Here is a 114,801-nt window from a genome sequence, read left to right as displayed (position 1 = left end):
CCGGTGTGGAGCTTCTGGCAGTACACCAGCACCGGCGCGGTCTCCGGGATCAGCGGCAACGTGGACCGCAACTACTGGAACGGCGACCGGAGTCGGCTGATCGCGTTGGCCAACAACACCTGATCGGGCCGTTGGCGGCAGCGGGATCGACGGTCACCTCACGGTCGACAATCGGTCCGGCTGCCGCCACACCACCGGGTACGGGTCAGGCCCGCCGCCGGCTCAGGGCCGGCACCACAGCGTCCTCACGAGCCAGCGCGCCCCGGCGGGTCAACCGCCAGGCAGCCACGCCAAAGCCGGCAACAATCACGACGCCGAGCAGTGCGATGAGCACCGAAACCCCCGCGCTGACCAGCAGCAGAATCGCGTCGCCGAGCGCCACGAGCATCCACAGTGCCAGCCGGGGCCGAGTGTCCCTCCGTCGGTAACCCATGTCGTGCCTCCTTCCGTCGTCGAAGGTCAAGTACCCACGACGACGCAAGGTCATGCGAATGAGTTTCAGTCCTGACGGTCGGGCACGAAGCCCTTGGCGATCCGGTCGAAATTCGGCAGGTTGGCCTGCCAGTCCTTCTCCGCGATCTCCCACCGCAGGGCGTACCCCCGGTTCTTGGCCGTGACGAACCCGCGGTTACGGACGTGGATCCGCTGCCCGTCCCGGGTCTCCAGCCACTCCCAGTCCGCACAGGTCTTCCAGAAGTCGCAGGCCTTGTTGCTGAGGTACTGGTAGTTGTTGACGAGCGTCTTGCGGGTTGGTTCCTGCGCCCGCCAGTCCGCGACCGCATCCTTCTTCGGGGTGTTGGTCCACTGCACAAGCAGCTTTCCCGGCCCGTTGGACTGGTTGAAGACGACAGTGTTGCCGTTGACCTGGCTACGCACCCAACCGTCGGGGATCGGCAGGGCGAAGCCGGCCGGGTCCTTGTGCAGCTTCCAGCCCGCCGGCAGCGCGTTCGGGTCGACCGAGGGGGTGGCCGAGGCGGACGGGCTCGGGGCACCGGTGGTGGGCGGCGGGGGCGCCGCAGCGGAGCTCGGCGCGGACGCCGAGGTCGCGGCAGCACCGGTCGGGCCGGCTTGCGGGCTCTTGTCGTCGTCCTTGGTCAGCAACGGCACGACCACCACGAGGCCGATCAGCAGCAGGGCGACGACGGCCCCGATCAGCAGGTTACGTCGGGTGTTGTTCGGCTTCGTGCCATCCGAGGGCGGCACCGGCGCGCGACCGGCCGGACTCACCGGCGGCATGAGCGACGTCGGCGTGGTCGGCTTGCGCTGCTCCGGCGCCACCGGCGGACCATCGACAACCGTCGGCTCGCCGTCGACGTCAGTCGTACCGTCGCCGCTCGTGTCGGGCGTGGCCGCGACCTTCGCGGTCGGCTCGGCATCGGTCGGGTCGGCCTCGGACGGGCGGTCGATCGCGGCGGTCGGCTCGGCCGGGGCTGCGGTCGGCTCGGCAGGCACCAGTGCGGTCGGGTCGGCTGCCGCACCGGAGGAAACGACGGCCGTCGGCGTGGCATCGGCAGCGGGGGTCGCGGCGGCGGCCGGCGGCGGCGACACCGGCCGGTCGACACTCTCGGCCGGTCGCGGGGCCGGCACCACCGGCAGGCGCGGCTCGCGCGGACCGTTCGGCCCCGGCCGGCGTACGCCATCAAGTAGTGAAATGCCGCGCGACCGCTTGCCCCCGGCGCGGCGCAGCAACCGCTCCGCCACCTCGGCGGTGATCCGCTCGTTCGGGTCCTTGCGCAACAGCCCGTTGAGCACGGCCTTGAGCGGACCGGCGTTCTTCGGCGGCGGAATCGGCTCGGTGGCCAACGCGGCCAGAGTGCCGATCGCCGACGGCCGGGCGTACGGCGACTTGCCCTCGACCGCCGCGTAGAGCGTCGCGCCCAACGACCACAGGTCGGCCTCCGGCCCGGCCGTGCCGTCCCGGGCCCGCTCCGGCGAGATGTACGCGGGCGAGCCGAGCACCATGCCGGTGCGGGTCACGTTGGGGTCGCCAGGGATCGTCGCCAGACCGAAATCGGTCAGCACCACCCGGCCGTCGTCGCCGAGCAACACGTTGCCGGGCTTCACGTCGCGGTGCATGACGCCCGCCTTGTGCGCGGCGCTGAGCGCACCCAGCACGCCCAGGCCGATCTCCACCGTGCGGGCCACCGAAACCGGGCCGTCCTCGGCGAGAGTGTCCTGCAACGACTTCGATGCCACGTACTCCATGACGATCCACGGATCGCCGTCCGTGCGCAGCACGTCGAAGATGCGGACCACATTGGCGTGGTTGAGCCGGGCGATGGCCCGCGCCTCCCGCAGCGAGCGCTCGCGCATCTCGCGGCGCTCCTCGTCGGTGAGACCGGGCGGCGGCACCAACTCCTTGATGGCGACGTCGCGGTGCAGCACCTCGTCGCGCGCCTTCCACACCCGGCCCATGCCGCCCTGGCCGAGCGGCGACAGTAGCCGGTATCGGTCAGCGACAAGTTGGGGAAGCGCACTCGACATCGGTGAGACGGTACCCGGACCGGCCGACGCTCACACCGCCGGCACGCCACTGTGCGCTTCCCGCAACTTCGCGCCGCGTACCCTGACGCCATGTCTGCCGAAGAGCCGCTGTTCCGGGTCGTGCGCGGCGTGCCCACCGCCGAGGAACTGGCCGCCCTGATGGGGGCGATCGTCGTCCGGTCCCGCCCAGCCGCCGACCCCGAGCCGGCGACGACCGCGTCCGCCTGGGTGCGCAGCGGTCGACCGGGCGGCTCTGGCGGTTGGCGCACCGCCGGCCTGCCCCGCTGACCCCACCCGCCCACACGGGGGCTGCCAGGGAAACGTGCAGCCGTTACCCTCACTCAGGGAAACGGTGCCGTGACAGGTAGGGAGGATCCATGATCCCCGAAGAGGACCGGCCAACACCCTGGCTGCACGGTTACGGCGGCATCGAGGCCGACATCAGCCAGCTCAGAGAGTTCGCCGATCGACTCACCGCCGAGGTCGAGAGCAACTACGCGCCCCACCTGTCGTACATCGCCGAAGACATGTCCGCCAAGCTGCCCAACCCGTGCGACGCCTTCATCGAGCTGGTGACATTCCTGCACGCGCACCACGAGACGCAGCAGGCCACCGCCGACATGGTGTACGCCGTCCGAGGCGCCACCGGCCACCTGGCCGCCGCCGCCGATCAGGTCGCCACCCGATACGCCGACAGCGACGCCTTCACCGCCGCCCGAGTCGTGGACGTGCGACAGGCACTCGCCAACCCGACAACCATGCTGCCCGGCGGCCCGACGCCGATGCTGACCGACCCGACCGGCCCCGACGCCGAAGGGCCGGTGGTGCTGCCGTGATCGAACGGGGCACCGGCCGCACCTCCGGCCTCACCGACTGGCAACTCATGGACGTCAACAACATGTGGGCCTGCCTACAGGACCACGACACCGCCAACCACTGGAAGCAGGTCGCCGGCTGGCGCAAGGTCTGCGACCTGGCACAAACCCACCTCGGCCGCCTCCAGGAATACCGACGCGGGCTCGCCCAGGCCTGGCCCCCCGAAACCAGCGCCGCCTCCGCCGCGTACCTCGCCGAACTCGACGAGCTGATCGGCAAGGTGCAGCGCACCCACGACGCCGCCGCCGCGAACTACACCGCGCTGTCCGCCGCCACCCAGGCCATCGGCACCACCCGCGCCGCACTCCGCAAGATCCACGAGGAGTACGCGACCAAGTTCCAGCAGAAGCAGGCGTACGAATCGATTGCCGCCGACCCGAAAGCGGTGATGGGCAACCGGGCCACGCAAGCGCCCGTTACTGACGCAGAGTTGGAACGGTTGAACGTGCAGGCCCGGGCCATGATGTTCAACCTCAGCGGCGAACTCCAACAAGCCCAAGCAACTCTCCAAAAACCACCACCCAGCCCGAGGGTCAATCCCGGCATTGACCAGAGCGATTCCGACGTTTACGGCGGGACTTCTGCCGCTCCTGTCATTCCTCCCGTAGTCTCGGTGCCACTTCCATCATCCTCAACAACTCGGCCAAGCGCTGCTGCAAGTCAAGCGGGGGCATCCTCAACAAGCCTTGGCGTCGGGCCAGTTCTTGGCGGTGCAGGTAGTGTCATTGCCTCTGGCCCCATAACCCCGGTCCCGCCGAATGGTGCTACACCATTTACGCCACCCAGTCCAACACCTGGCTTCGGGGCACCGCCATTACCACCTGTAATCTCTGCGCGTGGTGATATCTCACAGACACCGCGCTCGCGGCCCCAGGCGACCGATCCCCCGGCCAGCAACACCGGATCCAAGGGGAATCCTTCCGCACAACCGCGGCCGATGCCGCCCGGCGGCCTGATCGGCGGGATGCCTGGAATGGGACTTGGTCAACCTGGAGCCAGCGCCGGCCAACCACGCCGTATCAACCCGGTGGGCGGTCTAATCGGCGGTGGGGGCGCCGGAACGGGACCCACTGGTGGCGCAGGCTCTCGGCCGGGGGGCGGACGAGGCTCAAGCGCGCTGCACGGGATCTCGCCGTTCGGCACCGGCTCCAGCATTAGTGGCAGCACTGGCGCAAGTCCGGGTGGCATTGCATCCGCGCGGCCTGACGCCCGGACAAAGCAGGATGACGAGAAGCGCCGCTGGGATCCAGACCGCCCTTGGGAAACAGACGAAGGCGTCACCCCAGTTGTTCGACCGCCGAAAGAAGAGGGACCCATCGATCCCGGCCCGGCCATTGGTCTGGACCGTTGATCCTGCGAACCTGCGGAGTACTACTGGCAAGCTTCAGCCTCACGGCTGCGGCACTGCCTGTGCCGAGGCAAGTGCAAGGCAACCCGACTCCGGCGGGTGTCGAACGGGTACGGAGGGATCAGTGGCATCTGAGCTACCTCAACGCCGACAAAGCACAAAGAATCAGCAAGGGTGAAGGGGTGATTGTGGCCGTGCCAGACACCGGCGTGGCACCTCACCCTGACCTGCGCGAAAATCTCCTCAGCGGCACCGACATCGTCACCGCAGGCAGCGGTGACGGTTGGCAGGACGAGAGTAGCCATGGCACCGGAATGGCCGGGCTAATCGCTGCTCATGGACAGCCGGACAACAGTGGCGCTCTCGGCATCGCCCCAGAAGCCAGTATCCTACCCATTCGAACCAGTCGAACAGATCAAGATGGTGACAGCGACAATCTTGCGGCCGGGATAGAGTTCGCGGTCTCCCGAGGGGCGACGGTTGTAAGCATCTCTTCAGTCGCAGGGCCAAATACTCGACTACAGCGCGCCGTAGAGTTGGCAATACAGGCAAACGTCATCGTGGTTGCAGGGGCAGGCAACAAACCCCGTGATGAGTTTGTCAGCTTTCCTGCGGCCTATCCTGGAGTTATTGCCGTAGGTGGCGTTGACCGCGCCGGAAACTCAGCCAGATTTTCGGTTACCGGACCGGAGATTGACGTGGTCGCGCCGGCGGTTGACATCTACAGCACGAGTATCGACGGCAAGTACCGCAAAGGCACTGGAACTTCTGACGCGACGGCGATTGTGGCCGGGGCTGCCGCGTTGATCAGGTCTAAATACCCGTACCTGCCGGCGCGGGAGGTGGCACACCGGCTGACGGCTACGGCCGTCGACAAGGGCCCGCCTGGGCGTGACGACGAGTACGGCTATGGCGTGATCGACCTCGTTGCGGCGCTGACTGCGGACGTACCGCCGCTGGGTTTTGAGTCGGTGAGCGCGCCGGCCGGTGCTGGCTCGACGACGGCGGCCGGTGCTCAGCCAGGCGATGACGGCAGCGGCGCGACGGCACGTGGCCTGGCCACGCTCGGGTTGATCTTGGCTGTCGGGGTTGGGTGGGTGGTGGTGGCGCGATGGCGTCGGCGCGGGGACGATCCGCCACCCAGAATCAGTCGCTGACTGGCCGGCAGCGCGTTGATCGACTCGGGTTTCTTGATGTTGCGGTGTCCGAGGCGGCGGAATGCCCCGATTTCAAGGAACCCGAGTCGATCAACGCGCTGCCGGGCCGGGCCGGGCCAGACCGGGCCGGGTCAGACCGGGCCGGGCCGGGCCAGACCGGGCCGGGCCGGGCCAGACCGGGCCGGGCCGGGCCAGACCGGGCCGGGCCGGGCCAGACCGGGCCGGGCCGGGCCAGACCGGGCCGGGCCGGGCCAGACCGGGCCGGGCCGGGCCGGGCCAGACCGGGCCGGGCCGGGCCGGGCCGGCGGCCTAGCGGCCTGGGTCGGGGCTGGATGGTCGTTGCGGGGGTGGTGAGCCGGTAACGTCGGGGAGGTGTCTGAATCTCTGCCGCTACGCCTCGTGCTCGCTTCGGCTAGCCCTGCCCGTCGTAAGTCCCTCCAGGCCGCCGGTATTGAGCCAGATGTGCTGGTCAGCGGGGTGGACGAGTCCCTGGTGGTGACCGAACGGGCGGAGGAGTTGTGCCTGGAGCTGGCTCGGCTCAAGGCGCAGGCGGTGTTGACCCGGCTCAGCCCTGGCGCCGATCAGCGGACGCTGGTGATCGGCTGTGACTCGGTGCTCGCCTTCGACGGGGAGATCCTCGGCAAGCCGGCGGACCCGGCGGACGCGACCCGCCGTTGGCTGCGGATGCGGGGGCGCAGCGGCGTTCTGCACAGCGGGCACTGCCTCATCGACGTTACCGCCGGGCGGCGCGCGGAGGCGGTCGCCTCGACCACCGTCCACTTCGCCGACATCAGCGACGACGAGATCGCCGCGTACGTGGCCAGTGGTGAGCCGCTGGCGGTGGCCGGCGCGTTCACCATCGACGGATTGGGTGGGCCGTTCGTGGAGCGGATCGAGGGTGACCCGGGGACGGTGGTCGGGCTGTCGATGCCGCTGCTGCGTCGGCTCCTCGCCGAGCTGGACCTGCGGATCACCGACCTGTGGTCGAAGGTCGCGCCCGGGGGACAATCGGTCGAGCCGCTCGGTACCGTCCGGTCATGACCACCAAATCGATCCCGCTCACGGACGAGTTGCACGCCTACCTGGTCGCACACGGCTCGCCGCCGGACGAGATCATCCGGGCCCTGGCCGAGGAAACCCGGTCGGTGCTGCCGGAGCACGCCTCCATGCAGGTGGCCCCGGAGCAGGCCGCATTCCTGACGTTCCTCACCCGGCTGCTCGACGTGCGGCAGGCCGTCGAGGTCGGCACGTTCACCGGGCTCTCGTCGCTGGCGATCGCCCGCGGGTTGCCCGAAGGTGGTCGGCTGACCTGCTTCGACATCTCTGAGGAGTTCACTGGCATCGCCCGGCGCTACTGGGCTCTGGGCGGCGTGCAGGACCGGATCGACCTGCGCATCGGCCCGGCCGGGGACAGGCTGCGGGAGCTGCCGTACGAGCGCCACCTGGACTTCGCGTTCATCGACGCGGACAAGACCGGCTACCCGATCTACTGGGCGGAGCTGGTGCCCCGGATGCGACCGGGCGGGGTGATCGCCGTCGACAACGTGCTGCGCGGCGGGCGGGTGATCGCCCCGCAGAACGCCGGCGACCGGGCCATCGCCGCGTTCAACGACGAGGTCCTCGCCGACGTACGGGTGGACCCGGTGATGCTGCCGATCGCGGACGGCCTGACCCTCGCCCGGGTGCGCTGAGCGCCAGGAACCACCGAGGGCCGAGAGCTGCACCGCCTGAACGCAGATGTCGGGGTGTCCTCATGCGAAGGACACCCCGACATCCAGGACCTCGTGTTGATCAGGCAGCCCGCGTCAGCGGACGCTGCGGGCGAACTGGCGGGCGGCCCAGTAGACGCCCAACGCGGCGAGGACCGCGGTGATGGTCAGGCCCTGCCAGACCTTGTCGCTGCTCAGGTCACCGGCGAACAGCGCCCGCGTGCCGTCGACCGCCCAGGAGAACGGGTTCCAGTTGGCGATGCCCTGCAACCAGCCGGGCGCGAGGGTCAGTGGCAGCAGGATGCCGGAGAGCAGCAGCACCGGCTGCGCCACGGTGTTCATCAGTGGGGCCAGCGCGTCCTCGCTCTTGACCTTGAGCGCGACGCCGTAGGAGACGGCCGAGGTCATGAGGGCGATCAGGGCGAGCATCAGGTACGCCAGCAGCAGGTCACCGATGAACACCCGCAGGTCGAACAGGAGCGCCAGCAGGGTGATGATGACCGCCTGCACGAGGAGTGAGACCACGTCGCGCAGCGAGCGGCCGAGCAGCAGGGCGAGCCGGCTGATCGGGGTGACCCTGGAGCGTTCGATGACGCCGGCGCGCAGCTCGGCGATCAGGCCGAAGCCCTGGAACAGGCCGCCGAAGATCGCCAGCAGCACCAGCAGACCGGGTACGAAGATCTTGTAGGCGGCGGCCTGGGTGGGCGCGTTCAGTGCCGGCTTGAGCAGCGGGGCGAAGAGCAGCAGGTACATGACCGGCTGGAACACGCCGACGAAGACCCAGACCGGGTTGCGCAGCAGGAGTTGGGTTTGGCGCTGGAAGATCAGCCACGTGTCACGGGTGAATTTCATGAGTCGTCTCTTTTGCTCAGGACTCGCGCAGCGAGCGGCCGGTCTTGGTGAGGAAGACGTCGTCCAGGCTGGGTCGGTGCAGCTCGATCGAGCGCAGCTCCAGCCCGGCGTGGTCGAGTCTGCGCAGCACCTGCGGAATGGCGGTGGCGCCCTCGCCGACGTAGAGGCGCAGGCCGCCCTCGTCGGCGGTTTCCAGCTTGTTGACGTACGGCTCGCCGTCGAGCGCCTTGGCGGCCAGCGGGGTGGCGGCCAGGTCGAGGCCGACCAGCACCACGTCGCCGGAGATTTCCCGCTTGAGCTCGGCCGGCGTGCCCTCGGCCACCACCTCGCCGTTGTCCATGATCGCGATCCGGTCGCAGAGCGCGTCGGCCTCGTCCAGGTAGTGCGTGGTGATGAAGACGGTCATCCCGTCGCCGCGTAGCCGACGGATCTCGTCCCACATGTGGGCGCGGCTCTGCGGGTCGAGGCCGGTGGTCGGCTCGTCCAGGAAGACGATCTTCGGCTCGTGGATTATGCCGAGCGCGATCTCCACCCGCCGGCGCTGACCGCCGGAGTAGGTCTTGCACTTACGGTCGGCGTACTCCATGAGCTGGAAGGCATCCAGGGCGCGGGCGGCGCGCTGCTGTGCGTCGGCCTTGCCGATGCCGTACATGCGGGCGTGCAGCACCAGCTCCTCGCGGGCGGTGGACTCATCCCAGGTGCTGCCGCCCTGCGGGACGTAGCCGATCCGCCGGCGCACCTCGGCCGGGTCCTTGCGCAGGTCGGCACCGGCGATGGTGGCTTCGCCGCCGTCCGGCTCGATCAACGTGGCGAGCATCCGCAGCGTGGTGGTCTTGCCGGCGCCGTTCGGGCCGAGGAAGCCGAAGATCTCGCCCTTGGCGACCTCAAGGTCGACGCCCCGCACGGCGTCCACCGTCTTTGTCTCTCGACCCGCGCGGGAGCGGAACGACTTCCGTAGCCCCCTGGTCTCGATCATCTCTGCTCCTGGTCGTCCGGGCCGGCGACTGGCCGGCCGTCAAGGTTGGGAGGCCGCCGAACGACGCACTCCCCCGCTGTGCGCCAGCAGGCTAACGCGATATAGCGTCTCTAGTCAACGTTGATTATTTCGCGTCAGGGGAGCGACTACCCACCTGATGCGGCCAGCCCTCCCCGTTCTCCAGCTCAGCAGGCAGGTATGGCACTCCCGAGTCGATCCGTGTCGCGATCTGCTCGCACCAGCCCATCTCCGCCTCCGCCCGCGCCGACCAGAGTTCGAACATCCAACCGACATGCACCGGCTTGGTGTTGCGCATCCAGTCGGATTCAAGCGAGGCTCGCATCGACTCGATGCTGGCGCGTAGCAGGTTGGCCCGGTTACGCAGCGCGGCCGCCGCTTCGGAGCGGGGCAGCGCCGGCAGGAAGGAGAAGGCGGCGGAGAACGGGTCCAGCGGCTCGGACAAGCCCCACCAGAAGCTGCGAAGCAACGTCTGGAACTCGTCCTCCCCCACCGGCGTCACCTCGTACGTGGTGCGCGCCGGACGGGCGCCGACCTGCTCGGTGGCGACGGCGCGCAGCAGGCCCTCCTCGGTGAGCTTGCGCAGCGCGTGGTAGATCGAGCCGGGTTGCACGTTCGCCCATTTGTCGGCGTTCCAGCTCAGCAGCTCGCGACGCACGTCATATCCGTGCACGGGCTGCATCCACCGCACCAGACCGAGGATCATCATCCGAGTCGAAGACACCCGACAAGCGTAATAGCCAAGTTTGACTAGAGCGTGGCGGCGCAGTGTGGCATCCCACACTGATCGATCGTTAGGGTCACCAGGGTGGCCGATACACTCCCCGTCAGTAACCTGCCCGGGAGGAGCCACGAAGGTGCGCAAGGTACTCATCGCCAACCGCGGCGAGATCGCCGTCCGGGTGATCCGTGCGTGCCGCGACGCCGGCCTGGGCAGCGTCGCCGTGTACGCGGACTCCGACCGCGACGCCCTGCACGCCACCCTCGCGGACGAGGCGTACGCACTCGGCGGGGACAGCGCGACCGAGACCTACCTGCGCATCGACAAGCTGCTCGACGTCGCCGCCCGGGCCGGTGCCGACGCCGTGCACCCCGGTTACGGCTTCCTGTCCGAGAACGCCGACTTCGCCCAGGCGGTCATCGACGCCGGGCTGACCTGGATCGGCCCGGCCCCGCAGGCGATTCGTGACCTGGGCGACAAGGTCACCGCCCGGCACATCGCCCAACGCGCCGGCGCACCGCTGGTCCCCGGCACCCCGGACCCGGTGGCAAGCCCGGACGAGGTGATGGCGTTCGCCGTCGACCACGGCCTACCGGTCGCCATCAAGGCCGCCTTCGGTGGCGGCGGGCGCGGCCTCAAGGTCGCCCGGACCATGGAGGAGATCCCTCAGCTCTTCGAGTCGGCCACCCGCGAGGCGGTCGCGGCGTTCGGGCGGGGCGAGTGCTTCGTCGAGCGCTACCTGGACCAGCCCCGGCACGTCGAGGCGCAGGTCCTCGCCGACCAGCACGGCAACGTGATCGTGGTGGGCACCCGGGACTGCTCGCTACAGCGGCGGCACCAGAAGCTCGTGGAGGAGGCACCCGCGCCGTTCCTCACCGACGCCCAGCGGGCCCAGATCCACGACAGCGCCAAGGCGATCTGCCGCGAAGCCGGCTACCACGGCGCGGGCACGGTGGAATACCTGGTCGGCGTGGACGGCACCATCTCCTTCCTGGAGGTCAACACCCGACTCCAGGTCGAGCACCCGGTCACCGAGGAGACCGCCGGCATCGACCTGGTCCGCGAGCAGTTCCGGATCGCCGACGGCGAGAAGCTGCGGATCACCGAGGACCCGACGCCGCGCGGGCACTCGATCGAGTTCCGGATCAACGGCGAGGACCCGGGCCGCAACTTCCTGCCCGCCCCCGGCACGGTCACCGCGCTGCGCCTGCCCACCGGCCCGGGTGTGCGGGTCGACACCGGCATCTCGGCCGGCGACGTGATCGGCGGCAACTTCGACTCGCTGCTCGCCAAGGTGATCATCACCGGTGAGACGCGGACCGAGGCGCTGGAGCGCGCCCGTCGCGCGCTGGACGAGATGGTCCTCGACGGCATGGCCACCGCGCTGCCGTTCCACCGGCTGGTCGTGCGGGACGAGGCGTTCACCGCCGAGCCGTTCAGCGTGCACACCCGGTGGATCGAGACGGAGTTCCACAACACCGTGCCGGCGTTCGCCGCCGCCGCCGGCGCCGCCGAGGCGCCGGCCGAACGCGAGACCGTCGTGGTCGAGGTGGGCGGCAAGCGCCTCGAGGTCAGCCTCCCCGCCAGCTTCGGCGGGAGTACGACCACCGCGGCACCCGCCACCCGCAAGGCGAGTCGGCGCGGTGGCGGTGCCAAGGCCGGCGCTCCGGTCGGCGGCGACACGCTCACCTCGCCGATGCAGGGCACGATCGTCAAGATCGCAGTGGCGGACGGCGACACCGTGGCCGAGGGCGACCTGGTGGTGGTGTTGGAGGCGATGAAGATGGAGCAGCCGTTGCACGCCCACAAGGCGGGCACGGTCAGCGGGCTCGCCGCCGAGGTTGGTGCCGTGATCACCGCCGGTGCCCCCATCTGCACCATCGCCTGAGCTGTCCAGACGCACCGACGGTCAGCGCAGGCTCTCACCGGCGACCGCGCGGACGGCGGCGGTCAGGGCGTTCAACACGTCCGACTCCAGTCGCCAGTGCTGCCAGTAGAGCGGCACGTCCAGGTGTCGGCCCGGCGCGAGGTCGACACAGCGGCCGGCGGCCAGGTCGGCCTCGGCGATCTGCTCCGGCACCAGGCTCCAGCCCAACCCGAGCCGGACGGCCTCGCTGATGGCCGGCACCGACGGCACGTAGTGCACCGGCGGGTCGAGCGGCCGGCCCGCGACCGCGCGGATGAAGCGGTGCTGCACCCGGTCCTTCCGGTCGAAGACGATCAGCGGCGTGACCGCGAGCGCGGACGCGGTGAAGCCTCCGACGAAGTGGGCCGACGCGAAGTCCGGCGTGGCCAGCGCGCGGTAGCGCATGGCCCCGAGCCGCAGCACGCGGCAGCCCTGCACGGCCTCCCGCTGGGCGGTGACCGCCGCCGTCACCGAACCGTCCCGGAGCAGCTCGGCGGTGTGGTCCTGGTCGTCCTGCCGCAGATCGAAGGAGAGCCCGGCCAGCTCCGGCAACCGGGCCAGCGCGGCGGGGAACCAGGTGGCCAGTGAGTCCGCGTTGACCACCACGGCGACCCGGACGCGGCCACCACCGGCCAGCGGGCCACGGGAGTCGGCCAGCGCCTCCCGTTCGAGCAGCGTGAGCTGGCCGGCCAGGCGCAGCAGCGGGCGGCCTGCGTCGGTTGCCACGCACGGTCGGGCCCGGCGGACCAGCACCTGGCCGACGGTCTCCTCCAGCGCCTTGATCCGCTGGCTCACCGCCGACGGCGTGACGTGCAGCAGCCGGGCCGCCGCGTCGAAGCTGCCCTCCGCCACCACCGCGGCGAGCGTCCGCAGCTGCGCCGAGTCGAGACCGTTCATCAGCAGAGCTTAAGTTGCGTGAGAATCTTTAGTTGGACTGGTGGCTGTCGACAGCCCTAGCGTCGATCCGTGCTCACCTCCGCCGTCGCCGGCTTCTCGATCTCCATCGCTCTCATCGTCGCCATCGGCGCTCAGAACGCCTTCGTCCTGCGTCAGGGCCTGCGCCGCGAGCATGTCGTACCGGTGGTGCTCACCTGCGCCGCGTCCGACGCGCTGCTGATCATGGCGGGCGTCGCCGGGGTCGGCACGCTGGTGACGGGCCGACCGGGCCTCCTGGCAGCGATCCGGTGGGGCGGTGCGGCGTTCCTCCTCTGCTACGCGGCGCTCGCCGCCCGTCGCGCGCTGCGTCCCGGCGCGCTGTTGCCCACCGAGCGGCCGCCGGCCACGTTGAGGGCGACCCTGCTCGCCTGCGCCGCCTTCACCTACCTGAACCCCCACGTCTACCTGGACACCGTGCTGCTGCTCGGCGGAGTGGCCCAGCAGCACCCGCACCGGTGGGTGTTCGGTGCCGGAGCCGCCCTGGCCAGCGCAGTCTGGTTCACCGCTCTCGGCGTCGGCGCGCAGCGCCTCGCGCCGCTGCTCGCCCGTGCCGTCGCCTGGCGGGTACTGGACGCGGTCATCGCCGTCGTGATGGCCGGGCTCGCCGTGGCGCTCCTGTTGGGCTGACCAGCTCTGACGCGGCGTCGACAGCGAGGGCGACGGGAGTGTTTTCCACGACCACCGGCGGCGGGACGCTCCACGAGCGGGAATGATGGCCGGGTGCGGTTCCTACACGGCGCGGTTCCCGCGCACGACCTGACCTATACCGACGTCTTCATGGCGCCGGCCCGCTCCGACCTGGGCTCCCGGCTCGACGTCGACCTGTCCACCGGCGACGGCACCGGCACCACCATCCCGCTGGTGGTGTCGAACATGACCGCGGTCGCCGGACGGCGGATGGCCGAGACGGTGGCCCGCCGGGGTGCGATCACGGTCATCCCGCAGGACATCCCGATCGAGGTGGTGGCGAACGTCGTCGCCTGGGTCAAGCAGCGGCACCTGGTCTACGACACGCCGATCACCCTGGGCCCGACCGAGACCGTGGGCGACGCCATTCACCTGCTGCCCAAGCGCTCGCACGGCGCGGTGATCGTGGTCGACGAGGACGGCCGGCCGATGGGCGTGGTCACCGAGGCGGACACCACGGGCGTGGACCGGTTCGCACAGCTGCGCCACGTGATGTCCACCGAGCTGCACACCGTTCCGGCGGACGCGGACCCGCGTGCCGGCTTCGATCTGCTCTCCGCGGGCCGCCGCCGGCTCGCTCCGGTGGTGGACGCCGATGGTCGGCTGATCGGGGTGCTGACCCGCCAGGGCGCGCTGCGGGCCACCCTCTACACGCCGGCCGTGGACGACCGGGGCCGGCTTCGGATCGCGGCTGCCGTCGGGATCAACGGTGACGTGACCGGCAAGGCCGCGGCGCTGCTGGAGGCCGGGGTGGACACGCTGGTCGTGGACACCGCGCACGGCCACCAGGCGCGGATGATCTCCGCGCTTCAGGCGGTCCGCAAGCTGGACCCGGGGGTGCCGGTGGCGGCCGGCAACGTGGTCACCGCCGAGGGGGTACGCGACCTGGTCGAGGCGGGCGCGGACATCATCAAGGTCGGCGTCGGGCCGGGCGCGATGTGCACCACCCGGATGATGACCGGCGTGGGTCGGCCGCAGTTTTCCGCCGTACTCGACTGCGCGACCGCAGCCCGCCAACTGGGCCGGCACGTGTGGGCCGACGGCGGGGTGCGGCACCCACGGGACGTGGCGCTCGCGCTCGCTGCCGGGGCGTCGAACGTGATGATCGGCTCGTGGTTCGCCGGCACCTACGAGTCCCCCGGTGACCTGTACACGGATGCGGACGGCCGGCGGTACAAGGAGAGCTTCGGGATGGCCTCGGCTCGGGCGGTCAGCGCCCGTACCGCCGACGACAGCCCGTACGATCGGGCCCGCAAGGCGGTGTTCGAGGAGGGCATCTCCTCGGCGCGGATGCACCTGGACCCGGTCCGACCTGGCGTCGAGGACCTGATCGACGAGATCATCGCCGGGGTGCGCAGCGCCTTCACGTACGCCGGGGCACGGGACCTGACGCAGTTCCACGAGCGGGCGCTCGTCGGCGTGCAGAGCGCGGCCGGCTTCACCGAGGGAATGCCGCTGCCCACCAGCTGGTGAGCGCCGAGGGCTCCGGTCAGTTGACGAGCCGGCGCAGCACGGCACGGGCTGCCTCCCGGGGGTTGTCGCCCACCCGGTCGGGCAGCGCGCCGGCCAACCAGAGGGTGGCGAAGCCGTGGGCGATCGACCAGGCCGCGAGCGCGTCCCGGCCGGCGTCGGCGGGCACGCCGCCGGCGGGTAGCGCCGCCACCCCGGAGCGGAGCGCGGCACCGGCGCGTTCCCGGGCGGCGATCAGCTCGGCGTCGTCGGCCCGGTAGAGCTCCGGCCGGAACATCACGTCGAAGTACGCGCGGTGCGTGACGGCGAAGTCGACGTAGGCGACGCCGGCCTCCAACAGGTCGTCATCCACCTCGGTCAACGCCTGGGCCAGCAGGTCGAAGCCCTGGGCGGCGAGCGCGGTGAGCAGGCCCGCCTTGTCACCGAAGTGGTGCGCGGGCGCGGCATGCGAGACGCCAGCCCGGCGGGCCAGGTCGCGCAGGCTCAGCGCAGCGGGCCCTACCTCCTCGATCGCCTCCAGCGCTGCGACGAGGAGGGCGCGGCGCAGGTCGCCGTGGTGGTACGCGCGCGTCTCGGTCATGCCCGAATCTTAACTTGTCATTGACAAGATGCCACTCCGGCAGGCAATCTTGTCAGTGGCAAGTTAATCAAGGAGGATTTCGATGGCACCCCTGATCGCCCTACTGGCCGGAACCACGCTGGCCCGCCTGACCGGCCTGGCCGGCGTGTCCGCACTGGACGGCTGGCACCCCGCACTGCGCATCGGACTGGCCGCGATGTTCACACTGACCGCGGTCGCGCACTTCGCCGGCCAGCGCCGCGCCGACCTGATCGCGATGGTCCCGCCCCGGTTGCCCCGGCCGGGCCTGCTGGTCACCCTCACCGGCGTGCTGGAACTGATCGGCGCGATCGGCCTGCTGGTGCCGGCGACCGCGCGGGTCGCGGCGGCCGGGCTCGGCCTACTCATGCTCGCGATGTTCCCGGCCAACGTCTCGGCCGCCCGCCGGAAGCTGACCCTCGCCGGCCGCCCGGTCACCCCGCTCGGGCAGCGCGCCGTCCTACAGATCGTGTTCGTGGCCGCCGCCACGGCAATTTCGTTTGGTGCCTGACTATCAGGGGGCTAATCTACTTGTCGTGGAACTCGTGACCCTCCAGGACGTGCCGCTCGGTCGGCTGCTGGTGGTGGCCGGGCACGTCGTCGGGCAGCAGTGGAATCGCTACCTCGCCGAAGAGCACGGCCTCACCCAGGCCGGCATGGCCACCCTGATGACGCTCGCCCGGCACGGCGAACTGCCCCACGGTGAGGTCGCCGAAAAAGGCTTCGTCCGCCCGGCGACCCTGACCGGCATCGTGGACACGCTGGCCCGCGATGGGCTCGTCGAGCGGCTGCGCGACGACAGCGACCGGCGGAGCGTGCGGCTCGCCCTCACTCCCGCCGGGCGGGAACGCGTGGCCGCGCTCAGCGCACTGATGTACTCCGGGCGTTCGCTGACCTCGGTCGACGCCGACCCGGTGAAGGCACAGGTGATCCGGGAGTTCCTGCTCGAGGTCATCGCCAGCGGGGACGACCCGCGGATGACCGGCCGCCCTACCGAACCGAAGGATCCGGCGTGCTGATCCGACTGTTGCGCAACCAACTGCGCACCTACCAACGACCGCTGCTGGCGGTGGTGCTGCTCCAGTTCGTGGGCACCATGGCCTCGCTCTACCTGCCCAGCCTCAACGCCGACATCATCGACCAGGGCGTGGCGCGGGGCGACACCGACTACATCGTGCACACCGGCGGGTGGATGCTGCTGGTCAGCCTGATCCAGATCGTCTGTTCGATCGCCGCGGTCTACCTGGGCGCGCGGATCGCGATGGGCTTCGGCCGGGACGTCCGGGCTACCTTGTTCGGCCACGTCAACCGCTTCTCCGCCCGCGAGGTGGCCCGGTTCGGGGCGCCGTCGCTGATCACCCGCAACACCAACGACGTCCAACAGGTGCAGATGCTCGTACTGATGAGCTGCACCATGCTTGTCGCCGCACCGATCATGAGCGTGGGCGGCGTGGTGATGGCGCTCCGCGAAGATGTCGGGCTCTCCTGGTTGATGCTGGTCAGCGTGCCGGTGCTGGCCGTCACGCTCGGCGCGATCATCCGTCGGATGGTGCCCGGGTTCCGGCTGATGCAGACCCGGATCGACACGGTCAACCGGGTGCTGCGCGAGCAGATCACCGGCATCCGGGTGGTCCGCGCCTTCGTTCGGGAACCGTACGAGACGGATCGCTTCGGCGTCGCCAACGCCGACCTGACCGCCACCGCGCTGCGTACCGGCCGGCTGATGGCGCTGATCTTCCCGGTGGTCATGCTGGTGCTGAACGTCTCCAGCGTGGCGGTGCTCTGGTTCGGCGCGCAGCGGGTGGACGCCAACGCGATCCAGGTTGGCGCGCTCACCGCCTTCCTGCAGTACCTGATGCAGATTCTGATGGCGGTGATGATGGCCACCTTCATGCTGATGATGGTGCCCCGGGCCGCGGTCTGCGCCGAGCGGATCGTCGAAGTGCTGGACACCGACTCCTCGGTGGTCCCCGCCGCCGAGCCGGTCACCGAGCTGCCCACCCGGGCCGAGCTGGAGCTACGCGGAGTGCGCTTCCAGTACCCGGGCGCGGTCGAGCCGGTGCTGCGCGACATCTCCTTCCGGACCACCCCGGGCACCACCACGGCGATCATCGGCAGCACCGGCGCCGGCAAGACGACCCTGCTGTCGCTGATTCCCCGCCTGGTCGACGTCACCGCTGGCGCGGTGCTGGTCGACGGGGTGGACGTACGGGAGCTGGCACCGGACGAGTTGTGGCGGCGGATCGGCCTGGTGCCGCAGCGGCCGTACCTGTTCACCGGAACGGTCGCCAGCAACCTGCGCTACGGCAACCCCGACGCCACCGACGAGGAGCTGTGGGCCGCGCTGGAGATCGCCCAGGCCCGGGACTTCGTGGCCCAGATGCCCGGCGGGCTGGACGCACCGATCGCGCAGGGCGGCACCACCGTCTCCGGTGGGCAGCGGCAACGCCTGGCCATCGCCCGGGCCCTGGTCCGGCAACCGGAGATCTACCTTTTCGACGACTCGTTCTCCGCGCTCGACCTGGGCACCGACGCGCGGCTGCGGGCGGCTCTGCGGCCGGTCACCGCGCAGTCCGCGCTGGTGATCGTGGCCCAGCGGGTCTCCACGATCATCGACGCCGACCAGATCATCGTTCTTGAGGACGGAGGGGTCGTCGGAGTGGGACGACACGCGGAGTTGTTGGAGACCTGCCCGACGTACGCCGAGATCGTGGCCTCACAGCAGACGGCGGAGGTGCCGGCATGAGCGAGCCCGACGAGCCGCGCACTGCGGCCGTACCCAGTCAGAAGCCGGCTGGCGACGCGCGGACGCCGGGAGGCGGCGCGCAGCAGCCCGGCGGCGACACGCCAACGCCGAAACGGCTGCCGCCCGGCGGTCAGCGCGGTGGTCCGCCGTGGGCGAGCGCCGGGATGCCCGCCGAGCGGTCGATGAACTTCGGGCCGTCGGCCCGACGGTTGCTCGGCCGGCTGCGCTCGCACCGAGTGCACCTGGTCGCGATCATCACGTTGGCCGTGGTGAGCGTCGGGTTCAGCGTGGCCGGGCCGAAGATCCTCGGCCACGCCACCGACCTGATCTTCAGCGGGGTGATCGGCCGGCAACTGCCCGCCGGCACCACCGTCGAGCAGGCCGTTGCGGCGGCCCGCGCCAGCGGCAACAACAACTTCGCAGACATGCTGGCCCGGATGGACGTGGTGCCCGGGGTGGGCATCGACTTCAGCGCCCTGAGTCGGGTGCTGCTGCTGGCGCTCGGGCTCTACCTGGCGGCGAGCCTGCTGATGTGGTGGCAGGGCTGGCTGCTCAACGGGGTGGTGCAGCGCACCGTGCTGCGGCTGCGCGCCGAGGTGGAGGAGAAGCTCAACCGGCTGCCGCTGCCCTACTTCGACCGGCAGCCCCGCGGCGAGTTGCTCAGCCGGGTCACCAACGACATCGACAACATCTCCACCAGCCTCCAGCAGACCCTCAGTCAGCTGCTCACGTCGCTGCTGACCGTCGTCGGCGTGCTGGGGGTGATGTTCTGGATCTCGCCGCTGCTGGCCCTGGTGGCCCTGGTCGCGGTGCCGCTGTCGGTGCTGGTCACCCAGCGCATCGCCAAGCGCTCGCAAAAACAGTTCATCGCGCAGTGGACGCACACCGGCGAGTTGAACGGGCAGATCGAGGAGGCCTACACCGGTCATGAGCTGGTGAAGGTCTTCGGCCGGCAGCGTGAGGTGGAGGCCGCGTTCACCGCCAAGAACGAGGAGCTGTTCCGAGCCAGCTTCGGGGCGCAGTTCATCTCCGGAATCATCATGCCGTCGATGATGTTCATCGGAAACCTGAGCTACGTGGCGATCGCCGTGGTCGGCGGGCTGCGGGTCGCCTCCGGGACGATGAGCCTCGGCGACGTGCAGGCGTTCATCCAGTACTCCCGGCAGTTCACCCAGCCGCTCACCCAACTCGCCTCGATGGCCAACCTCCTCCAGTCCGGGGTCGCCTCGGCCGAGCGGGTCTTCGCGGTGCTCGACGCCGAGGAGCAGAGCTCCGACCCGGTCGCGCCGGCCCGGGTCACCGACCCGCACGGACGGGTCGAGTTCGAGCACGTCTCGTTCCGCTACGAGCCGGACAAGCCGCTGATCGACGACCTGTCGCTGGTCGCCGAGCCGGGGCACACGGTGGCCATCGTCGGCCCGACCGGCGCCGGCAAGACCACGCTGGTCAACCTGGTCATGCGGTTCTACGAGCTGGACGCCGGCCGGATCACGCTCGACGGTCTGGACATCACGACCATGCGCCGCGACGAGCTGCGCGGCCGGATCGGCATGGTGCTCCAGGACACCTGGCTCTTCGGCGGCACCATCCGAGACAACATCGCCTACGGACGGCCGGACGCCACCGAGGACGAGATCCTCGCCGCGGCCCGGGCCACCTTCGTGGACCGGTTCGTCCACAGCCTGCCCGACGGCTACGACACGGTCATCGACGAGGAGGGCAGCAACGTCAGCGCCGGCGAGAAGCAGCTCATCACGATCGCCCGGGCGTTCCTCGCCGAGCCGTCGCTGCTGATCCTGGACGAGGCGACCAGCTCGGTGGACACCCGCACCGAGGTGCTGCTCCAACGGGCCATGGCCGCGCTGCGTTCAGACCGGACCAGTTTCGTCATCGCACACCGGCTCTCCACCATCCGCGACGCCGACTTGATCCTGATGATGGAGAACGGCCGCATAGTAGAGCAAGGCACCCACACTCAGCTCCTAGCCGCCCAAGGCGCGTACCACCGGCTCTACCGTTCCCAGTTCACCGGCGCCGCAGTGGCCGAGGAACCCGTGCCCGCCGTCCCCCAGCCCGCCTCCCAGCCCGCGCCGATCTAGGGCAAATCGTCGTGAACGGAGATCCACTCACAGCGATTCGCCCTAGATCGACGGGGGAGTCAGGCTGGGGGCAGTGGGTCGTGCGCGCGGGCGGCTACCTGCTCGCTCAGCAGGGTGAGTGCGGCGGGGGCGGGCATCTGGGGCAGGGTGCGGCCGTTCCGGAGGCGCAGGGAGACGGCCCCTTCGGCTGCCTCTCGGGCACCGAGCACCCCGAGGTACGGGACGCGGCGACGAGCCGCGTCCCGGACCCGGGCGCCCAGCGAGCCGGCGACGTCGACCTCGACCCGCAGCCCGGCGTCGACGGCCCGCCGGGCCAGGTCGGCCGCCGCGCCGGCCTGCCCGTCGTCCACGGGCAGCAGCACCAGCTGAACGGGCGCGTACCAGGCCGGGAAGGCGCCCTCGTGCACTTCGATGAGGTACGCGAACAGCCGCTCCATGCTGCCGACAAGGCTGCGGTGCACCATGACCGGACGACGTCGACTGCCATCGGAGTCGGTGTACGACAGGTCGAACCGCTCCGGCTTGTCGAAGTCCAACTGGATGGTGGAGATGGTCGACTCCCGGCCGGCCGCGTCGACGATCTGAATGTCGATCTTCGGGCCGTAGAACGCGGCCTCCCCCGGCGCCTCGACGTACGCCACCCCGGCCAAGGCGGCACGCAGCAACTCCTCGGCGCGGGCCCACTGTGCGTCGTCGCCGACGTACTTCTCGCCCGGCCCGCGCAACGACAGCCGGAAGCCGGCCGGGCGGACGCCGAGCGCGGCGTGCGCGGCGCGGATCAGCCCGAGGATCTCCACGACCTCCTCGCCGACCTGGTCGGGGGCGCAGAAGGTGTGCGCGTCGTTGAGCGAGATGGCGCGGACCCGGGACAGCCCGCCGAGCACTCCGGAGCGCTCCGAGCGATACATTCCGCCCAGCTCAGCGATCCGCAGCGGCAACTCGCGGTAAGAGCGACCCCGGGCTCGGAAGACCAGCGCGTGATGCGGGCAGAGCGCCGGCCGCAGCACGAACTCGTCGTCGGCGCTCAGCCGCATCGGCGGGAACATGTCGTCGGCGAAGTAGCCGAGGTGCCCGGAAAGTTCGAACAGCTCGCGCTTACCCAGCGGTGGAGAGTAGACGTGCTGGTGGCCGGAGCGGCGCTCCAACTCTCGGACGTACTCCTCGACGGCATGCCGGGCGGCAGCGCCGGCCGGCAGCCAGATGGGCAGGCCGGCGCCGGCCAGCGGGTCAGAGACGAAGAGGTCCAGCTCACGGCCGAGCTTGCGGTGGTCGATCATGTCGCGCTCCTGGATCGGGTACGACCCGGAGGCGACCTGGACTCCGAACGCCGCGCGGCCCTCGGGGGCGGATCGCCCCGGGGCCTGGTCGACGGTGGTTACGTCAGAGCGGCGCGCCGGGGACACCCGGCGTCGTGGTCACCACTACCGCGCTGCGCATGCTGCGACGCTACCCACCGGGCGGTCGCGGACGCACCCGGATTTGACGCGCTGGGGAAGGGGTGGGCCGCCGGCGCGGGACCCGCCGGCGGCCCTGGGCGGCCCGAATCGTCAGGAACGGGGGACCCGACGGGGCTGGGCCGCGCCGACAACGGTACGCCGACGAACGCCGATCCGCCGACCTGCGCGGGGGCGTCTGGGACGGCGGCCAACCCGTCACCAGGAAGGGAGTCACCTCGTTGCACCTGCGTGGCCTGGCCGTGTCGACGGTCACGACGGGCCAGGGCTGTCCACGGTGACGCCGGACACGCCGTCAGGCTCGAGACACCCGATCGGCCGCATTCGGCGAGGTGGCAGGCGTGCCCGAACTACTGACTGACGTCGCGTCGCCGACGTGGGCGTACCTGGTGCTGCTCACTTTGCTGATCGTGGACGCCTTCGTCCCGGTGATCCCCACCCAGATCGTCATGATCACCAGCGGCGCGCTCACCGTGTACGGCGGCCTCAACCTGCCGGTCACCATCGCCGTCGGCGCGCTCGGGGTGTTCGCCGGGGACCTGGCCTGCTACCTGCTCGGACGAGGTGCACCGGACCGACGGGCGCCCCGGCACGCCGAGCCGAGCCGGGCTCGGCGGGCCGCCATCCGGGTCACCAAGGGCCTCCGACAGCCGGGGCCGCTGGTGATTCTGCTCTGCCGGTTCGTGCCGGGCGGCCGAATGGCGGCCTGCTTCTCGGCCGGGCGCAGCCGCTACCCGTACCGGCTGTTCCTGCTCTACGAGGCCGTCGCCGCGCTGAGCTGGGCCACCTACGGCGCGATGGTCGGACACCTCGGAGGCACCGCGCTGACCGAGTCGGCCTGGCGGTTGGCCATCATCGCCACCGCCGCAGCAGCCGGTTTCGCGGCGGCCGGATGGGCGATGACCCTGGTCGGCGCCCGGCACGCCCGCGCCGCCGCCGATGTTCCCATCGACTGAGGCCGACCCAGCCGCGATCTTGCACTTAGTGTCCCGGCAAAGGCGGCAAGGCACACAGAACGGCGACCGCAAGTGCAAGATCGCGGAGGAGTTTGGGGCGTGGGGCGGCGTTGCCTCTAGGGGTGGTCCCGGGGGACGAATTGGGTGGCCGTTCCGGATCCGGCTCGGGTGCCCGCAGCGACAGGCTGGGGCATGCCTGGAACCCGGAACACCGGACTGCTGGCCCTCGGCGGGATCGCCCTCGCGGCCCTGCTCACCGTGATCGGTCATTTCGAGGTCAACGACGACCTCGACCCGTGGGCGTTGACCATCAGCGACTTCGCGGTCTCCGACCGGGGCGGCGTCATCGACATCGCCATGGTGGTGCTCGCGCTCGCCAGCGTGGCGCTGCTGCACGGGCTGCGCCGCATCGGCTCACCCCGCCCGCGCTCCAGCCGGGCGGTCGACCTGCTGCTCGGCGCGTGGGTGGCCGGTCTGCTGCTGGCCGCCGTGGTGCCGACGAACGAGCCGGGCACCGCCATGACCACCGCCGCGTACCTGCACCGGTACGCCTCGGTGGTCGCCTTCCTGGCACTACCGGTCGGCGGTTGGCTGCTCGCCCGCCGACCCGACCTGGCCCCCGCCGCCCGGACGCTACGCACCCTGGTCCTGCTCAGTCTGGCCCTGGCGGGGGCGATGGTCTGGTCCGCCTACCCCGGCGACCGCCTGCTGCTCGGCCTGGCCGAGCGTCTCCTCATCCTCACCGAGGTGGCAGTGCTGGCAACGGTCGCGCTGACCCAGACCCGGGGGATCACTCCAGCTCGTGGAGCATGAGCTGGCGAGCGGCCTCGGTGATCGAGCCGGAGAGGCTCGGGTAGATGGTGATGGTCTGGGCCAGCTCGTTGACGGTGAGGTTGTTCTCCACCGCCATGGTGATGGGCAGGATCAGCTCGCTGGCCTTCGGGGCGACCACCACACCACCGATCACCTGACCACTGGCGGGCCGGCAGAACAGCTTCACGAAACCGTCGGACAGGTCGTCCATCTTTGCCCGGGCGTTACCGGACAGCGGCAGCATCACCTGCCGGGCCGGCACCTTGCCCGCGTCCACCTCGTCCTGGGAGACACCCACGGTGGCCAGCTCCGGGTCGGTGAAGACGTTCGCCGCGACGGTACGCAGTCGCAGCGGGCGGACCGCCTCACCGAGGGCGTGCCACATGGCGATCCGGCCCTGCATGGCGGCGACGCTGGCCAGCAGCAGCACGCCGGTGCAGTCGCCGGCGGCGTATATGCCGGGAACGTTGGTCCGGGAGACCCGGTCGACCGTGACGTAGCCGCCCCGGCCCAGCGCCACGCCGTACTCGGCCAGGCCCAGGTTGGCGGTGTTCGGGATCGAGCCGACGGCGATCAGCGCGTGCGAACCGGTGACCCTGCGGCCGTCGGACAGCTCCACCTCGACCCCGTCGGCGGTACGCCGGACCGCGTCGGCGCGGGAGTTGTTGAGGATGTTCATGCCGCGGTTGCGGAACACCCGCTCGATGGCGGATGCGGCGTCGGCGTCCTCGTGTGGCATCACCCGGTCCCGGCTGGAGACCAGGGTGACCTCGACGCCCATCGCCAGGTACGCGCTGGCGAACTCCGCGCCGGTCACACCGGAGCCGACCACGATCAGGTGCTCGGGCAGCTCCGGCAGGTCGTACACCTGGCGCCAGGTCAGGATGCGCTCACCGTCCGGGACGGCGGTGGGCAGCTGGCGGGGTGTCGAGCCGGTGGCCACCAGCACGGTGGACGCGGCGATGGAGTATTCCTCGCCGCCGTCGGCGGGGGTGACGACGACCAGATGGGTGTGCCCGAGAGCGTCCTCGCCGAGCCGGGCGGTGCCGGCCACGAAGGTGACCCCTGCTTTGAGCAGCTTGGCGTGGATGTCGGCGGACTGCGCCAACGCCAGCCGCTTGACCCGCTCGTGCACCGTCCGCGCGTCGACGGTGACCGCCTCCAGGCCGTCCGAGTGCACCCCGAACTCCTCGGTGTCCCGGTAGCCGGTGACCACCCCCGAGCTGGCGATGAAGGTCTTCGACGGTACGCAGTCGGAAAGCACGCAGGCCCCACCCGCACCATCGGCCTCCACCACGGTGACATCGGCGTCCAGCTGGGCGGCGACAAGTGCCGCCTCGTAACCGGCTGGCCCCCCACCGATGATCACGATCCGGCTCACAGCGTTTGCCCTTCGTCCATGCTCACAGTGACTTTCTTCTCCCGAGCGCATTCGACACGCACTGTCGTATTCTCCCCCACCCGTCGGTCGGGCTATCGTCATCGCCGTGCGTCATCACGCCGCCTACGGCTCAAATCTCGACCCCGCCCGGATGCGCGCCTACTGTCCGCATTCGCCGATGGTGGGCACCGGCTGGCTGGAGGGCTGGCGGCTGACCTTCGCCGGGGCGGACATGATCGGCTGGGAGGGCGCGGTGAGCACCCTTGTCGAGTCTCCCGGTGACCGGGTCTTCGTGGCGCTCTACGACATTCACCCGTACGACGCGGGCCAGCTCGACGAGATCGAGGGCGTGACCGCCGGCACGTACCGCAAGCTGCACGTTCGGGTCTCCACCCTCGACGGCGACGTGACCGCGTGGATCTACGTCTTCAACGGGTACGAGGGTGGCTTGCCGACCTCGTGGTATCTCTCGGAGATCGCGAACGCCGCCGAGAAGGCGGGCGCCCCGGACGACTACGTCACCGAGCTGCGGTCCCGCCCCACCGGCACCGCGTCGGCGTAGCAGCGCGTATCGCACGTCTCCAGTCTGCTACCGCCGTCGACCTGATCGCCGGTCGGGCTGGACCGGGGTCGTCAATCACACACCGGCGGCCGGGACGGAACGTTCGTACATGCCGGTCACCGGGTCTCCCGCGGGCCCATCGACTGGTGGAGCGACAGCGGCGCGGCCGGGTTGGTGAGGTCGACGCCCAGGCCCATTTTCGTCGGCAGGATGCTCAGGTGAGGTCGGCCCGGGTGCGGTGCAGCAACTCCACCAACTCGGCGCCGTCAGCGGGGCCGAGAGCCGTGAACGCCGGCGCGGCCAGACGGTTGGTCACCGCCTCCGCCCAGAGTCGCCGACGCACCAGCGGCCCGATTGGTGGGTACGGCGGTGGCCATCCGCAGGCCACCGCCCCGGCCTCCCCCTCCGGCCCGGACAACACGGCCTCCAGCGGGGTCATCCCGGCGGCGCGTACCGCCAGCAGGTAGGCGCTGGTGAAGTGTTCCCGGAGCAGCCGCAGCCCGGCGGCGCTGCGAGCCCCCGGGGACAGATCCGGGACCGGCATGGCCCGCCACGCGGCGAAGAGCGGCATCCCGCTGGCGTCCGCCGCCACCACCGCGCGCTCGACGAGTGCGGCCAGGCGCTCGGTGGTGGGCAGGGCGCCCAGCTGCTGCGATCCCCACCGGCAGCACTCGGCGAGGCTCGCGGCGGCCACCTCGAACGGCGGAACGACGCGGCTTGCGGCGTCCCAACCGTCGGCGACCGCGTCCGGGGCGATGAAGCCGAGGGCGGCGGCGGCCGTCTCGGCCCGCACACCGCCGAGCGCGCCAGCCCGGCCACTGATGTAGAAGGCCCAGCCGGAGATGCCGAGCAGCCGGGCCCGGCGCAACGTGGTCGGGTCCCTGCTGAACGCGTCGCCCAGGTCGAGCACGACGGGTTTGCTGGCGGCGGCGACCTGCTCCGGCGTCATTGCGGCACCACCCCCGCGTGCCTCGACCCGTCGACCACGGCGACGCCCCGATCCGGGGTCACCCGCCGTGGACGGCCCGCATACTCGTTGTCGTCCATCGATGGTCAGTCTGCCGCGCCACCGCCCGCGTCCGCATCCCCCTCTTCGGCCGCCAGCGCCTCGATCGCCGCCTCGACCTCACCCGCGCGTCGCCGAGCCACGGTGACCGCTCGCTCGGCGCCGCGCCGAGCGAGCTTGGCCCGGCTGAGATCCTGCTCGGCGACCGCCCGCCGCCGCTCCAGCTCGGCCAGCTCGGCCTCGATCCCGTCGAGTACGGCGGCGCCATCCCGCTCCTGCGCGGTCGCCTCGGCCAGCTCTGCCTCGACGCGCTCCTGGTCGGCCTGGGCCTTTGCCTGCTCCCGGTCCAGGGCACGGCGCTGCCGGGCCCGCTCGGCGCGGGCCGTACGCTGCGCGGCCTGCTCGGCGCGCTCCGCCGCCCGGTCCGGCCGGGGCGCCGCCTCGAGACGCTTTCGCTGGGCACCGGGTCGGCGGGCCGGACGTCCCTCCTCCGGCTCCTCCTCATCGCCGGTGACCAGCCGCAGCTGCGGCCGGGGCACCTCACCGAAGCCGGCGTAGCTCGCCGCCCGGAGCAGACGGCCCGCCCGGACCTGCTCGGCGACCTCGACGTCGGAGAACGCCGCGTTGAGGGTTGCCTCCACCTCGGCCAGTGGCAGCCGGCCGGCCGGTGGCGCGTCCGGCTCCGCCGCGGCGAGCTTGCGGACCTCGGCGACCAGGGCGCCCACCACCGCCCGGCGCTGTGCGGACAGCTCCCGCAGCCGGGGCCCCCGCAGCTCCCGCTGGGCGGCCCGCAGCGCATCGGCGAGCTGAACCAGGTCGGCGACCAGCTCCGGACGTCGGATGGCGAGCAGGTTCACCAGCCAGGCGGCCACCGTCGGGCGACGTAGCCGGGCCAACTGTCGGGCGGTGGTCGGGTCGCCGGCACGACGGGCTTCGGCCACGGCGGCGTCCCGGGCGGCCACGAACCGGTCCGGTGGGGTGCGGTAGAGCTGCTGCACCAGCTCCGCTGACGGGCCGGGCATCGGGGTCAGACGTCCACCCGGCTGCCGGGCTCCAGTCGCTGGTATTCGGTGCCGGACAGCGCGGTGTACTGCCGGTCGAGTATGCCCAACCCGTTGTCGTTGAGCAGGGCGTCGTGCAGGGCGTACGCGCGCCGGGGTGCGACCGCGCGGATGAAGTCGACAACCTCCGAGAACTTCGACCAGGCCGCGTGGATCGGCGCGAAGAGCGTGTCGACGGGTGTCTCCTCGGGGACCACCAGGGCGTCGCCCGGGTGGTAGACCACGTCGTTGATCAGGTAGCCGAGGTTGTCCACCACCGGAATGTCCGGGTGGATCACCGCGTGCTGGCCCCCGTACGCACGGACGGCCACCCCGGCAGCGGTGAACGACTCACCGGCGGTGACCGGGTGCAACACCTCGGCCGCGTCACCCAGGGTGTCGGCGAGCGAAGCGGGCCCGTGGATCGGGAACGGCTGCCGGTCGAGCTGCAGGCGCACCGCCGCCAGGTCGAGGTGGTCGGGGTGTTGGTGGGTGATCAGCACCGCGTCCGCACCGTCCAATGCCACCGCGGGGTCGCTGAATATCCCGGGGTCGACGACGAGCACTCCCCCGTCGTGTTCCACGCGGATGCAGGAGTGGGCGTACTTGGTGAGCCGCATCGTGACTCCTTGATTATCGAATCGTGACGTCCTCAGCGCAGTCTGCCGGAACCAGCCGACGCGTGCGCCGCGTCCGAGCTATCGCCACACCGGATGACGACGATGGGAGCGGGGATGGACGGACAGGTGGTACGACGCCGCGGCACACTGCTGGCGGCAACGGCACTGGCGGCGGCGCTGGTGTTGACCGGGTGCGGGGCCGGCGACAGCGGGTCGCGGGACACGGCCGCCGGCGCCCCTGCGAATGGTGGCGCGGACCGGGACGGCTTGCTGGGCGCACCCGAGGCGGCCGGAGCCGGGGCACCGCAGGATGCCAAGGCCGGGGCGCCGCAGGAGGGCGGTGCCGCGGCACCGGACCTGCGGGTCGATCAGCGGGCGATCATCTACACCGGATCGATGCGGGTTCAGGTGGACGATGTGGACGCCGCCGCCCGCGAGGTCACCGCACTGGTCACCCGGGCCGGTGGGTTCATCGGCGGTGACCAGCGGCGCAGTGCCCAGGCCGACGCGGTGGCGGAGTTGCAGTTGCGGGTGCCGGCGGCGAAGTTCACCGGCGTGGTCGACGAGATCGCGAAGCTCGGCCGTCAGCAGAGCCGGGAGATCAGCACCGAGGACGCCACCGAGGCGATCGTCGACCTGGACGCGCGCATCATCAGTCAGCGGGCCAGGGTGGAGAGTGCCCGCCAACTCCTGTCCCGCGCCACCTCGATCAACGACCTGGTGTCGTTGGAGAACGAGCTAGGGCGCCGCGAGGCCGACCTGGCGTCGCTGGAAGCCAAGAAACGGCGACTGGCCGATCTGACCGCACTGTCCACGATCACCGTGTCGCTCGGCGGGCCGGCGGCGAAGATCACCTCCGAGAAGTCCGAGACCGGCTTCCTGGCCGGGCTGACCGGCGGTTGGAAGGCGTTCGTCGCCTCGTTGACCGTCCTGCTCACCGTGCTGGGGGCGCTGCTGCCCTGGCTGGTGGCATTCGGCGTACCGGTGGCGGTGCTGCTGCTGGTGTTGCGGCGGCGGAAGAAGACCTTGGTCCCGACCGCTCCGGTCAGCGCACCGCCGCCAGTGCCCGCAGCGCGGTCTGCACCATGACGCGTACGCCGGCCGGGATGGCCCGTTCGTCCACGTCGAAGTTTGCGCGGTGCAGGTCGACGTTGGGGCCGGAGCGACCCACGCCGAGCCGGGCGAGGGCACCGGGGACGTACTCCAGATACCAGGAGAAGTCCTCGCCGCCCATGCTCTGCGGTGTCTCGGCGATCCCTTCCGGGCCGAGCGCGGCGGCGGTCGCGGCGGTCAGCACCTGGATGGCCCGGGAGTCGTTGCACACCGGTGGGCGGCCGCGCAGGTATTCCAGGTCGACCGTGGCCCCGGTCGGGGCGATCACGTCCCGGACCACCTGAGCAACGATCTTGGGAGCCTGCTCCCAGGTGTCGCGGTCCATCACCCGCAGGGTGCCGGAGGCGCTCGCCTCCGAGGGGATGACGTTGTAGCGGGTGCCGGCCGAGGCGTGGCCGAAGACCAGCAGCAGGCCGCTGTTGGCCGGCACCCGGCGGCTGACCAGCGCGGGCACCTCGGTGATCAGCCGGCCGAGCGCGTCGACAAGGTCGACGGTCAGGTGCGGCCGGGCGGTGTGCCCGCCCGGGCCGGAGAGCCGGACGGTGACGTTGTCGGCGGCTGCGGTGATCGGGCCGACCCGCAGGCCGACCTGGCCCACCGGCAGGTTCGGGTCGCAGTGCAGCGCGAAGATCTGCACCACGTCGTCCAGGCCACCGGCCTCGATGACCTCGAGCGAGCCGCAGGGCAGGATCTCCTCGGCCGGCTGGAAGATGAGCCGGACCCGTCCGTCCAGCTCGCCGAGGTCGGCGAGCTGGGCCAGCAGCATGCCCACGCCGAGCAGGACCGTGGTGTGCACGTCGTGCCCGCAGGCGTGGCAGACGCCCTCGACGGTCGACCGGTAGGGCACGTCCTTGGGGTCGTCCAGCGGCAGGGCGTCGATGTCCGCGCGCAATGCGACGACCGGGCCGTCCGGCCTGCCGTTGACGTCGCAGATCACGCCGTTGCCCTTGGGTAGCAGGCGCGGGCTCAGCCCGGCCAGCGAGAGCTCCCGGGCGATCAGGGCGGCCGTCTCGAACTCGTTGCCGGAGAGCTCGGGGTGCGAGTGGAGGTGACGGCGCGTAGCGATCAGCCCCGGCACCCGGAGCGTGAGGAGGTGGTCCAGCTCACGGGGCAGAGGCTGGGACCCGGGTGGTGTCTCCAGCCAGGACGACGCCAGCTGGCCGCCCGTGGGCAGCGTCAACGCACTCGTCACGTCGAATTCTCGATCACTAGAAATGGATGGATCATCGGGGACAGCAGACAGCCTAGACCTCCGGCGGTGACGCTGCGCAACCTCGTTACGGTAATGATCGGACCGCACAGCGTCATATATGCCCTGCTGGGGACGCTCGGAGATGCGTGGGACAGCAGGTAGATCGCGGTCGAACGCCGTCATCCGCCCCTCACCTCCTACAACGCGTAACCGATCGCGGCGGTCACAAATCCGGCACCACGCGGGGAGCCCTGTTGCAAATTGTCGCATTAGTCAGGGTGGTGAACTGACACTCCGACAATTAGCCGACCACACTTCGCAACCAGCCGGATAAAGACGCTCACACGCACGGGACCACCACGGGCGCACACGGTGTGCGCCCGGGCTCACCCGACGGCATACCCGTTAAGCCGGGCGGACACACGGTGTCCGCGGGCGGGGCCGGTCAGAACTGATCGGTGGGCCGGTACAGGCCCCACACCTCGCGCAGCGTCCCGCAGACCTCACCCACGGTGGCCTGGGCCCGCAGCGCCTCCTTCATCGGGTACAGCAGGTTGTCCGTGCCGGCGGCGGCGGCCCGCAGATCGGCGAGCGCCCGCGTCACCGCGTCGGCGTCCCGCTCGGAGCGCAGCCGTGCCAGCCGCTCGGCCTGGGCCGCCTCGATCGTCGGGTCGACCCGCAGCGGCTCGTACGGCTCCTCCTCGTCCACGGTGAACCGGTTGAGCCCGACCACCACCCGCTCGCCCGAGTCGATCTCCTGGGCGATCCGGTACGCGGACTGCTCGATCTCCCGCTTCTGGAACCCGGCCTCGATGGCGTCCACCGCCGAGCCGTGGTCGGCCACCCGCTGCATCAACTTGAGGGCGGCGGCCTCGATCTCGGCGGTCATCGCCTCCACCACGTACGAGCCGGCGAACGGGTCGACAGTGGCGGTCAGGTCCGTCTCGTACGCCAGCACCTGCTGGGTGCGCAGCGCGAGGCGGGCGGCCTTCTCGGTCGGCAGCGCGATCGCCTCGTCGAAGCTGTTGGTGTGCAGCGACTGGGTGCCGCCGAGCACCGCGCCCAACCCCTGCACCGCCACCCGGACCAGGTTCACCTCCGGCTGCTGCGCGGTGAGCTGCACGCCCGCGGTCTGGGTGTGGAACCGCAGCATCATCGACTTCGGATCCTTGGCGCCGAAGTCGTCGCGCATCACCCGGGCCCAGATCCGCCGGGCGGCGCGGAACTTCGCCACCTCCTCGAGCAGCGTGGTGCGGGCCACGAAGAAGAACGACAGCCGGGGCGCGAAGTCGTCCACCGCGAGACCGGCGGCCAGCGCCGCCCGCACGTACTCCACGCCGTTGGCCAGGGTGAACGCGATCTCCTGCGCGGGCGTCGCGCCGGCCTCGGCCATGTGGTAGCCGGAGATGGAGATGGTGTTCCACTTCGGCACCTCCTTGCGGCAGTACGCGAACGTGTCGGCCACCAGGCGCAGCGACGGCTTCGGCGGGAAGATGTACGTCCCCCGGGCGATGTACTCCTTGAGGATGTCGTTCTGGATCGTGCCGTTGAGCGCCGCGCCGGGCACCCCGTTCTCCTCGGCGACGAGCTGGTAGAGCAGCAGCAGCACCGAGCCGGGCGCATTGATGGTCATCGAGGTGGAGACCTTGTCCAGCGGGATGTCGGCGAACAGCAGCCGCATGTCCTCAATGGAGTCGATGGCGACGCCCACCTTGCCGACCTCGCCATGCGCGATCGGCTCGTCCGAGTCGTAGCCCATCTGGGTCGGCAGGTCGAAGGCGACCGAGAGGCCCATCGTGCCAGCCCGCAACAGCTGGTGGTACCGCGCGTTGGATTCGGTGGCGGTGCCGAAGCCGGCGTACTGGCGCATGGTCCACGGGCGGGAGGTGTACATCGTGGGGTAGACCCCCCGGGTGTACGGGAACTCGCCGGGGCTGCCCAGCCGGGAGTCCAGGTCCTCCGGAAGGTCGGCCTCCGTGTAGACGCCGTTGATCGGGAAACCGGACTCGCTTGACCGCCGTTCGCTCATCCCCGGATGGTAGGACGCCTGGCCACGTCGCCGCGTGAGGGATAGCGCACAGTGCGTCCCGACCGGTCGACACGAGGTGAACGACAGGGCACGTTCTGTCGACTTCGATAAACGTCCGTCGCGTCGGCTTTCGCATCCGGCGTCGGAACCAGCAAGATAGGGGGGTTGTGTCCCAGCCCCCCTCGATTTCCCCCGGTGGCTTTTCTGTGACTCAGATCCCGACGTGGAGCGGCGGACCAGTCAGTCCCGCCAACGGACGAGCGGCGCCCGGCACCACCATTGGTGGCCGGTACTCGCTGCGGTCCTCGGTGGGCAACGGCGGCATGGGCACCGTGTGGCGCGCCACAGACACGCTGCTGCGCCGCGATGTGGCGGTGAAGGAGGTCGTCCTGCCTCCGGGGCTGGCCCCCAGCGACCGCGACGCCATGTACGAACGCACCCTGCGCGAGGCCCGCGCTGCCGCCGCCATCCAGCACCCCGCCGTGGTGCAGGTGTACGACGTGGTCACCGAGGCCGGCCGGCCGTGGATCGTGATGGAGCTGCTGGACGCTCGCAGCCTCGCGGACATGGTGATCGAGGACGGGCCGGTCGCTCCCCGTGCTGTCGCCAAGATCGGCGTCGCGCTGCTCGGCGCGTTGGAGGTCGCGCACGCGATCGGCGTGCTGCACCGCGACGTCAAGCCCGCCAACGTGCTGATCTGCACCGACGGCCGCTGTGTGCTGACCGACTTCGGGGTCGCCCGGATGCCCACCGACGTGCAGCTCACCACCCCCGGCATGGTGCTCGGCTCGCCGCACTTCATCTCGCCCGAGCGGGCCATGGGCCAGGAGTTCGGCCCGCCGAGCGACCTGTTCTCGCTGGGTGTGACGCTTTACACCGCGGTCGAGGGGCGGCCCCCGTTCGACAAGGGCGACCCGATCGAGACCATGCACGCCGTGGTCGAGGACCCACCCGCCCCGCCGCAGCGCAGCGGCCCGCTGACCCGCGTGCTCATGGGTCTGCTGGAGAAGGACCCGGCGCGCCGGCTGGACGTGCACACCTCCCGGGCCATGCTGCGCGAGCTGCTCGCCGGCCCGCTGGGCAGCACCGCGACAGCTGTGCACTCGGTCACCGACCCGTACGCCGTGGTGCCGGTGCAGCAGCGCCCGGTGCCCATCCCCCCGCCGGCCCAACCAGAGCCGAAGCCGGACAGCCAGATCGGTGGCCCGGCGATGCTGGCCCCGGGTGAGTCCCTGACCGACCGGCTGGCCGCGCTGCGCCGGGGCGAACGCCCACCGCCCGCTGGCGCGGCCGGCGCCACGGGTGGGCTCGACGAGACCAGCGCCGACGCGTTGGCCGGGCCGCTGCACACGCCCACCGGCGCGATGCCCCCACCCGGCCGACCGGCCGCCGGGCGCACCTACGGCGGCAACGCGGACGCCACTCAGCGGGTGGACGCCGGCGGGCACCCGGACGCCACCCAGCGGGTCAGCTACGGCAGCCCGGCCGACCCCACCCAGCAGGTCGGGTACGGCGGCGCACCGGAGGCCACCCAACGCATCGGCGGCACCTACGGCGGCGGTAACCAGTGGTCGGTGCCAGGCACCGGCCAGCCCTGGACGGCCTCGCCCGCCGCTTCGGGCGGCGGCGCGCTGGGCAAGGTCCGTGCCAGCGGGGGTCAGCTCGTCAGCACGGTCAAGGGGTGGCCACGCAAGGTGCAGCTCGCCGCGGCCGGCGGACTGGCCGTCGTGCTGCTGCTCACCGTGGTGGCGCTGTCCGGCGGCGACGACCCGCCACCGAGCACCCCGCAGGCGCAGCCCACGTCGTCCGCCCCGACCGCTCCCGCGGTCGAGATGCAGGAGCACGCGGCTCGCGGGATCCAGGTCATGGTGCCGAAGGGCTGGAAGAAGGCCAGCGGCGGCTCGTACACCGACTACATCGACCCGGAGGACAGCGGCCGTAAGGTCCGCATCATCACCGAGAAGTGGTCCAGCAGCTCCACCCGATGGGCGGAGACGGCCGAGAACGGTCTCAAGACCAGGAGCACCTCCTGCGTCAAGCCGTACAGCCAGATCTCCTCCAACGAGACCGAGCTGGCCAGCAAGCCGGCCGCCGAATTCGAATACACCTGCGGCGAGGGTGACGCCATGCGGCACGGCGTCTGGCGTGGCGTGGCCCAGGACGGCAAGGCGTACTCGTTCTACCTCACCGCCACGGACACCAAGTTCGCGGAGAGCAAGCCGATCTTCGACGAGATGGTGCGGACGTTCCAGCTCACCGGGGACGGCTGAGCCGGAGGCAACCCGCAGCGGTGATCCGTCGCCGTGCTATCAAGGGGCATGGCGGCGGACACCACTGACATCGACGACATTCGCGAGCAAGCCCGGCGCTGGCTGGCCGACGACCCCGACCCGACCAGCCGGGACGAGCTGACGGCGGTGCTCGACCGGCTGCCGGCGAGCGCTCCGGAGCTGGCCGACCGGTTCGCCGGCCCACTGACCTTCGGCACCGCGGGCCTGCGCGGCCCGCTGCGCGCCGGCCCGAACGGAATGAACCTCGCCGTGGTCACCCAGGCGGCTGCCGGCCTGGTCGGCTGGCTCGCGGCCCAGGGCGGCACCGGCCCCCTGGTGATCGGGTACGACGCCCGGTACGGCTCCCGGCAGTTCGCCGAGCGCACCGCCCAGGTGGCCACCGGGGCGGGCCGGCCGGCCCTGCTGCTGCCCCGCCCGCTGCCCACCCCGGTGCTGGCGTACGCGGTGCGCCACCTCGGCGGGGTCGCCGGGGTGATGGTCACAGCCAGCCACAACCCACCACAGGACAACGGCTACAAGGTCTACCTCGGTGCGGAGCTGGGCGGTGAACTGGGCGCCGGCGCGCAGATCGTGCCGCCCGCCGACGCCGGTATCGAGGCAGCCATCCGGGCGGTCGGCCCGCTGACCGAGGTGCCGCTGGGCGCCGCCGGTCAGGTGCTCGGCGACGACCTGGTCGCCGCGTACGTTGAGCGGGCCACCGCGGTGATCGACCCGGAAGGGCCACGCGACCTCACGGTGGCGTACACCCCGCTGCACGGGGTGGGTGCGGCAGTGCTCACCGCCGCCTTCGCCAGCGCCGGTTTTCCGGTGCCCGGCGTTGTGCCCGACCAGGCCGAACCGGACCCGGCGTTTCCCACCGTGTCGTTCCCCAACCCGGAGGAACCGGGGGCGGTGGACCGGCTGATCGCCCTCGCCGACTCCACCGGCGCGGACCTCGCCATCGCCAACGACCCGGACGCGGACCGCTGCGCGGTGGTCGTCCGGGAGGGCGCGGACGGCTGGCGGATGCTGCGCGGCGACGAGGTCGGTGTGCTGCTCGCCGACCACCTGATGCGGCGCGGGGTGACCGGGCTCTACGCCACGACGATCGTCTCGTCGTCGCTGCTGCGGGCAATGTGCGCGGCCCGGGGCCTGCCCTACGACGAGACGCTGACCGGTTTCAAGTGGATCGTCCGGGCCGGCGGCGGAAGCGCGCCGCTGGTCTTCGGCTACGAGGAGGCACTCGGCTACTGCGTCGCGCCGGAGCACGTCCGGGACAAGGACGGCATCACCGCCGCGTTGACCGTGGCCGAGTTGGCCGCCGGCCTCAAGACGCAGGGGCGCACGTTGACCGACCGGCTGGACGAACTGGCCGCCGAGTTCGGCGTGCACCACACCGACCAGCTCTCCGCCCGGGTGGATGACCTGCGAGTGATCGCCGACGCGATGGCCAGGATCCGGGCGGCCACCCCGACCACCCTGCTCGGGCACCCGGTCGACAGCGTCCGGGACCTGCTACCCGAGGCGGACGTGGTCATCCTGCGTACCGGGACGGCCCGGGTGGTGATCCGGCCCTCCGGGACCGAGCCGAAGCTCAAGGCGTACCTCGAGGTGGTGGAGCCGGTGACGAATGGTGACGTTCCGGCGGCCCGCAGCCGGGCGGCGCAGGCCGTTGCCAGGCTGCGCGCTGAGGTCGGCGCTGCTCTCGGCATCTGACCCCGACGGACCTCACCCACCCGGCAGGCTCCCTTTGGCGCGCTTGCCGAGAGCCGCGTCGACCGCGCTGGCCAGGGCGGCGACGACCAGGCCCACCGAGGGACGGATCACCGAGTCGTCGGCGCTCACCCCGCCGGAGAAGCCGGCACCGGTGGCGATCTCCTCCAGCCTGCGCCGAGCGTCGGCGGCGGTCTCGCCGCTCACCCCGAGCCCGGCCTCCATCCGCAGCACCACGACCAGGGTGGCCAGCGCGGCGGTCCGCTCGTCCGGGGCCGCCGCGCCGGTCACGGCCTCGGCCAGCCGCTGCCGGGTCTCCGCCTCGATGGAGGCGTCCACCACCGGGTAACGGTGTACGTGGATGAAGCCCAGCTCGGTCTCGTCGATGTCCCGAACCACGCCCTGGCTGCACAGGTCACCGAGGATCCGGTCCCGCAGGCCGTGCCGCAGGCGCTGCACCCAGGAGGCCGGGGTGTGCGGGGTGTCGGCCGCGATCCGGCCCAGCACCTCGTCCGCGACCGGCTCGCCGGTAGGCGTCGGGTCGACCACCGTCAGAAACCCGTCGGCGTACGCGGTCCGGCCGGCCAGTGCCAGCTCGACCAGCACCGCGGCGGCCATGCCGAGGTCCAGGCTGATCCGCGGCATGGTCGCCTTGCCGGTCGTGTCGTCGTAGGCGAGGAGGAGCAACTCCTCGGCGAGCGCAACACCACTCATGGCCGGAGACGCTAGCGGGTCCGCGCACCCCCGCGCACGGACCCGCCGGACCCGGCACCGACCGGGGTAACGTCTCAGAACCGGGGCATGCCACCGAACTGGCGGTCACCGGCGTCACCGAGCCCGGGGACGATGAACATGCGGTCGTTGAGCCCCTCGTCGATCGAGGCCGTGACCAGGCGCAACGGCAGGCCGGAGCGTTCCAGCCGCTCGATGCCGACCGGGGCCGCGAGCACGCAGAGCACGGTGATGTCGGTGCAGCCACGATCGGCCAGCAGCCGACAGCAGTGCTCCAGCGAGCCACCGGTGGCCAGCATCGGGTCGAGCACCAGCACCGGCAGCCCGCCGAGATCGCGCGGCAGCGACTCCATGTACGCGCGCGGCTCGTAGGTCGCCTCGTCGCGGGCGAGGCCCACGAAACCCATCGACGACTCGGGCAGCAGGCCGAGTGCGGCGTCCGCCATGCCGAGGCCGGCCCGCAGCACCGGCACCAGCAGCGGCGGGTTGGCCAGCCGGGTGCCCTCGGTGCCGGTGACCGGCGTCTGCACCGGGTACCGCTCGACGGGGAAGGTGCGCGCCGCCTCGTACACCAGCATGGTGGTCAGTTCGTGCAGGGCGGCCCGGAACGTCGAGGAATCGGTGCGCGCGTCCCGCATGGCAGTCAACCTGGACTGGGCCAGCGGGTGGTCAATGACGTGTACGTCCACGATCGCTCAACCTACCGGTCCGTAGGGCGCGGCGGTGCGGGCGCGGTCGGAGCAGCGACGTCGCTCACTTCCGCGTGCCCATCGTGAGCAAGATCACTCGACCGTCCGGTGCGTAGACTTCGGGTCATGACGGCGACAACGACGTCGGCCCGGTCGGAGCTCTCCGAGCTGGGACGATCCGAGACCGCTCTGCGGACCTTCCTGCACGGCCTGCCCGGCGTGGACCAGGTCGGCGCGGAGCAGCGGGCGGCACAGCTCGGCACCCGCTCCATCAAGACCACCGCCAAGGCCCAGGCGATCGACCTGGCGATCCGGATGGTCGACCTGACCACCCTGGAAGGGGCGGACACCCCGGGCAAGGTGCGCGCGCTCGCCGCGAAGGCGCTACGCCCGGACCCGGCCGACCCGTCCTGCCCGCACGTCGGCGCGGTCTGCGTCTACCCGGCGATGGTCCCGTACGTCGCCGAGGTGCTGCGCGGAAGCGCTGTGCATCTGGCCAGCGTGGCGACCGCCTTCCCGTCGGGCCAGGCGCCGCTGGAGATCAAGCTGGCCGACACCCGGGCCGCCGTCGCGGCCGGCGCCGACGAGATCGACATGGTGATCAACCGGGGTGCGTTCCTGGCCGGGCGGTACAAGGAGGTCTACGACGAGATCGAGGCCACCAAGGAAGCCTCCGGGGACGCCCACCTCAAGGTGATCCTGGAGACCGGCGAGCTGGCCACCTACGACAACGTGCGCCGCGCCTCCTGGCTGGCGATGCTGGCCGGCGGCGACTTCATCAAGACCTCCACCGGCAAGGTCCCGGTCGCGGCGACACTGCCGGTGACCCTGGTGATGCTGGAGGCGGTCCGCGACTTCCGCGCGGCGACCGGGCGGCAGGTCGGCGTGAAGCCGGCCGGTGGTATCAAGACCACCAAGGACGCCATCAAGTACCTGGTGATGGTCAACGAGACCGTCGGCCCGGACTGGCTCGACCCGGACTGGTTCCGCTTCGGCGCGTCCAGCCTGCTCAACGACCTGCTGATGCAGCGCACCAAGCTGACGACCGGCACCTACTCCGGTCCCGACTACTTCACCCTGGACTGATAGCCGATGTTCGAATACGCCCCCGCCCCCGAGTCCCGCTCGGTGGTGGAAATCAAAAACGCCGCTGGGCTGTATATCGGTGGGGAGTTTGTCGACCCTGCCGACGGTGGCAGCTTCAAGTCGATAAACCCCGCCTCCGAGGAGGTGCTGGCCGAGATCGCCGAGGCCGGTGCGCAAGACGTGGAGCGCGCGGTGCGCGCCGCGCGGAAGGCGTACGACAAGGTCTGGGGTCCGATGCCGGGCCGGGACCGCGCGAAGTACCTCTACCGGATCGCCCGGCTCATCCAGGAGCGCTCCCGCGAGCTGGCCGTCCTCGAATCGCTGGACAACGGCAAGCCGATCAAGGAGTCCCGCGACGTCGACCTGCCCCTGGTCGCCGCGCACTTCTTCTACTACGCGGGATGGGCCGACAAGCTGGGCCATGCCGGCTTCGGGTCGAACCCGCAGCCGATCGGTGTGGCCGCGCAGGTCATCCCATGGAACTTCCCGCTGCTCATGCTGGCCTGGAAGATCGCCCCGGCGCTCGCCGCGGGCAACACGGTGGTGCTGAAGCCCGCCGAGACCACCTCGCTGACCGCGCTGCTGTTCGCCGAGATCTGCCAGCAGGCCGACCTGCCGGCCGGCGTGGTCAACATCATCACCGGTGCCGGCGACACCGGCCGCGCGCTGGTCGAGCACACCGGGGTGGACAAGGTCGCGTTCACCGGCTCCACCGAGGTCGGACGGGCCATCGCCCGATCCGTCGCCGGCACCGGCAAGAAGCTCACCCTGGAGCTGGGCGGCAAGGCCGCCAACATCGTCTTCGACGACGCCCCGATCGACCAGGCCGTCGAGGGCATCGTCAACGGCATCTTCTTCAACCAGGGGCACGTCTGCTGCGCCGGCTCCCGACTGCTGGTCCAGGAGAACGTGGCCGACCGCGTGCTGGAGTCGCTGAAGCGGCGGATGGCCCAGCTCCGGGTGGGCGACCCACTGGACAAGAACACCGACGTCGGCGCGATCAACTCCGCCGCCCAGTTGGAGCGGATCCGCGAACTGTCCGACGCCGGCTCGGCCGAAGGCGCCGAGCGCTGGTCCCCGCCGTGCGAGCTGCCCGAGCGGGGCTTCTGGTTCGCGCCGACCATCTTCACCGGGGTCACCCAGGCACACCGGATCGCCCGCGAGGAGATCTTCGGCCCGGTGCTGTCGGTGCTCACCTTCCGCACCCCGGCCGAGGCCGTGGAGAAGGCCAACAACACGCCGTACGGGCTGTCGGCGGGCATCTGGACCGACAAGGGCTCCCGGATCCTGTGGATGGCCGACCGGCTACGCGCCGGCGTGGTCTGGGCCAACACGTTCAACAAGTTCGACCCCACCTCGCCGTTCGGTGGCTACAAGGAGTCGGGCTACGGTCGCGAGGGCGGCCGACACGGGCTGGAGGGCTACCTCAATGTCTGAGCGGGTCGCGGTACGCAAGACGTACAAGCTCTTCATCGGCGGGAAGTTCCCGCGCAGCGAGTCGGGACGGTCGTATCTCGTGCAGTCCTCGAATGTGTCACTGGCCTCCCGCAAGGACGCCCGGGACGCGGTGGTCGCCGCCCGCGCCGCCGTGCGGGGCTGGGCCGGCGCGACCGCGTACAACCGGGGTCAGATCCTCTACCGCGCCGCCGAGATGCTGGAGGGCCGCCGCGAGCAGTTCGTCGCCCTGGGCGTACCCGGCGATGAGGTGGACGCCGCGGTGGACCGCTGGGTCTGGTACGCCGGCTGGGCCGACAAGCTCGCCCAGGTGTACGGCGGTGCCAACCCGGTCGCCGGCCCGTACTTCAACATCTCCGCGCCCGAGCCGACCGGCGTGGTCGCGGTGGTCGCCCCGGAACGCCCTGCGCTGCTCGGCCTGGTCAGCGTGATCGCCCCGGCGATCGTCACCGGCAACACGGTGGTCGTGGCGGCCTCCCCCACCGAGCCGCTGGCGGCGGTCACGCTGGCCGAGGTGCTGGCCACCTCCGACCTGCCCGGCGGGGTGGTCAACATCCTCACCGGCGCGATCACCGAGACCGCGCCGACGTTGGCGGCGCACATGGACGTCAACGCGATCGACCTGAGCGGGGTGACCGACGCCTCGCTCGCCACCGACCTGGAGATCAAGGCGGCGGAAAACCTCAAGCGGGTGCTCCGACCGGCTCCGGCCGACCGCGACTGGTCCGCCGACCCGGGCCTGGCCCCGATGACCGCGCTGTTGGAGACGAAGACGGTGTGGCACCCCAAGGGGGTGTGATTCTGTTTCCCGGCCTGGGGGTTTTCCGGGGGAGCCCGCCCACTCCGGGCGGTCAGGCTTGATCCCTGCGTGGGCGGGCTCCCCCGGAAAACCCTGACGTGGGCCGGGTTCGTCGGGTGGGTCAGCTCACGGGTGCTGCCTCCTGGGTGGGGGTCTACTACCGGGGGTAGGATTGGTGGGTGACTCGGTTGGGCGATCTTGAGCGTGCGGTGATGGACGTGTTGTGGGACGTGGTCCCCGGCACGTCGGATGGTGTGACCGTGCGCGAGGTGGCCGACGCGCTCGATGGTCGTGAGCTCGCGTACACCACGGTGATGACCGTGCTGGACCGGCTCGCCGGCAAAGGCATGGTGCAACGGGAGCGAGAGGGCCGGGCCTGGCGGTACCGGCCAGCGGCCAGCCGTGAGGCGCACATCGCCCAGCTGATGCTCGACGCCCTCGACCTGGGTGGCAGCCGGGACGCCGCGCTGGTGCGGTTCGCCCGCTCGGTGACCGGCACCGAGGCCGAGGTGCTGCGGGCGGCCCTGGGCAGCGAGGCCGGCCTGACCGGGTCGGGTTCCACCGGCGACGACACGGGCGGGGCCGAGCTGACCGACCGCCTCGACGGGCCGGCGGGCCGGCGACCTGCCGGCGAGGCAGCGGAGCGGTAGGGCGCGCGCCATGGCCTACGCCGTGCACTTCGCCGCCACCATGCTGGCCTGCTATCTGACCGCTCAGGTGCTGGCCCGCTCCACCTGGACGTGGCGCAGCCCTCGGGTGGCGATCATCTGCTGGCAGGCCGTCGGGTTGGCGCTGGGACTCTCCGCGATGGGTCTGCCGATGGCGCTCGGGTTGAGCGCGTACGGCCTGCCGACCGGGAGCGCCCTCCTCGCCCTGGCCAACGACCTCGGCCACGGCACGCTGCCGGTCGGGGTGGGCACCTTCCACCTGGCGGGCGTCGGGGTGGGCTTCGGCATCGGCGCGGTGCTGGTCACCACGACCGTGCGCAGCATCCACGGCACCGTACGCGCCCAGCGCCGGCACCGGGACCTGCTCTCCCTGGTCGCCCGGGACGATCCGGCGGCACCCGGTGCGCTGGTGCTGGATCATCCCAGCGCCGCCGCGTACTGCCTGCCGGGGGTGAAGCCGCAGGTGGTGGTCAGCGCCGGCACGCTGAGCCTGCTGGACGGGGCCGAACTGGCCGCGGTGCTCAGCCACGAGCGCGCGCACGCCCACGAGCGGCACGACCTGGTGCTGCTGCCGTTCACCGCGCTGTGCCGCGCGCTGCCGTGGTTCGGCTGGGTCCGCGACGCGCACGAGCGGGTCGCCCTGCTGGTCGAGATGCGCGCCGACGACAAGGCCCGTGAACTGCACGCGGAGGCACCGCTGGCGGGAGCGCTGCGCCGGTTCGCCGCCGCCGGTCACCGGATCACTCCGGCCGGCGCGCTGGGCATGGGCGACCGTGATCTTGACGTACGGGTGCAGCGTCTGCTGGTCAGCGACCGGCCTCCCCGGGTGCTCGGTGCCACCGCCCTCGCGGTCGCCACCACGCTGGTCGCCCTCCCGGTCACGCTCTTCCTGAGCTGACGCCGGCGCGGCTGAGCCGCAAGGGCGGACACCCCGCCCCTGATCCCCAAGATCGTGCTCGATCCAGGATCGAGGGGCCTCCCATGGCCCGCGAGGCCACTACATCCGTGATCGAGCGCGATCTTCGCCATCTGACACGTAGCCAAGCTACGTGTAGGGTGGCTACTCCAAGGGAGCCAACGCTACGGAGAGCCGGCCATGGACACCCTGCTCCTCGCCCGACTGCAGTTTGCCACCACCACCTCGATCCACTTCCTGTTCGTGGTCGTCACGCTCGGGTTGGTCACCCTGCTGGTCGGGATGCAGACCGCCTGGGTGCTCACCGGCAACCCGAAGTGGGAGCGGCTCACCCGGTACTGGGGCCAGCTTTACGTGATCAACTACGTGCTCGGCATCGCCACCGGCATCGTGATGGAGTTCCAGTTCGGGCTGAACTGGAGCGGCCTGTCGCGCTACGTCGGCAACGTCTTCGGCGCGCCACTGGCCATCGAGACGCTGGTGGCGTTCTTCCTGGAGTCCACGTTCCTCGGGATGTGGATCTTCGGTTGGCACCGGCTCGGCAAGGGTGTCCACCTCGCGCTGCTCTGGGGCGTGGCGATCACCGCGTACGCCTCGGCGTTCTGGATCATGGTGGCCAACTCGTGGCTGCAACACCCGGTCGGGTACGAGGTGCGCGACGGGATCGCCCACCTCACCGACTTCGGCGCGCTGCTCACCAATCCCAGCCTCAACATGGCGTTCGGGCACGTGGTCTCGGCCGCGCTGCTGGTCGGCGGGATGCTGATGGCGGCGGTGAGCGCCTGGCACCTGATCCGGCGTACCCCCGACTTCGCGCTCTTCCGCACCTCGCTGCGGATCGGCCTGGTCACCTCGGCGCTGGCGATCGGCGCGGTGCAGGGCTTCGGCTTCGCCCAGTTCGGCCCGGTCGGCGCGGTGCAGCCGACCAAGTTCGGGGGCCAGAGCCCGGAGGCCCAGGCGCTGATCGCGGAGTGGATCACCCGGTTCGGCCCCGGCGACTACACGCCACCGGTCCTGGCCAGCGTCGGGCTGGGCTTCATGATCCTGATCGGCTTCACCCTCGGTTGCGTCTGGTTGCTGCTCCCCCTGCTCTTCCGGGACTGGATCATCCGGTTGCGCTTCCCGCTCTGGCTGATCCTGCTCGCCCTGCCGCTGCCGTTCGTCGCGGTGATCCTCGGCTGGATCGCCCGGGAGGTCGGCCGCCAACCCTGGGTGGCGTACGGGTTGCTCCCCACCGAGCAGGCGGTCTCACCGGTCGGCGCACCGGTGATGCTCGCCTCGCTGATCGGCTTCAGCCTGCTGCTGGGCACCCTCGCCGTCACCAACTGGGTGCTGCTCGCCCGGCACGCGGCACGCGGCGCGGCCGATCCGGCGCTCGGCCGCCCACCGGCGCCACCCAGCGAGCTGGCCCACCCCGAACCCGCCCTCGTCTGAGGAGAAGACCGTGGACCTCGCCTGGTACGCCCTGCTCGGCCTCTTCTTCGCCGGCTACCTGGTGCTCGCCGGCTACGACTACGGCGTCGGGCTGTTGCTCGCCCGCAGCGGCGGCCCCGCTGGGCGGCGGGAGGCGCTCACCGCGCTCGGCCCGTTCTTCCTCGGCAACGAGGTCTGGCTGGTGGCCGCCATGGGCATCCTCTTCGGCGCGTTCCCGGTGCTGGAGGGCGAGTTGCTCTCCGGCTGCTATCCAGCTGTCGCGGGTGCCCTGGTCGGCGTCATCCTGGTCACCGCGGGGGTGCAACTGCGCAGCCGGCCCACCGACGAGCGGATCCGCGCCCGCTGGGACCGCGTCGTGATGATCGGCAGCGCCCTCGCCGCACTGGGCTGGGGTGTGGTGCTCGCCGCGCTGCTCCAGGGCGTGCCGCTCCAGGCTGACGGGCACGTCGCCGGGGTGTCGCACCTCGCCACCCCGTTCGCAGCCGCCGCCGGGCTGGCCATGGTCACCCTGGTCGCGGTGCACGGCGCGACCTTCCTCACCCTGCGCCTGTCGGCCGACGCCGCCGCCGTGGTCGGCCGCACGGCCCGCCGGCTGGTCCCGGTGGCGCTCACCGCGGTCGCTCTGGCCACCATCGTGGGTCTGCTCTCCTCCCGGGTACGCGACGCTGTCCAGCGGCCGGCGGTGGCCGTACTCCTGCCGGTGCTCCTGGCGGCGGCGCTGCTGGCGGCCCGCGCGGCGCTGGCCTGGCGGCGGCCGGGGTGGGCCCTGGTCGCCACCGGCGCCTCCCTGGCGCTGCCGGTGGCGCTGGTCGGCGCGGCCCTCTGGCCCTACGTGCTGGTGTCCACGACCGACCCGAGCGCCTCGCTGGCCGTGGCCGATGCCGCTGCCAGCGCACCGACGCTGCGGCTACTGGGTTGGCTGACGCTGCCCCTCCTGCCGGTCCTACTAGGCTTTCAGGCGATGTGCTGGTGGGTTTTCCGGGGACGGACCGACGGCAGGGCACCGGTGTACTGGTGAACCGCCGTCCGTTCGACCCCCGTCTGCTGCGCCGGGTCCCTGCGGCCCGGCGCGATCTTGCCGTGCTCACGCTTCTCGGCGTGCTCGCCGCCGGGTTGATCGTGGCGCAGGCCACCGCGCTCGCGGCGGTGCTGGCCACCGCCATCGGCGGTCGGCTGGATCGGCCGGCGCTGGCCGGCTTCGTGGTCGCGGTCGCTGCCCGCTCGGCGCTGGTCTGGGCGCAGGGCACGGTCTCGGCGCGGGTCGCCGCCACGGTCAAGGCCACCCTGCGGGCCGATTTGCTCGGCGCGGTGGGCCGACACGGGCCCGGCTGGGTGGCCGGGCAGCGGGCCGGTGAGGTCGCCACCCTCGTCGGACGCGGGTTGGACGCGCTGGACGCGTACTTCACCGGGTACCTGCCGCAGTTGGTGCTCAGCGTGACGGTGCCGGTGGTGGTGCTGGCCCGGGTCGTCTTCGCCGACTGGAGCTCGGCGGTGATCATCGCGCTGACCCTGCCGCTGATCCCGGTCTTCGGCGCGCTGCTCGGCTGGCAGGCGCAGGCCGCCACCGAACGGCAGTGGCGCCGGCTCTCGCTGCTCGGCGGGCACTTCCTGGACATGGTCGCCGGGTTGCCCACGCTGCGCGCGTTCGGGCGAGCCCGGGCACAGACCGACGTGGTGCGCCGGATGGCCGACGGGCACCGTGTCGCCACCATGAAGACGCTGCGGATCGCGTTCCTCTCCGCGCTGGTGCTGGAGCTGGTCGCCACCCTCTCGGTGGCGCTGGTCGCGGTGCCGGTCGGCATCCGGTTGCTCGGCGGCGGGCTGGCCCTGCAGACCGCGCTGCTGGTGCTGCTGCTCACCCCGGAGGCGTACCTGCCGCTGCGGGCCGCCGGCAGCCGCTTCCACGCCAGCATGGAGGGGCTCGCCGCACTGGACGAGGCGCTGACCGTCTCGGCCGCGCCCACCGCTCCCCGGGCCGCCGAGGGCGCCACCACCCCGGACGCGCGGCGCGAGATCCGCTTCGAGGGGGTGACCGTGGCGTACGAGCGGACCACCGCCCTGCGCGACGTGACCCTGACCATCCGGCCCGGCGAACGGATCGCCATCATCGGGCCCAGCGGCGCCGGCAAGAGCACCCTGCTCGGCCTGCTGCTCGGCTTCGTGACCCCGACCAGCGGCCGGGTCACCGTGGACGGGGTCGACCTCGCGACCGCCGACCCGGACGCCTGGCGCCGGCAGCTCGCCTGGGTGCCGCAACGGGCCCACCTCTTCGCCGCCTCGCTGGCCGACAACATCCGGCTCGGCGCACCGGCCACCCCGGCCGACGCACTCGCCGCCGCGGTGCACGACGCCGCCCTGGACGACGTGGTGGCCGGCCTGCCGGACGGTTTGGACACCCTGCTCGGCGAACGCGGCCACGGACTGTCCAGCGGGCAGCGACAGCGGGTGGCGCTGGCCCGGGCATTCCTGCGGGCCGCACCGGTGGTGCTGCTCGACGAACCCACCGCCCGACTGGACACCGCGGCCGAGGCGGTGGTGCTCGATGCCACCCGCCGTCTGGTCGCCGGACGGACCGCGCTGCTGGTCGCGCACCGACCGGCGCTGCTCGCGGATGCCGACCGGATCCTGCGTGTCGAGGACGGTCGAGTCACCGAGCTGACGCCCGAGCCGACCGGGAAGGCGACCGGATGAGCGCGGCACACGAGCCGGACCGGGTGGGCGCGGAGCCCGTCGCCGACGTGAAGCAAGCCGGGCGGGCCGACGCCGAGCGGGCCGTGCTGCGGCTGGCCCGGCCCTACCTGAGCCGCCTGGTCGGCGCCGGCCTGCTCGCCGCCGCCACCGAGTTTGCCGGGCTCGCCCTGATGGCCACCGCCACCTGGCTGTTGATGAGCGCCGCCGGCCAGCCTCCGCTGGACCGGCTCACCGTGGCGATCGTCGCGGTCCGGGCGCTGGCGATCAGCCGGGGCGTGTTCCGCTACACCGAACGGCTCGCCGGGCACGACGCGGTGCTTCGCATGATCACCGACGTGCGGGCCCGGGTCTTCGCCACCCTCGCGGCCCGCCGCAGCACCGTGTACCGCTCGGGGGACGTGCTGAGCCGGCTGGTCTCCGACGTCGAGGCGGTCCAGGACCTGCTGCTGCGGGTGCTGGTCCCGGGCTCGGCGGCGGCCCTGGTCGGTGTGCTGGCGGTCGCCGTGGCGGCGCTGATCTCACCGTTGGCCGCCGGCGCGCTCGCCGTCGGCCTGCTGGTCGCCGGGGTGGCCCTGCCCGCGCTTGCCACTGCGGTCACTCGCCGCAGCGCGGCCGAGGTGGCCCCACTGCGCGGAGCACTGGCCACCGACGCGATCGACCTCACCCACGGCGCCGCCGACCTGGCCGCGTTCGGGGCGACCGACGTCACGCTGCGCGCCGCCGAGCAGCGTGCCCGTCGGCTGGCCCGACTGGAACGTCGGCTGGCCGCCACCGGGTTCGCGGTGGACGCTGCCGGGGTGCTGACCGCCGGGCTGACCGCTGCGGCGGTGGTGCTGGCCGCGCTGGCCGCCGACGTGCCGGGGGTGCTGGTGGGCGTCCTGGCCGTCGGCGCACTGGCCGCCGTCGAGGTGGCTCTGGCGCTGGTCGGGGCGGCCCGGCAGTGGACCCAACTGCGGCCCGGCCTGGCCCGGGTGGCCGCCCTGCTCGATGCCGGCACGCCGACTCCGCCGCCCACGGACGGCGGGACCGACCTGGGCGGCCCGCACGACCTGCGCTTCGCCGACGTGACCGTACGGTACCGCGCCGGCGCGGCGCCCGCCCTGGACGGCGTCAGCCTGGACCTGCCGGCCGGGCGGAGGATCGCGGTGGTCGGCCCGAGCGGCGCCGGCAAGAGCACCCTGGCCGCCGTGCTGACGGGCGCCGTCCGGCCCGTGTCCGGCCGGGTCACCCTGAACGGTCAAGACCTGTCGGCGTACGCCGAGGAGGCGCTGCCCCGCGCGGTCGGCGGGCTGCTCGCCGAGGCGTACGTCTTCCATGCCACGGTGCGGGAGAACCTGCTGCTCGGGCGTGCCGGGGCAGGCGAGGAGGAGCTGACCGCGGCCACCGCCGCCGCCGGCCTGCTGGAATGGGTACGCGCCCAGCCCGCCGGCTGGGACACGCTGGTCGGCGAGGAGGGCGGGCAGCTCTCCGGCGGCCAGCGGCAGCGGCTGGCGCTCGCCCGGGCCCTGCTCGCCGCGCCACCGGTGCTGGTGCTCGATGAGCCCACGGAAGGGCTGGACCCGACCGCCGCGGACGCGGTGCTCGCGTCCGCCCTCGCCGCCACTCCCGCCGGGCACTCGGTGCTGCTGATCAGCCACCGGCTCAGCGGACTGGCCGAGCTGGACGAGATCGTCGTCCTCGACGGCGGCCGGGTGATCCAGCGCGGTCGGCACGCCGAACTGGTTGCCGTCTCCGGCTGGTACCGGGACCAGTGGCTGCTCCAGGCGGCGGCCGAACGGGGTTACCTGGCGCTCGTCCCCTGACCGGGCTCGGGGGCGGACCAGGGTTCTCCCGGACGTCGGCGCCCTGGAGTCCGTGGCAGGGTGGTGCCATGCCGCGCTGTGAGGACGTGTTGGTCGACGAGCACCTGCGGGAGTTGGCCGCCCACCTGCAGGGGCCGGCACGACTCAAGTCCGACCTGCTGACCGAGGCCCGGCACGGCCTGTTGGACGCCGTCGAGGCGTACCGCGAGAGCGGCGTGTCGCCCACGGAGGCGCAGCGCCGTGCGGTGATCGAGTTCGGCTCGCCGGCGCAGTTGCTCCCCTCCTGGCAGGCCGAGCTGGCGGTGGGCGCCCTGCGTGGGCTCTCCCTGCGGATGCTGGCGATCGCCGGGGTGGGGGTGGCCGCCGGCGACCTGACCTGGCGGGGGTCGAGCTGGAGCAGCGGGCCACGCCCCCCGGCCGGCTACCTGCTGCTCTCCAACTCGGTCGACTGGATCTGGCTGGGTGCGTTGCTGCTCGCGGTGGCCGGTCTGCTGGTGGTCGCGGCGAGCGCGCGTTCGCCACGGCCGGGCGTGGCCCTGGCGCAACGCGTGGTGGGCACCGGCCTGACCGGCATGCTGGCCCTCGCCATGGTTGCCGGCTGCGCCCTCTTCACCTGGTCACTCAATCTCTGGGACGCGGCGCTGAGCTGGCCACCGATGATCATCGGTGCGGTGCTGGTGGGCGGTGCGTACTTCTCGCTGGTACGCGCGGCGCGCGGCTGGCTGGTCGCCGCGGCCCGCTGACCCGCTGACCCGCGCAACGGTCGGCGGGAGGGTCAGGCCGGGCTCGTGGGTGGGCTGCCGGGGTCGAGGAACCGGCCGACGGTCAGTTGGAACTCGTGCCAACCGGCGCGCTCCCCGGCCAGCGCCCGCCGGCCCGAGTCGGTGAGCTGGTATGTCCGCCGCTCCCGGCCGTTGACCGTGCTCCAGGTGCTCGCCACGTGCCCGGCGCGTTCGAGGCGGCGTAGCGCCGGGTAGACGGTGCCGGTGGGCAGATCCAGGTTGCCGTCGCTGCGCGCGCGGAGCGCCTCAATGATGGCGTAGCCGTGCAGCGCGCCCTGTTCGAGCACGGCGAGCAGCAGAGCGTCGAGATGGCCGTGCAACTCCTGGGCCTTCATGCGTAGCTACGCTACCTGTTGAACTGTCGATTCGCCACCGACGGCCACCAGCAGGTCGCACCCGTACGCCAGTCGGCCACCGGGGTGCGGGCATCGGTCACCCAGGGCTGCCGACTAGGGTGTGTGCCCAGAGTCACTCGCCGATCAGAGACCCGGCGGGTGGGCAACCCGAAGCACACGGAGGTCAGCGTGGCCCGCCAGTCGCCCCAACGGCCCGATGCCGACGAGCCCGAGCTCGACGACACCACCAGCGCGGTCGAGCCAGATGAGACCGACCGTCCGTCGGCTTCGGTCGACCGTTCGCTCTGGGACGAGCTGCGCATCGATCCGGTGGAGATCGCGCTGCCCGCCGGCACCGGCTTCACGCTGCGGGCGTACCGGCCGGCCAGCTCGCTGACCCCGACCGACGTGACCGAGCGCGACCAGGACGACCCGTTCCTCGCCCGCCGTCAGGTGGTCGAGGACGAGGACGACGAGACCGTCGTCATCCTCGACGAGGACCTGGCCGACGAGTTCGCCGACGAGGACGAGTCGACGCGCCACCGCCGCGATGGTGCCGCCGACACCGACACCGACACCGACGAGGCGGACGACGACGTCACGGACGAGGCAGACGACGAGGAGGTGCCGGTCTTCCTCAGCAACCGGGGCAAACTGCTGCTGTTCAAGACCCCCGAGTCGTTGGTCAGTTTCATCCGGTCCGGCGCGCCCAACGATCTGTCCCAACTGGACAGCTGGAATGAATTGTCCGAACGGGTGGAGCCGGCAGATATCGCGCCGCTCGACGAGGACACCTACGAACTCGACCTGGTCGTGGAGAACCTGCGCGGCGGGCACGACACGTGGGATTCGACACTGTTGATTGAAGCCGGCGAGGCCGCTCGTGACCTTTCGTACGCATTGCGGCTGCCTGCGGTACTCGACATGCTCTCCGCCGGCTCCAGCCTCGACGACCTGGACGAGGCGCTGCGTGCCACCGCCAACGGTGGGATCGGTGCTTTCCTCGGTCGGCGGCGGCTGAAGAAGATCGGAGCGCAGACCGCGAGTTTGGGTTGGCGCACCATTGTCGGCAAGATCTCTGCGGTGGTGGACTGGCGCGACTGACCCGTACCGGGGAGCATCAGTTGCTGGCAGAGGAAAGACCTGTCCCGGGAGGAGGGCGACGCCGTGGCGCTCGTGCGCGTTTACTGCGGTCTGGCCTCGGCGGATCCGGCTGACCGACCGGCCTCCGCCGGCTCGACGCTGACGTCCGCTGTGGTCGATGACGCAGGCCGTCTGCTGCATGTCTGCGAGATCAGCGACGACGCCGCTGGCTACGCCCAGCTCGTCGCGCTGCTCGTGGAGCGGTCGGGCGGGCCGAGCGGTGCGGCCATCGCCGCCGACAGCGACGACCACACGGTCATCTCGCTGCTGAGCGCGGCGGGTCGACCCCTGGCGATCGCCGACGACGACTCGGTGGACGACTTCGCCGAGCGGTTCGCCGATGACGACTCCCTGGAGGAGATGCAGTCACCTCCGGCCGAACGACGGGCCGTCGGCCTGGCCCGTGCGTTGCAGGCAGGCGCGCTCTCCGCGGTCACCCTGCCGGCACCCCGGGACCTCGCCGGCTACAAGCAGGTGCTCGCCGCGCACGCCGCTCTGGCCAGCGGTCGACACTCTGCGGCCGTGGCGCTGCGCGAGGTTCTGCGTGAGCTCTACCCGGCGGCCCTGCGCGCATACCCGGATCCGGCCGAGCCGGTCTCTCTGGCAGTGCTGGACGCCCTGCCCGAGCCGGGCATGCTCGGCGGCACCGTCGCCCGGGGCCGCGAGGTGTCGGTCGCGGCGGATGCCATCGCCGCGCACCTCGCCGCCGACGGGGTCGCCGACGCCGAAGAGATCAACGAAGCGGTCACTGCCCTGCGGGTGGCCATCTCCGAGACGCCGCGCCGCGCCGCGGTCAACCGGGCGCTCACGTCCGCGGTGGCCGAGACGGTCCGCCAGGCCGTCGCCGCCGTACGCGCCTGCGACGCGGGGTGTGAGGCACTGGTCAGCGCGCTCGGCTCACGGGTCGGCACGCCTGCCCAGGCACCCGGCCGCCGTGCCGCTGCCCGCCGTGGCGAGTCGGTCGGCGAGCTGACCGGTCTGGCCGGCACCGGTGCCGGGATGCGGCCGGTCCGGCCCACCCCGGCCGCTGCCGAGCCCGCACCCGCCCTCGGGCGGCGCAGCCGCCCCGAGCCGGTCCCGGGTAACGCACCGCTGGCCTCGCCCCGTCCACTCGGGCCACCTCCGGTCGCCCCGGCTCCGGTCACGCCGCCGCCGATCGCACCCGCGCCGATGGCCCCGGCAGCGATGGCTGGTCCGCCAGCGTCCACGCTGCCCGGGCGCGAGCCGCTCCCCAGCCGGATCGACGGTCCGACCAACCGACCGGTCTCCTCGCCGCCGCCTCCGCCGCCCGGGATCACCCCGATCGCACCGGCACAGCGCGGCATGGTGCCTCCGGCCGAGGCCGGTGAGCCGTTCCGGCCGACGCTGACCACCGCCGCGATCAACAACGCGCGGGCCGAACGGCAGCGCACGGTCATTCCGCCCCGCCCCAAGACCAACGGCGAGCCTCGGTCGAGCCAAGTGCAACGCTCGGTCGACGAGCCGTCCACGGGCGGGTTCAGCGCCACTGATCTCAGTATTCCGGTGCCGACCCCCCGGCCTGGTCAGGAGTCCGCGCCCCCGGGCTCCCGGGCCAACTGGCCGCTGGTCAACATCCCGGAGGACCCGGCCGACAGTTCGCCGAACAACCCGGTGGCCTACCCGTACGGTGGCGGTCGCGGCATCGACGCTCCGACCGACCCGGGCCGGGCCGACGGTCGGGTCACCCCGCCCTGGTTGGCGGACGACCTGCCGCAGGAACCCCCCATGCTGAGGCTGGTGGAGCCGCCGCCACTGGCCGACCGGGCGCTGCGCGGGGGGCTCACCCCGCCCGCGGATCCGCACCTCGAGACGCCGCCGCTGCGGTTGGTCGACCGGGAGCAGGCCGCTCGCAACGGCCGGGCTGCCGCTCGCGCCGCCGAGCACCGACCGCCACCCCCGGTGGAGCACCGACCGCCGCCGGTCGAGCACCGACCGCCGCCGGTCGCCGACGAGGGTGACGGCGATCTGCTGATCTTCGCGCAGGCCAAGTCCGCCTGGTTCGTCGGGCAGGCCGAGGAGTCCGACCTGGACTGGTCGACCACGGCCGACACCGGCTGGCAGGCCGCAGAGCAGGCCGCCCGCCCCGCCGTGGGCGCCGAGACCAACGCCGGGCTGCCGAAGCGCGTGCCAAAGGCCAACCTGGTCCCTGGTTCCCCGCTGCACGAGGAGCGCCCACTGCGCATAGTGCGTGATGCGGCGAGCCTCGCGGAGAACACCACCGGCTACTTCCGCGGCTGGCGTCGCGGACAGGAGATCGGCGGGTTCGCGGTGGGTGGTCGTCCCGGTCGCGAGGCAGCCGGTGGCTGGGACTTCAGCCGCGACCACGGGGACCGCGACGACGATCGGGAGTACGAGTACCGCTCCGCCGGTTACCAGTCCTGACCGTCGCCCCTCTTCCATACGCGATCGCGCCCCCAGTCAGCTGGCTGGGGGCGCGATCGCGTCAACAGGAATGAACCCCGGACACGGCAACGCCGCCTCTCGGAGATCTCGGAAGAGGAACGCCCCGGGATGGGAGGCAGACAGCTTCCAGAGTCTCAGAAGGCGGCGTGGCGGCACACCGGTCGTCGCAGCGACGAGCCCGGGCGGTGGCCGACAGGGCAGCATGTTGCGCCCGGTGGCAGCCGCGGCCACCACCGGGCGTGACGCGCCCCGATCAGGCCGGGGCGACGGCGCGCGTACGGCGCATGGTGAGCACGTACTCGACCAGCGAGATCAGCACGTGCTTCGTCGACTCCCGGTTACGGGCGTCGCAGGCCACCACCGGCACGTCGCTTGAGATCGCCAAGGCGTCCCGAACGTCCTGCGGGTCGTGGTACTGCATCCCGTCGAAGCAGTTGATCGCCACCAGGTACGGCAGGCGTCGGTGCTCGAAGAAATCGATCGCCGCGAAGCAGTCGGCCAGCCGGCGGGTGTCCACCAGCACGACCGCACCGATCGCGCCCCGCACCAGTTCGTCCCACATGAACCAGAAACGGGTCTGACCCGGCGTACCGAACAGGTACAGGATCAGGTCACGGTCGATCGAGATCCGGCCGAAGTCCATGGCCACCGTGGTCGTCGTCTTGCCCGGCACCTGCCGGGTGTCGTCGACGCCCACGCCAGCGGAGGTCATGATGGCCTCGGTGGTCAGCGGCGTGATCTCCGAGACCGAGCCGACCAGCGTTGTCTTACCGACGCCGAATCCACCGGCGATAACGATCTTCGCCGACGTCACGCGGCCGCTCGGGTTCGGCGGGCGGTGCGACATGTCAGAGCCTGCGAAGTCCACTCAGCACCCTCTCCAGCAGTTCAGTGCCCACCGCGTCGTCGGAGTCGTCCAGGATGGTCGGCTCGTGGACCGCGACCAGGCCGTCGGTCGCCATGTCGGCGATGAGCACCCGGGCCACACCGAGCGGTAGCTGCATCCGCGCCGCGATCTCCGCGAGCGATTGGACGCGTCCGTCACACAGCGCGGCGATGTACTGGTGTTCGCGGCCACCACCGTTGCCATGGGCAGCGGTCCGGCCGCGCACCGTCGTCTCGACGAGCGCCTCCAGCGCGATGTCGAGCCGGGGACGGGTACGACCACGGGTCACGGCGTATGGACGGACCAACGCTCCGGTCGGTTCGTCACGATCGGCCATCTCGCCGCTCACCTCCTTCGTACCCCGTTACCGGCTCCCACCGGTGAAGCCCGTCGTTGTCGTCGTTGCAGTCTTGCCGACCTCACGATCGGCGACGCGTCAGCCCAGCATGCCCGCAGCCGCACGCGGCTGCGGGGTCAGTGCGTCGCCCACCCGGTCGACCAGCAGCGCCATCTCGTAGCCGACCTGGCCTACGTCGGAGCTGCGGGCAGCCAGCACGGCGAAGGACGAGCCGTCCGAGATGGACATCAGGAACAGGAAGCCATTGTCCATCTCCACGACGGTCTGCAGCACCGCGCCTCCCTCGAAGCAGCGAGCTGCCCCCTGGGTCAGGCTGACCAGACCCGATGAGATCGCGGCCAGCTGGTCGGCCCGGTCGCGCGGCAGATCCCGTGACGACGCGAGGAGCAGGCCGTCCGCCGAAACGGCGACCGCGTGCGCGACACCGGGCACCCGGTCGGCGAAGTTGGCCAGCAGCCAACCAAGATCCTGTGTAGTTGTCATCCTTCTTGCTCCTTCTGCCCGCTCCCGGCCACCGGGCCTGAGCCAGACTGCGAGGATTGCCCTCCCGAAGTTGCCTCCGGGCTGGTCGGGGTGTCCGAGGTGCTACGCCCTCGCTGCACGCCCCGGTGGTAGGCGGAGAGCAGGCCACGGACCGCCTCCGGGGAACGACGCTGGACCGAGGTGGTGGGCTTCTCCACCGCACCCGGCACCAACTGCGCCATCGGCTTGCGCTTTGGCAGGCCGGTAGTGGTGGTTTCGCTCACCGGCGCCGCGCCAGCCGCCGCCGAGGCGGCACGCCAGCCGTCGTCAGCTGCGGTCTGCCAGCCGTTGGTCTGCGGTTGGGGCCGGCGGTTCGGCAGGCTCTCGGCGAGGCTGGGGCGGGCACCCTCGTTCGCTGTGGAGCCGTTGTCCCGCGGCGCTCCTCCGACTGTCGGAGTGTCTGCCATCGGTGTGTTACCTGTCGTCCCGGGTGGTGTCTTGTGGACTGCCCGACCGGTGGCCTCGACCGTGGCGAACTGCTGGGTCGCGGTGTCGCCGTTCGTCGCCGGCTCGGCACCGGCCGCAGCCTCCTCCGAGCCCGGGCGTCGGGTCCGGAACCAGGCCGACTCGAGCTCCCGGAAGATCGGCAGCTCCATCGTCTCGTCCGCGTACCGCTGGCGGTTCTGCGCCTGCGGTTGCTGCGGCGCCGGCTGATTCTGCGGAGCTTGCGCCGGGACCGGGACTGGGGCTGGGGCTGGTGCCGGCTGCCGTGCGGCGGCCGGCTGCTCGCCGGGTCGCGGCACGCGCGGCAGCTCCGTCGTCATGTCCAGAGCGGCGGCGAGCCGCTCAGGCACCGGCGGGGTCGACGCGTCCCGGTCGGCGCCCGGCACCGGCGGCCAGGCCGGCGGTGCGGGCGCGCTGGGCGCCTGCGCGGGCGGGGCGGATCGAGGTGCGAACCCGCTGAACGACTGCCCGGACGATGCGGGCGGCGCAGAGTACGGCTGCCCCGAGTAGGGCTGACCGGACGCTGGCGACGCCGACACCGGCGCACCGCCGTACGGCTGCCCGGAAGCCGGGGCGGCGGACACCGGCGCACCGCCGTACGGCGCGCCCGAGTACGGCTGCCCGGAGTACGGCTGCCCGGAAGCCGGAGAGGCGGAGACCGGCGCGCCGGAGTAGGGCTGCGCGGAGACCGGCGGTGCCGAATACGGATGCGCCTCGGGGCTGCTCGGCAACTGCCGGGGAATGGACGGCTGCTGGCCGGTGGTCGGGGTGTCGTCCCCGGCACGCCGCTGCGGCAGCGGGTCGATCGGCGGGCCGTTGGCGGGCCGCGGGGTGAACCCGTCGCCGCCGTTGACGCCGTTCGTCTCGGCCGCGCCGGTCAGGTCGGACCAGGCCGGCATCGAGCGGTACGCACCGGTGTTGGCGGGCGTGCCGGCACCGTTGCGCGATGCGGGGTCGAACGGACGACCGCCGAGGGTGACCTGGTTGCCGGACTCGCTCGGGCGAGGGCCGTTGCCCAGCGCGGGCAGCGCGCCGAAGGCCGGTGCGGGTCCACCGTGCTGGGGGCCGCCGGCCGCCGGCAGGGCCGGGGGCTGCTGCACCCGGCCGGAGAGCGCCCGGGGCACCAGCACCGAGGTGGGCAGGGTCACGTCGGCGACCGTGCCGCGGTCGGAGCCGGGGCGCAGCTCGACGCGGACACCATGCCGGGATGCCAGCCGCGCGACCACGACCAGGCCCATCATCCGGGACACGGCCACGTCCACCTGCGGCGGCGTCGCGAGCCGCTCGTTGAGGTCATGCAACTGCTCGTTGCTGATGCCGATACCGCGGTCCTCGACGTAGAGCGAGGAGCGGTCGCCGACCCGGCGGGCCTCGACCATCACCTGCGAGTCGGGCGGCGAGAACGCGGTGGCGTTGTCGAACAGCTCGGCGACGAGGTGCACCAGGTCGTTGACCGCGTGCGCGGCGACCTCGATGTCACGGTCGATGACACCGAACTCGATCCGGGTGTAGTGCTCGACCTCGGACTGCGCGGCGCGCAGCACGTCGATGAGGGCGGCCGGCTCACGCTGCACACGGGTGGAGTCGGCACCGGCGAGCACCAGCAGGTTCTCGTCGTTGCGGCGCATCCGGGTGGCGAGGTGGTCGAGCTGGAACAGCTCGGCCAGCCGGTCCGGGTCTTCCTCGCCGCGCTCCAGCCGGTCGAGGTGCCCGATGAGGCGGTCGACCAGGATCTGCGAACGACGGGCCAGGTTGACGAACATGGTCGCGACGGAGGCGCGCAGTGCCGCCTGCTCGGCGGCCGTGCGGACGGCTTCCAGGTGGACGGCGTTGAATGCCTCGGTCACCTGGCCGAACTCGTCCTTGCTGCGAACCGGCAGCGGCTCGGCGATCTGGTTGGCCAGCTGCACCGGGGAGAGCTGCCCGACGACCTGCGGGTCACGCAGTCGAGCCACGGCCTGGGGCAGGCCGTACTGGGCGACGGAGAGCGCACCCTGCCGCAACTCACGCAGTGAACGGGCCATCGAGCGGGCGACCAGGTACGCGAAGAGGATGGCCAGCAGCAGCATGCTGAGCAGCAGGCCGGTCTCCAGGAACACCTGGCGCTGGACGTCCGCGCGGAGGTTGTCGGCTTCGGCGACCACTTCGCCGTCGAGCTTCTTCTCGACGGTGCGGATCAGCTTGGCGTTGGCCGTCATGGCGGCCTCCCACTGGTCCGGCCCGAACGGCGCACCGCGCATGTCGCCGGTGGTGTTGCCGTCGATCCAGCCGGTGTAGTTCTGCGCCTCCCGGCGGTCGCCGCCCGCGACCGTCTGGTCGTGGAACTTCGCGTCGTCCGGGGTGGCGACGGCCTTGAAGCTCTGCAGCGCCTGCTGCTGGCCGGTGCCACTGGCGATGTAGTCGGTGCGCAGCGCCGGAGTCAGGCGTTTGCCACCCTTGACACCCAGCGCGCGGTGCACCACGACCCGGCGTGCGGCGAGGAACTCCTTCTCCCGGGCGACCGCCGCGGCGGCGCGCATCCGGTCGCTCAGGTCGTTGTCGCCGGCGAGCTGCGTGGCCGAGTCACGGATGGCGAGCAGGTCACTGATCAGACCCTCGTACGCCTGGACGGTCTCGGTGAGCGCGAGCTTGCCGTTGAACACCTGACTGCGGATGCCCGACAGGTCCCGCAGGTTCTGGTCGATGCCGTCGAGCAGCGTCTCCAGGCTGCTCGGCAGGTCCTCGACTTGGGCCCGCTGCTGCCGGTAGGGGCGCATCTCCTGGTCCACCCGGGTGTTCACCCGGTTGTATGCCTCCTGGTACTGCGCCGTCGGCTGCGTCCCGTCCGCCCCCAGCAGCAGCACGGCGGCGGTCCGCTCGTCCTGCAGTGTGTCGACCAGGCTGCCTGAATAGCTCGACAGGTTGGCCAGGTCGCCGGCTCGGTTGGCATTGTTGAGCGTCTCCACGTGGTCGACAAGACCACTGGTACCCACCACGACCGTGGCGATGGTCGGCACGATCATGATGAGACCGAGCTTGGACCAGATCGGCATGTCCCGGAGCCGGCTGGCCGGCCGGCGCAGCCGCGACAGGAGGGAGCCCGCCGTCTGTGGCCGTTTGCTCACGTCACCGCCCTCGCGATTACAGCTTCAACGCGTTGCCCCGGGCAACGCTCAGCGACCGACCCGGCGGGTCGGACCCCCGAGATTCCATCACGCCGGTCCGTAAGAAGAAAGCCCAGGTTGTCACCTGCCCAAGGTGTGATGAGATGTTGATGCGATTTGATAGCAGTCCGTCTGGCCGGAGTAACTGAAGGTAATGGAATATCCGCACCGCGTTGTCCTGCTCGCCGGCCCTTCCGGCTCCGGAAAGTCGTACATAGCGCAGCAAACCGGGTTGCCGGTGCTCTGCTTGGACGACTTCTACAAAGACGGTGATGACCCTACGTTGCCGCGACGAAACGGCCAGGTGGATTGGGAATCGCCGCAGTCCTGGGATGCCCCGACGGCGGTGGAAATCATTGCCCGACTAGCTCGCGACGGCCGGGCCGATGTGCCGGTTTATGCGATCGACGCAGATCGACGGGTGGCCACCCGGCCATTCGATGTCGCCGGATCGCCACTTTTCGTGGCCGAAGGGATTTTTGCCGCGGAGATCGTCGATGAGTGCCGTCGCCGAGGACTGCTCGCCGGGGCGTACGCGCTGCGTCGACCACGCGGCGCGACCTTCCTGCGTCGGCTGGCCCGCGACCTGTCCGAGCAGCGCAAGGCGCCCCGGGTGCTGGTCCGGCGCGGCGTGGCGCTGCTTCGGGCCGAGCCCGCGGTGTTGCGTCGGCAGACCGGGTTGGGCGCGGAGGCGGCCCGCGCCGGGGAGGTGCTGCACCGAGTGGCCGGGCTGCTCGCCGGCCACCCGCGCGGCTGAGGAGGTCAGGCCAGCAGCTTGGCGTACGCCGGCTTGATCACCTCATCGATGATCCGCAGCCGCTCGTCGAACGGGATGAAGGCGCTCTTCATCGCGTTGATCGTGAACCACTGCAGCTCCTTCCAGCCGTAGCCGAACGTGTCCACCAGCAGCGACATCTCCCGCGACATCGAGGTGCCGCTCATCAGCCGGTTGTCGGTGTTGACGGTGGCCCGGAACCGCAGGTCCCGCAGCAGGCCGATCGGGTGGTCCGCGATCGAGGCCACCGCGCCGGTCTGCACGTTCGACGAGGGGCACAGCTCCAGGGGGATCCGCTTGTCCCGGACGTACGCGGCCAGCCGGCCGAGCGCGCCGTCGGGAGCGATGTCGTCGACGATCCGCACGCCGTGGCCGAGCCGGTCCGCTCCGCACCACTGGATCGCCTGCCAGATCGACGGCAGACCGAACGCCTCGCCGGCGTGGATGGTGAAGTGGAAGTTTTCCCGCTGCAGGTACTCGAAGGCGTCCAGGTGCCGGGTGGGCGGGAAGCCCGCCTCGGCGCCGGCGATGTCGAAGCCGACCACACCGGCGTCCCGGTGCCGCACGGCCAGCTCGGCGATCTCCTGGGAACGGGCGGCGTGCCGCATCGCGGTGAGCAGTGTGCCCACCCGGATGGTCAGGCCCGCCTCGACAGCCTGGGCGGTGCCTTCGGCGAACCCGGCCAACACCGCCTCGACCACCTCGTCCAGGCTGAGGTCCTGCTCCAGGTGCTGTTCCGGGGCAAAGCGCACCTCGGCGTAGACCACTCCGTCCGCGGCCAGGTCCAGCGCGCACTCCCGGGCCACCCGACGCAGCGCGGGCGCGGTCTGCATGACCGCCACGGTGTGCGCGAACGTCTCAAGGTAACGCTCCAGCGAGCCGGAGTCGGCCGCGTCCACGAACCAGCGTCCGAGCGCCTCCGGATCGGTGGTGGGCAGCTCGTGGCCCACCTCGACGGCCAGGTCGACGATCGTCGCCGGCCGCAGCCCGCCGTCAAGGTGGTCGTGCAGCAGCGCCTTCGGAACCTTGACGATGTCCTCGTACTGGATAGTTGCGACCATGCTCAGACCCTAGTCAACCCGCTCTGCCCGGCCGAGCAGGCCGCTCATCCGGGCATTTCGATGACACGTCAACCAGGCGGCTAAGCTGGGCGGCATGGACGCGCCACGGTGGCTGGACGGACGGGCTCCCCGCCCTCGACAGCGCCCGGCGACCTGAGCGTGGACCCTCGCATCGTCGACCGGCTGCGCTGCCCGGTCTGCGGCGAACCGCTGGGGCAGGCCACGGACACGAGGGCCCTGCGCTGCCCGCGCCGACACAGCTTCGACATCGCCCGCCAGGGCTACGTCAACCTGCTCGCGGGTCGCGCCCCACACGTCGGTGACACCGCTGAGATGGTCGCCGCGCGGGCGGACTTCCTCGCCGCCGGGCACTACGACGTCATCTCGGGCGCCCTCGCCGACGCCGCGACGCAGGCCGCCGCCCGGCTCAGGGCAACGGCCGCGCCGCCCCCGGGACCTCCCCCGCCCGCCCTTTGCTCTGCTTCAACCGACGCAACGGCGACCGGGCCGAACTGTTGCGTCGGGGTAAGCAGAGCAAAGGATCCAACAGCAGAGGTACGGGTCGACCCGACGGCGCCGGGCTTCGGGGCGTACCCCCTGGTGGTGGATGCCGGCGCCGGCACCGGCCGGTATCTCGGCGCGGTGCTGGCGGCGTTGCCGGACGCGGTGGGTCTGGCCCTGGACGTGTCCAAGCCGGCGCTGCGCCGCGCGGCCCGCGCGCATCCCCGGGCCGCCGCGGCGCTCGCCGACACCTGGCAACGGTTGCCGCTGGCAGACGCCTCGACCGCCGTGCTGCTGAACGTCTTCGCACCGCGCAACGGCCCGGAGTTCCACCGGGTGCTCGACCCGGCCGGCACGCTACTGGTGGTCACGCCCGACACCGACCATCTCACCGAGCTGGTGGATGCCCTCGACCTGCTGCGGGTGGACCCGGACAAGGCGGACCGGGTGGCCGGCAGCCTGGGAGGACACTTCACACCGGTCAGCTCGGCGGTGCACCGGGCGGAGCTGGCCCTGCACCGAGCGGAGGCCGCCAGCCTGGTCGGGATGGGCCCGAGCGCCTGGCACACCGACCCGGGCGCCCTCGCCGCCCGGCTGGCCGCACTGCCCGAGCCGGTCCGGGTGACCGTGGCGGTTCGAGTGGACGCGTACCGACCCCGCTGAGCTCAGGCTCCGCTGAGCTCAGGTGGAGAGGTCGACCTCTTCCCAGCCGGGCGGCTCATCGTGGTAGGGCCCGCGCAGGATCACCGCCCACTCCAGTGCCCAGCGCCGCTGCCCGATCGCATTCGCGTCGATCAGGCCCGGCACCGGCCGGCCGCTGCGCTCGGTCTCCAGGTACGCCCAGTCCAGGCAGTAGTGCAGGTCGAGCAGGGCAGCCGCGTCGGCCGGGTGCTGCGGCGCCGCGAGGATCCGGGAACGCCAGTGCGGAAACGTCTCCCCCTCGGCGAGGTGCGGCAGCCGTTCGACCAGCCGTTCGTCGACGGCCAGGGTGGGGTCGAGCTGCTTGCTCAACCCGAGCACCCAGGCCAGCGCGAACAGCGCGTCGTGGTGCAGCACGAACGAGCGGTGGTCGCCCTTGCCGCCCATCACGAACTGCCACTCCGGTGGGGTGACCATCTCGACCAGGTGCGAACCGAGCAGCCAACTCATCGCCGACTGCGGGGGCATCCCGAAACAGCGGGCCAGGATGAGGTGCAGCACGGCGATCCGCGCCTCGATCTCCACCGTGGGGCGCAGTTCGATCTCGTCACCCGGCTCCCAGACGAGCGGGAACTGGGCCGGCGGCAACGGCAGGCCGAGCCGGGACAGCTCGTCCAGGCTCGCCTCGCGCACCTCACGTGGGTCGGGGGCAGCAACGCTCACGGCGGATCTTCCTGTCTGCTCGCGCCGGCTCAAGGCCGGTTGTCCCCCCTTGGCCTGCGACAATAGCGCTCCCAGGTGATCGGCACCACGCCACCCCGACCCCCCGTTCGATCAGCCGATGCGCTCGATGACCAGCGGCGTCGACGCCGGAGCCGTCGGCACGATCCGCACCGCGTCGGCAGCCTCGGCCAGCGCCGCCGGAATCCGCGTCGCGTCCTCGGCCCGCAGCTCGTAGAGGGGGTCACCGGCCCGCACCGCGTCGCCCGGTCGCTTGTGCAACACCACACCGGCCGGCACGCTGACCGGGTCCTCCTTGCGGGCCCGACCCGCGCCGAGCCGCCACGCCGCAACACCCATGGCGTACGCGTCGATGGCCGCGACGTGCCCGTCCTGCCCGGCACGGACCACCTCGACCTCGGCGGCCTCTGGCATCGGCGCATCCGGGTCGCCACCCTGCGCCCGGATCATCGCCCGCCAGGAGTCCATCGCCCGGCCGTCCCGCAGCGCCGCCGCCGGATCGGCGTGCGGCAGGCCGGCGGCGTCGAGCATCTCCCGGGCCAGGGCAAGCGTCAGCTCCACCACGTCGGCCGGCCCACCACCGGCCAGCACCTCGACCGACTCGGTAACCTCGACCGCGTTGCCGATCGCCAGGCCGAGCGGGGTGGACATGTCGGTGAGCAGAGCGACCGTCCGCACGCCGTGCGCGCCACCCAACTCGACCATGGTGCGAGCCAACTCGCGGGCCTGGTCGACGGACTTCATGAAGGCACCCGAGCCGACCTTGACGTCGAGGACCAGCGCACCTGTGCCCTCGGCGATCTTCTTGCTCATGATCGAGCTGGCGATCAGCGGGATGGCCTCCACGGTGCCGGTCACGTCGCGCAGCGCGTACAGCTTGCGGTCGGCGGGGGCGAGCCCGGCACCGGCCGCGCAGATCACCGCGCCGACCTCGTCCAGCTGGGCGATGAACTCGTCGTTGCGCACCGTGGCCCGCCAGCCCGGAATGGACTCCAACTTGTCCAATGTGCCGCCGGTGTGCCCGAGACCCCGACCGCTCAACTGTGGTACCGCTGCACCGCACGCCGCCACCAGCGGGGTGAGCGGCAGAGTGATCTTGTCGCCGACGCCGCCGGTGGAGTGCTTGTCGACCGTCGGCCGGCGTACCGCCGAGAGGTCCAGCCGCTCACCGCTGGCGATCATCGCGGCGGTCCACCGGGCGATCTCCGGCCCGGTCATGCCGTTGAGCAGGATCGCCATTGCCAGCGCGGACATCTGCTCGTCGGCGACAACCCCCCGGGTGTACGCGTCGACCACCCAGTCGATCTGCGCGTCCGACAGCACACCCCCATCCCGCTTGACCCGGATGACGTCAACAGCAGCAAAAGCACTCATCAGAAGATCTTTTCTAGTCGTATGCGGATCCGACCCACGGACCGTAGGCACGAGGGATCGGGCCGACCGTGCCCGGCTCCGGGCGGTCAGGCTTGATCCCTCCGCCGGGCACGGTCGGCCCAATCCCCAAAGCTCAGCCAGCAGACCAGCGAACAGGGATCTCCATCGGCGGCTCACCCTCGCCGGCCCAGAAGATGGTGCCGGTCGCGTCCACCACGACCACCCGGGGCGATCGCGCCAGTCCCCAGGTGATCGCCTCGGCCGGGTCGTCCCAGCTCGGCGCCTCCTCCAGCACCCCGGTCTCGGCGCCGGCGTCGTCTCCGGCCGACCGTTCCCAGTACGCGGTCCAGACCTGCTGACCAGCGGACATGTCCGGGTGCACGAAGACGGTCCCGCACCCCCGCCAGGCGGCCAGCCGCTCCGGGACCACCGGCACCGGCATCTCCCCGGTCACGGCTTCCAGGTCCTCCACGCCAAAGGCGTACGGCAGCAACTCGGCCATCCGCAGCGGGCGGGTCTTGCTCTCGATCAGGCACTCCGGCCCGCCATGCTCCCAGAGCAGCTGCCGACAGCGGCCACACGGCATCAGCGGCTCGCCGGTGGCATCGACGCAGGAGAGCGCGACGAGTCGTCCGCCGCCGGTGGCGTGCAGGCTCGAAACCACGCCGCACTCGGCGCAGAGCGTCACCCCGTACGCCGCGTTCTCCACGTTGCAGCCGACCACCACGCGGCCGTCGTCGACCAGCGCGGCCGCGCCGACCGGGAACGTCGAGTACGGCGCGTAGGCGTGCCGCATCGCGTCGGTGGCGGCGGCGCGCAACCGCGCCCAGTCAATCTCGGTCATCCCATCATTCTCCCGAAGTAGCCCAGGCATGGCACGGGTACCCCACCCCCACCCCCACCCCCACCCCGCGTCGATCTAGGGCATATCGCGGCCAGTTGATCTCTAGCCACGACGATTCGCCCTAGATCGACGAGGTCAGCGGTCCCCCGGGGAGGGTCCGGGGTCAGCCCTTGATGTACGGCTTGCCGTCGGCGGCCGGTGCCCGGACCCGGCCGACCAGCCCGGCGACCGCCAGGATGGTCGCCAGGTAGGGCAGCATGGCCAGGAACTGGCTGGGAATGGAGCTGCTGATCGCGCCCAGGTAGGTGGCGAGCTGGTCGGCGAAACCGAAGAAGAGCGCGGCAAGCAGCGCACCGGTCGGGTTCCAGCGGCCGAAGATCAGCGCGGCAAGTGCGATGAAGCCCTTGCCGCCGATCATGTTCTTGGTGAATGAGTAGAGCGCCAGCGTGTAGGACGCGCCGCCGATGCCGGCGACCACGCCGGCCAGCAGCACGTTGCGGTAACGCACCCGCAGCACCTTGACGCCGAGCGTGTCGGCGGCGACCGGGTGCTCGCCGACCGAGCGGGTACGCAGGCCCCACCGGGTGCGGAACAGCCCGATGTGGATCACCAGCACCAGCAGCAGCCCGACGTAGAGGAAGATGTTGCCGCGGAACAGCGCCGGCCCGAGCACCGGAATGTCCTTCAGCAGCGGGATCTCCCAGTTGCTGAAGCGGGGCGCGCTGTTGTATTTCGCCGCGTCGGTCTGCATCAGCCGCTCGTAGAGGAAGCCGGTGACGCCGACCGCCAGCAGGTTCAGCACGATGCCCATGACGACCTGGTCGACCAGGTAGCGGATGGCGAAGACGGCCAGCAGCAGCGAGATGAACGCGCCGCCGAGGGCGGCGGCGACAAGACCCACCCAGACGCTGCCGGAGATGCTGCCGAAGAGCGCGCCGCTGAAGGCGCCCATCAGCAGTTGGCCCTCGATGGCCACGTTGACCACACCGGACCGCTCGCAGAGCACCCCGGCGAGCGCACCGAAGATCAGCGGCAGGGCCAGGATGAACGTGCCCCGGATGATGTTGACCAGCGGCATGAAGTTCTGCCCGGCCGGTGCGGCGGAGACCTGCCAGCAGAGGAACGAGAGCACGAAGCCGACGAGCCCGACGCCGAGCACGGGCAGGAACCACCGCTTCGGTACGCCGGCGAGCAGCGCCGCTCCGGCGGCAATCGCGATGATCCCGAACAGGACCGCCCCGATCGTGCCGTTGATCTCCAATGCGGCGCCGGCCGCGTCCTCGCTGAGCGTGAACCGGGCCTGCTGGTCGGTGGCGAGCGCGCCGAAGAGCACCGCGGCCAGCAGGCCCAGCCCCAGCAGCATGAGGCCGACCTTGCGGCTACGGGTCCAGAAGCCCTCGTCGACCGGGGCGACCGCGATGTCGGGGACAGCCATGGTGGACATGAGTTACCAGCCCTTCGCCAGGCTCGTCTGCAACCGGGCGGCTCGCGCGGCCCGGAGCTGGAAGATCGCCTTCACCAGGGCCGGCGCGGCGATGAAGATGACGATCAGCGCCTGGAGCACGGTCACCAGCTCCAGCGAGATCCCGGAGTACGACTGCATCCGGTTGCCACCGGCCTGAAGCGCCCCGAACAGCAGCGCGGCCAGCAACACCCCCCAGGGCTTCACCCGACCGAGCAGCGCCACCAGGATGCCGTCGAAGCCGATCTGCGCGACCACCAGCGGGGTCAACGCGCTGGCGGTGGAGCCGAGCACCATGTTCGAGCCGCCGAGGCCCGCCAGGATGCCGGCGAAAACCATGATCAGGATGTACGTCCGCGTGACGCTGATGCCGGCGGTGCGGGCGGCGTCCGGGTTGGCGCCGACCGCGCGCAGCTCGAAGCCGAGCGTCGAGCGGTTCAGCAGCCAGGCGACCGCCCAGGTGGCCAGCACGGCGAGCAGGATGCCGGCGTGCACCCGCAGGTTGTCGCCGAGGAGTCGGGGCAGCTGGGCAGAGGTGTCCGCCGCCCTGCTGATCGCGTCCGTACGGGTCGGATCCTGCACGCCGTTCTGCACGATCAGCCAGGTGAGGAAGTACATGGCGACGTAGTTGAGCATGATCGTGTTGATCACCTCGTGCGCGCCGGCACGGGCCTTGAGGATGCCGGGGATGAAACCCCAGATCGCCCCGCCCAGGGCGCCGGCCAGCACCGCCACCAGCAGGTGCAGCCCGGGCGGCAGTGGCAGCAGGAAACCGGCCAGCGCCGCCATGATCACGCCGATGGTGGCCTGACCCTGGGCGCCGATGTTGAACATGCCGCCACGGAAGGCCAGCGCCACCGACAGGCCGGTGAAGACCAGCGGCGCGGCGTAGGTGAGCGTCTCGGAGATCGGCGCGAGCACGGCCACCCAGCTGTTGGTGCCGTTCAGCCAGCCGGAGAACGCTTCGGGGTCGAAGACCGAGCCCTTGAAGAGGTTCGCGTACGCCTCGCTGACCAGCGTCCAACTGGAATTGAGCGCGTCGGACGGGCGGGAGGTGATGTAGGAGTAGGTGGAGAGCACCGTCGGATCAGAAATGATCATCAGCACCGCGCCGACCACGATCGCCAGCACCAACGACAACAGCGTCACCGTGAAGGTGTTGGCCGCCCAGAGGTTGTCCAGGAACAACCGGCCGAGGCTCGGCTTCGGCTCCGACTCGGGCTCTGGCGCCGAGCGGCTCGGCTCGGTCGCCAACTCGGCCCGTTCGGTGTTGCCGAGCGCGTTCTGCGCGGCCTGCGCCTCGCTCGCCGGCTCCTTGTCCGGGGAGCCCGACTGCGGGTTGGGGTTGCTGGTCATGCCTCGTCCTCGCTCGCGGAACCGTCGGCGCTCGCCGGGCCCTCGTCGGGTGCCGCGACGGCGTCGTGGGCCACGTCCGGGCTGATGCCGGCCATCAGCAGGCCGATCTCCTCGCGCGGGGTGTCCGGGCCGACGATGCCGATGATCCGACCGCGGTACATCACCGCGATCCGGTCGGCCAGCCCGATCACCTCGTCGAGTTCGCTGGAGACCACCATGACGGCGGTGCCGATGTCCCGTTCGCGGATGATCTGGCTGTGGATGAACTCGATCGACCCGACGTCGACGCCACGGGTCGGCTGGGCGGCGATGAAGAGCTTCAGCGGCCGGGACAGCTCCCGGGCCACGATCACCTTCTGCTGGTTGCCGCCGGAGAGGGTGCCCACCGCCGCGTCGGCCGATGAGGTGCGGACGTCGAACTGCTCGATCCGCTCCTTCGCCGACGCCGCGATCGCGTCCGGCTTGAGCGCGAGCCCGGCGCCGAACGGCTGCCGGTCGTAGATGTCCAGCACCAGGTTCTCCGCGACGCTGAACTCCTTGATCAGGCCGTCCACGCTGCGGTCCTCGGGCACGTAGCCGACGCCCGCGCGGAGCACCTTCTTGGTCTTCCAGCCGTCGATCCGGTCGCCGATCAGGCTGACCGTGCCGGCGAGCACCGGGCGCAGGCCCATGATCGCCTCGATCAGCTCGGTCTGACCGTTGCCCTGTACGCCCGCCACGCCGAGCACCTCACCGGCGCGCACGGTCAGGTCGATGCCGTCGACCGCGCGGATCTGCCGGTCGTCGTCGACGACGAGCCCGGCCACTTCCAGCACCGGGTCACCCGGCGTGGCCGGGGACTTGTCCACGGTGAGCCGGACGTTGCGCCCGACCATCAGGGCGGCCAACTCGTCCCGGCTGGCCTCCGGCGAGGCGGTGCCGACGGTCTTTCCGCGTCGGATCACCGTGATCCGGTCGGCGATGGCCTTGACCTCGCCGAGTTTGTGGGTGATGAAGACGATCGATTTGCCGGCCGCTTTGAGCGACCGCATGACCGTCAGCAGTTCTTCGGTCTCCTGAGGGGTGAGCACGGCGGTCGGCTCGTCCAGGATGAGCAGGTCGACGTCGCGGGTCAGCGCCTTGACGATCTCGACGCGCTGCTGGATGCCGACCGGCAGATCCTCGATCACCGCGTCCGGATCGACCTGGAGGTTGTAGCGCTCGGACACCTCGGTGACCCCGCGCCGGGCCCGGCGTCGGTCCAGGAAGCCGGCAATGCCGCCCTTGACCTGCTCGGCGCCGAGCATGATGTTTTCGGCGACGGTGAAGACCGGCACCAGCATGAAGTGCTGGTGCACCATGCCGATCCCGGCGGCGATCGCGTCGGACGGGCCCTTCAACTTCAGCGGCTTGCCGTCGACCAGGATCTCGCCCTCGTCGGGCTGGTAGAGCCCGTAGAGGACGTTCATCAGGGTCGACTTGCCCGCGCCGTTCTCGCCGAGCAGGGCGTGAATCTCTCCAGGCTCCACCGTCAGATCGATGTGGTCGTTGGCGACCAGATCACCGAACCGCTTGGTGATGCCGCGCAGTTCGAGTCTCAGCGCAACCTCCTGGAGTGCGAGCGATGGTGCAGCCTAGCTGCCGTCGACCCGGCCGGACCGGCCTGGCCGACGTGGTGCGCGATCGGCCGCTCCGACCCCGCGGATGCTTAATCCGCGGTGCCGGAGCGGCCGGATCGGTCGTGCCTGTCCCCCGCCGCCCCTGGTGATGATCTCACCGGAGGGTCGGCCGGTTGTCACTTGCTCGGCTGGGCCTTCGAGGTGACGGTGATGGTGCCGGCGGCGATGTCCGCCTTGATCTTCTCGACCTCGGCCTTCAGCTCGGCCGGAACCTTGCTGTCGAAGTCGTGGTACGGGGCGATCGAGACACCGCCGTTGGCCAGCGTGCCGACGAAGCCCGGCTTGGCCGGCAGCTTGTCGCCAGCGGCGGCCTTGAGCACGGCATCCTTGACGGCCCCCGGGATGTTCTTGACCACGGTGGTGATGATCGCGGAGCAGTCCGGGGTGCTCTCGCAGCCGTCGACGTCCACCCAGATGGTGTCGTACTTGCCGCCCGAGGCCTTGGCCGCAGCGGTGGTGCCGAGGCCGGCGCCGCCGGCGACCGGCATGATGATGTCCGCGCCCTGGGCGACCAGCGTGTCGGAGACCTTCTTGCCCTCGTCCTGCTTGGCGAAGTCGTTGGTGAAGGAGCCCTTCTGGGTCTCCTTGTTCCAGCCGAGCGCCTGGACGTTCTTCTTCTTGGTGGTGTTGTAGTACGCCACGCCGTCGACGAAGCCGTCCATGAAGATGGTCACCGGCTGGATCGGCAGGGCGCCGTAGGTACCCACCTTGCCGCTCTTGGTCAGCCCGGCGGCCAGGTAGCCCGCCTGGAACGCGGCCTGGGCGGTGTCGAACTGCATCGGGTAGACGTTGGCGTCACCCGGGTTGGCGTCGACGATGCCGAACTCCTGGTTCGGGTTCGCCTTGGCGATCTTCGAGGTGGCGTCGGCCATCAGGCCACCGACCGCCAGGATGAAGTCGCACTTCTGGTTGACGTACTGCGTCAGGTGGGGCTCGTAGTCGGCCTCGGCCTTCGACGGGACGTACTTGATGTCGATGTTGTCGTTGGCGGCCTTGGCCTCCTGCAGGCCCTTCCAGGCCGAAGCGTTGAACGACTTGTCGTCGATGCCGCCGGTGTCGGTCACCATGCAGGCGCTGAACTTCTTGGCGCCACTGCCGGCGTTCTTGTCATCCTTGGGGGCCTCGCCACAAGCGGCGGCGGTGAGCACGAGCCCACCCACCGCGAAGATCGAGGCGATCCGCATCCCACGCACCGAGCGCAAGACGTCTCCTTCCCATTGCACACCGCGCCTAGTGCGGTGGCAGCCCATCAGCCGACCTGCGGTATGCCGCCGGCTGTCCCACGTTACGGACGGGAGCGTACGCCCGCGTCCACCCACCGGCCGACAATCGTGCACGACTGTTGAACGCCTGTTACCCGGGTGTAACCCTTGCGTGGGGCAGGTCACTCTTCGTGCTGGTAACCGAGCGTCAAGGCGTCCGCAACGTCCGGTTTTCGGGGCTGGCCCCCTCCTCGGACGTTACCGCCAAAACACCGCGACCGCCGCGTTGACCAGGGTCAGACCGACGATCGCGAGGAAATGGCCACGGTTTACCACATCCCGCTTCCGGGAGAAGAAGACCATGACGAAGATCAGCAGAGCGAGTACCAACTTCGTCACAAGCTTCGCCGGCGCCGGCTCGTCGCCATCGCGCAGCGGCGCGGAGAGCCCGATGCCGGTCAGCAGACCGATCACCGAGCCCCACAGCATGGCCGGGTTGATCCGCAGCCGGCCGCTGACGTACTGAGCGATCGAGCCGCCGAGCAGCAGCGCGAACCCGATCAGATGGACATAGAGAAGGGTGAGTCTGAGAGCTTCCACGGCCACCATACTTCCCTATTCACGACGGATCGTAGTAGCGGGAGCCGATCAGTCGGCCGCGCCCGAGGTAGCACCCGACATGACCGACTCGCGTGGCCCGTCGCTCAGCGGGTCACGCTCTGCGGGGCGGCCACCGCCGAACGCGACGCCGACCCAGCCCGCACAACTCACGACCGCCAGGAGCACCACCAGCACCGTGACCCGATCCGCCGAGGTCGTCAGCCACCAGTCGATGTCGTTCGGGCCGGACAGGTAGGTCCAGACCAGAACGGCCAGGTAGTAGCCGTTGGCCGCCCATACCCAGCCGTCCGATGCCAGCCCGGTCGCACGGCGTCGCCCCCGTAGGAACAGCGCGCCGAGCACCGCCACCACCGCAGCGCCCGCCAGCACCGGGCCGACCTGGTCCCACAACGCCGCCATGGTGGCCTGGAACCGTTCCCCCGCTCCCTGGTCCCCCCGCGAGGGCGCGCCACCCGAACTGCCGTTGGTGATGTCCGATTGGGCGTCCGCAAGGCGGGCCAGCACCACCCACACGCCCCCGGCCAGCACCGGCAGCCAGACCAGCCCGGCTCGCCGCAGGTCGGCGCGGCCCCGCAGGGTGACCAGCAGGGCGACGCCCACGACGGCCACCAGGCCCTCGTTCTTGGTGAGCGCCGCAACGGTCAGCAGCAGAAGCGGCAACAGGGGTCGGCGCAGCGGGTCGGCACCGAACAGCAGGGCAACCACCGCTCCGGCGACGGCTGCCGCCCAGAGCGTGTCGGCGAGCCCGCTCGCCACCCCGTACGACGCGGTCGACCAGGAAGCCAGGCCCACCCCGACGGCGAGCGCCCAGGCCACCCACGCAGACACCCCGCCCAACGCTCGCCGGACCAGGTGGACCAGCATCGCGATCGCGGAGAAGCTGACCAGCGCGGCAGTGAGCTGGGCGGTACGGAAGTCCGGCTCGACAACGCTCCACACGGCCGCAACCGGCGCGGAGGCGAGCGGCGGGTAGTCGGTGTGCGAGAACACGAAGCCAGAGCTGCCGATCGCCGCCCGCGCGTACGCGCCGTCATGCGAGAAGTAGCCGGCGTGCAGCCACCAGATGGAGTGCGCATCCCATTGGAAGGGCGGTTCGAAGACCAACAGGAACGGAGGGAGCAACGCCAGCACGATCAGCAGCGCGTGCGACCAGCCGCCGTACGGCACCGGCTCGCCGGGGCAGCGCAGCAACCACCAGGCGGCGGCCGCCCCGGCAGCCAGCACCAGGGCGAGCCAGAGCGGCAGCGGACCACCGACGACCAGCATCAGGATCACCGCACCCGTGCTCAACAGGGCCGCCACCAGGGGCGCGAGGAGCAGGGCGAGGAAGGGGCTGCGCAGTATCGCGAAGGCCAGTGGGAAACCGGCGGCGACGAGGGCGAGAGCGGCGAGTATCGGGGTGGGATACATGTCCTCAGGCGACCTTCCGGACGACCAACCGCACGCCGGGACCGGCCGGTCGCTGCCGCTGCACCAGGGCGACGCTCACCACGTAGTCCCGCTTCGATCCGCGAACGACCACGCATCTGTTCAGTGCGGCGAACTCACTCAACCGCTGATGCCAGAGCGCCTTGTCGGGCTGGCCCGGCGTGAGCGAGATCCGGCTGCCCGGAGGCACCTGAGCGACAAACTCGCGCCAGAGCTTCTCGTAGTCCACTTGATGCCGTCGCGCGGTCAGGTCGTATTCGCGGTCATTCGCGAGGGCGACGCCGCGTATGGTCGCCTGCACCGCGCCCTGAGCAGCCAGAAGCAGGCAAGCCACTCCGACGAGTGCCACAACGACGCGGACGACCGTTGCCGGGTCCTGGCGCCTCGTGATCGTCATCGGTCAGCGAGGGACTGCGCGGGGATGGCGCCGGGACGACGCCGGGCCCGTTCCCGGCCCAGGATCCACAACGCCTCGACCCCGTCCCGCCAGGTGATCTTCTTGCCTTCCTCACGGCCTCGCGCCCGGTAACTGATCGGCACGTCGTACGGACGGATCCGCCGCCGCAGCAGTTTGCCCGTCACCTCGGCCTCCATGCCGAACCCGCGGGAGTGGATGTCCAGCGATCGGTACAACTCCACCGGCATCAGCTTGAAACACGTCTCCAGATCGCCGATGTAGGAGTTGAACAGCATGTTCGCCGCGGTGGTCACGCCCTTGTTACCCATGACGTACCAGAAGCTGTAGGCACTGTGACTACCGAAGGTGCGGTTGCCATAGACGACTGTCGCGTGCCCGTCCAGCACCGGCGCCAACAGTTTCGGGATGTCCTGCGGGTCGTACTCCAGATCCGCGTCCAGGATCACCATGTACTCGCCCCGGGCGCTGGCCACCGCCGTCTTGATCGCCGCACCCTTGCCCGCGTTGCGCGGATGCGTCACGACCCGCAGCCGGGCGTCGTCCATCCGGCCCAGAATCTTCGTGGTGTCGTCCGTACTGCCATCGTCGACCACCACGATCTCGATCGCACACGGGTATTCCACGGCCAGGGCCTGTTTCAGAGCCTCCGCGACGCGTTCCGCTTCGTTGTAGACCGGCATCAAGATCGACAGCTGCACGAAAATCTCCCCTGGGGGGCACCACCGGACTGCGGATGGAAGGCGGCGGGCCACCCAGCGGCTAGTGAAGCAAACCCGCCACTCGTACGCTGTCCCGCCCTCGCCGAAAAGCGTTGGGGCAGCGCCGAAGCACCCTACCTCGCGGCGACGGGGGAATCGACCACCTCCGGTCTCATCCCTTGACGGCTCCCGAGGTCAGCCCGGAGACGATGTAACGCTGAAGGAGTTGGAAGACCAGCACGGTCGGAATCGCGGTGAGCAGGGTGCCGGCCGCGAAGATGCCGAAGTTGTTGTTGCGCTGGTTGCCCTCCAACAGGCCGTACATCCCGACCGCCAGGGCGCAATGATGGTGCGCCGCTGCTCTCGCATGCTGCGGGGGCATTAGCAAGAGGTTGCAGATTATGGAAGCGCTTGCACAGGGCCGCGCAAGAACTTGCCGGTGGGCTAAAGTGCCGCCATGCGCGCTCGACTGTCCGACATCGCCCAGCAGGCCGAAGTCAGCGAGGCCACGGTGTCACGGGTGCTCAACGACCGCCCCGGCGTGGCCCCGGAGACCCGGCAGGCGGTCCTCACCGCCCTCGACGTGCTTGGCTACGAGCGCCCCGCCCGACTGCGCAAGCGCAGCGCCGGCCTGGTCGGCCTGGTGGTGCCGGAGCTGGACAACCCGATCTTCCCCGCCTTCGCCCAGGTCATCGAGTCGACACTGGCGCAGAGCGGGTTCACCCCGGTGCTCTGCACCCAGACGGCCGGCGGCGTGACCGAGGACGAGTACGTGGAGATGCTGCTGGACCGGCAGGTCTCCGGGATCGCCTTCGTCTCCGGTCTGCACGCCGACACCGCCGCCAACCACGACCGCTACCGGGCGTTGCTCGCCCGACCGTTGCCGGTCGTGATGATCAATGGGTACGTGCCTGACATCGGCGCACCCTTCGTCTCCTGCGATGACCGGGAGGCGGCGGAGCTGGCCGTTGCCCACCTGGTCGCGCTCGGGCACCGGCGGATCGGCCTGATCACCGGCCCGGACCGGTTCGTCCCGGTGCAGCGCAAGGTGGCCGGCTGGCGCTCCGCGATGACCCGATCGGCCGGCGTCGCCGAGGCCGACCTGGGCCCACTGGCCGAGCTGTCACTGTTCGGCGTGGAGGGTGGCGAGGCGGCGGCCGGCCGACTGCTGGACCGCGGGGTCACCGGCGTGGTCTGCGGCTCCGACCTGATGGCGCTCGGCGCGATCCGGGCGGCCCGCCAACGCGGCCTCAGCGTGCCGGGTGACCTCTCCGTGGTCGGCTACGACGACTCACCGCTGATGGCCTTCACCGACCCGCCGCTGACCACCATGCGACAGCCGGTCATCGCGATGGCGGTGGCCGCCGTGCGGGCCCTGGTGGACGAAATCAACGGGCACGGCGCCCCGCACTCGGAATACCTGTTCCGCCCGGAGCTGGTGGTGCGCGGCTCCACCGCGGTCGCCCCGAGTTCCGCGCGACTTGCTTACGCAAGATCTGCTTGACTCTTGCAGCGGCGGGCCGGCATATTGCTCGGATGATCAGCACCGCCACCCCACCCCACGCCGCCGACTGGTGGCGCTCCGCGGTCGTCTACCAGGTGTACGTCCGCAGCTTCGCCGACAGCGACGGCGACGGCACCGGTGACCTCCAGGGCATCCGGCAGCGCCTGCCGTACCTGCACGACCTCGGGGTGGACGCGCTCTGGCTGACCCCCTTCTACACCTCTCCCATGATCGACGGCGGGTACGACGTCGCCGACTACCGGGACGTCGACCCGATGTTCGGCACGCTCGCCGACTTCGACGCGATGATCACCGACGCGCACGCCCTCGGCCTGCGGATCATCGTCGACCTGGTGCCCAACCACACCTCCAGTGCGCACCGCTGGTTCACCGCCGCTCTCGCCGCCGGCCCCGGCTCGCCGGAGCGGGCCCGCTACCTCTTCGCCGATGGCCAGGGCACACACGGCGAGCTGCCCCCGAACGACTGGGAGAGCATCTTCGGCGGCCCAGCCTGGACCCGGATCGCGGACGGCCAGTGGTACCTGCACCTGTTCGACCCGGCCCAGCCGGACCTGAACTGGCGCCACCCGGAAGTGCGCGCCGAGTTCTCCGACGTGCTGCGGTTCTGGCTCGACCGAGGCGTGGACGGATTCCGCATCGACGTCGCGCACGGCATGATCAAGGCTGACGGGCTGCCAGACGTCGGCTTCAGCACGATGACCACCGGCCAACGCCAGGTCGAACTGCTCGGCAAGGGTCGGCTGCCCTACTTCGACCAGGACGAGGTGCACGAGATCTACCGCGCCTGGCGGCCCATCCTGGACAGCTACCCGGGCGGTCGGATGGCGGTCGCCGAGGCCTGGGCCGAGACGCCACAGCGCCTGGCCCGCTACGTCGGCCCGGACGAGTTGCACCAGGCGTTCAGCTTCGACTTCCTCGACGCCACCTGGTCGGCCGACTCGTTCCGCAAGGTGATCGACACGGCATTGGGCGAGGCGACGGTGGTCGGTGCGCCCACCACCTGGGTGCTCTCCAATCACGACAAGCAGCGGCACGTCACCCGCTATGGCGACGGCGCCGAGGGGCTGCGCCGGGCCCGCGCCGCCAGCCTGCTGATGCTCGCCCTGCCCGGTAGCGCGTACCTGTACCAGGGCGAGGAGCTGGGCCTGCCCGAGGTCCTCGACCTTCCCGACGAGCTGCGTCAGGACCCGGCGTTCCTGCGGACCGGCGAAAGCCGCGACGGCTGCCGGGTGCCCATTCCGTGGAGCGGCGAGTTGCCCCCGTACGGCTTCGGGCCGCCGGGCAGCGAGTTGAGCTGGCTGCCCGCCCCGGCGGACTGGCGTTCCCTGTCCGTCACCGCGCAGACCGGCGTGCCCGGCTCGACGCTGGAGCTGTACCGGGCCGCGCTGCGGATCCGACACGAGCACCCGGCGCTGGCCACCGACGCCGACGGCATCACCTGGCTGGAGACTGGGCCAGGCGTACTGGCCTTCTCCCGCACCGCCGGCGAAACCGCCCTGACCTGCGTGGTCAACCTCAGCGGTGCGCCGGTCCCGATCGACGGGTACGGCCAGCCGCTCGTCGCCAGCGACGCGCTCACCGGGCCGGGCTCCGGCCACCTGCTGCCCGCTGACGCGGCCGTCTGGTTGGAACGGCGCTGAGCGGGTAACTCGTACTCGACCTGGTCGTTCGTCGTGCCCCGCGCCGGCGGGCGACTGGGCTGCCGACCCCTTGTGGTGGGGGGTGAGGTGACACCGGCGCCACGCGGGGTCCGCTCCGTGCGGCGCCGGTGTTCGTCTGTGCCGGTCCGGGCCATCACTTCGCGGTGAGCAGCGCCGCGATCCGGGTGAAGCCGGCGCGCACCTCGGCCTCGTTCGGCGGCTCAGCGGGCTCACCGTGGCCTGCCTCGTCGGCGGCGGCGTCCAGTTCCTCGTCGATCACGTCCTCGAAGTCCCCGTAGAGGTCGGCCCCCTCCACCTGTCGGGCCTCGTCCTCGGCGGCCACCTGCGCGGCGGCGATCTCACTGCGGATCTCGTCGGCCGACAGCGCCGGCAGCAGCGGCTCCACCACGGCCATCAGCTGCTCGTCGGCAACCACCGCCTCGGCCAGCGCCAACGCGTGCGGCCGCTCGTACGGCCCGCAGACCACCGGCTCCCACTCGTCGAGGTCACCGAGCGGACCGAAGGTGATGATCCACGGCAGGCCGCGGAGCGGTGAGTCCGCCGGCAGGTCCAGTGTCATGAGTGCGCCCACCGGCTCATCATGGTCCGCGAACGCGAGCGCCGACGCCTTTCCGCTCAGTTACCGCCCGTCCGGCGGTCGATCGGCGGACGGTCAGCCGGGGCGGACGGCATCCAGGGCGGCACGGACCAGGGCGAGCGCGGTGGCCGGCGGGACGCCGAGCCGAGTTGCCTCGGCCGCGTAGCCGGCCGCCGCCCGCTGCAGCCGGTCGACGGCGTCGTCCCGGCCGGGAGCCACGAAGGTGCCGTTGCGCCCCCGGGTCTCCAGCAGCCCGGCAACCTCCAACTCCCGGTACGCCCGGGCCACCGTGTTCGCGGCCAACCGCAGGTCGGCGGCGAGCTGCCGGACGGTGGGCAGTCGACAACCGACCGGCAACCGGCCGTCGCCGATCAGTTCGGCGAGCTGTCCACGGACCTGCTCGTACGGGGGCACCGACGAGTCCGGATCGACCGAGATCAGCACCTGCACACCTTCCGTCATCAGCCCCCACCGCCCGGCGTGCCGGGTTCGGTGTCGGTGTCCTCGTCGACATCCCGCGGCGGGGCGGCGGCCTCCGCCAGGTCCACCACCCCACCGTTGGTGCTGGTCGCGAGCAGCGCCGCGCCGAACAGCACCAGCTGGTTGAGCAGGTAGAGGTAGAGCAGCAGACCGACAGCGCCGGCCACCACGGTGTACGCCGGGTTCCGCTCGGTCCGCACCACGTAGTACCGCCCGACCGTGTTGAGCAGCGTGATGCCGACCGCGACCAGCACCACCACCGGGCGCAGCCGGGACCGGCTCATCCGCAGCCGGGGCACCGCAACGAGCAGCGCGGTGGCGAGCACCGCGTTGAACAGCACGCTGAGCACCGCGCTGATCGTGGTCAGGCCGACCGATCCGGTGCTGCGCAGCAGGAAGCGCAGCAACGACTCCAACGCGTCCACCGCCGCGACCGAGACGCCGAGCAGCACGAAAATGCCGATCATCACGCCCAGGTCGACCAGCCGCCGCATCACCAGGTTGCCCGGCTGCTGGTTGAGCTGATACATGAACCGCTGCGAGGACCGAATGGACTCCACCCACCCGATCCCGGTGAAGACCAGGATGACCAGGCCGACCACGCCGACCGTGCCGCTGGAATTGGCGATCTGCTCCGCGTCCAGGAATGGCAGGTTCTCGTTGAGGAAGCCGGTCGCCGCCGTGCTGACCTCGTCGTTGTCCTCCAGGATCGCGCCGAAGATGGAGTATGCGACCAGGGCGAGGGCGAACACCGCGAAGAAGCCGTAGTAGGCGATCGCGGCGGCCAGCCGCCCCGCCAGCACCTCGGCGTACAACGCGCCGGCCCGCCACACGTGATCGAAGAGCCCCGAGCGGTGGCGCGCGGCGCTCACCCAGCGGTCGATGCCCGCCTCGATCCAGCCGACCACGTTCACGCGATCATCCTCGCCGATCTCCCACCGCCGGAGTGGCAACCGGCTCCGATGCGCGTCGGCCGGCGCGTCACCGACGACTCAATCGCCGAGGCGGAAATCCCGGCGCGGCTGCCACCGGGCCTGCCCGCTGTGCGAGAAGAGGGTGAACGCGTCGACCTCGAACATCGCGGAGAAGTCGGCCAGATCCTCGTACACCTTGTCCAGGGCCTCCGGCGCCACGTCCTGCGCCACGGTGACGTGCGGATGGTACGGGAAGCGGGCCTCGCGGTGCAGCTCCGGCGTCGCGGCGATGGCGGCGGCCAGCAACTCACACTCGCTGATCCCGGCGGCCACCGCGACGAACACCACCTGGGTGACCGGACGGAACGTGCCGGTGCCCCGCAGGTGCAGCGCGAACGGCCGGCGCGCGGCGGCGACGGCGGCCAGGTGCCGCTCGACGGCGGGCAGATCGACCGTCCGGATCTCGGTGGGCCCGAGCAACGTCACGTGCGCGGGCACCGCGAGCGGGTCGCCGGCCTCGACCCGCCGGCCGGTGAGTTGAGCACCCCACGGCTCGGGGATGTCCACCGCGATGCCAATCTGGATGGTGTCGCCGGCCGGCACCACCCCGCCACTGCGATCCACGCTTCGCGCCGCCCCTCCGGCCACCGACCCGTCCACCTGTCCCGCGGAGCTACTCGCCGCGCACCGGCGGCAGGAACCCGACCCGCTCGTACGCGGACCGGAGGGTCGTCGCGGCCACCGCGCGAGCCTTCTCGGCACCGGCGGCGAGCAGCTTGTCCAACTGCGCCGGGTCGTCGAGGTAGGCGCGGGTGCGCTCCTGGATCGGGCGGACGAAGTCCGCCACCACCTCGGCCAGCTCCTTCTTCAGGTCGCCGTAGCCGCGGCCCGCGTACGCGGCCACCAGCTCGTCGATGCTGCGGCCGCTGAGCGCCGAGTGGATGGTCAGCAGGTTGGACACGCCTGGCTTGGTCTCGGCGTCGAAGACGATCTCCCGACCGGTGTCGGTCACCGCTGACCGGATCTTCTTTGCGGACCGGGCCGGATCTTCCAGCAGGTCGATGATGCCGGCCGGCGAGGACGACGACTTGGACATCTTCGCGGTCGGATCCTGCAGGTCGGTGATCTTCGCGGTGTCCTTGACGATGTGCGGCGCGGGCACCGTGAACGTCGGGCCGAACAGCGAGTTGAACCGCTGGGCCAGATCCCGCGAGAGCTCCAGGTGCTGGCGTTGGTCCTCACCGACCGGCACCGCGTTGGCCTGGTAGAGCAGGATGTCGGCAGCCTGCAGGATCGGGTAGGTGAACAGCCCGACGCTGGCCCGTTCGTTGCCCTGCTTGTGCGACTTGTCCTTGAACTGGGTCATCCGGCTGGCCTCGCCGAAGCCGGTGATGCAGCCGAGCACCCAGGCCAGCTGCGGGTGCTCGGGCACCTGCGACTGGACGAACAGGGTGCTGCGTTCCGGGTCGAGCCCGACCGCGAAGAGCTGGGCGGCCGCCACCCGGGTCCGCTGGCGCAACACCTCCGGGTCGTGCCCGGCGGTGATGGCGTGCAGGTCCACCACGCAGTAGAACGCGTCGTGGGTGTCCTGCAGGGCCACCCAGTGCCGCACCGCGCCAAGGTAGTTGCCGAGGTGGAACGAGTCGGCCGTTGGCTGAATGCCGGAGAAGACGCGGGGACGGGCGGGAACGTCGGACATGGCGATAAGTCTGTCAGCAAGCAACTCGGTCCGTCATGACGGGCCGGCGGGTCGGCTGCGGCCCGCCGGTGTCGGGGTGCTGACCTCGCGTGGTTCGTCCGCGCCGACCCGGCGCGTCGGCCCGGCAGCGACCCGACGGTGCTGCCCGGCCACGGCCTCCCACGCCTGCCCGGAGCCGACTTCCAGGGCCGGCTCGGTGGTCTGCTCCCGGCGCTGCTCGAACACCCGGACGGCGGAGACCGCGAGCCGGGCCACCCGGCGGCCGTCCAACGCGAGCACCCGCAGCAGCCAGCCGCCCGGCAGATCGGCCGTATCGGGCACGCCGACGTCGGCGGCCTCAACGGGCACCGGCACCTCGTCGCCGGCCACCGGGAGCCGACCGAGCGCGGCCATCACGAACCCTCCGACCGTCTCGTACGGCCCGGGAGGTAGCGCCACCCCGGTCCGTTCGGCGAAGTCAGCGAGGTTGAGGCGGCCGTCCACCACGGCGGGCAGGCCGGCGTGCACCGGGTCCGGAGTGGTGTCGTACTCGTCGTGGATCTCGCCGATCAACTCCTCGATGAGGTCCTCCAGGGTGACGATCCCGGCGGTGCCGCCGTACTCGTCGACCACCACCGCGAGGTGCTTCCCCTCCCGGCGCATCTCGGTCAGCGCGGGTAGCACCCGTTTGGTGCCGGGGAGCCGCTTCACCTCGCGGGACAACTCGCCGACGGTGACGCACGGGTCAGCGTCCGGGCGCAGCAGCACGTCCCGTAGGTGCACGAAGCCGACCACGTCGTCGTGGGTGCCGTCGGTGACCGGGTAGCGGGTGTGCGTGTCGGCGCGGACCAGCCGGGCGGCCTCGGCGATGGTGAGCCGCGCCGGGAGAAAGACCACCTCGGTACGCGGCATCATCACCTCGCGGATCAGGCTGGCACCGGCCACCAGAACCTCGTCGATGATCCGCCGCTCGTCCGGGTCGAGCACCGTGTTCGCCGCCACCAGGTCCCGCAGTTCGGCCTCGGAGATGCGCTCCCGGCCGGCTGCCGGGCCGGCCCCGAGCAGATCGGTGACGAGTCGGCTGGCACCATCCGCAGCGCGGACCAGCACCCGGGCGACGGCCCGAGCGAGCGGGCCGGGGTCGCGGCGAGGCCGCACCCGCACGCGTCGCCGGAGCCCGGTACGGGCCGCTTCCCGCATGACAGAGATGGTAGACACCGTTGGCTCGCCGCACCGGGGATCACACGAGGCGGGCCACACATGTTCGGCTCTGTTTAATTGTGAGAGATTATGATGGAATGTCGATGTCGGTGGCGTCGGCGAGGGTGCCGGCGGCCGACTTAGGGTGATCACCGAAGGGCCAGGTCCCGGGCGGGCCAGGCAGGGAGGCTACGACGTGAAACTGCTCGTCACCGGAGGCGCCGGCTTCATCGGCAGCGTAGTGACCCGGATGCTGCTCGACGCCGGCCACCAGGTGGTCGTCCTGGACGACCTGCGCACCGGGCACCGCGAGGCACTCGCCCCGGACGCGACCCACGTCGAGGCGCCCATCCACGACGCCGCCCGCATCATCACCCCGGGCGCCGGCTTCGACGGGGTGCTGCACTTCGCCGCCCTGATCGCCGCTGGCGAGTCGATGGTCAAGCCGGAAATCTACTGGCAGACCAACACCGTCGGCACGCTCGCCCTGATCGACGCGGTCCGGGCCGCCGGGGTGCCCAGGATGGTCTTCTCCTCCACCGCCGCCGTCTACGGCAACCCCATCGAGCTGCCCATCACGGAGACCGCGATCAAGGCGCCCACCAACACGTACGGCGCCACCAAGCTCGCCGTCGACATGGCGCTCACCTCCGAGACGATCGCGCACGGGCTGGCCGCCGTGTCGCTGCGCTACTTCAACGTCGCGGGTGCCCACCTCGACGGCGACGTCGCGCTCGGCGAACGGCACGACCCGGAGACGCACCTGATCCCGATCGCGTTGGAGGTCGCCGCCGGCCGGCGGGAGAAGCTCCAACTCTTCGGCGACGACTACCCCACCGAGGACGGCACCTGCGTCCGCGACTACATCCACGTCGCCGACCTGGCCCGCGCGCACCTGCTGGCGCTGGACGCGGCCACCAGCGGCCAGCACCGGATCTACAACCTGGGCAACGGCAACGGCTTCACCAACCGCCAGGTCGCCGACGTGGTCCGCGAGATCACCGGGCACCACCTGCCCGTCGAGGTGGCGCCGCGCCGCGAGGGCGACCCGGCCGAGCTGGTGGCCTCCTCCGCGCTGGCCCGCGACGAGCTGGGCTGGGTGCCGCAGAAGCCGACCCTGCACGACATGGTCGGCGATGCCTGGGCCTTCTACCGCACCCACGTCCTGGGCAAGCAGCCGTGACCCACCCCACCGGCGATGTCACCGAACGGGCCGCCGCCGGCTTCACCACGCAGTACGGCGGCCAGGCCGCCGGCCGCTGGGCGGCTCCCGGCCGGGTCAACCTGATCGGTGAGCACACCGACTACAACGAAGGGTTCGTGCTGCCCTTCGCGCTGCCGTTGCGCACCGTCGTCGCCGCCGACCGGCAGGACGGGGAGCACTGGACGGTCTGGTCCGAGCTCTCCGACGAGACGATCACCTTCGGCGCGGACGACGTCGCCGAGCCGGGTCGGGTGACCGGCTGGGGCGCGTACGTCGCCGGGGTGGTCTGGGCGCTCCGCGAGGCCGGCCACCCGGTGCCGGGCGCTCGGCTGGCGATCGCCTCCGACGTGCCGCTGGGCTCCGGGCTGTCCTCCTCGGCCGCGCTGGAGTCAGCCGTGCTGGCCGCCCTGCTCGATCTCGGTGGGCTGGAGCTGCCCCCGGAACTGCAGCCCCGGCTGGCGCAGCGAGCGGAGAACGTCTACGTGGGCGCGCCGACCGGCATCATGGACCAGTCCGCGGTGATCCGCTGCCGCGCCGGGCACGCCCTCTTTCTGGACTGCCGCGACGAGTCGGTCGAGCAGATTCCGTTCGACCTGGACGCCGCCGGGTTGGCTGTGCTGGTCATCGACAGTCGAGCGCCGCACCGGCACGCCGACGGTGAGTACGCTGCCCGCCGCCGCTCCTGCGAGGCCGGGGCCAGCGCGCTCGGCGTTGCCGCACTGCGGGACGTGGGCGTCGACCAGCTCGACACCGCGCTGGCCCAGCTCGACGACGAGGAGACCCGGCGACGGGTCCGGCACGTGGTCACCGAGGACCAGCGCGTACTGGACACGGCTGCGCTGCTCCGCGCCGCCCGGGTCCGTGACATCGGCCCACTGCTCACGGCCTCACACGTCTCGATGCGCGACGACTTCGAGATCACCGTGCCGGAGATCGACACCGCGGTCGAGGCGGCATTGGCGGCCGGTGCCTTGGGCGCTCGGATGACCGGCGGCGGCTTCGGTGGCTGCGTCCTGGCACTCATTGAGGCCGACCGCGCCGAGGCGGTGACCGCCGCTGTCACCAGCGCCTACGCGGAGCACGGCTTCACCGCGCCGGGCACCGTGACGGTCCTCCCAGCCCCCGGCGCGACCCGCCTCGACTAACCCTCCCACCAGGGAGGGGGGAGATCGTGCTTGTTCATTGAAGTAGTGGCCTTGCCCGATGGGCGAGGCCACTACTTCATGGATCGAGCACGATCTTGCCGAGCGGGGAGGGGTGGTGGCCGGGCGGGGGTGGGTTAGCTGGCTTCGACGATCATCGCGGCACCTACCGTGCGGTTGGTGGCCTCGTCGATGATGACGAAGCCACCGGTGGTGCGGTTGCGGCGGTATTCGTCGGCCAGCAGCGGCACCGTGGTGCGCAGCCGCACCCGGCCGATCTCGTTGAGCCGCAGCTCGTCGGCCGACTCGTCGCGGTGCAGCGAGTTGATGTCCAACCGGTAGTGCAGACCGCGCACGATCGCCCGCGCCGAACGGGTGGTGTGCTTGATCGCGTACCGGCCGCCGACCCGCAGCGGGGCCGTCTCGTCCATCCAGCAGACCATCGCCTCGATGTCCTGGGCCACCGCCGGTGCGTTGTTCGGCCGGCAGATCAGGTCACCCCGCGAAATGTCGATCTCGTCGGTCAGTCGTACCGTCACCGACATCGGCGGGAACGCCTCCGGGACCGGCCCGTCGGCGGTCTCCACGGCGGCGATCCGGCTGGTGAAGCCGGACGGCAGCACCATCACCTCGTCACCCGGCTTGAGTACGCCGGAGGCGACCTGACCGGCGTAGCCGCGGTAGTCGGTGACCGTGGTGGACTGCGGACGGATCACGTACTGCACCGGGAACCGGACGTCGACCAGGTTGCGGTCGCTCGCGATGTGCACCCGCTCCAGGTGGTGCAGCAGCGACGGACCCTCGTACCACGGCATGTTCTCCGATCGGGCGACGATGTTGTCGCCGCGCAACGCGGAGATCGGCACCACGGTCAGGTCCGGTGCGTCGAGCTTCGCGGCGAACGCGGTGAACTCGTCGGCGATCCGCTCGTAGACCTCCTGCGACCAGCCCACCAGGTCCATCTTGTTGACACAGAGAACCAGGTGCGGCACCCGCAGCAGAGAGCACAGGAACGCGTGCCGCCGGGACTGCTCGACCAGGCCCTTGCGCGCGTCCACCAGGATCAACGCCAGGTCGGCGGTGGACGCCCCGGTGACCATGTTGCGTGTGTACTGGGTGTGCCCCGGGGTGTCGGCGATGATGAACTTGCGCCGCGGGGTGGCGAAGTACCGGTACGCCACGTCGATGGTGATGCCCTGCTCCCGCTCGGCACGCAGGCCGTCGGTGAGCAACGCCAGGTTGGTGTATTCGTCACCGCGGGCCGCGCTGACCGCCTCCACCGCAGCCAACTGATCGGTGAAGAGCGACTTGGTGTCGTAGAGCAGCCGACCGATCAGGGTCGACTTCCCGTCGTCCACGCTGCCGGCGGTGGCGAACCGCAGCAGGTCCATCGTCCGCGTCTCGGCGGCCGGTGCCACGATCTCGGTGCTCATCAGAAGTAGCCCTCCCGCTTGCGGTCCTCCATGGCGGCCTCGCTGACCCGGTCGTCACCGCGGGTCGCGCCGCGCTCGGTGATCCGGGTGGCCGCCACCTCCTCGATGACCTTCTCCACGGTGTCCGCGTCGGAACGGACCGCAGCGGTGCACGAGGCGTCACCCACGGTGCGATAGCGCACCTGCGCCTTGAACCGCTCCTCGCCCGCGCGGGGGCGGAAGAACTCGTTGACCGCGTAGACCATGCCGTCCCGTTCGATCACCTCGCGCTCGTGGGCGTAGTAGATCGAGGGCAGCGGGATGCGTTCCCGGGCGATGTAGTGCCAGACGTCCAGCTCGGTCCAGTTGGACAGCGGGAAGACCCGGATCGACTCGCCCGGGTGGTGCCGACCGTTGTACAGCGACCACAGCTCCGGCCGCTGGTTCTTCGGGTCCCACTGGCCGAACTCGTCGCGGAAGCTGAACACCCGCTCCTTCGCCCGAGCTTTCTCCTCGTCCCGCCGGGCGCCACCGAACAGCGCGTCGAAGCGGTGCTTCTCCACGGCGTCCAGCAGCACCGGCGTCTGGATCCGGTTGCGCATGCCGTCGCCGGACTCCCGGACCAGGCCGCTCGCCAGGGCCTCCGGCACGCTCGCCACCACGAGTTGCAACCCCAGCTCGGCGACCCGCTGGTCGCGGTATTCCAGAACCTCGGGGAAGTTGTGCCCGGTGTCGACGTGCATGACGGGAAAGGGGACGTTGGCCGGGGCGAACGCCTTCTGCGCCAGCCGCAGCATGACGATCGAATCCTTGCCGCCGGAGAAGAGCAGCACCGGGCGTTCCATCTCGGCGACCACTTCGCGCATCACGAAGATGCTCTCCGCCTCCAAGGCGTCCAGGTGGGAGACCTGATACGCCGCCGGGGTGGTCATGACACCGGCTCGATTCGCTCGCTCATCCGATTTCCAGACCTTTCCGGTCGGACTTGTCAAGAAAGTGCGCTCAGGCTACCCGGAATGTCTTTGCAGCGCTGCAAGCAACCGGGTGGCGAGATCCGCGCGGCAGACCAGGAGATCCGGCAGGCGCGGATCCGCCTCGTTGTATCTCAGCGCAGAACCGTCGATCCGGGAAGCGTGCAGGCCGGTGGCCGTCGCCACAGCCACCGGGGCCGCCGAGTCCCACTCGTACTGCCCACCGGCGTGGATGTACGCGTCCACCTCGCCGGTGACCACGGCGGCGATCTTCGCTCCGGCCGAGCCCATCGGCACCAGGTGCGCCCCGACGTCCTCGGCCAGGTCGGTCAGGAAGACGGGCGGCCGGCTCCGGCTCGCCGCGAGGCGGATCTTCCGCTCGCCGGCCGCCGCTGCCTCCACCGTCATCGGCGGGTACGCCGGTGGGTAGTCCGTGCCCAGCACCCGGTGCTGCGCCGGCAGCCCCACCGCCCCGGCGACCAGCCCGTGCGGGCTCGGCGCGTTACGCGCCCAGAGCGCCACGTGCACCGCCCAGTCCGAGCGGCCCTCCTCGGAAAACTCCCGGGTGCCGTCCAACGGGTCGATGATCCACACCCGGTCCGCGGTCAACCGCGAAACCGCTCCGGTGTTCACCTCGGCGGCCCAGGCCAACCGCGACCCCTCGTCCTCCTCGGAGAGCACCGAGTCGCCCGGCCGCCACTTCGCCAACTCCGTGCGGATCAGGTCGTGCGACACCTTGTCTCCGGCCGACTTGAGCGCGCCGGAGTCCGCGAAACCCATCTCCGTGCGCAGGTCGAGCAGCGCCTGCCCGGCCCGGGACGCCAGCCATCGGGCGAACGCGCCATCGATCATCGGAGGACTGCTCAACTGACCGCTCCCGTCGCCTCGCCGCGACCCGTGCCCGCACGGACCGATTCGCCGCGACCCGCGTCGTCGGTTGCGGCACGCCGAAAGGCGCAGACTACCGGCCCGCCGCACCGAACCTGGTACGCCCTGCCCGCCTCAACCTCCGTGGTAGAGGTTCTGCGTCGGTTCCACACCCTTGACGATCACCGACTCCACCACATCGGCAGCCCGGTCCACCAGGAAATCCAGCTCCTTGCGCTCTGCCGCGCCAAAATCCGACAGCACATAATCCGCTGGATCCTGCCGACCCGGCGGTCGGCCGACGCCGAACCGCACCCGGGCGTAGTCCTTTGTGCCCAACGACTTCGACATCGAGCGCAGGCCGTTGTGCCCACCCTCGCCGCCGCCGAACTTGACCCGCACCTGGCCGAACCCGATATCCAGTTCGTCATGCACCGCGATCACCTGCGTCGCCGGCACCTTGTAGAACTGCGCGAGCGCTGCCACCGGCCCGCCGGAAAGATTCATGTAGGTCAGTGGCTTGACGAGCACCAGCTTCGGTCCACCGAACCCCAGCCGCGCCTCGGCCACCTCGGCCACCGACCGCTTGTGCCGCCCGAACCGCGCACTTACCCGCCCGGCCAGCAGATCGGCCACCATGAACCCAACGTTGTGCCGGTTCCCGGCGTACTCCCGACCTGGGTTGCCCAGGCCGACAACCAGCCACGGCCCCACCTCGTCCGTCACGACCCGTCCCTCCCGACACCCATCCCACCGACTCCCGATACGCCAACAGGCGCCCCCGAACATCCGGGGACGCCTGCCGCACAGTACGAACCGATCAAACCTCGGTGCGCGCCTCGGTGGTCTCGGCGCCCTCGGCGACGTCCGCGCCCTCGGAGCCCTCGGTGGTCTCGCCGACCTCAGCCTCGGCCTCGTCGGTGGCCACCTCGATCTCGGGCAGCGTCGCCTCAAGCTGCTCGGCGGTGGGGGCGGCGGTCACCGACGCGACGGTCAGCTCCGAGTCGACGGCCAGCTCGACGCCGGCCGGCAGCTCGACATCGCCGGCGGTCACCTGGCTGCCCGCCTCCATGCCCTCGATCGACGCCTCGAGGCGGTCCGGCACCTTGGTGGCGTCGGCGGTCACCGAGAGGGTGTCGTGGTCGTGCACGATCAGGGTGTCCTTCGCGGCCTCGCCGGTCAGCTGGACCGGGACCTCGACGGTGACCTTCTCGCCCCGGCGAACCAGGAGCAGGTCGACGTGCTCGAAGGTGTCCCGGATCGGGTCCCGCTGGATCGCCTTCGGCAGCGCCAGCACCTGGGTGCCGTCGGTAATGTCGATCACGAAGAGCTGGTTGGCACCGCCCTTGCGGATCGCGGCGGCGAACTCCCGCGACGGCAGCGCGATGTGCTTGGGCTTCTCGCCGTGGCCGTACAGCACGGCGGGCACCTTGCCGGCCCGGCGGGTACGGCGGGCACCACCCTTGCCGAACTCGGTGCGGGGCTCGGCGCTGATCTTTACCTCGGACACGGGGAAACTCCTGATGCTTTTCGCTGCGGCGGCTTGTCGTCTGGCGGTGCTGGGGCGAGGGGCTCGCTGGGGCTCATGCGTCATGAACGACTGCCCGGAGCACCGCGTCGATGACGGTGCCTCCGTGCGGCGCTTTTCAGCGGCCCGCCGGGCACCCTCGCCGTGGCAACCGCACCAGTCTACCCGAGCTGTTTCCAGGGTTTCCGGCAGTCCCCGATCACGGCTCCTGGCCGGCGCGTCGGTGGGGCTCCCACCAGCGTACCGGCCCGGTTTCCACCAGTTTGCCAGCCCCGCTCCCACCGGCGCGCCGAGTGGCGGAAACGGGGCTCACACAGCGCGAGACTCAGCTCAGGCCACCGAAGAGGGTGGTCACCGAGCCGTCGTCGAAGACCTCCCGGATCGCCCGCGCCAGCAGCGGCGCGATCGACAACACGGTCAGGTTGTCCAGCTGCTTCTCTGGTGGCAGCGGCAACGTGTTGGTCACCACGATCTCGCTGATCGAGCTGTTCTTCAACCGCTCCGTGGCCGGGTCCGACAGCAGCGCGTGGGTGGACGCGACAACGATCTCCGCCGCACCCGACTTCTTGAGGATGTCGGCGGCCTTGGCGATCGTGCCACCGGTGTCGATCATGTCGTCGACGATCAGACAGACCCGGCCCTCCACCTCACCGACCACCCGGTTCGCCACGACCTGGTTCGGCTTCAACGGGTCCCGGGTCTTGTGGATGAACGCGAGCGGACAGCCGCCCAACCGGTCGGTCCACCGCTCGGCCACCCGCACCCGGCCCGAATCCGGTGCCACCACGGTCATCGGCCGTCCGGCGTACTTGCGCTCCACGTACTCGGCCAGGATGTCCATCGCGAAGAGGTGGTCCACCGGGCCGTCGAAGAAGCCCTGGATCTGCGCGGTGTGCAGGTCGACGGTGAGGATGCGGTTCGCACCAGCGGTCTTCAACAGGTCGGCCACCAGGCGGGCCGAGATCGGCTCCCGACCCCGGTGCTTCTTGTCCTGCCGCGCGTACGGGTAGAACGGCAGCACCACGGTGATCCGCTTGGCCGACCCCCGCTTCAGCGCGTCCACCATGATCAGGGTCTCCATGACCCAGGTGTTCACCCCGTGCGTGACGGACTGCACCAAGAAGGCGTCCGAACCACGCACCGAGTCCTTGAAACGTACAAAGATCTCGCCGTTGGCGAAGTCGTACGAGTCGGCCGGGGTCGGCGCGACGCCGAGCACCTCACCGATCTCCTTGGCCAACTCCGGAAAGCCACGTCCGGAAAAGAGCATCAGGCTTTTGCGGTTTTCGGCGACGATGCTGCCCATGGGCCCGTCTGCTCCCGTTATGTCGGCGGTACCCGGACCGGTGGTGGTGGGTCGGGGACTATTCGGTTGCAGTATCTCCCGTGCCCGTTGCGCCGCCCACCGTCTCGGTCACCCCGTGCATTGCCTCACTGTCGCTTGCGGCGCCGGCCACACCCGACGCATCCTCGGTGCCGCGTTGCGCCCGCTCGGCCGCCGCCGCGGAGACCGTCCCGGGGCGCTTGCGCGCCACCCAGCCCTCGATGTTGCGCTGCGGCGCGCGGGTCACCCCGAGCGCGCCCGGCGGCACGTCCTGGGCGATCGCGCTGCCCGCCGCCACGTAGGCCCCGGCACCCACCTCGACCGGCGCGATCAAGCTCGTGTCGCAGCCGATGAAGGCACCCTCGCCCACGGTCGTGCGGTGCTTGTTCACCCCGTCGTAGTTCACGAAGATCGTCGCCGCGCCGATGTTGGCCTTCGCGCCGATCGTCGCGTCACCCACGTACGACAGGTGCGGCACCTTGGCACCCGGACCGACCTCGGAGTTCTTCACCTCGACGAACGTGCCGACCTTCGCCTTCGCGGCCAGCCGCGCGGCCGGACGCAGGTACGCGTACGGCCCGACGGTGGCGCCCTCGCCCACCTCGGCGCCGACGACGTGGCTGCGGATGACCGACGCGCCGGGACCCACGACCGTGTCGATCAGCGTGACGTCCGGCCCGATCGACGCGCCCGCGCCGACCACTGTGCCGCCGCGCAGTTGGGTGTTCTGGTCGACCACCGCGTCGCGGTCCAGCGCCACCGTCACGTCGATCCAGGTGGTCGCGGGGTCGAGCAGGCTCACCCCGGTGCGCATCCACGCCTCGTTGACCCGGTCACGCAACAGCCGGCGCAGCGTCGCCAACTCGACCCGGTCGTTGCAACCCAACGTCTCGGAGTGGTCGACGGCCACGTGCACCGCGACCGGCTCACCGACCGAGCGGAGCAGCCCGAAGACGTCAGTCAGGTATTCCTCGCCCTGGTCGTTGTCGGTGGAGAGCTTGCCCAGCGCCTCGCGCAGCCGCACGGCGTCGAACGCGTAGATGCCGGCGTTGATCTCTCGGATCGCGCGCTGCGTCGCGTTGGCGTCGCGCTCCTCGACGATCTGCTCCAGCCGGCCGTCGGCGTCCCGGACGATCCGCCCGAGCCCGGTCGGGTCGGGCACCGCGGCGGCCAGCACGGTGGCCGCTGCGGCGGCCTCCTCGTGCGCGGTCACCAGCGCGCCCACCGTTTCGGGTCGCAGCAGTGGCACGTCCCCGTTGATCACCACGACCGTGCCGGCGCCGTCCGGGACGGCGTCCAGCGCGATGCGCACGGCGTGCCCGGTGCCGAGCTGCTCGGCCTGGAGCACCGGCGTGGCGTCCGGGGCGACCTCGGTCAGGTGCCCCCGGACCTGGTCGGCGCCGTGCCCCACCACGACGACCGTGCGGTCCGCGGCCAGTGGCGCGGCGGCGCTCAGCACGTGACCGAGCAGCGTGCGACCGAGCAGGGGGTGCAACACCTTGGGCAGCGTCGACTTCATCCGCTTGCCCTCACCGGCGGCGAGTACGACGACGGTACGAAGGTGGGGCTGGGGCACGACGTGGCTCCCGTCGGGACGGCGGACACTCTCGCGGCCATGCTAACCGCGGGGCCCGGCACGTTCCCCTCTTACCCCCAGCGGGACCCTAAAACGGACGCATGTGGGCAGCTCGGCCGCCAGGGTTCGAACCTGAAATACGGGTACCAAAGACCCGGGTGTTGCCAATTACACCACGGCCGATCAATGACACGAGCACGTCGCGTCAGGGGATGGGCATCCCGCGGGTACACCTTAGCGCCCCGGCCGCCGGATGCCATCGCTCATCCCACCTCACCCCGAGCGACCCGCGACTCCAGCGGCCGCACGAGCAGCCCGCACGCCGTCGCCTCCGCCGCCGGGGCCACCGCACCCGTTCGCCAGGAAGGGCACCTGACCTGCAGATTTGGACAGCTATGCGAGGGCCCTTCAAAACTTCTCGTGCGATCTACGGTGCCGTAAGTTACGGTGACGTAGGCGTAGCTTTGTGATCGTTTTCCATCCCCCTGCGAGGTCAGATGTCCACTGCTCTGCTCGATCCCAACACCGCCGGCCCCGGCCCCAAACCACTCACCGACGGCAGCCAGTCCCCCGGAATCCTGGCCGCCCTCTGGGCTTTCGTGGCGATCCCCTTCGTCGCCCTCCTTGTCGCCGTGCCGGTGGCCTGGGGCGGCTGGCTGGGCTGGACCGACGTGGTCATCGGCCTGGTCTGGTACGTCGTCTCCGGGCTCGGCATCACCGTCGGCTTCCACCGCTACTTCACGCACGGCTCGTTCAAAGCCAAGCGGTGGCTGCGGGTGACCCTGGCGGTCGCGGGTTCGCTGGCGGTGCAGGGCGAGATCATCCAGTGGGTCGCCGACCACCGGCGGCATCACGCCTTCTCCGACCTGGAGGGTGACCCGCACTCGCCCTGGCGCTTCGGCACCAGCTTCTGGGCGTTGACCCGCGGCCTGTTCCACGCGCACGTGGGCTGGCTGTTCCGCCGGGAGCTGTCCAACCGCGAGCGTTTCGCACCGGACCTCATCGCCGACCGTGACATCAGCCGGGTCGATCGGCTCTTCCCTGCGCTGGTGGCCATCTCGCTACTCGGCCCGGCGCTGATCGGCGGCCTGGTGACCTGGTCCTGGCAGGGCGCGCTGACCGCGTTCTTCTGGGCCGGGCTGGTCCGGATCGGTCTACTGCACCACGTCACCTGGGCGATCAACTCGGTCTGCCACGTCTACGGCGAGCGTCCGTTCGCGATGCGCCAGGGCGACCGCGCGTCGAACTTCTGGCCGCTGGCGATCCTGTCGTTCGGCGAAAGCTGGCACAACCTGCACCACGCCGACCCGACCAGCGCCCGGCACGGCGTGCTGCGCGGCCAGGTGGACATCTCGGCTCGGGTGATCTGGCTGTTCGAGAAGGTCGGCGCGGCGACGCAGGTGCGCTGGCCAAAGCCGGAACGCCTCGCCGCCAAGCTGGTGAAGCCGGCCGCACCCCGGTAAACCGGGCGGTGCACCGTGCTGCCGCCTGGCAGGATGTGCCGGATGACCGAGCCACACCGGGCGACCGGACGGCTCGGCAGAGGGGGAGCCGATCCGGGTACGGTCGGACGGCGCGGCAGGGCGGTCGGACCGCCCGCCAGTGAGGCGACGACGTGAACGGGCACAGCGGAGGCACCATTCCACGGCAGGGCGTCACCGAGCGCCAGCGAGGCGGCGACATGCCCGAAGTCAGTGACGGTGGCGGGGTCAGCGGCCGGCGGGCGACGCCGCCACCCGCAGCCAAACCCACCTCCCGGGTCCGCATGTCAGCAGCCCAGCGACGGGAGCAGTTGATCGCCACCGGCCGGCAACTCTTCGCCGAGCGCGGTTTCGACGCCACCTCCATCGAGGAGGTGGCGGCCCGCGCCAAGGTCTCCAAGCCGGTGATCTACGAGCACTTCGGCGGCAAGGAGGGGCTCTACGCGGTGGTGGTGGACCGGGAGGTCCGGGCCCTGCTGGACCGGATCACCACGGCGTTGACCGCCGGGCATCCGCGGGAGCTGCTGGAGCAGGCGGCGCTGGCCCTTCTGACCTACATCGAGGAGGAGACCAGCGGCTTCCGAGTGCTGGTCCGCGAGTCGCCGCTGCTGTCCGGCACGGCCAACTTCAGCAGCGTGATGAACGACGTGGCGCACCAGGTCGAGCACATCCTGGGCGCCGAGTTCAAGAGCCGCGGGTACGACCCGAAGCTCGCCGAGCTGTACTCGCAGGCGCTGGTGGGCATGGTGGCACTGACCGGCCGCTGGTGGCTGGAGGTGCGCAAGCCGCGCAAGGAGACGGTGGCGGCGCACCTCGTCAACCTGGCCTGGAACGGGTTGTCGCACCTGGAGGCGAAGCCAACGTTGATCACCGCCCGGCGCCGCTGACCCCGATCAGCGGCGGTGCACGTCGGCGACCGGGTGTTTGCGGTGCTCCCGCTCCGCCTCGGCGTGCTCCGCAGGGCCGACCTTGTCATAGAGGCCGGTGCCGAGCAGGATCAGGCCGAACAGCATCGAGACGACCACGGTCGACATCGAGAAGTTGAGGAAGTTCGCCGCGGTCTGCAGCACGGACATCATCAGGATGCTGGTAACCAGGAACACCACACCGGCGGTGAGGTTCATGTAGTGGCCGAGGTTGGTGCGCCGCGAGGCCCCGATGATCAGGACGACTCCGAAGATCACCGACGCGAGCGAGAAGGCCAGGTTGGTGCGTAGCCCGAGGGCCCAGGTGCTGCTCCGGGCAAAGAGCGGTTCGCCGATCGTCTCGGCGACTCCCCAGACGCCGAAGACCAGGATGTAGGCGCCGATCAGACCGGAGAGAACCCGGTAGAGCGGCCGTGCCGGATGGTTCACCGGAAAGTGCGGCATACCCTGACCCCCTGAATCAACCGTTTCAGGAGGATTGTCACCCAAGGCAGAGCCGACTGTCCCGAGAACCACAATGGCGGCAGGGTCCGCCGAAGGCTGGACCCAGTCAGGTTTTCGCCGGAGCCCGAGCTGCGCAGGGATCAAGCCTGACCGCCCGGAGCAGCTCGGGCTCCGGCGAAAACCACCACCGCAACCCGCGAAGAAAGCAGGATATCAGAGCACCAGCCGAGCCTTCTGGAACGCCTCCACCTCGTCCTCCGACCCGACCTTGCCGTACATGCCGACCATGAGCAGCACCAGGGCCGCCGCCATCATCACGATCACGGTGGTGATGCTGAGGTTGAAGATGTTGGCGTCGGTCCGGATGAACGCGAGACCGGCCAGGCTGATCACCATCATGGCGTACGACAGCCACTGGTTGATCGCCACGTCGATGTTGCGGCCGAGCGCGGTGCCGACCAGCACGACGATCCCGAGCAGCACGCTGAGCAGCGAGAAGCCGAGGTTGGTGCCCTGGCCGAGGACCCGGGTGCCGTCCTGGGCGAAAATGTCGTTGCCGGTGCTCGTGATGATGCCGAGAACACCGAAGACCACCAGGTACAGACCGGTCAGCCCGCCGATCGCCCGGTAGACCGGCCGCGCGGGATGGTTGACGGGGGTGTGGGCCATGTCTGTGTCTCCAACGCCGTGGGGTGAGGTATCGCCGACGATTGTCTCGCATGTGGCGGTGTGACGCCGCACACGGTCCCGGGCCGGCGCGTACGGTCCGGTCAGCTCTCCGGCAGGTCCTCGGCGAGGGCCATCCAGCTCTCCTCGATCCGCTCCCGCTCGGCGCGCAGATCCTTGAGCTGGGTGTCCAACTCGGCGACCCGGGCGTAGTCGGTGGCGTCCGCGGCGAGCTGATCGAGCATCGTGACCTCGCGCTGGTCGAGCTTGCTGAGTTGGCGTTCCAGCTTGGTCAGATCCTTGCGGGCCTGGCGGACCTCGGCGGCGGACCTGCCACTCGCGGTCGGGCCGGTGGGCCCGGCGGTCGGGTTGACCCCGGCCCGGATGCTGCCCGCCCGCTCCGCGGTCCGGGCGAGGTATTCATCCACACCGCCCGGCAGGTGCACGAGCCGGCCGTCGCCGAACATCCCGTACGCCGTGTCGGTGACCCGTTCGATCAGGTAACGGTCGTGGCTCGCCACGATGATCGTGCCGGGCCACGAGTCGAGCAGGTCCTCCAGCGCGGCGAGGGTGTCGGTGTCCAGGTCGTTGGTGGGCTCGTCGAAGAGCAGCACGTTGGGCTCGCCAGCGAGCAGCCGCAGCATCTGCAACCGGCGGCGCTCCCCACCGGAGAGGTCACTGACCGGGGTCCAGAGTCGGCGGTCGTCGAAGCCGAAGACCTCGGCGAGCTGCGCGGCGGAGACCTCCCGGTCGCCGAGCTGGACCCGGCGGGCGACCTCCTCGACGGCTTCGAGCACCCGCAGGTGCCCGGGCAGCTCGGCGAGCTCCTGGGAGAGGAACGCGGGCCGCACGGTGGAGCCGGTGCCGAGGCGGCCACCGTCGGGGCGGGTGATGCCGGCGAGCATCCGCAGCAGCGTGGTCTTGCCAGCGCCGTTGGCGCCGAGGATGGCGATCCGGTCACCGGGACCGACCTGCCAGGTGACGTCGCGCAGGATCTCCTTGGGGCCGGCGTGCAGCTCGACGTTCTCCAGGTCGTACACCTGCTTGCCGAGACGCGAGGTGGCCATGCGTTGCAGCGACATGGTGTCGCGCGCCGGCGGCACGTCGGCGATCAACGCGTTCGCGGCGTCGATGCGGAACTGGGGCTTGGAGGTCCGGGCGGGCGGACCACGGCGCAGCCAGGCGATCTCCTTGCGCAGCAGGTTCTGCCGGCGGGCCTCGGTGGCGGCGGCGACGCGCTCGCGCTCGGCACGGGCGAGGATCCAGGCGGCGAAGCCACCCTCGTAGGCGCGGACGGTCTGGTCGGCGACCTCCCAGCTGGTGGTGCAGACCGCGTCCAGGAACCACCGGTCGTGGGTGACCACGACCAGGGAACCCTTTCGCCCGACCAGGTGCCGGGCCAGCCAGTCGACACCGCCGACGTCGAGGTGGTTGGTGGGCTCGTCGAGGATGAGCAGGTCGGAGTCGCGGACGAGCAGCGCGGCGAGCGCCACTCGGCGTCGTTCGCCACCGGACATCGGGCCGACCGGCTGGTCGAGCCCGAGGTGCGGCATGCCGAGGCCGTCGAGGATGGCACGCACCCCGGCGTCGCCGGCCCACTCGTGCTCGGCGCCCATGCCCTCGTTGAGCCAGGCGGTGCCGAGCACGACGTCCCGGACCGTGGCATCGGGGGCGAGCGTGAGCTGCTGCGGCAGCCAGAGCACACGCAGGTCGCGGCGGTGGGTCACCCGGCCGTCGTCGGGGTCCTCCTGCTTGGTGAGCAGCCGTAGCAGGGTGGACTTGCCGGCGCCGTTGAGGCCGACCACGCCGATCCGGTCGGCGTCGTCCAGGCCGAGCGAGACGTCCGTGAGCAGCCGCCCGGCGGCGCCATACCCCTTGGACACCCGGTCCAGATTGACGATGTTCGCCACGTTCCACCCTTCATGATCAAGGCGTCCCGGGTGCCGGCGGGCACCTGGACGCCTGACCCAAGGGTACGCGGACGCCCCGGAAGCCCGCGCCGCGCGGGCACAAGCCCCTGGTGGGACGGGCCGTCAGCCGACGCGGGCGCCGGCGACCGGACCGTGCGCGACCCGCGCCTCCCGGCACACGCCCGCTGCGGTCAACTCGGCGGCGACCCGCTCGGCGGCGGCAGCATCGGCGACGAGAAACACGCAGGTCGGGCCAGAGCCGGACACGATGCCGGTAAGGGCACCGGCGGCCTCACCGGCCTTGAGGGTGTCGGCCAGCGCCGGACGCATCGCCAACGCGGCGTCCTGGAGGTCGTTGCCGAGCGTACGGGCGAGCACCCGGGGGTCGCGCTGGCGCAACGCGCCCAGCAACGCGTCGGTGCTGCCCAGCGGGGCACCAGCGGTCCCGGCGTCGCGGAGCCGATCCAACTCCCGGTACGCGGCCGGGGTGGAGAGGCCGCCGTTGGCGATCGCCACCACCCAGTGCCAGGAGATGGGGCGGACCAGCACCGGGCTGATCGCCTCACCCCGGCCGGTGCCCAGCGCGGTGCCACCGTAGATCAGGAACGGGACGTCGGAGCCGAGGTCGGCGGCGATCCCGGCCAGCTCGTCGCGGGACAGCCCGGTGCCCCAGAGCGCGTCGCAGGCCACCAGCGCGGCGGCGGCGTCGGCGCTGCCGCCGGCCAGCCCACCGGCGAGCGGGATCCGCTTTCGCAGGTGCAGTCGGGCGTGCGGCAACACGCCCGCGTACCCGGCGAGGGCGTGCGCCGCGCGGATCACCAGGTTGGTGTCGTCCAACGCCAGCTCGCCGGTGCCCTCACCCTCCATGGTCAGGGCGAGGGTGTCACCCCGGCGGGCGGTCAGCTCGTCGTAGATCGAGATGGCGTGGTAGATGGTGTTCAGCTCGTGGTAGCCGTCACGGCGCAGCGGCCCCACCCCGAGGTGCAGATTGACCTTCGCGGGCACCCGGACCCGCACCGGCCCGATGGCGCCGCGTCGCTCGTCCTCGCCGTCCGGTCGCCAGGCCTCGGTCACGGGGTGCGGTCCCGCACGTGCAGACGAATGTGGGACGGCTTGGTCAAGGTCGACTCCTCGGCGGGCACGGCGTCAGCCTACTTCGCGGCCGGCGTACCGACCGGAGCCGACGCGGCGATGGCGGCGAACTGCTCGACGGTCAGTGACTCCCCCCGGGCGCCGGGGTCGACGCCGGCCGCGGTGAGCGCGGCGGCGGCCCGGTCCGGGCCACCAGCCCAGCCGGCCAGCGCGGCGCGCAGCGTCTTGCGTCGCTGCGCGAACGCCGCGTCGACCACGGCGAAGACCCGCTCCCGGGGTACGTCGACCCGAGGTGGTTCGTGGCAGGTGAAGGCGACCAGACCGGAGTCGACGTTGGGCACCGGCCAGAACACGTTCGGGGGCACCCGACCGGCGCCCCGGGCGTGGGCGTACCAGGCAAGTTTGACCGACGGGATGCCGTACACCTTGGAGCCTGGACCGGCGACGAGCCGGTCGGCGACCTCCTTCTGCACCATCACCAGTCCCTGCCGCAGGGTGGGCAGCACGGCGAGCAGGTGCAGCACCACGGGCACGGCCACGTTGTAGGGCAGGTTCGCCACCAGCGCGGTCGGCGGCGGGTCGGCCAGCTCGGCGGCGTGGATCCGCAGCGCGTCGGCGCGGTGCACGGTGAGCCGACCGGCGTCCGCCCCGGCGTGCCGCGCGACGGTCTCCGGCAACGCACCGGCGAGCACCGGGTCGATCTCCACGGCGTGCACGTGCCCGGCGACCGGCAGCAGCCCGAGCGTCAGCGAGCCGAGCCCGGGCCCGACCTCCAACGCCACGTCGTCCGGGGTCAGATTGGCGGCGGTGACGATCCGGCGCACGGTGTTCGGGTCGTGCACGAAGTTCTGGCCCAGCTTCTTGGTGGGCGCGACGCCCAGCCGGGCGGCGAGTTCCCGGATCTCCGCCGGGCCGAGGAGACCGCTCATGGCTGGCAGCGTAGCGGCGGCGTCGAGGCCGACCGTCGGGCCGGGCTCACCACGGGCCGAACGCCCGGTCACCGGTGGCGGAGATGGCCGCGCACAGCTCGTCCAGGTCGGTGCCCGTGGTCGCGGCGAGCGCGCGGACGGTGAGCGGGATCAGGTACGAGGCGTTCGGCCGGCCACGGTGCGGCATCGGGGTGAGGTACGGGGCGTCGGTCTCCACCAGGATCTGGTCCACGGGGGTGAGCGCGGCGGCCTCGCGCAGCGCGGTGGCACTGCCGAAGGTGACGGTGCCCGCGAAGCTGAGCAGGAAGCCCCGGCGGACACACTCGCGGGCGAAGTCGGCGTCACCGGAGAAACAGTGCAGCACCACCCGGTCGGGAGCGCCCTCGTCGTCGAGGATCCGCAGCACGTCGGCGTGCGCGTCCCGGTCGTGGATGACCAGCGCCTTGCCATATCGCTTGGCGATGGCGATGTGCGCCCGGAAGCTCTCCTCCTGGGCGGCACGCCCCTCGTCCCCGGTCCGGAAGAAGTCCATCCCGGTCTCGCCGATCCCCCGGACCCGGTCGCGGGCGGCGAGCGACTCGATCTCCCGCAACGCCTCGTCGAGGTCGGTCAGCCGAGGCGCCTCGTTGGGGTGCAGCGCCACGGTGGCCAGCACGGCGGGATACCGGTCGGCGGTGTCCGCGCCCCACCGCGAGGAGGCGACGTCCACCCCCACCTGGACCAGCCGGTCCACGCCGACCTTCGTGGACAGCGTGATCGCCACGGCAACCGGGTCGTCGGCCGGACCGCCGCCAGGCACACCGGCCTCACTGACCGTGATGTCCAGGTGCGTGTGGCTGTCCAGCACCGGCCGGGGCAGCGGCTCGGGGGCGGGCGGAAACTCTCCGGCCCGCCGGGCGGCACGCTCTCGGCGGGATTCAGTGGGCTCGCTCATCAGCGACAGCATCACACACCGGGCCTGGCCATCTGTCCGCCACCCGACGTTCACCTCGACTACGCCGCGCGACTCTACCGTCGCCACCGGGCCGACGCGACAGCGTGCCGACCCCCATCTCACCGAGCAGAGGGAGGTGACGGCATGAGCGTCATTCCCCAGGCCGGCGACGCCGCCGGCGAACGTACCGGACTGCACGTGATATTCGAGGGCGGCGCCTACCCGGCCAAGGAGATCGCCCGAGGCGCCGCCTACGAGCTGTTCAGCGCCGACGAGGTGGCCGGCTTCGAGTGGGCGCCCCGCCCGGGCAGCGCCCTGCCGTGGCGCCGGTTCGTGCACGTCACCGAAGTGACCGCGGTGCACGGGGCGACGGAGCCGGCCGACGAGCCGGAGACCCCGCTGGTGATGCCCGCGCACCGCGAGCGGGGTTGGGCGTACCTGCACCAGCTCAGCCAGCAGCCGGCCGCGGCGGATGACCCGATGCTGGCGGTGGCGCGCGCGTCGGCGGTGGTCCGGCGCGGCACCCGGATGGTGAAGGTGCTCTCCGCCCGACAGCTCGCCGGGTACGTACGGGGCTGGCTGCCGCACGGCTTCTGCTACCGCGAGCACGATGTGGCGCATCTGCGTACGCCGGTGGCGACGACGGTGCTGCGCACCGACGGTGAGGTCGGCCGGGACGGCATGGAGGTGGCGTACGCGCTGCGCTGGCGGGCGTCCGACCCGGGCGACTACGACGTGCCGGTGGGCGAGGCACACCGCGGCCTGACCGCGCTGGGATCCCGGGACCGGCTCGGTGCGCCGGTGCTGGGGACGGGCTTCGTGCCGAGCAACGGTCAGCTCATCCCGGAGTTCATCACCCGGGACTTCGCCGACCTGCCGATGCCGGCGAACGCCGCCCTGCTCGCCTACCCGGCGGAGGGGGTGGAGGTGGTGCTCTACACCTACCAGGCCGAGCAGCGCGGGTGGCTGCGGATGGTGGGCCCGCAGTGGCGGCACCTGCTCGCCGCGGTGCCGGGCCTCTCCCCGGACCAGGAGTACGTGCCGAACGGGGACACGCCGCGCTCCACCCAGTTGGTCGGCGTGCACGGCGACAACGAGTACGAGGCGGTGGCCGACCTGCCCGGCGGGTTCCGGGTGCTGGCGATGACCCGGGCGGCCCGTTACCCGGTGAGTGCGGTGGCCCGCCGGCTCCGGTTCGCCCAGTGGCGGGGCGTGCCGTGCCTGGTGCTGCGGGAGGAGGCCGGTTGGCTGCGGCTGCGGCTGCGCTACCCGAACCCGGACGCGGTGATCACGACTGGCGCGCAGTGCCACGAACGCGGCGTCTACGAGGTCTGGGCACCAGGCCCCGAGGTGACCGACGACCAGGTGATGGACACCCGATACGCGATGTGACGTCGCGCGGCGGCAGGGCACCGGTGCCGCCGCGCGCGTCGTGCGTTCAGTCGGCCAGCCGGGCCAACTCCTCGTCGACGATCGACGGGTCGAGCTTGCGGAACACCGGCTTCGGCACCGCCAGCGGCCGGCCCGCCTCCAGCGCCACCGACTCCCAGCGCGCGCCGACGGTGTAGTCCCCGGTGAGCACCGGGTACGCCGGACCGCCGTCCAGGTCGTCGACCTGCTCGATGACCGGCATCGGCGCGTGCACACCGGTGCCGCCGAGCAGCTCGTGCACCTGCTGCGCGGAGTGCGGCAGGAACGGGGTGAGCAGCGTGTTGGCGTCGCTGATCACCTGGAGGGCGACGTGCAGGATGGTGCCCATCCGGGGCTTGTCCGCCTCGTCCTTGAGCTTCCACGGCGCCTGCTCGGAGAGGTACCTGTTGGCCTCGGCGACCACCTTCATGGCCTCACCGATCGCCTGCTTCTGCCGGTGCCGGCCGATCAGGTCGCCGACCGTGGTGAACCCGGCACGGGCCACCGCGAGCAGCGCCTCGTCGGCTTCGGTGAGCCCGGCCGGGTCGACCGGCGGGATCGCCCCGAAGTTCTTCGCCGCCATCGAGACGGACCGGTTGACCAGGTTGCCCCAGCCGGCGACCAGCTCGTCGTTGTTGCGGCGGAGGAACTCGGCCCAGGTGAAGTCGGTGTCGTTGCTCTCCGGGCCGGCGGCGGCGATGAAGTAGCGCAACGCGTCGGCGTCGTAGCGCTCCAGGAAGTCGCGAACGTAGATGACCACCTTGCGGGACGAGGAGAACTTGCGCCCCTCCATGGTCAGGTACTCGCTGGAGACCACCTCGGTGGGCAGGTTGAGCCGACCCAGCTCGCCCGGCTCACCGTCGCGGGAGCCCTCGCCGGAGTAGCCGGAGAGCAGCGCCGGCCAGATCACCGAGTGGAAGACGATGTTGTCCTTGCCCATGAAGTAGTAGGACCGGGCGTCCTTACCCTCGCCGTCGGCGGACCAGTACTTCCGCCACGCCTCGGGGTCGCCGGAGCGGCGAGCCCACTCGATCGAGGCGGACAGGTAGCCGATCACCGCGTCGAACCAGACGTAGATCCGCTTGTCCGGCCGGTCGCGCCAGCCGTCCAGCGGGATCGGTACGCCCCACTCCAGGTCCCGGGTGATCGCCCGGGGCTGGAGGTCGTCGAGCAGGTTGCGGGAGAACCGCAGCACATTGGGCCGCCACCCCTCCCGGGTGTCCAGCCATTGCCGCAGCACCTCGGCCAGGGCGGGCAGGTCCAGGAAGAAATGCTCGGTCTCGATGAACTTCGGGGTCTCCGCGTTGATCCGCGACTTCGGGTCGATCAGGTCGATCGGGTCGAGCTGGTTGCCGCAGTTGTCGCACTGGTCGCCGCGGGCGCTGTCGTACCCGCAGATCGGGCAGGTGCCCTCGATGTACCGGTCGGGCAGGGTGCGCCCGGTGGACGGGGAGATGGCGCCCATGGTGGTCTTCGGCACGATGTAGCCGTTGCGGTACATCCCCTCGAACAGTTCCTGCACCACCGCGTAGTGGTTGCGGGTGGTGGTGCGGGTGAACAGGTCGTAGGTGAGCCCGAGGCCGTGCAGGTCCTCCACGATCACCCTGTTGTACCGGTCGGCCAGCTCGCGCGGGGTCACCCCGTCGGCGTCGGCCTGCACCTGGATCGGGGTGCCGTGCTCGTCGGTGCCGGAGACCATGAGCACGTCGTGACCGGCCATCCGCATGTACCGGGCGAAGACGTCGGAGGGTACGCCGAAACCGGAGACGTGGCCGATGTGGCGGGGGCCGTTGGCGTACGGCCAGGCCACTGCCGCGAGAACATGACTCATGAGCAGCAAGCCTAGTGACCCGTCCGGGGCGTCCGCGAACCAATAGGGGTGCCGGGCCGGCGGACCGGGCCGGCCACCCCGCCCAACGGTCCGATTTGTCGCCGACACGCGGCTCAGCTGCCCGTTCCGCCTCCCGGACCGGTGTGCAATGAACGTCGTGACTGGCAGACGAGCGGCGCGGGACCACGAGGATCGTCCCCCCCTACGACCGAGCCCCGCCCCCGGGCCTGCCGCCGATCGGCCAGCGGAGCAACAGGCGCCGTCGGGGCGAGCGACCGCGCCGAGGCGCAGCGGTCCGGGAGAGATCGCCGCCACCCCGGCCCGGCCCACGCCGGCCGCGCCGCCGCCCACTCCGGCCCGTCCGACCCCGGCGGCACCCGTACCCAGCCCGGCCCGGCCCGGCTCACCAGGTTTGACGGTCGGCTCGGCGCCCGCCGCCGCAGAGCCCGCGGAGGCCGTCGAGGTGGAGCCGACCACCGGGGCGCCGGTGGACGCGGTGCCGCGTCGAGTGCCGGTACGCCAGCAGAACCGCCGGCACCGGGGCCCCCGGCCCGACGGCGACACGCCCGACGATGACGGGGTCTTCTGGGCGCCGATCGAGCAGGTGCACTGGGACGGCACCCCGGTCCGGAAGGACCCGGCGCCGGAGCGGGATCGCAGCTTCCGCCGGGCGTGGCGCCGGGCAGCGGGCCGTCCGGCCCCACCGCCGGATCCGCTGCCCGGGCTCGCCGCGCTGGTGGCGTTGAGCCTGGTCACGGCCTTCTTCGCCTGGGTCAGCACCGGCCCGTTCTGGCTCGCGGTCGGGCACGCCCGAACGGGTACGGTGGTGATCGACGACTGCACCGGCGGCGGGCTCACCCTGCGGTGCCGGGGGATCTTCACGGCGGAGGACGGGCGGTTCATCGCGCACGGTGTACGGGTCAGCGGCGTCCTCGCCGGAGGCGACGCTCCCGGGACGCCGCTACGGGCACGGATGACCGGCCCGGACGGCGGCACCGCGTACGCGGGCGTCGGCGTGGACCGGCACCTGCACTGGCTGCCCGGACTGCTGGTGGTGCTGGGCTGCACCGCCGGCATCGTCCGGTGGACCGGGTCGGCCCGACTACCCGGCCGCCGGCACCGCCGCTGGGCGATGGCCACCGCCATCGCCGGTCCGGTGCTGATCACCGTCGGCTTCCTGGTCGCCGCCTGGTGAGCCCGCACCGCCGCCGAGGTTCGGTCAGCTGTGCACGATCGTGTAGACGTCCCGGCGGCGCAGCGCGTACTCGGTGGCGACGTCGGTGATGGCGTCGCGGCGGGACCGGCCGGCGGCCTCCCGCTCGGCGACCGCCGCGCGCAGGGTCTCGTCGTCGGGGCGTTCCGGGGCCTGCACCGGCGCCCCGGCCACCACCAGGGTGATCTCTCCGCGCGGGTTGCCTTCGGCGGCCCACCGGGCCAGCTCGCCGAGGGGGCGGCGAAGGACCTCCTCGTAGGTTTTGGTGAGCTCACGGCAGAGCGCGGCCGGCCGTTGGGCGCCGAAGGCGTCGGCCAGGTCGGTGAGGGCCGCACCGATCCGGTGCGGGGCCTCGAAGAAGACCAGGGTGCGCTCCTCGGCGGCGAGCGCCCGCAACCGGGATCGGCGGGCACCGGGGGTGCGGGGCAGGAAGCCCTCGAAGCAGAACCGGTCGCAGGGCAGCCCGGAGACCGCCAGTGCGGTGGTGACCGCGCTCGGCCCGGGGGCGACGGTGACCGGCGCCCCGACGTCCAACGCGGCCCGGACCAGCCGGTAGCCGGGGTCCGAGACGCTTGGCATCCCCCCGTCGGTGACCAGTGCCACCACGTACCCGCCGAGGATGACCTCGACCAGCTCGGGGGTACGCCGCTCCTCGTTGCCCTCGAAGTAGGAGACGATTCGACCGCCGACAGTGATGTCGAGATCGCGGGCCAACCGGGTCAGCCGGCGAGTGTCCTCTGCCGCGACCACGTCGGCGCTGATCAGCACCTCCCGGAACCGGGCCGAGGCGTCGGCGGGGTTGCCGAGCGGGGCACCGAGCAGGATCAGGCGCCCAGCTTCGGACATTTCACCCACGAGTTCGTCTCCTTCATTGACTGCGAATACCGGTATCAGGGACGACGGACGCCACCGGACACGTTGGCAGCCTACGATCGCCGGGTGACGAGTGCGTCGACAGCGCAGAGCCCGAGCGCCGACCCGACCAGGATGGTCGAGGTGACGGGCGAGCCCAGCACCAACCAGGAGCCAACGGCACCACATGCCAGTGGCGGCGGTTTGTCCGCCGTGGTCCGGCGACGGTTCGCCACCGTCGACACCCAACTGGACCGGTTCTCCTGGCTGGCCACGGCTGTGGTGGTGGCCATCGCGGCGATCCTGCGCTTCGTCGGGCTGTCCAGCCCGAAGGGCAAGATCTTCGACGAGACGTACTACGCCAAGGACGCCTACGGGCTGATCAGCCGCGGCGTCGAGTGGAACTACAAGGACAACGGCCCGTCGTACGTGGTGCACCCGCCGCTGGGCAAGTGGCTGATCGGCCTCGGCGAGTGGGCCTTCGGCTATCAGGACGTGGAGTCGAAGGTCTCCGTCCCTGGGCACCTGATCACCACCGCGCCGGAGTTCGGCTGGCGGTTCTCGGCGGCCGTGATCGGCACCCTGTCGGTGTTGCTGCTGGTCCGCATCGGTCGACGGATGTTCCGCTCGACGGTCCTCGGCTGCGCGGCCGGCCTGCTGCTCGCCCTGGACGGCTTCCACCTGGTGCTGTCCCGCGCGGCGCTGCTCGACATCTTCCTGCTGTTCTTCGTGCTGGCCGCGTTCGGCGCGTTGGTGCTCGATCGGGACGCCCGCCGACGCCGCTGGGCGCGGGCGCTGGACGACGGGCTCGACCCGAGCCAGTCGGGCCGCGCCGGCCGGCCGCCGACCGGTTGGCGCACCTGGCCGTGGTGGCGGTTGGCGGCCGGGGTGCTGCTCGGCTGCGCCTGCGCGGTGAAGTGGAGCGCGCTGTATTTCGTACCGGCCTTCGCGCTGCTGGTGCTCCTCTGGGAGGTCGGCGTCCGCCGCTCGGCGGGGGTCCGCCGGCCCTGGCGGGACACCCTGCTCGACGAGCTGCCCTGGCTGGTGCTCGCCGGCGTGCTCATGGTCGGCACCTACATCGCCACCTGGTCGGGCTGGCTGCTCACCGACGACGGCTACTACCGGCTCGCGTCGGCCTACCCGAGCGCCCCGCTCAGCGACCGCCCGGTGATCGGTCCGCTGATCAACCTCTTCGAGTACCACCGTGCGGCGTACGGCTTCCACGCCCAGCTCGACGATGCACACAAATACCAGTCGTGGCCGTGGCAGTGGTTGCTGCTGGGTCGCCCGGTGGCGTTCCACTGGTCCGGTGACGGCGCCTGCGGCGCGCCGAGCTGCGCCTCGGAGATCCTGCTGCTCGGCACCCCGCTGCTCTGGTGGTCGTTCCTGCCCGCTCTCGTGGCGCTGGCCTGGCTGGGCGTGGCCCGTCGGGACTGGCGGGCCGGCGCGATCCTGCTGAGCGTGGCGGCCGGGCTGCTGCCCTGGTTCTGGTTCGCCCTCGAGGGCCGCACGATGTTCTCGTTCTACGCCGCGCCGGCGCTGCCGTTCCTGGTGCTGGCCGTGGTGTACGTGCTGGGCGCGCTGATCGTTCCCGCCGGGGGTGACGTGGGTGAGGTGGCGCCGCTAATCCCCGGCGACCCGAGTTACGAACGCCGACTGGTGGGCAGCGTCGCGGCTGGGGCGTACGTGCTGCTGGTGGCGCTCTGTTTCGCGTACTTCTATCCGATTTTCGTCGGGCGGTTGATTCCGTACTCGGACTGGCTGTCCCGGATGTGGCTCGACGGTCGGTGGATATAAGCACCGACAGGCGACGCGCCGCACAGCGCGACGGAAAAGGGCCCGCACGCTTGAAGCGTGCGGGCCCTTTTGACATAAACGCGCGCCCCGATCGCCTGCCACGGGGGAAGCGGGCGATTGGGGCGCGCATGATGAGCTTAACCACCGCGCACCACCGGCACAACGGGGCAACTTGGGTCAGATTTCCGACGGATGTCGGCCGGGCCGACGCCTCTCCTTTAGCAGTTGACCGAGGGTGACCTGACGTGGACCCAGAGCGCGGAAACAGCCGGTCAGAGGCACACCTCGCCCTCGCCGGAGGTGCCCGGGCCGGAACGCCCGACACCCGGACGATCATCCAAAGTGGATCTCACTACACTGCGGGCCGTGATCAACTTCAGACGATCGACGGCTGTCCTCCTCGGACTGCTGGCGACCACCGCGCTGGCCGGGCCCGCCCCGGCCCAGGCCGACGAGGAGCCGGCGCCCGAACCGCCCCGGGTCGAGCTGGTGCTCGACGTCAGCGGCTCGATGCGCGCCGCCGACATCGACGGACGCAGCCGGATCTCGGTCGCACAGCAGGCCTTCAACGAGGTCGTGGACGCACTGCCGGAGGAAACCCAGCTCGGCATCCGGGTGCTCGGCGCGACCTACCGCGGCAAGGACAAGAAGGTCGGCTGCCAGGACACGCAGCAGATCGTGCCGGTCGGCCCGGTGGACCGGTCCGCGGCCAAGGCCGCGGTGGCGACGCTGCGGCCGACCGGATTCACACCGGTCGGCCTCGCACTGCGCTCCGCCGCACAGGACCTGGGCGCCGGAGCCACGACGCGGCGGATCGTGCTGATCACCGACGGCGAGGACACCTGCGCCCCGCCGGACCCGTGCGAGGTGGCCCGGGAGCTGGCCGCCCAGGGCACCAGCCTGGTCGTCGACACCCTCGGTCTGGCCCCCGACGAGAAGGTCCGCCGGCAGCTGCTCTGCATCGCCAGCGCGACCGGCGGCACCTACACCGCCGCGCAGAGCGCTGAGGAGCTGACCGACCGGATCAAACAGCTCGTCGAGCGGGCCGGCGACACGCACACCCGCGCCCCGACCGTGGTCGGCGGCGCGAACGCCTGCGACTCGGCGCCGCTGCTCGCCCCCGGTGTGTACGCCGACCGGGAGGCGTTCTCCGAGCACCGCTACTACCGGGTGCCGGTACGCCCCGGGCAGGAGCTGCGGGCGTCGGTGAGCATGGCGCTGGACCGAGCGGTGAACCGGGACTACGGGGTGCTGCTGCGGGCCACCGCAGCGGACGGCCGGGAACTGGTCCGAGGCGCGGACGCCGGCAGCGGGCGGGCCGATGTGCTCTCCGCCGGGCTGCGCTGGTCAGCCGCCGCCGACGACGACGAGGATGCCGCAAAGACCGCGGAGACCTCCGCGCCAGTCGTCGAACCCACCACCGTCTGCCTCGTCGTGAGCAACTCGTTCGCCCCGCGCCCCGGCACCGCGGCGACCCCGGGTATGCCGGTGGAGTTGACCATCGACGTGGTCGCTGCCGCGCCCGCACCGGACGGACCGGACCTCGGCCGGGGCTGGGTGCTGCTCGCCCTGCTCACCGTTGCCGGGCTGATCACCGGCCTGCTCGCCGGCCTGCTCACCCGCTGGTGGGTCGCCACCTGGAGGGAGAACTGATGCGTACCGCACTGTTCCGGTCGCTGGCGGCACTGCTTGCCGCCGGCGGGGCCGCGCTGGTCCCCGCCGCGGCGGTCGCCGCTCCGACCCCCTCCCCGGGTGCCACACCGGTGAACCGGGCCGGCACGTCGTTCCTCACCGCCACCCCGATCTCCGCCGGGCAGCCGGTGCGGGTGGACGCCTCGATCGGCGATCACCTCTACTGGTCGTTCCCGGCGAAGGCCGGCCAGGTGCAGGAGATCAATGCCACCGTCACCTTCCCGAAGGGGCGCAGCGGCGCCTCCACCTGGACGGTCGACGTCTTCGACGGGTTGCGCCGACGCCAGGCGTGCACCGCCGGGGCGCAGACCCCGACCGTGGACGCGAAGGCATCGAGCGTGGTGCTGGGCTGCACGCTGCGCGAGGTGCGGCCGTGGGCCGAGCCCTGGTCGGCCGATCCGCTGCCCGGCACGTACGTCATCCGGCTCTCCGTGATCGACCTGCCGGAGCCGGATCTTGGTGCGCCGATCGACGTGGACCTGCTGGTCGGCACCATCGCCGACCGGGGCGCCTCGGCTGACGACGGCGAGTTGGCCGCACCGCTGGTGCCGAACACCAAGGCGGGCACGGTGCTCAACGCCGTACCCGTGGCGGACCCGGAGGCCGACGACGAGAGCGACTCGCTCACGGACTGGTTGCCGGATCTCGGCTCGCGCTGGGTCTGGACCGCCATCGGCGGTGTGCTCGCCGCGGTCGCTGGCGTGGTCGGCTTCGCGGTGACCCGGCGGCCCCGGCGTCGCTGAACGCCCCCTCTGGTGGCCCCGCCCGGCGGCGGGGCCACCAGAGGCTCAGCTGCGCCGGGAGCCGCGCGGCAACCAGCCGATGAACCTCTCCTGGAGCGACATCACCGGGGCGGCGCGCAGATCCTCCGTGGCGGCGGCGAGGCAGGAGCCCAGATAGACGCTGAGCATCGCCCGGTCGCCCTCGTACTCCGCCAGCAGCCGGCTGCGCTTCGTCGCGCACGGCCACTCGTCACCGCAGGACCCGCAACTCCAGCCGGGGGTCTTCGGGGCGTGCTCATCAGCCCGCACCCCCGGCCGTTCCGCACCATCGGTCATCGCACGTCCTTCCAGATGTCCACGGGACTGGCGGCTTGCCGTGCCGGCCAGTGTTTGATGGTGGTCCCCCCGGAGCCATCAGGAACGGCGTTACGCGTCCCTCCGGTGTTACATCTTTGCGGTACCTTCTCCGGTCGTGGGAGTCGGAAAGTTGACGCTTGAGCGGATGCTCCATTTCTACCGACGGGTAGGTTGAGGCGATGCGTGACCTGCTGCCGTCGACAGTCGCCGTGGCGGTGGCCGGGCCGGAAGACTGGGCGGGCGAACTGCTCCCCGCTGAGCAGGCGTGCCTCAGCGAGCGGGCCGTACCGACCCGCCGGCGGGACTTCACTGCCGGGAGGGCCTGCGCCCGCCGGGCATTGACCGATCTCGGCCTGCCACCGACCGCCGTGCCGTCCGCCGCCGACCGGGCGCCGGTCTGGCCGGCCGGGGTGGTCGGCACCATCACCCACACCACCGGCTACTGCGCCGCCGCGGCGGCGCACACCACCGACATCAGGTCCGTCGGGATGGATGCCGAGCAGCACCGCGAGGTCAATCTGGGAGTACACAGACTCGTGCTGCTGCCCGAGGAGGAGGCCGACTGCGCGCGGCTGCCCAGCGGCACGTCCTGGCCGCTCGTGTTGTTCAGCGCCAAGGAGACCGTCTACAAGGTCTGGTACCCGGTCGTCGGGAGCTGGCTGGACTTCCATGACGCCCGACTCGACCTTGATCCGGACGCGGGCACGTTCACGGCCCGGATCGCGCAGGCCCGGGTGGACGCCGCGGCGGTCGACGACCCACCGGCATCGATCACCGGCCGCTTCGTGGTCGCCGACGGGCTGGTCCGCACCGCCGCCGTGCTTCCACTGCGCTGACCACCCATAGTCACTCAGTGCGACGACTGCGCCACCTGTCCACATAGACGTTCAGTGCTCGGTTGAACACCGTCCAGGCTGGCCGGTCCAACGCACCAGTGCGGACGGTGGGATCCGTTCCGGCGCGGCGATCGGGCGTTTCGCCACGCACGGTAGCGTCGGCAAGTTCCCGAACCGCACGTACGAGGCGTCAAGGAGTACGGTGACCCACCCTCAGCCCCCCGTCGGGCCGCAAGATCCCCAGCAGCCGAACGTGGACCCGCCGACCGATCCGTACCCGGCGACACCGCAGCCGCCGTTCTCCGGCGCCGCGTACGCGGGCGCTGGCAGCGGGTACGCGGGCGCTGGCAGCGGATACCGGGTGCCTGGGGTGCCGGGCTATCCGCTCCTCGCACCGCCACCGGTGCAGTCGAAAGGCGCCAAGAAGACCGTGGTGGTCGTCGCGGTGACCGCTGCCGTGCTCACCCTGCTCTCCTGCGCGGGCGGCATCGTGGCGGTCGTCATCGGCGCCAGCCGGACCGCGCCCACCGTGTCCGAGGCGCTACCCACGCCCGACGTGCCCCGGGGCGTCGGGCAGCCACCGGCTACGGCACCCTCGTCGACACCACCGCCGATCGACGACGACACCCGCAACATGTCGCCCGGAGACACCCTGGTCCTCGACGGCGACGACGGCACCGTCGAAATCACCGTGACGAAGTTCCGCAGCGCCACCAAACCCTGCACCTCCCGCGGCCTCAAGCCCGACGAGGGCATGTACGTGATCGCCGACGTGACGGTGGCCGTCACCAAGGGCACCGCTTCGTCGAACCCGCTCTTCTTCCACTGGGTCGCCGCCGACGGCACCAAGACCACCGCGATCGGTGGGGCCCTGTCCGGCTGCGGCAAACCGATGCCCGCCAGCAACGATCTGGCCGCCGGCACCAAACGCACCGGCAGTGTGGTGTTCGACGTGCCCGACACGTCCGGCGCGCTGGAGTACCAGCACCAGTTCAAGACCGCCGGCTCCTGGAAGCCGTAGCGCCTGGACGCGGGACCGGTCGTGCCCCGGCCGGTCCCGCGTTCACTCACGCGACGGCGCTACGGTTTCCTGGGACCACGATGGATGCACGACGACGAGCGTCGCCGATGGCTGCCGACCCCCTCCCTGAGCCCGAGGGGATCGTCGTCGAGGAGTTCGCCCACCACCACCACGACTTCTCCACGCGACCGAGCGCTTCTCCTAGTCGCCCTGCGAGGCGTCGCCCCTTCGCTACGGTTGTCCAGATCACGCGACCGGATCGGTCAACGGGTCACCGCTGGAGACCGTCGGGCGCGGGCCGCGATAGGGCAGGGTTGCGCTGTAGACGACGCTGGTCGTGGTGCTGCCGAACGCGGCGAGTTCGTTGACGACCTGTTCGAGGTGTGCCATGGACGTCGCGGCAACCTTCAACACGTAACAGTCGTCACCTGTGGTGCGAAGACACTCCAGTAGTTCCGACCGTCGCTCCAGCAGCCGGCGCAGCGGTTCGTGCCGACTGCCGGGATACTTCAGCCGCACCACCGCGAGCACGGCGAAGCCCGCCTTGGCCAGGTCGACCTCGGCGCGGTAGCCCGTGATCACGCCTGTCGCCTCCAGCCGTCGCACCCGTTCGCTGGTGGCCGACGCGCTCAGTCTGACCCGTCGGCTGAGTTCGGTGATCGGCAGGCGGCCGTCGTTCTGCAACTCGGTCAGAATGGACCAATCGACGACATCAAGATTCTCTGCCACCTGGCGAATCTACCGATGGATTCGCGGCGAACACCACCAAGGCCCGTGAACATGCTGTTCACAGCTAGATCCACACTGACTACTCTCGAACCTGTGCAGATTGGCGTGAACGTACCGAACTTCGCCCCGGGCACCGATCCTGACCTGCTGCGACAGTGGGCGCGGACGGTCGAGGGCCTCGGCTTCGACCTGCTGATGGTCTCGGACCACATCGCGGTGACCCCGGACGTGGCCAAAAAGTATCCGGCGCCGTTCTATGAGCCGTTCACCACGCTGTCCTGGCTGGCCGGGGTGACCCGCCGGGTCCGGCTGGGCACCACGGTGCTCATCGTCCCGTACCGGCACCCGTTGCTCACCGCCCGGATGGCGGCGAATCTCAACCGGCTCAGCGGCGGCCGGTTCGTCCTTGGCGTCGGCGTCGGCTGGGCACGGCAGGAGTTCGAGGCGCTCGGCGTGCCATACCAGCGGCGCGGCGCGCTGACCGACCAGTACCTGCACGCCATGCGTGACGCCTGGCGCAACACCGACGATTACGACACCGAGGCGATCCCGATCTGGGTCGGAGGCAACAGCGACGCCGGCATGCGTCGAGCGGTAAGACTCGGAGACGCGTGGCACCCGCTCCGGATGACGCCCGGATGGCTGGCGGAGGCGGTCGGACGGCTCAAGACCATCGCCGACGAACTGGGTCGCCCCACTCCGGCGTTGATGCCACGCATCGCGCTCCGGGAAACCCGTGAACCGGTCACCGCCCCGGACCGGCTCGCCGGCGTCGGCACCATCGGGCAGATCATCGCCGACCTCGACCAGATCCGTCTGCTCGGCGCGGAGACGGTGGTGCTCGACCCGTTCAACGGCGACCTGACCGAGATCCGCCAGCCCGAACGCGCCTGGCAGACACTCGCGGCCGTGGCCGCGTACGCCAAGACCCAGGAGGACCGATGACGCCCGACGACGAGAAGTTTCTCCGCCGTGCCGTGGACATTGCCAGCAAGGCCGGGGCATCCGGCGAACGGCCGTTCGGCTCGTTGCTCGTCGCCGCGGACGGCACCGTTCTGATCGAGGACCACAACACCGTGGTCTCCGACTCGGACATCACCGCCCACCCGGAACTGAAGCTGGCCCGCTGGGCCGCCCGGGAACTCGCCCCGGACGTGGCCGCCGGCACCACCATGTACACCAGCTGCCAACCCTGCCCGATGTGCGCGACCGCGATCGGCCGCTCCGGCCTCGGCCGGGTGGTGTACGCCCTGTCCACCGAACAGTTCGAGGACATCAAGCCGGCCACTCCACCGCTGCCCCCGGTGCGGTACGAGGGTCCGGCGCTGTTCGACGAGGCGCGCCGGCCGATCGACAACCACTACTAACTGCAACGCAGTTCAGTCAGGCGGGGCGGCTGTTCGTCAACCCGCCCCGCCCCGCCCCGCCGATCATGGAGCTGTGGTGGGCCAACCTGCCCCCTTCCGCGATCTTGCACTTGCTGCCTCGACGTAGGGGACATTCCACGCATCTCGGCAACCTCACTCACAGATCGGCGCAGCGCAGCAGCGTCCTTGGAGCGGTGAACCTTGTGCCGAGACCCCACGTCTGATTGACGCGCCCTTAACAGCACCCCAACCGCCCTAACTGAACGGTGCTGCTGCTAGCTGTTGCCGAGGATGTCGACTCTGCGGCTTATCGCGGGGTCCTCTCCGCGACGCGAGCGCCAAACGAAAACAGGGCCCGAAGGCCCTGGATTCTCGCTGATCTGTGCCGGATCTGTGCCCGCTGATCTTGCTAGCAGGATTTCCCCTGGTCGTACGTGTTGCTGGTGGAGCTGAGGGGATTTGAACCCCTGACCCCCTCGATGCGAACGAGGTGCGCTACCAGTCTGCGCCACAGCCCCCCACCGGCGAACCGGCTTCGGTCCCACCCGGCTTACACCGGGCGGGCCGGCAGCAAGGCTAACAGGTCGCCGGCCCCCACCGCGAATCCGCCCCCAGCGCGGCGCTCCTGCCCGCTCAAAGATCCACTCGGCTTCCCGGAAATCGGGGCATCCTGGGCGCCGCGACACCCCGCTTTCCAGAAACCCGAGTCGATCA

At 71.2% G+C, this 114,801-nt stretch carries 104 protein-coding genes, 2 tRNA genes and 2 pseudogenes (1 of these 108 only partly in view); 49 read left to right on the top strand and 59 right to left on the bottom strand.

The genetic code is table 11. The features are described 5' to 3' along the window. On the top strand, positions 1-123 hold the end of the coding sequence (locus OG811_RS14945) for a GH25 family lysozyme (RefSeq protein WP_406074977.1). 630 nt of this gene lie to the left of the window's left edge; 123 of the gene's 753 nt are visible here — the last part of the coding sequence; its start codon lies off the left edge, out of view; it ends in the stop codon at positions 121-123. An 82-nt stretch (positions 124-205) separates the two neighbouring features. On the opposite strand, the gene OG811_RS14940 is transcribed toward OG811_RS14945, so the two are convergent. Together OG811_RS14940 and OG811_RS14935 are read right to left on the bottom strand one after the other, a co-directional pair. Then, a complete protein-coding gene (locus tag OG811_RS14940) occupies positions 206-433 on the bottom strand; it encodes a hypothetical protein (protein ID WP_356977930.1) in 228 nt (75 codons plus the stop codon). 65 nt (positions 434-498) lie between these two features. Continuing rightward, entirely contained in the window at positions 499-2,484 is a 1,986-nt protein-coding gene (locus OG811_RS14935) for a protein kinase domain-containing protein (RefSeq protein ID WP_406074975.1), read from the bottom strand. Between the two features lie 90 nt (positions 2,485-2,574). Here OG811_RS14935 and OG811_RS14930 point away from each other — a divergent pair, with 90 nt between their 5' ends. The 6 genes from OG811_RS14930 to OG811_RS14905 all read left to right on the top strand — a co-directional run bounded on the left by OG811_RS14930 (position 2,575) and on the right by OG811_RS14905 (position 7,556). Continuing rightward, positions 2,575-2,772, top strand: coding sequence for an acyl-CoA carboxylase subunit epsilon (locus tag OG811_RS14930; protein ID WP_406074974.1), 198 nt, complete (start codon positions 2,575-2,577; stop codon positions 2,770-2,772). An 89-nt stretch (positions 2,773-2,861) separates the two neighbouring features. Continuing rightward, a complete protein-coding gene (locus tag OG811_RS14925; protein ID WP_406074972.1) occupies positions 2,862-3,320 on the top strand; it encodes a hypothetical protein in 459 nt (152 codons plus the stop codon). Next, the gene (locus OG811_RS14920) at positions 3,317-4,711 is read left to right on the top strand and encodes a hypothetical protein (RefSeq protein ID WP_406074971.1); all 1,395 of its coding nucleotides are present in this window, start codon (positions 3,317-3,319) and stop codon (positions 4,709-4,711) included. The genes OG811_RS14925 and OG811_RS14920 overlap by 4 nt, the downstream gene beginning before the upstream one ends. After that, a complete protein-coding gene (gene mycP, locus OG811_RS14915) occupies positions 4,708-5,865 on the top strand; it encodes a type VII secretion-associated serine protease mycosin (RefSeq protein WP_406074969.1) in 1,158 nt (385 codons plus the stop codon). The genes OG811_RS14920 and mycP overlap by 4 nt, the downstream gene beginning before the upstream one ends. A 372-nt stretch (positions 5,866-6,237) precedes the next feature. Then, positions 6,238-6,906 (top strand): Maf family protein, encoded by a 669-nt coding sequence (locus OG811_RS14910; protein ID WP_406074967.1) that lies wholly within the window; start codon positions 6,238-6,240, stop codon positions 6,904-6,906. Next, positions 6,903-7,556, top strand: coding sequence for an O-methyltransferase (locus OG811_RS14905; protein ID WP_406074965.1), 654 nt, complete (start codon positions 6,903-6,905; stop codon positions 7,554-7,556). Before OG811_RS14910 ends, OG811_RS14905 begins: the two co-directional genes overlap by 4 nt. 114 nt (positions 7,557-7,670) lie before the next feature. Here the strand turns inward: OG811_RS14905 and OG811_RS14900 are convergent, their stop codons facing one another. The 3 genes from OG811_RS14900 to OG811_RS14890 all read right to left on the bottom strand — a co-directional run bounded on the left by OG811_RS14900 (position 7,671) and on the right by OG811_RS14890 (position 10,129). Then, positions 7,671-8,426 carry an ABC transporter permease gene (locus OG811_RS14900; protein WP_406074964.1) on the bottom strand — a complete coding sequence of 252 codons (756 nt, stop codon included), beginning with the start codon at positions 8,424-8,426 and terminating at the stop codon, positions 7,671-7,673. A 16-nt stretch (positions 8,427-8,442) separates the two neighbouring features. After that, positions 8,443-9,402 carry an ATP-binding cassette domain-containing protein gene (locus tag OG811_RS14895; protein ID WP_406074962.1) on the bottom strand — a complete coding sequence of 320 codons (960 nt, stop codon included), beginning with the start codon at positions 9,400-9,402 and terminating at the stop codon, positions 8,443-8,445. A 124-nt stretch (positions 9,403-9,526) separates the two neighbouring features. Then, on the bottom strand, positions 9,527-10,129 hold the full coding sequence (locus tag OG811_RS14890) for a PadR family transcriptional regulator (RefSeq protein ID WP_406075740.1): 603 nt from the start codon (positions 10,127-10,129) through the stop codon (positions 9,527-9,529). A 148-nt stretch (positions 10,130-10,277) separates the two neighbouring features. On the opposite strand from OG811_RS14890, the gene OG811_RS14885 reads away from it, so the two are divergent. Next, positions 10,278-12,029: an acetyl/propionyl/methylcrotonyl-CoA carboxylase subunit alpha gene (locus tag OG811_RS14885; protein WP_406074960.1), complete on the top strand. Its 1,752-nt coding sequence runs from the start codon at positions 10,278-10,280 to the stop codon at positions 12,027-12,029. A gap of 21 nt (positions 12,030-12,050) precedes the next feature. Here the strand turns inward: OG811_RS14885 and OG811_RS14880 are convergent, their stop codons facing one another. Beyond that, positions 12,051-12,944, bottom strand: coding sequence for a LysR family transcriptional regulator ArgP (locus tag OG811_RS14880; RefSeq protein ID WP_406074958.1), 894 nt, complete (start codon positions 12,942-12,944; stop codon positions 12,051-12,053). 69 nt (positions 12,945-13,013) lie between these two features. Between OG811_RS14880 and OG811_RS14875 the strand changes: the two genes are divergently transcribed. Both OG811_RS14875 and OG811_RS14870 read left to right on the top strand, forming a co-directional pair. Further along, positions 13,014-13,610 carry a LysE/ArgO family amino acid transporter gene (locus OG811_RS14875; protein ID WP_406074956.1) on the top strand — a complete coding sequence of 199 codons (597 nt, stop codon included), beginning with the start codon at positions 13,014-13,016 and terminating at the stop codon, positions 13,608-13,610. 93 nt (positions 13,611-13,703) lie between these two features. After that, on the top strand, positions 13,704-15,143 hold the full coding sequence (locus tag OG811_RS14870; protein ID WP_406074954.1) for a GuaB1 family IMP dehydrogenase-related protein: 1,440 nt from the start codon (positions 13,704-13,706) through the stop codon (positions 15,141-15,143). A gap of 16 nt (positions 15,144-15,159) precedes the next feature. Here the strand turns inward: OG811_RS14870 and OG811_RS14865 are convergent, their stop codons facing one another. Next, the gene (locus tag OG811_RS14865; protein ID WP_406074952.1) at positions 15,160-15,720 is read right to left on the bottom strand and encodes a TetR/AcrR family transcriptional regulator; all 561 of its coding nucleotides are present in this window, start codon (positions 15,718-15,720) and stop codon (positions 15,160-15,162) included. Positions 15,721-15,802: 82 nt separating this feature from the next. Between OG811_RS14865 and OG811_RS14860 the strand changes: the two genes are divergently transcribed. From OG811_RS14860 to OG811_RS14845, 4 genes are all read left to right on the top strand, one after another. Next, entirely contained in the window at positions 15,803-16,249 is a 447-nt protein-coding gene (locus OG811_RS14860; protein WP_406074950.1) for a DoxX family protein, read from the top strand. Between the two features lie 25 nt (positions 16,250-16,274). Next, positions 16,275-16,757, top strand: coding sequence for a MarR family winged helix-turn-helix transcriptional regulator (locus OG811_RS14855; protein WP_406074948.1), 483 nt, complete (start codon positions 16,275-16,277; stop codon positions 16,755-16,757). Then, positions 16,751-18,484 (top strand): ABC transporter ATP-binding protein, encoded by a 1,734-nt coding sequence (locus tag OG811_RS14850; protein WP_406074947.1) that lies wholly within the window; start codon positions 16,751-16,753, stop codon positions 18,482-18,484. Before OG811_RS14855 ends, OG811_RS14850 begins: the two co-directional genes overlap by 7 nt. A 164-nt stretch (positions 18,485-18,648) precedes the next feature. Continuing rightward, positions 18,649-20,583, top strand: coding sequence for an ABC transporter ATP-binding protein (locus OG811_RS14845; RefSeq protein ID WP_406075739.1), 1,935 nt, complete (start codon positions 18,649-18,651; stop codon positions 20,581-20,583). Positions 20,584-20,642: 59 nt separating this feature from the next. Here the strand turns inward: OG811_RS14845 and thrS are convergent, their stop codons facing one another. Next, positions 20,643-21,860, bottom strand: coding sequence for a threonine--tRNA ligase (gene thrS, locus OG811_RS14840; RefSeq protein WP_406074945.1), 1,218 nt, complete (start codon positions 21,858-21,860; stop codon positions 20,643-20,645). Positions 21,861-22,378: 518 nt separating this feature from the next. On the opposite strand from thrS, the gene OG811_RS14835 reads away from it, so the two are divergent. Further along, the gene (locus OG811_RS14835) at positions 22,379-22,993 is read left to right on the top strand and encodes a DedA family protein (RefSeq protein WP_406074944.1); all 615 of its coding nucleotides are present in this window, start codon (positions 22,379-22,381) and stop codon (positions 22,991-22,993) included. A 192-nt stretch (positions 22,994-23,185) separates the two neighbouring features. After that, positions 23,186-23,806, top strand: coding sequence for a DUF998 domain-containing protein (locus tag OG811_RS14830; protein ID WP_406074943.1), 621 nt, complete (start codon positions 23,186-23,188; stop codon positions 23,804-23,806). On the opposite strand, the gene OG811_RS14825 is transcribed toward OG811_RS14830, so the two are convergent. Beyond that, positions 23,784-25,187, bottom strand: coding sequence for an NAD(P)H-quinone dehydrogenase (locus OG811_RS14825; RefSeq protein ID WP_406074941.1), 1,404 nt, complete (start codon positions 25,185-25,187; stop codon positions 23,784-23,786). The two genes, OG811_RS14830 and OG811_RS14825, sit on opposite strands and share 23 nt — an antisense overlap. A gap of 106 nt (positions 25,188-25,293) precedes the next feature. On the opposite strand from OG811_RS14825, the gene OG811_RS14820 reads away from it, so the two are divergent. Continuing rightward, entirely contained in the window at positions 25,294-25,749 is a 456-nt protein-coding gene (locus OG811_RS14820; RefSeq protein WP_406074939.1) for a gamma-glutamylcyclotransferase, read from the top strand. Between the two features lie 214 nt (positions 25,750-25,963). Here the strand turns inward: OG811_RS14820 and OG811_RS14815 are convergent, their stop codons facing one another. The 3 genes from OG811_RS14815 to OG811_RS14805 all read right to left on the bottom strand — a co-directional run bounded on the left by OG811_RS14815 (position 25,964) and on the right by OG811_RS14805 (position 28,415). Beyond that, complete coding sequence (locus OG811_RS14815) at positions 25,964-26,698, bottom strand: SCO6745 family protein (RefSeq protein WP_406074938.1); 735 nt, start codon at positions 26,696-26,698, stop codon at positions 25,964-25,966. Between the two features lie 104 nt (positions 26,699-26,802). Beyond that, entirely contained in the window at positions 26,803-27,777 is a 975-nt protein-coding gene (locus OG811_RS14810) for a hypothetical protein (RefSeq protein ID WP_406074937.1), read from the bottom strand. 5 nt (positions 27,778-27,782) lie between these two features. Next, on the bottom strand, positions 27,783-28,415 hold the full coding sequence (locus tag OG811_RS14805; RefSeq protein ID WP_406074935.1) for an MBL fold metallo-hydrolase: 633 nt from the start codon (positions 28,413-28,415) through the stop codon (positions 27,783-27,785). 93 nt (positions 28,416-28,508) lie between these two features. Here OG811_RS14805 and OG811_RS14800 point away from each other — a divergent pair, with 93 nt between their 5' ends. Continuing rightward, positions 28,509-29,504, top strand: a complete 996-nt coding sequence (locus OG811_RS14800) for a DUF4349 domain-containing protein (RefSeq protein ID WP_406074933.1) — start codon at positions 28,509-28,511, stop codon at positions 29,502-29,504. Here OG811_RS14800 and OG811_RS14795 read toward each other — a convergent pair. Both OG811_RS14795 and OG811_RS14790 read right to left on the bottom strand, forming a co-directional pair. After that, positions 29,461-30,720, bottom strand: coding sequence for an amidohydrolase (locus tag OG811_RS14795; protein ID WP_406074931.1), 1,260 nt, complete (start codon positions 30,718-30,720; stop codon positions 29,461-29,463). The genes OG811_RS14800 and OG811_RS14795 overlap by 44 nt on opposite strands. Before the next feature lie 445 nt (positions 30,721-31,165). After that, entirely contained in the window at positions 31,166-32,749 is a 1,584-nt protein-coding gene (locus OG811_RS14790; RefSeq protein WP_406074930.1) for a methylmalonyl-CoA mutase, read from the bottom strand. A gap of 206 nt (positions 32,750-32,955) precedes the next feature. On the opposite strand from OG811_RS14790, the gene OG811_RS14785 reads away from it, so the two are divergent. Together OG811_RS14785 and OG811_RS14780 are read left to right on the top strand one after the other, a co-directional pair. Then, positions 32,956-35,019, top strand: coding sequence for a protein kinase domain-containing protein (locus OG811_RS14785; RefSeq protein ID WP_406074929.1), 2,064 nt, complete (start codon positions 32,956-32,958; stop codon positions 35,017-35,019). Between the two features lie 48 nt (positions 35,020-35,067). Further along, on the top strand, positions 35,068-36,735 hold the full coding sequence (locus OG811_RS14780; protein ID WP_406074928.1) for a phospho-sugar mutase: 1,668 nt from the start codon (positions 35,068-35,070) through the stop codon (positions 36,733-36,735). A gap of 12 nt (positions 36,736-36,747) precedes the next feature. On the opposite strand, the gene OG811_RS14775 is transcribed toward OG811_RS14780, so the two are convergent. Next, entirely contained in the window at positions 36,748-37,446 is a 699-nt protein-coding gene (locus tag OG811_RS14775) for a GPP34 family phosphoprotein (protein ID WP_406074926.1), read from the bottom strand. 74 nt (positions 37,447-37,520) lie between these two features. After that, entirely contained in the window at positions 37,521-38,153 is a 633-nt protein-coding gene (upp, locus tag OG811_RS14770) for a uracil phosphoribosyltransferase (RefSeq protein WP_406074925.1), read from the bottom strand. Between the two features lie 126 nt (positions 38,154-38,279). Here upp and deoC point away from each other — a divergent pair, with 126 nt between their 5' ends. From deoC to OG811_RS14720, 10 genes are all read left to right on the top strand, one after another. Continuing rightward, positions 38,280-39,239 (top strand): deoxyribose-phosphate aldolase, encoded by a 960-nt coding sequence (gene deoC, locus OG811_RS14765; protein ID WP_406074923.1) that lies wholly within the window; start codon positions 38,280-38,282, stop codon positions 39,237-39,239. A 6-nt stretch (positions 39,240-39,245) separates the two neighbouring features. Next, positions 39,246-40,676: an aldehyde dehydrogenase family protein gene (locus tag OG811_RS14760; protein WP_406074921.1), complete on the top strand. Its 1,431-nt coding sequence runs from the start codon at positions 39,246-39,248 to the stop codon at positions 40,674-40,676. Then, positions 40,669-41,493: an aldehyde dehydrogenase family protein gene (locus tag OG811_RS14755; RefSeq protein ID WP_406074919.1), complete on the top strand. Its 825-nt coding sequence runs from the start codon at positions 40,669-40,671 to the stop codon at positions 41,491-41,493. The genes OG811_RS14760 and OG811_RS14755 overlap by 8 nt, the downstream gene beginning before the upstream one ends. Positions 41,494-41,672: 179 nt before the next feature. Further along, on the top strand, positions 41,673-42,143 hold the full coding sequence (locus OG811_RS14750; protein WP_406074918.1) for a BlaI/MecI/CopY family transcriptional regulator: 471 nt from the start codon (positions 41,673-41,675) through the stop codon (positions 42,141-42,143). Positions 42,144-42,153: 10 nt separating this feature from the next. Beyond that, positions 42,154-43,059: a M56 family metallopeptidase gene (locus OG811_RS14745; protein ID WP_406074916.1), complete on the top strand. Its 906-nt coding sequence runs from the start codon at positions 42,154-42,156 to the stop codon at positions 43,057-43,059. Positions 43,060-43,257: 198 nt separating this feature from the next. After that, on the top strand, positions 43,258-44,511 hold the full coding sequence (locus OG811_RS14740; protein WP_406074914.1) for a cytochrome ubiquinol oxidase subunit I: 1,254 nt from the start codon (positions 43,258-43,260) through the stop codon (positions 44,509-44,511). A 10-nt stretch (positions 44,512-44,521) separates the two neighbouring features. Further along, on the top strand, positions 44,522-45,529 hold the full coding sequence (locus OG811_RS14735; protein ID WP_406074912.1) for a cytochrome d ubiquinol oxidase subunit II: 1,008 nt from the start codon (positions 44,522-44,524) through the stop codon (positions 45,527-45,529). Beyond that, positions 45,526-47,202 carry a thiol reductant ABC exporter subunit CydD gene (cydD, locus tag OG811_RS14730; RefSeq protein WP_406074910.1) on the top strand — a complete coding sequence of 559 codons (1,677 nt, stop codon included), beginning with the start codon at positions 45,526-45,528 and terminating at the stop codon, positions 47,200-47,202. The genes OG811_RS14735 and cydD overlap by 4 nt, the downstream gene beginning before the upstream one ends. Then, a complete protein-coding gene (gene cydC, locus OG811_RS14725; protein ID WP_406074909.1) occupies positions 47,199-49,004 on the top strand; it encodes a thiol reductant ABC exporter subunit CydC in 1,806 nt (601 codons plus the stop codon). The genes cydD and cydC overlap by 4 nt, the downstream gene beginning before the upstream one ends. Positions 49,005-49,072: 68 nt before the next feature. Continuing rightward, complete coding sequence (locus tag OG811_RS14720; RefSeq protein ID WP_406074907.1) at positions 49,073-49,747, top strand: permease prefix domain 1-containing protein; 675 nt, start codon at positions 49,073-49,075, stop codon at positions 49,745-49,747. A gap of 32 nt (positions 49,748-49,779) precedes the next feature. Here OG811_RS14720 and OG811_RS14715 read toward each other — a convergent pair whose 3' ends face one another. Beyond that, complete coding sequence (locus OG811_RS14715) at positions 49,780-50,121, bottom strand: PadR family transcriptional regulator (protein ID WP_406074906.1); 342 nt, start codon at positions 50,119-50,121, stop codon at positions 49,780-49,782. Positions 50,122-50,280: 159 nt separating this feature from the next. Between OG811_RS14715 and OG811_RS14710 the strand changes: the two genes are divergently transcribed. Both OG811_RS14710 and OG811_RS14705 read left to right on the top strand, forming a co-directional pair. Then, on the top strand, positions 50,281-51,225 hold the full coding sequence (locus tag OG811_RS14710; protein WP_406074904.1) for a DNA primase: 945 nt from the start codon (positions 50,281-50,283) through the stop codon (positions 51,223-51,225). Positions 51,226-51,264: 39 nt separating this feature from the next. Continuing rightward, entirely contained in the window at positions 51,265-53,667 is a 2,403-nt protein-coding gene (locus OG811_RS14705) for a transposase (RefSeq protein WP_406075737.1), read from the top strand. 274 nt (positions 53,668-53,941) lie between these two features. On the opposite strand, the gene OG811_RS14700 is transcribed toward OG811_RS14705, so the two are convergent. The 4 genes from OG811_RS14700 to OG811_RS14685 all read right to left on the bottom strand — a co-directional run bounded on the left by OG811_RS14700 (position 53,942) and on the right by OG811_RS14685 (position 59,002). Next, positions 53,942-54,535, bottom strand: coding sequence for an ATP/GTP-binding protein (locus OG811_RS14700; protein ID WP_007455465.1), 594 nt, complete (start codon positions 54,533-54,535; stop codon positions 53,942-53,944). 1 nt (position 54,536) lies between these two features. Next, positions 54,537-54,911: a DUF742 domain-containing protein gene (locus OG811_RS14695; RefSeq protein WP_406074903.1), complete on the bottom strand. Its 375-nt coding sequence runs from the start codon at positions 54,909-54,911 to the stop codon at positions 54,537-54,539. A gap of 99 nt (positions 54,912-55,010) precedes the next feature. Next, the gene (locus OG811_RS14690) at positions 55,011-55,415 is read right to left on the bottom strand and encodes a roadblock/LC7 domain-containing protein (RefSeq protein ID WP_030329023.1); all 405 of its coding nucleotides are present in this window, start codon (positions 55,413-55,415) and stop codon (positions 55,011-55,013) included. Beyond that, complete coding sequence (locus OG811_RS14685; RefSeq protein WP_406074901.1) at positions 55,412-59,002, bottom strand: nitrate- and nitrite sensing domain-containing protein; 3,591 nt, start codon at positions 59,000-59,002, stop codon at positions 55,412-55,414. Before OG811_RS14685 ends, OG811_RS14690 begins: the two co-directional genes overlap by 4 nt. A gap of 502 nt (positions 59,003-59,504) precedes the next feature. On the opposite strand from OG811_RS14685, the gene OG811_RS14680 reads away from it, so the two are divergent. After that, complete coding sequence (locus tag OG811_RS14680) at positions 59,505-59,798, top strand: hypothetical protein (protein ID WP_406074900.1); 294 nt, start codon at positions 59,505-59,507, stop codon at positions 59,796-59,798. Between the two features lie 5 nt (positions 59,799-59,803). Here OG811_RS14680 and OG811_RS14675 read toward each other — a convergent pair whose 3' ends face one another. Further along, positions 59,804-60,877 (bottom strand): adenosine deaminase, encoded by a 1,074-nt coding sequence (locus tag OG811_RS14675; RefSeq protein WP_406074898.1) that lies wholly within the window; start codon positions 60,875-60,877, stop codon positions 59,804-59,806. 159 nt (positions 60,878-61,036) lie between these two features. Between OG811_RS14675 and OG811_RS14670 the strand changes: the two genes are divergently transcribed. Next, positions 61,037-62,041, top strand: coding sequence for a putative RNA methyltransferase (locus tag OG811_RS14670; RefSeq protein WP_406075736.1), 1,005 nt, complete (start codon positions 61,037-61,039; stop codon positions 62,039-62,041). Between the two features lie 18 nt (positions 62,042-62,059). Here OG811_RS14670 and OG811_RS14665 read toward each other — a convergent pair whose 3' ends face one another. The 12 genes and pseudogenes from OG811_RS14665 to OG811_RS14610 form a co-directional block, all read right to left on the bottom strand. After that, positions 62,060-62,740: a DUF4272 domain-containing protein gene (locus OG811_RS14665; RefSeq protein ID WP_406074897.1), complete on the bottom strand. Its 681-nt coding sequence runs from the start codon at positions 62,738-62,740 to the stop codon at positions 62,060-62,062. A gap of 111 nt (positions 62,741-62,851) precedes the next feature. After that, complete coding sequence (locus OG811_RS14660) at positions 62,852-64,132, bottom strand: thymidine phosphorylase (protein ID WP_406074895.1); 1,281 nt, start codon at positions 64,130-64,132, stop codon at positions 62,852-62,854. A gap of 133 nt (positions 64,133-64,265) precedes the next feature. Further along, on the bottom strand, positions 64,266-64,976 hold the full coding sequence (locus OG811_RS14655) for a cytidine deaminase (RefSeq protein ID WP_406074893.1): 711 nt from the start codon (positions 64,974-64,976) through the stop codon (positions 64,266-64,268). Positions 64,977-65,139: 163 nt separating this feature from the next. Further along, entirely contained in the window at positions 65,140-66,420 is a 1,281-nt protein-coding gene (locus tag OG811_RS14650) for an ABC transporter permease (protein ID WP_406074892.1), read from the bottom strand. A gap of 3 nt (positions 66,421-66,423) precedes the next feature. Beyond that, the gene (locus OG811_RS14645; RefSeq protein WP_406074891.1) at positions 66,424-67,794 is read right to left on the bottom strand and encodes an ABC transporter permease; all 1,371 of its coding nucleotides are present in this window, start codon (positions 67,792-67,794) and stop codon (positions 66,424-66,426) included. Next, positions 67,791-69,314, bottom strand: coding sequence for an ABC transporter ATP-binding protein (locus tag OG811_RS14640; RefSeq protein WP_406075735.1), 1,524 nt, complete (start codon positions 69,312-69,314; stop codon positions 67,791-67,793). The genes OG811_RS14645 and OG811_RS14640 overlap by 4 nt, the downstream gene beginning before the upstream one ends. Before the next feature lie 254 nt (positions 69,315-69,568). Further along, positions 69,569-70,636 carry a BMP family protein gene (locus OG811_RS14635; RefSeq protein ID WP_406075733.1) on the bottom strand — a complete coding sequence of 356 codons (1,068 nt, stop codon included), beginning with the start codon at positions 70,634-70,636 and terminating at the stop codon, positions 69,569-69,571. Positions 70,637-70,912: 276 nt separating this feature from the next. Continuing rightward, complete coding sequence (locus tag OG811_RS14630) at positions 70,913-71,254, bottom strand: hypothetical protein (protein ID WP_406074890.1); 342 nt, start codon at positions 71,252-71,254, stop codon at positions 70,913-70,915. 48 nt (positions 71,255-71,302) lie between these two features. Next, the gene (locus OG811_RS14625; protein ID WP_406074889.1) at positions 71,303-72,685 is read right to left on the bottom strand and encodes a hypothetical protein; all 1,383 of its coding nucleotides are present in this window, start codon (positions 72,683-72,685) and stop codon (positions 71,303-71,305) included. A 4-nt stretch (positions 72,686-72,689) separates the two neighbouring features. Continuing rightward, positions 72,690-73,037: a hypothetical protein gene (locus tag OG811_RS14620; protein WP_406074887.1), complete on the bottom strand. Its 348-nt coding sequence runs from the start codon at positions 73,035-73,037 to the stop codon at positions 72,690-72,692. Between the two features lie 59 nt (positions 73,038-73,096). Further along, on the bottom strand, positions 73,097-73,819 hold the full coding sequence (locus OG811_RS14615; protein WP_406074885.1) for a glycosyltransferase family 2 protein: 723 nt from the start codon (positions 73,817-73,819) through the stop codon (positions 73,097-73,099). A gap of 172 nt (positions 73,820-73,991) precedes the next feature. After that, positions 73,992-74,156 (bottom strand): annotated as a pseudogene (locus OG811_RS14610) (sugar ABC transporter permease); the annotation flags it as partial. Between the two features lie 120 nt (positions 74,157-74,276). On the opposite strand from OG811_RS14610, the gene OG811_RS14605 reads away from it, so the two are divergent. Next, complete coding sequence (locus tag OG811_RS14605) at positions 74,277-75,323, top strand: LacI family DNA-binding transcriptional regulator (protein ID WP_406074884.1); 1,047 nt, start codon at positions 74,277-74,279, stop codon at positions 75,321-75,323. A gap of 32 nt (positions 75,324-75,355) precedes the next feature. After that, positions 75,356-76,984: a glycoside hydrolase family 13 protein gene (locus OG811_RS14600; protein ID WP_406074883.1), complete on the top strand. Its 1,629-nt coding sequence runs from the start codon at positions 75,356-75,358 to the stop codon at positions 76,982-76,984. A 154-nt stretch (positions 76,985-77,138) separates the two neighbouring features. On the opposite strand, the gene OG811_RS14595 is transcribed toward OG811_RS14600, so the two are convergent. From OG811_RS14595 to OG811_RS14570, 6 genes and pseudogenes are all read right to left on the bottom strand, one after another. Continuing rightward, positions 77,139-77,576 (bottom strand): hypothetical protein, encoded by a 438-nt coding sequence (locus OG811_RS14595; RefSeq protein ID WP_406074881.1) that lies wholly within the window; start codon positions 77,574-77,576, stop codon positions 77,139-77,141. Positions 77,577-77,657: 81 nt separating this feature from the next. Further along, positions 77,658-78,044, bottom strand: a complete 387-nt coding sequence (locus tag OG811_RS14590) for a GntR family transcriptional regulator (RefSeq protein WP_406074880.1) — start codon at positions 78,042-78,044, stop codon at positions 77,658-77,660. Further along, complete coding sequence (locus OG811_RS14585; RefSeq protein ID WP_406074879.1) at positions 78,044-78,976, bottom strand: YihY/virulence factor BrkB family protein; 933 nt, start codon at positions 78,974-78,976, stop codon at positions 78,044-78,046. Before OG811_RS14585 ends, OG811_RS14590 begins: the two co-directional genes overlap by 1 nt. A gap of 78 nt (positions 78,977-79,054) precedes the next feature. After that, entirely contained in the window at positions 79,055-79,636 is a 582-nt protein-coding gene (locus tag OG811_RS14580) for a 2'-5' RNA ligase family protein (protein ID WP_406074878.1), read from the bottom strand. A gap of 13 nt (positions 79,637-79,649) precedes the next feature. Continuing rightward, positions 79,650-80,675 carry a tryptophan--tRNA ligase gene (trpS, locus tag OG811_RS14575; RefSeq protein ID WP_406074876.1) on the bottom strand — a complete coding sequence of 342 codons (1,026 nt, stop codon included), beginning with the start codon at positions 80,673-80,675 and terminating at the stop codon, positions 79,650-79,652. A gap of 204 nt (positions 80,676-80,879) precedes the next feature. After that, positions 80,880-81,854, bottom strand: a pseudogene (locus OG811_RS14570) (hemolysin family protein); the annotation flags it as partial. A gap of 145 nt (positions 81,855-81,999) precedes the next feature. Here OG811_RS14570 and galE point away from each other — a divergent pair. Next, positions 82,000-83,037 (top strand): UDP-glucose 4-epimerase GalE, encoded by a 1,038-nt coding sequence (galE, locus tag OG811_RS14565; protein WP_406074874.1) that lies wholly within the window; start codon positions 82,000-82,002, stop codon positions 83,035-83,037. Continuing rightward, positions 83,034-84,203: a galactokinase gene (gene galK / locus OG811_RS14560; RefSeq protein WP_406074872.1), complete on the top strand. Its 1,170-nt coding sequence runs from the start codon at positions 83,034-83,036 to the stop codon at positions 84,201-84,203. The genes galE and galK overlap by 4 nt, the downstream gene beginning before the upstream one ends. A 134-nt stretch (positions 84,204-84,337) precedes the next feature. Here the strand turns inward: galK and OG811_RS14555 are convergent, their stop codons facing one another. The 8 genes from OG811_RS14555 to OG811_RS14520 form a co-directional block, all read right to left on the bottom strand. Beyond that, complete coding sequence (locus OG811_RS14555; protein ID WP_406074870.1) at positions 84,338-85,633, bottom strand: sulfate adenylyltransferase subunit 1; 1,296 nt, start codon at positions 85,631-85,633, stop codon at positions 84,338-84,340. Beyond that, positions 85,633-86,544, bottom strand: coding sequence for a sulfate adenylyltransferase subunit CysD (cysD, locus tag OG811_RS14550; protein WP_406074869.1), 912 nt, complete (start codon positions 86,542-86,544; stop codon positions 85,633-85,635). The genes OG811_RS14555 and cysD overlap by 1 nt, the downstream gene beginning before the upstream one ends. Positions 86,545-86,619: 75 nt before the next feature. Further along, the gene (locus OG811_RS14545) at positions 86,620-87,435 is read right to left on the bottom strand and encodes an inositol monophosphatase family protein (RefSeq protein WP_406075732.1); all 816 of its coding nucleotides are present in this window, start codon (positions 87,433-87,435) and stop codon (positions 86,620-86,622) included. A 150-nt stretch (positions 87,436-87,585) separates the two neighbouring features. Beyond that, entirely contained in the window at positions 87,586-88,176 is a 591-nt protein-coding gene (gene pth / locus OG811_RS14540; protein WP_406074867.1) for an aminoacyl-tRNA hydrolase, read from the bottom strand. Positions 88,177-88,270: 94 nt separating this feature from the next. Further along, a complete protein-coding gene (locus tag OG811_RS14535; RefSeq protein WP_406074865.1) occupies positions 88,271-88,960 on the bottom strand; it encodes a 50S ribosomal protein L25/general stress protein Ctc in 690 nt (229 codons plus the stop codon). A 343-nt stretch (positions 88,961-89,303) separates the two neighbouring features. Further along, the gene (locus OG811_RS14530; protein WP_406074864.1) at positions 89,304-90,284 is read right to left on the bottom strand and encodes a ribose-phosphate diphosphokinase; all 981 of its coding nucleotides are present in this window, start codon (positions 90,282-90,284) and stop codon (positions 89,304-89,306) included. 58 nt (positions 90,285-90,342) lie between these two features. Next, a complete protein-coding gene (gene glmU / locus OG811_RS14525; protein ID WP_406074863.1) occupies positions 90,343-91,878 on the bottom strand; it encodes a bifunctional UDP-N-acetylglucosamine diphosphorylase/glucosamine-1-phosphate N-acetyltransferase GlmU in 1,536 nt (511 codons plus the stop codon). A 111-nt stretch (positions 91,879-91,989) separates the two neighbouring features. After that, a tRNA-Gln gene (locus tag OG811_RS14520) sits at positions 91,990-92,061 on the bottom strand. A 314-nt stretch (positions 92,062-92,375) separates the two neighbouring features. Here OG811_RS14520 and OG811_RS14515 point away from each other — a divergent pair. Continuing rightward, complete coding sequence (locus tag OG811_RS14515) at positions 92,376-93,341, top strand: acyl-CoA desaturase (RefSeq protein ID WP_406074861.1); 966 nt, start codon at positions 92,376-92,378, stop codon at positions 93,339-93,341. Positions 93,342-93,559: 218 nt separating this feature from the next. Further along, entirely contained in the window at positions 93,560-94,246 is a 687-nt protein-coding gene (locus OG811_RS14510) for a TetR family transcriptional regulator (protein ID WP_406074859.1), read from the top strand. A gap of 6 nt (positions 94,247-94,252) precedes the next feature. Here the strand turns inward: OG811_RS14510 and OG811_RS14505 are convergent, their stop codons facing one another. The 6 genes from OG811_RS14505 to OG811_RS14480 form a co-directional block, all read right to left on the bottom strand. Beyond that, on the bottom strand, positions 94,253-94,729 hold the full coding sequence (locus tag OG811_RS14505) for a DUF4383 domain-containing protein (RefSeq protein ID WP_406074857.1): 477 nt from the start codon (positions 94,727-94,729) through the stop codon (positions 94,253-94,255). 213 nt (positions 94,730-94,942) lie between these two features. Beyond that, entirely contained in the window at positions 94,943-95,398 is a 456-nt protein-coding gene (locus OG811_RS14500) for a DUF4383 domain-containing protein (RefSeq protein ID WP_406074855.1), read from the bottom strand. A gap of 101 nt (positions 95,399-95,499) precedes the next feature. Beyond that, a complete protein-coding gene (locus OG811_RS14495; RefSeq protein WP_406074854.1) occupies positions 95,500-97,305 on the bottom strand; it encodes an ABC-F family ATP-binding cassette domain-containing protein in 1,806 nt (601 codons plus the stop codon). 123 nt (positions 97,306-97,428) lie between these two features. Continuing rightward, on the bottom strand, positions 97,429-98,379 hold the full coding sequence (locus tag OG811_RS14490) for a 4-(cytidine 5'-diphospho)-2-C-methyl-D-erythritol kinase (RefSeq protein ID WP_406074852.1): 951 nt from the start codon (positions 98,377-98,379) through the stop codon (positions 97,429-97,431). Between the two features lie 77 nt (positions 98,380-98,456). Further along, on the bottom strand, positions 98,457-99,326 hold the full coding sequence (gene rsmA / locus OG811_RS14485; RefSeq protein WP_406074851.1) for a 16S rRNA (adenine(1518)-N(6)/adenine(1519)-N(6))-dimethyltransferase RsmA: 870 nt from the start codon (positions 99,324-99,326) through the stop codon (positions 98,457-98,459). A gap of 46 nt (positions 99,327-99,372) precedes the next feature. Further along, on the bottom strand, positions 99,373-100,272 hold the full coding sequence (locus OG811_RS14480; RefSeq protein WP_406074849.1) for a TatD family hydrolase: 900 nt from the start codon (positions 100,270-100,272) through the stop codon (positions 99,373-99,375). Positions 100,273-100,404: 132 nt separating this feature from the next. On the opposite strand from OG811_RS14480, the gene OG811_RS14475 reads away from it, so the two are divergent. Then, positions 100,405-101,652 (top strand): hypothetical protein, encoded by a 1,248-nt coding sequence (locus tag OG811_RS14475; protein ID WP_406074847.1) that lies wholly within the window; start codon positions 100,405-100,407, stop codon positions 101,650-101,652. 46 nt (positions 101,653-101,698) lie between these two features. Here the strand turns inward: OG811_RS14475 and metG are convergent, their stop codons facing one another. Then, on the bottom strand, positions 101,699-103,501 hold the full coding sequence (gene metG / locus OG811_RS14470) for a methionine--tRNA ligase (protein WP_406074846.1): 1,803 nt from the start codon (positions 103,499-103,501) through the stop codon (positions 101,699-101,701). 412 nt (positions 103,502-103,913) lie between these two features. On the opposite strand from metG, the gene OG811_RS14465 reads away from it, so the two are divergent. Next, positions 103,914-104,696, top strand: a complete 783-nt coding sequence (locus tag OG811_RS14465; protein WP_406074845.1) for a hypothetical protein — start codon at positions 103,914-103,916, stop codon at positions 104,694-104,696. Positions 104,697-104,720: 24 nt separating this feature from the next. Here OG811_RS14465 and rsmI read toward each other — a convergent pair whose 3' ends face one another. After that, entirely contained in the window at positions 104,721-105,560 is an 840-nt protein-coding gene (gene rsmI, locus OG811_RS14460; protein WP_406075730.1) for a 16S rRNA (cytidine(1402)-2'-O)-methyltransferase, read from the bottom strand. Between the two features lie 141 nt (positions 105,561-105,701). Between rsmI and OG811_RS14455 the strand changes: the two genes are divergently transcribed. The 3 genes from OG811_RS14455 to OG811_RS14445 all read left to right on the top strand — a co-directional run bounded on the left by OG811_RS14455 (position 105,702) and on the right by OG811_RS14445 (position 109,798). Then, positions 105,702-107,363 (top strand): dolichyl-phosphate-mannose--protein mannosyltransferase, encoded by a 1,662-nt coding sequence (locus OG811_RS14455; RefSeq protein WP_406075729.1) that lies wholly within the window; start codon positions 105,702-105,704, stop codon positions 107,361-107,363. Positions 107,364-107,729: 366 nt separating this feature from the next. Further along, a complete protein-coding gene (locus OG811_RS14450) occupies positions 107,730-109,016 on the top strand; it encodes a VWA domain-containing protein (RefSeq protein WP_406074844.1) in 1,287 nt (428 codons plus the stop codon). Next, positions 109,016-109,798, top strand: coding sequence for a peptidase (locus tag OG811_RS14445; protein WP_406074842.1), 783 nt, complete (start codon positions 109,016-109,018; stop codon positions 109,796-109,798). Before OG811_RS14450 ends, OG811_RS14445 begins: the two co-directional genes overlap by 1 nt. A gap of 45 nt (positions 109,799-109,843) precedes the next feature. Here the strand turns inward: OG811_RS14445 and OG811_RS14440 are convergent, their stop codons facing one another. Beyond that, positions 109,844-110,113 (bottom strand): hypothetical protein, encoded by a 270-nt coding sequence (locus OG811_RS14440; protein WP_406074840.1) that lies wholly within the window; start codon positions 110,111-110,113, stop codon positions 109,844-109,846. A gap of 200 nt (positions 110,114-110,313) precedes the next feature. On the opposite strand from OG811_RS14440, the gene OG811_RS14435 reads away from it, so the two are divergent. Together OG811_RS14435 and OG811_RS14430 are read left to right on the top strand one after the other, a co-directional pair. After that, complete coding sequence (locus tag OG811_RS14435; protein ID WP_406074838.1) at positions 110,314-110,970, top strand: 4'-phosphopantetheinyl transferase; 657 nt, start codon at positions 110,314-110,316, stop codon at positions 110,968-110,970. A gap of 202 nt (positions 110,971-111,172) precedes the next feature. Then, positions 111,173-111,991 (top strand): DUF4352 domain-containing protein, encoded by an 819-nt coding sequence (locus OG811_RS14430; protein ID WP_406074836.1) that lies wholly within the window; start codon positions 111,173-111,175, stop codon positions 111,989-111,991. A gap of 246 nt (positions 111,992-112,237) precedes the next feature. Here OG811_RS14430 and OG811_RS14425 read toward each other — a convergent pair whose 3' ends face one another. After that, positions 112,238-112,720, bottom strand: coding sequence for an Lrp/AsnC family transcriptional regulator (locus OG811_RS14425; RefSeq protein WP_406074834.1), 483 nt, complete (start codon positions 112,718-112,720; stop codon positions 112,238-112,240). 93 nt (positions 112,721-112,813) lie between these two features. On the opposite strand from OG811_RS14425, the gene OG811_RS14420 reads away from it, so the two are divergent. Both OG811_RS14420 and OG811_RS14415 read left to right on the top strand, forming a co-directional pair. Beyond that, entirely contained in the window at positions 112,814-113,665 is an 852-nt protein-coding gene (locus OG811_RS14420) for a TIGR03619 family F420-dependent LLM class oxidoreductase (RefSeq protein ID WP_406074833.1), read from the top strand. Next, the gene (locus tag OG811_RS14415) at positions 113,662-114,087 is read left to right on the top strand and encodes a nucleoside deaminase (RefSeq protein WP_406074832.1); all 426 of its coding nucleotides are present in this window, start codon (positions 113,662-113,664) and stop codon (positions 114,085-114,087) included. Before OG811_RS14420 ends, OG811_RS14415 begins: the two co-directional genes overlap by 4 nt. Positions 114,088-114,528: 441 nt before the next feature. Here the strand turns inward: OG811_RS14415 and OG811_RS14410 are convergent. Beyond that, positions 114,529-114,605 (bottom strand) — tRNA-Ala (locus OG811_RS14410). Between the last annotated feature and the right edge of the window lie 196 nt (positions 114,606-114,801).

The organism is Micromonospora sp. NBC_01638 (assembly GCF_045209745.1).
In the GTDB taxonomy this organism is placed as follows: domain Bacteria; phylum Actinomycetota; class Actinomycetes; order Mycobacteriales; family Micromonosporaceae; genus Micromonospora.
Note: the sequence above shows the minus strand (reverse complement) of the source record. Positions and strands in the feature narration are given on the sequence as shown.

Excerpts from the sequence above, each read along its gene's own strand:
- OG811_RS14455 (WP_406075729.1), top strand. The coding sequence starts at position 105,702 with ATGGTCGAGGTGACGGGCGAGCCCAGCACCAACCAGGAGCCAACGGCA.
- OG811_RS14545 (WP_406075732.1), bottom strand. The coding sequence starts at position 87,435 with ATGATCGATGGCGCGTTCGCCCGATGGCTGGCGTCCCGGGCCGGGCAG.
- OG811_RS14720 (WP_406074907.1), top strand. The coding sequence starts at position 49,073 with ATGCCGCGCTGTGAGGACGTGTTGGTCGACGAGCACCTGCGGGAGTTG.
- OG811_RS14845 (WP_406075739.1), top strand. The coding sequence starts at position 18,649 with ATGCCCGCCGAGCGGTCGATGAACTTCGGGCCGTCGGCCCGACGGTTG.
- OG811_RS14605 (WP_406074884.1), top strand. The coding sequence starts at position 74,277 with ATGCGCGCTCGACTGTCCGACATCGCCCAGCAGGCCGAAGTCAGCGAG.
- OG811_RS14590 (WP_406074880.1), bottom strand. The coding sequence starts at position 78,044 with ATGACGGAAGGTGTGCAGGTGCTGATCTCGGTCGATCCGGACTCGTCG.
- rsmA (WP_406074851.1), bottom strand. The coding sequence starts at position 99,326 with ATGAGCGGTCTCCTCGGCCCGGCGGAGATCCGGGAACTCGCCGCCCGG.
- OG811_RS14695 (WP_406074903.1), bottom strand. The coding sequence starts at position 54,911 with ATGGCCGATCGTGACGAACCGACCGGAGCGTTGGTCCGTCCATACGCC.
- OG811_RS14805 (WP_406074935.1), bottom strand. The coding sequence starts at position 28,415 with ATGCGGCTCACCAAGTACGCCCACTCCTGCATCCGCGTGGAACACGAC.
- OG811_RS14505 (WP_406074857.1), bottom strand. The coding sequence starts at position 94,729 with ATGCCGCACTTTCCGGTGAACCATCCGGCACGGCCGCTCTACCGGGTT.
- OG811_RS14475 (WP_406074847.1), top strand. The coding sequence starts at position 100,405 with ATGAGCGTCATTCCCCAGGCCGGCGACGCCGCCGGCGAACGTACCGGA.
- OG811_RS14810 (WP_406074937.1), bottom strand. The coding sequence starts at position 27,777 with ATGCCCGGCCCGTCAGCGGAGCTGGTGCAGCAGCTCTACCGCACCCCA.
- OG811_RS14880 (WP_406074958.1), bottom strand. The coding sequence starts at position 12,944 with ATGAACGGTCTCGACTCGGCGCAGCTGCGGACGCTCGCCGCGGTGGTG.
- OG811_RS14650 (WP_406074892.1), bottom strand. The coding sequence starts at position 66,420 with ATGTCCACCATGGCTGTCCCCGACATCGCGGTCGCCCCGGTCGACGAG.
- OG811_RS14760 (WP_406074921.1), top strand. The coding sequence starts at position 39,246 with ATGTTCGAATACGCCCCCGCCCCCGAGTCCCGCTCGGTGGTGGAAATC.
- OG811_RS14860 (WP_406074950.1), top strand. The coding sequence starts at position 15,803 with ATGGCACCCCTGATCGCCCTACTGGCCGGAACCACGCTGGCCCGCCTG.
- OG811_RS14700 (WP_007455465.1), bottom strand. The coding sequence starts at position 54,535 with ATGTCGCACCGCCCGCCGAACCCGAGCGGCCGCGTGACGTCGGCGAAG.
- OG811_RS14895 (WP_406074962.1), bottom strand. The coding sequence starts at position 9,402 with ATGATCGAGACCAGGGGGCTACGGAAGTCGTTCCGCTCCCGCGCGGGT.
- cysD (WP_406074869.1), bottom strand. The coding sequence starts at position 86,544 with ATGACCACCCCGGCGGCGTATCAGGTCTCCCACCTGGACGCCTTGGAG.
- OG811_RS14930 (WP_406074974.1), top strand. The coding sequence starts at position 2,575 with ATGTCTGCCGAAGAGCCGCTGTTCCGGGTCGTGCGCGGCGTGCCCACC.
- OG811_RS14440 (WP_406074840.1), bottom strand. The coding sequence starts at position 110,113 with ATGACCGATGGTGCGGAACGGCCGGGGGTGCGGGCTGATGAGCACGCC.
- OG811_RS14925 (WP_406074972.1), top strand. The coding sequence starts at position 2,862 with ATGATCCCCGAAGAGGACCGGCCAACACCCTGGCTGCACGGTTACGGC.
- OG811_RS14940 (WP_356977930.1), bottom strand. The coding sequence starts at position 433 with ATGGGTTACCGACGGAGGGACACTCGGCCCCGGCTGGCACTGTGGATG.
- OG811_RS14510 (WP_406074859.1), top strand. The coding sequence starts at position 93,560 with ATGCCCGAAGTCAGTGACGGTGGCGGGGTCAGCGGCCGGCGGGCGACG.
- OG811_RS14645 (WP_406074891.1), bottom strand. The coding sequence starts at position 67,794 with ATGACCAGCAACCCCAACCCGCAGTCGGGCTCCCCGGACAAGGAGCCG.
- OG811_RS14790 (WP_406074930.1), bottom strand. The coding sequence starts at position 32,749 with ATGAGCGAACGGCGGTCAAGCGAGTCCGGTTTCCCGATCAACGGCGTC.
- cydC (WP_406074909.1), top strand. The coding sequence starts at position 47,199 with ATGAGCGCGGCACACGAGCCGGACCGGGTGGGCGCGGAGCCCGTCGCC.
- OG811_RS14445 (WP_406074842.1), top strand. The coding sequence starts at position 109,016 with ATGCGTACCGCACTGTTCCGGTCGCTGGCGGCACTGCTTGCCGCCGGC.
- thrS (WP_406074945.1), bottom strand. The coding sequence starts at position 21,860 with ATGATCGACCACCGCAAGCTCGGCCGTGAGCTGGACCTCTTCGTCTCT.
- OG811_RS14775 (WP_406074926.1), bottom strand. The coding sequence starts at position 37,446 with ATGAGTGGTGTTGCGCTCGCCGAGGAGTTGCTCCTCCTCGCCTACGAC.
- OG811_RS14635 (WP_406075733.1), bottom strand. The coding sequence starts at position 70,636 with ATGCGGATCGCCTCGATCTTCGCGGTGGGTGGGCTCGTGCTCACCGCC.
- OG811_RS14515 (WP_406074861.1), top strand. The coding sequence starts at position 92,376 with ATGTCCACTGCTCTGCTCGATCCCAACACCGCCGGCCCCGGCCCCAAA.
- OG811_RS14745 (WP_406074916.1), top strand. The coding sequence starts at position 42,154 with ATGGCCTACGCCGTGCACTTCGCCGCCACCATGCTGGCCTGCTATCTG.
- OG811_RS14900 (WP_406074964.1), bottom strand. The coding sequence starts at position 8,426 with ATGAAATTCACCCGTGACACGTGGCTGATCTTCCAGCGCCAAACCCAA.
- OG811_RS14830 (WP_406074943.1), top strand. The coding sequence starts at position 23,186 with ATGCCTGGAACCCGGAACACCGGACTGCTGGCCCTCGGCGGGATCGCC.
- OG811_RS14625 (WP_406074889.1), bottom strand. The coding sequence starts at position 72,685 with ATGTATCCCACCCCGATACTCGCCGCTCTCGCCCTCGTCGCCGCCGGT.
- OG811_RS14480 (WP_406074849.1), bottom strand. The coding sequence starts at position 100,272 with ATGCTGTCGCTGATGAGCGAGCCCACTGAATCCCGCCGAGAGCGTGCC.
- OG811_RS14815 (WP_406074938.1), bottom strand. The coding sequence starts at position 26,698 with ATGACGCCGGAGCAGGTCGCCGCCGCCAGCAAACCCGTCGTGCTCGAC.
- OG811_RS14600 (WP_406074883.1), top strand. The coding sequence starts at position 75,356 with ATGATCAGCACCGCCACCCCACCCCACGCCGCCGACTGGTGGCGCTCC.
- deoC (WP_406074923.1), top strand. The coding sequence starts at position 38,280 with ATGACGGCGACAACGACGTCGGCCCGGTCGGAGCTCTCCGAGCTGGGA.
- OG811_RS14865 (WP_406074952.1), bottom strand. The coding sequence starts at position 15,720 with ATGACCGAGACGCGCGCGTACCACCACGGCGACCTGCGCCGCGCCCTC.
- rsmI (WP_406075730.1), bottom strand. The coding sequence starts at position 105,560 with ATGTCCGAAGCTGGGCGCCTGATCCTGCTCGGTGCCCCGCTCGGCAAC.
- OG811_RS14435 (WP_406074838.1), top strand. The coding sequence starts at position 110,314 with ATGCGTGACCTGCTGCCGTCGACAGTCGCCGTGGCGGTGGCCGGGCCG.
- OG811_RS14555 (WP_406074870.1), bottom strand. The coding sequence starts at position 85,633 with ATGAGCACCGAGATCGTGGCACCGGCCGCCGAGACGCGGACGATGGAC.
- OG811_RS14780 (WP_406074928.1), top strand. The coding sequence starts at position 35,068 with ATGGCGGCGGACACCACTGACATCGACGACATTCGCGAGCAAGCCCGG.
- OG811_RS14740 (WP_406074914.1), top strand. The coding sequence starts at position 43,258 with ATGGACACCCTGCTCCTCGCCCGACTGCAGTTTGCCACCACCACCTCG.
- metG (WP_406074846.1), bottom strand. The coding sequence starts at position 103,501 with ATGAGTCATGTTCTCGCGGCAGTGGCCTGGCCGTACGCCAACGGCCCC.
- OG811_RS14755 (WP_406074919.1), top strand. The coding sequence starts at position 40,669 with ATGTCTGAGCGGGTCGCGGTACGCAAGACGTACAAGCTCTTCATCGGC.
- OG811_RS14655 (WP_406074893.1), bottom strand. The coding sequence starts at position 64,976 with ATGACCGAGATTGACTGGGCGCGGTTGCGCGCCGCCGCCACCGACGCG.
- OG811_RS14500 (WP_406074855.1), bottom strand. The coding sequence starts at position 95,398 with ATGGCCCACACCCCCGTCAACCATCCCGCGCGGCCGGTCTACCGGGCG.
- OG811_RS14905 (WP_406074965.1), top strand. The coding sequence starts at position 6,903 with ATGACCACCAAATCGATCCCGCTCACGGACGAGTTGCACGCCTACCTG.
- OG811_RS14660 (WP_406074895.1), bottom strand. The coding sequence starts at position 64,132 with ATGAGTGCTTTTGCTGCTGTTGACGTCATCCGGGTCAAGCGGGATGGG.
- OG811_RS14675 (WP_406074898.1), bottom strand. The coding sequence starts at position 60,877 with ATGGTCGCAACTATCCAGTACGAGGACATCGTCAAGGTTCCGAAGGCG.
- OG811_RS14935 (WP_406074975.1), bottom strand. The coding sequence starts at position 2,484 with ATGTCGAGTGCGCTTCCCCAACTTGTCGCTGACCGATACCGGCTACTG.
- OG811_RS14415 (WP_406074832.1), top strand. The coding sequence starts at position 113,662 with ATGACGCCCGACGACGAGAAGTTTCTCCGCCGTGCCGTGGACATTGCC.
- OG811_RS14715 (WP_406074906.1), bottom strand. The coding sequence starts at position 50,121 with ATGAAGGCCCAGGAGTTGCACGGCCATCTCGACGCTCTGCTGCTCGCC.
- OG811_RS14800 (WP_406074933.1), top strand. The coding sequence starts at position 28,509 with ATGACGACGATGGGAGCGGGGATGGACGGACAGGTGGTACGACGCCGC.
- OG811_RS14890 (WP_406075740.1), bottom strand. The coding sequence starts at position 10,129 with ATGATGATCCTCGGTCTGGTGCGGTGGATGCAGCCCGTGCACGGATAT.
- OG811_RS14690 (WP_030329023.1), bottom strand. The coding sequence starts at position 55,415 with ATGACAACTACACAGGATCTTGGTTGGCTGCTGGCCAACTTCGCCGAC.
- OG811_RS14530 (WP_406074864.1), bottom strand. The coding sequence starts at position 90,284 with ATGGGCAGCATCGTCGCCGAAAACCGCAAAAGCCTGATGCTCTTTTCC.
- trpS (WP_406074876.1), bottom strand. The coding sequence starts at position 80,675 with ATGTCCGACGTTCCCGCCCGTCCCCGCGTCTTCTCCGGCATTCAGCCA.